This window comes from Stenotrophomonas sp. 107298_Sma (genome assembly GCF_056480345.1).
In genome coordinates this window covers 380,001-492,860 of sequence record NZ_CM151094.1, presented here as the reverse complement: position 1 = coordinate 492,860, position 112,860 = coordinate 380,001, and the positions used below count along the sequence as shown (strand labels likewise).

Sequence of the window (112,860 nt, the reverse complement as noted above, 5' to 3'; positions counted from 1 at the left end):
CGCGGCGAACTGGCCACCGCGATCCGCCGCCGCGAGCTGTACCTGCACTACCAGCCGATCATCGAACTGGATACCGGCATCTGCGTGGGCGCCGAAGCATTGATTCGATGGCAGCGTCAGGATGGCACCCAGGTCCGCCCCGACCTGTTCATTCCCCTGGCCGAAGAGACCGGCATGATCGGCGCGATCACCGATCTAGTGATCGAGAACGTGGTGCGCGACATGCGCGAGCTGCTGGTGGCCGACCGCAGCGCGCACATCGCGATCAATCTCGCCGCCGAGGACATCAGCAGTGGTCGTGCATTGAAGTTGATCGCCAAGCACATGGCCGGCAGCGGCATCCTGCCGCAGCAGATCTGGATGGAAGCGACCGAGCACGGCTTCCTCGACCTGGACCGCGCACGCACGATGCTGGCGCAGGCACGCCGGGCCGGCCACAGCGTGGCGATCGATGACTTCGGCGTGGGCTTTTCCAGCCTGCAGTACCTGGAGCAGCTGCCACTGGATGCACTGAAGATCGACAAGTCGTTCATCGATGCGATCGGCACCGAGAGTGCGACCAGTCCGGTCACGCCGCACATCATCGACATGGCCAAGGAGCTGGGCCTGTGGGTGGTCGCCGAGGGCGTGGAGACCGAGGCACAGTTGGCGTATCTGCATACCCGGAAGGTCGAGTTCGCGCAGGGTTGGCTGTTCTCGCGGCCGCTGCCACGGGATGAGTTCGTGGTGTTCCATCAGAAGCGGCAGCAGCGCTATGGCGCGGCGCGGGAGCACATGCAGAACCCGCGGAGTGTGCCGATCGAGCGTGAGGGGATCGAGTAGGACGGCCAACGGCGGAGCCCCTCGCGGTGGGTCGCGTACGGCTATCCCGGGGTTGGCCGGGACGGTCGGGTTCGCGGGGGACGCCGTAAACCCGTCCATGGGGGCTTGGCCGCGGCATCCATGCCGCAGACACCCCCGCGAACCCGACCGCCCCGGCCTCTGACAGGTTCCGGCGGCGTCCCACCACGGAATCAACAGAAGAAAGCAAAAGCAAACGCGGGTCGCTGCGCTCGGTGGATCCACGCGATGCGTGGATGACGTGGACCACGGTAGTGCCGGCCGCTGGCCGGTACCGCGTCATCGCTGATCAACAGCTACGCCCAGGCCTTCGGCCGTGCCAGCAGCCACGCCACGGTCACCGCCAGCAATAGCAACGGCAGCCAGCCCAGCTGGCTCGGGCCGCTGGCCTGCAACAGCACGCCGCCGGCGACGCCACCGCCGGCAATCGCCAGGTTCCAGCCGGTCACCAGCATCGACTGCGCCAGATCCGCGGCAGCACCCGCGCGACGTGCCAGTGCGGTCTGGAACAGGGTTGGCACGGCGCCGAACGCCACGCCCCACAGGATCGTCGCCAGCAGCAGCGCCGTTGCCTGTCCCGGCCATAGCAGCAGGGCCAGCACCGGCAGCAGAAAGCCGATCACCGCCGCCCACACCAGCGCACGCAAGTGGCGATCCACGCCCCAACCGGCAATGCCGATACCGACGATGGCAGCCACACCGAAGGCCAGCAGCAGGCGGTCCAGCCATGGACCGGCACCGGCGTCCACCGCCAGCGGTTCGATGTAGGTGTACAACACGTTGTGCGCCAGCACGTACAGCACCATCACCGCCAGCGCGCTGCGTACGCCGGGCATGCGCCACACCGTGCCCAGTGACATGCGCTGGCCGGCACCGGCAGACGGCAACGCCGGCAGTGTCCAGCGCGCGTACGCCAGCAGCCCGACACCCAGCACGCTCATCAACGCGAACGCCCAGCGCCAGCCGATCTGTTGGCCCAGCAACGTGCCCGCCGGTACACCCAGCGACAGCGCCAACGGTGAACCGACCATCGCCACCGCAATCGCGCGGCCCTGCAGTGACGGCACCACCATGCGAGCGGCGTAGCCGGCCACCAGCGACCACAGCAGGCCACCACAGACGCCAGCAAGGAAGCGCGCGGCGAGGATCAGCGGATAGCTGCTGCTCACGGCGGTCAGCGTGTTGACCACCACGAAGCCGGCAATGGCGGCCAGCAACAAGGGGCGTCGTGGCAGGCGCTGGGTCAACGCGGTCATCGGCAGTGCGGCCATCACCGATCCCAGCGCATACACGCTGACCAGCTGGCCCACCGCGGCATCACTCACACCCAGGCTCTCGCCCATTGGCCGCAATACACCGGCGGGCAGGGTCTCGGTCAGCAGGGTGATGAAGCCGCCACCCGCAAGCGCCAGCAGGCCGGCCCACGGCAGGCGTGTAGCTTCGCCGGCAGGACTCGCCGCATCAATGGCATGGCCGCTCATCGCGCAGCCTCCAGATCGGCATAGACGGCGTCACGCAGTTCATCGACGAAGGCGCCATCCATGCCTTCGTACAGGGTGTTGGTCAGCGCCACCACGCTCAGTCCGCGCGCGGGATCAACGAACCAGCTGTGGCCGTAGGCACCGCCCCAGCGCCAGCTGCCTTCGCTTTGTGGCGTGCCACTGGCGGCGGCATCGCGCAGCACCGCAAATCCCAGCCCGAAGCCCCAGCCGGCCGGCTCCGGCGGCCCCTGCTCGCCCACCTGCGGAGCGGCCATCTCCGCCACCAGCGCGGGCGGCAACAGATTCGAGGCCTGTACGTCACGCAGTGCTTCCAGCACCGCCATCACCTCGTCGGCGCTGCCAATCAGTCCAGCACCGGCCGAGGGGTAACGACTGGCATCGGTAGCACGGGCGAGGCTGTACTCGATGCCGACCGTACCCTCGAAGGGTGCGACCACCTCGCCTTCCTGCAGGCGATGCGGCTGCGGTGCGTCACTCACATACGGCGTGGCCAGCCGCGCCGCGTTGGTGGTCGCGAATGCGGTGTCGGCCAGCCCCAGTGGCGCGGCCAGCAGCCGCGCATGCAGGGATTGCAGGGTTTCACCGGTCGCGGCTTCAGCCACGGCGCCAGCGACGTCCACGCCCAACGAGTACAACCATTGGCTGCCTGGTGCGAACAGCAGCGGCGCCTGCGCGATGCGATTCACGTTGTCGGCCAATGTCAGCGGATTCGCATCCATGCCATCGCTGACGCCGGCCCGTGCGTACGGGCCATCCGCATCGGCTTCGAGGAAGCGGTAACCCAGCCCGCTGCTGTGGCTGAGCAGTTGGCGCAGGCTGATCGGCGGCGTGCTGCCATCGGCCAGCGCCGGACGGAAGTCCGGCAACCAGCGCTGTACCGGCGCATCCAGGTCCAGCACACCTTCGGCCACCAGGCGCAGGATCACCGTGGTCAGCAGCGGCTTGCTCACCGATGCCAGCCGGAACAGCTGGTCGCGGCGCATCATCGTGGCCGACTCGCGATCAGCCAGGCCGGTGGCGCTGGCATGACGCAGCACGCCGTGCTCGCGCACCAGCACCACCGCGCCGACCAGGCGTTGTGGGTGGACCTGCTGCAGCAACCGCTGTACCGACGGCAGGGCCGGCGCGCGGTCAAGGGAAAGGGCAGCGTTCATCGCGGTGATCCGTGGGGAGAGGTCGCCACGTTAGGCAGCATGTCACCGTGCAAAAAGCCGGTTGCCGCTCCGGGCATCATGGACCGTGCAGTCCGCAATCGGCATGATGGCCGGAACTGCAAGGCCGCAACGGTCGCCGCGCCGCCCCGCACCACAGTGTTGCGGTGGCGGTGCCTTCCCACGTGATCGCAGCCACCTACCCTGCCGCTTTCATTCCCCCACACGCCCATGTCAGTCCTGGACAACCTCGCCAATCTGCAGACTTTCGTGCATGCCGCCGACACCCGCAGCTTCGTCGACACCGGCCGCGTGCAGGGCATCTCCGCCTCGGCCGCCGGCAAGTGCGTTGCGCGGTTGGAGCACGCACTGGGCGTGCGCCTGTTCCACCGCAGCACGCGCAGCATCACCCTCACCGCCGAGGGCCAGCTGTTCCTGGCGCGCTGCCGGCGCATCCTCGACGAGCGCGATGCCGCGCGCACCGAACTGGCGCAGCCGCATGCCGCACCGAGCGGCACGCTGCGCATCGGCCTGCCGCTGGTGGGTGATCTCACCCTGCCGCTGATGGCCGAGTTCATGGCCGCCTACCCGGACATCCGTCTGGACCTGGATTTCAGCGACCGGCTGGTCGATGTCATCGAGGAAGGCTTCGACGCCGTGCTGCGCGTCGGCGAACCCAGCGACTCACGCATGAACGCCCGACGCCTTGGCGTGTTCCCGCGCCGCATCGTTGCCTCGCCGGCGTACCTGCAGCGCCGCGGCGTTCCGCGTGCGCCGGCCGACCTGCTCCAACACACCCTGCTGCACTACCGCTTCCCCAGCACCGGCAAGCTGGAGCTGTGGCCGATCCAGTGGCCCGGCAATGAAGCCCCGCAGGAACTGCCCGTGCACATGGTGGCCAACACCATCGAAGCGCGCGTGGCACTGGCACTGCGCGATATCGGACTGGCCTTCGTTCCAGTGCACTCGGTACGCGATGCGCTGGCCGATGGTCGCCTGGTCACCGTGCTGGACGAGCATGTGCATTCCTGCGGCATCTTCCACCTGTTGTGGCCCTCCGGCCGCCATGTGCTGCCGAAGCTGCGGGTGTTCATCGATTTCGTCAGCGAGCGCCTGGAAACCGTGCCGTAGGCCCAACAAATCCACGCCATGCGTGGATGCCCTTGTAGGGTCGAGCCATGCTCGACTCACCAGATGCCAAGCGAAGCGCAGCCGAGCATGGGCTCGGCTCTACAACGGAACCACCCAAACACCGGTAGCGCCGGGCCATGCCCGGCGGCCGCACACCTGACCATTCAGCCACTGCCGCTATACTGGCCGCTCATTCCTCCCAGAGGCTCGCGACCAATGCGCCATTGATGCCGCCGTCTTCCCAACAGACGGCCTGACTCTTCCCGCCCCTGCGCGCAGGGGAGATCCCGGCATCCATGGAGGTCGCATGACCCCGCATTCCCTCACGCTCGATCGCGTGTCGTATCGATTGGCCGACGGCCGTCCGCTGTTTTCCGATCTGACGTTTTCCTTCGAACCGGTTGCTACCGGCCTGGTCGGTGCCAATGGCGCCGGCAAGAGCGTGCTCGCACGCCTGCTGGCCGGACGGCTATCGCCCGACAGTGGCCAAGTGCGTGGCAGTGGCCGCGTGTTCCTGTTGCCCACACCGGGCTATCCACCAGCCGGCACCGTGGGTGAGTTGGCCGGTGTGGGTGAAGCGCTGTCCGCGCTCGCACGCATCGAAGCCGGCAGCGTCAACGAGGCCGACTTCGCCTGCGTTGGCGACCGTTGGGACCTGCGCGAACGCCTGCAGCAACAATGGCAGGCGCTGGGCTTGCCCGATGATCTCGATCACGCCCAGCCTGCTGCGCGCCTCAGCGGCGGCCAGGTGATGCAGGTGGCACTGTCCGGCGCGTGGGCCAGCGATGCCGACTGGTTGATCCTGGACGAACCCAGCAACCACCTCGATGCCCGTCATCGCCAGCAACTGTACGAGCAGTTGCAGCAATGGCGCGGCGGCCTGCTGGCGATCAGCCATGACCGCGAGCTGCTGGGCCGCATGCAGCAGATTGTCGAACTCGATGGGCGTGGCCTACATCGCTATGGCGGCGCGTGGCAGCACTATGCCGAAGTGCGCGCCGCCGAACGCGAAGCCGCCGCCGCCCAGCTCGACCATGCACGCGCCCAGCACCGACAGCAGCAACGCAGCGCGCGCGAACAGCACGAACGCCAACAGCAACGCCAGGTACGTGGCACCCGAGATGCAAAGCAGGCCAACCAGGCACCGATCCTGCTCGGCCGGCAGAAGCAGCGTGCCGAAGCCAGTCACGGGCGCGCGCAGCAGGTGCAGTCAGAACGCCTGCAGGCCAGTGCAGAGCAGCTGCGTGCAGCGGCATCCGCGGTTCATGCGGCACCGGAGCTGGCGCTGTTTGCCGGTGCGGGGGAACGTGGCAGCACGCGCCTGCTGCAGGCCGAGGCCTTGGTGCTGCCGCATGGCTGCAGTGCCCCGTTGCAGCTGGAGATCCGTCGCGGCCAGCGCATCGCCGTGGTCGGTGACAACGGCAGTGGCAAATCCACCCTGCTGCGTGTGCTGGCCGGCCAGCTGCGAGCGCGCGATGGCACGGTGCAACGCCACGCGCCACTGGCGCTGCTCGACCAGCAACTGCTGGGATTGTCCGGCGAGCACAGCATCCTCGATAGCGTACAGGCCGCCAATCCGGGTGCGGACCCGGGCGAACTGCGCACCCGGCTCGCGCTGCTGGGACTGGATGCGCAGCGCATCCAGCGCCCCGCCAGCAGCCTCAGCGATGGCGAACGGGTGAAAGGCGCACTGGCCAGCGTGTTGTACGCCGATCCCGCGCCGCAGCTGTTGCTGCTGGACGAGCCCGGCAATGCACTGGACCTAAGCGCATTGCAGGCACTGGAAGAACTGCTGGCGGCATGGCCGGGTGCCTTGATGATGGTCAGCCACGACCTGCATCTGCTGCAGGCATTGCGGCCGACGCAGGTATTGCAGGTCACCGCCAACAGCTGGCAATGGCGCGACAGTCTGTAGAGTCGAGCCATGCTCGACTCCGCCATGCATCCATCCACGCATGACGTATCGACCAGGGGTAGTGCCGGCCGCTGGCCGGCAACCCATGGATCATCAATGCACCGTCAACGCTTCCACACAGGGAACGCCTGCGGCAACTGGTGCCACAACAATGGCCCCGCACGCAGCTCCTGGTCGTTGAGCAGGCACGCATCCAGCTCCGCACGCACCGCGCGCTCGTCCATGTGCACACCAATCACCACCAGCTCCTGGCGGCGATCACCCCACAGTGGGTGCCACAGCCGCTGCATCGCCGTGTGCGCGGCCGAATCCGGGAATTCCTCAAGCCCCGGCAGCGGCGCGCTCCAGCAATCGGCCTGCTGCCGCGCCCATCCCAGGTCGCTGTAAGGCAACGGCGTCGGCGGCAACAACGGTGTGGTGTCTTCCAGCCCAGCCCGCACGCGGTCGCGCGCGGCATACCAGAAGCCCGCCGCCTGCGTGCGCGTCGCCGCGCCCACGGTGTTCAGTTCACCTACCCAATCCATGCGGTTGGCCAGCCAGAACCAGCCCTTGCTGCGGATCACGCCGGGCATACCCGACTGCAGCGCGCGGGCGAATCGCGCGGGGTGGAACGGACGACGCGAGCGGTAGACGAAGCTGCCGATGCCGTACTCCTCGGTCTCCGGCGTGTGCTCACCACGCAGCTCCTTCACCCAACCCGGCGCGCGTTGCGCACGCTCCATGTCGAAGCGGCCGGTATCCAGCAGCTCGGCCAGAGGCACGTCGCCGAAGCTGGACAGCAGCAGCTTGGCGTCGCGGTTCAAGCCACGCAGTACTGCCAGCGTGTCCTGCAGCACCTCGTCGTCCACCTGGTCGACCTTGCTGACCACGATCACGTCGGCGAACTCGACCTGCTCGCACAGCAGGTCGACCACACCTCGGTCGTCATCCGGCCCGGCCTGCTGGCCACGCTCGGCCAGCCGCAGGGTCGAACCGAAGTCGGCAAGGAACGCGCTGCCGTCGACCACCGTCACCATCGTGTCCAGGCGCGCGATGTCACTCAGGCTGAAGCCGTGCTCGTCGCGTACCGCGAAGGTGGCGGCCACCGGCATCGGTTCGCCGATCCCGGTCGATTCGATCAACAGATAGTCATAGCGGCCGGCATCGGCCAGGCGCCGGACTTCCTGCAACAGGTCATCGCGCAGCGTGCAGCAGATGCAGCCGTTACTGAACTCCACCAGCGTCTCTTCAGTGCGGCGCAGCTCGGCGCCGCCTTCGCGCACCAGCTGCGCATCGATGTTGACCTCGCTCATGTCGTTGACGATGACGGCCACACGCAGGCCCTCGCGGTTGCGCAGGATCTGGTTGAGCAGGGTGGTCTTGCCGGCCCCCAGGAAGCCGGACAGCACGGTGACCGGAAGGCGACGGTCGGCGCGGGAAACAGTGTTCATGTCGGAGCGGGTTGGCTGCGGAACGGAAATGTTACTGTATAACAATTGTCGCGCAAGGAACCTCCCCCGATGAAGTCGCCTTCTGCCGCCCTGCTTGATGCCGGCGCGGTCGCCCTGTCCAGCCTGTGCCTGCTGCATTGCCTGGCGCTGCCCCTGCTTGCCGCCGCGCTGCCGCTGTTCGGCACCTGGGCCGAAGCGGAATGGGTGCACCTGCTGTTCGTGGCCATCGCCCTGCCGCTGACCGGCTACGCGCTGTGGCGGGCCGAGCGCCGTCACCCGCTGCCGGTACTGGCCTGGGCCACCGCCGGCGTGGGTCTAGGCCTGCTGCTGGCCGGCGCGCTCGCGCTGCCAACTCATGCCTGGGAAACACCGATGACCGTCACCGGCAGCCTGCTGCTGGCCGCCACGCATATCTGGAACGCGCGGCACCGGCACGGGTAGTGCTGGCCGCTGGCCGGCACTACCCCTGCTATTTGCCGTAGCGGCGCAGCAGCTCCACCAGCACTTCGGCCTCGGCGGCCCGCTGCTGTGGGTCGTCGGCACCCACCACGTGTTCCTGCAGGTGCTCGTGCAGCAGCTCCATCAGCAGGCTGTGGGCTGCACCGCGCACGGCGGCGACCTGCACCAGCACGTCCGCGCAGTCACCCGCTTCCCCCTCGGGGGTGTCCAGCGCCTGCTCCAACGCCGCCACCTGACCCGCGATACGGCGTACCCGTGTCAGCAGCTGCTTTCGATTCTTGTGTACATGGGCCATGGCGGGATCATATACCCTATGGGGGTATCCACTCCAGCTCCCACCGCCATGCAATTGGACGCCCTCGCCGCCGCCCGCCGCCACGAACACCGCTTCGACGATGGCAACCCGCTGGCCGAACGCAATACCCGCCGCGCCCTGTGGCTCACCGTCGCCATGATGCTGGTAGAGATCGTCGGCGGCTGGTGGTTCAACTCCATGGCCGTGCTCGCCGACGGCTGGCACATGAGTTCGCACGCGCTGGCGCTGGGCCTCTCGGTGTTCGCCTACCGCTGTGCGCGGCGCTACGCACACGATCCGCGCTTCGCCTTCGGCACCTGGAAGATCGAGATCCTGGCCGGCTACACCAGCGCCATCGCCCTGCTTGGCGTCGCCGCATTGATGGCCGTGCAATCGCTGGAACGGCTGTGGGTGCCCGCCCCCATCCACTACAACGAAGCCATCGCCATCGCTGCGGTGGGCCTGGGCGTGAACCTGCTCTGCGCATGGTGGCTGCACGACAGCCCGGGCCACGCGCATCATCACCACGGGCATGACCATGGCCATCATCACGGGCATGACCACGAACACCACGATCACGGCCATGCACACGGTCACGACCTCAACCTGCGCTCGGCCTACGTGCACGTGCTGGCCGACGCCGCCACCTCGGTACTGGCCATCGTCGCCCTGCTCGGCGGCAAGCTGCTCGGCCTGACCTGGCTGGACCCGGTGATGGGCCTGGTCGGCGCCGTGCTGGTTACTGTCTGGGCGATCGGCCTGCTGCGTGACAGTGGTCGTATCCTGCTCGACGCGCAGATGGATGCACCGGTGGTGGCCGAAGTCCGCCAAGTGATCGAACAGGGTCCGTGGCCGGCACGTCTGGCGGACCTGCACGTCTGGCAAGTGGGTCGCGGCAAGTACGCGGTCAGCGCCAGCGTGGTCACCAGCGACGTCAGTCTGGATGCCGATACCGTGCGCAACGCGCTGGCGATTCATGAGGAGCTGGTGCACGTGACGGTGGAGATTCACCGCAGCGCATGATCCACGCCGGGTAGTGCCGGTCGCTGGCCGGCAACCTCATGAACGACGGATGCACCCTGTTGGTGCCGGCCAGCGGCCGGCACTACCGCTAGAGCTTCAACATCATCCGCAGCAGGTACATCAGCAGCGGCAGCGCGCTCAGCACCGCGCCGGCAATGCCGATCCACGGCCAGCGCTCACCGCGCACGCGCGAAGCTACTGCCAAGCCACCGCCCACCAGTGCCGCGCCCAGCACGCCCACGCCCAGCCCCGCCGCCAGGCTGTTGTCTCCCGCCGCCTGCGCCGCCAGCGTGCCCGCGCCCCAGCCCACCACGATCCCCAGCCAACTGGCCACGCCGCACCACGGTGCCTTGCCCTGCGCCATCCGAAAACCCCTTTGCGCTTGCCGAATTTCTGTACGGACCGTGCCCGTGTGCTGCCTACACTAGCCGCACCTGCCCCGTCGGGACATCCCATGCGCACGCTCCGCCTGCTGCTGCCCGGTGCACTCCTGCTGCTCACTGCCTGTAACGGTGACGCCGGGCTTCCCTTCTCCGCCGACCCACTGCAGGGCTGCTTCGCCACCAGCGCGCGCAAACCGGCCGACTTCCGCATCGAGAAGGAAGGCGGCCAGTACTTCGTCTCCTTCAGCCGCGGCGACCAGTGGCAGCGCGAGCCGAATGCCCTGCACAAGGCCACCCGCAGTGAAATCAGCCGCTACTTCCGCGACGACGCCGAACAGATCGATAGCGCGTTGATCCGCATGGCCGGTGGCTTCGGTATCTTCCACTTCAACAAGGGCGCGATGTTGAAGGGCAAGGCCGGCGACAGTGACTACATGGCCTTGATGCTGATCGGGGCCGGGCCGGTGTATGCGGTGAAGTGCCCGTAAGACGCAATGATTCTGATGGCGGCGCAGGGCACTATGGGTACAACCTGTCTTCTTTGAGGAGCGATGCCAATGCTGCTGTTTCTGCTGCTTGCGGTAAGCGCGCCGAAGACCCAGGGCGCCTATGACGAAGTCCGGCAACTGCCCGATGGCCAGACCCTGATCATGCGCACACTTGACTGGGATCTCGGTGATGGTCGCCATGAGCGCGTTACCGTGCATTGGCTGCTGCAGGAAGACGGCAGCCTGCGCTATGACTTTGATCGGCAGCCAACGGAAACCCAGGAGGTCCATCGTCGGTCGTGCGCGCTGCAGGGCATGCAGCCATCGCGTGGCGTCGGCATGATCTCTGGGGAAGGAGCCACGCACGGCTTCAGCTGTACCAGCGGTAGCGTCGGGCCTACGCTCGACTCCTCCCTGCCTGCATCCACGCATGGCGTGGATCTACTTTGACATCGGCTTGGCTCTACAACAGCTGCGGTACCATGCCCTCCCCCGAACCGCCCCGGTACCCGCCGTGCCCCATTACACCGGCCCCCTGCTGACCCGCGACAGCGCTGACACCCTGCGCCGTGCCCATGACAAGGGCGCTGCCGACTGGCAGGGATCGCTCGACCTGGGCCGGAGCCAGGACACCGTGGCCCTGAACACCGACGGCTTCCACTTCCGTGGCCAGGCCTACCCGTGGCCGGGCAAGCTGAAGGACCGCACGCTGTACTTCTGGGACGGCGGGGACTTCGCGCCAATCTCGCGCTACAGCGGCTCGCTGATCAAGCTGGTACCGACCGAATGGGGCGCACCGACCTTCGAGATCGACGGCATCAAGATGCTGCCCAGCTCGAAGCTGTCACCGTTCGAGGACGCGCGCCGCAAGGTCGAGCTGGTCGCCCCGGCCGGCAAGATCATCCTCGATACCTGCGGCGGCCTGGGCTACTTCGCCGCCTGCGCGCTCGAAGCCGGTGTGGGCCAGATCCGCTCGTTCGAGAAGAATGCCGACGTGATGTGGCTGCGCACGCTCAACCCGTGGTCGCCGGATCCGGACTCGGCCTCCGCCGGTGGCCGCCTGCAGTTCAGGCATGGCGATGTCTCGCAGCAGATCGAACAGGTGGCCAGCAGCAGCGTCGACGCGATACTGCACGACCCGCCGCGCTTCGGCATCGCCGGCGAACTGTACTCGCAGGTATTCTACGACCACCTCGCCCGCGTCATCCGCAAGGGCGGGCGTCTGTTCCACTACACCGGTGCGCCGAACAAGCTGACCAGCGGACGCGATGTCCCACGCGAAGTCGCCAAGCGCCTGGAAAAGGCCGGTTTCAAGGCCGAACTGGCGCTGGACGGTGTGCTGGCCGTCAAGCGCTGAGGCTCACTCCGAATCCACCTTCGCCAGCTTCATCACCCACGCCGGCACCACCGGTTCACCGGCGTAGAAGTCTTTCGGCTTCTTCTCGGCCATCGCCCAACGGTGCAGCCAGCTCGGACCGTAGCGACCGCTGTAGCCCTCGGCGCCACGCGCGTAAGCAGGATCGCGCATCGCGTCCTCCAGCGAGATGAAGCGGTACCCGCGCCGCTTCGTCGCCGCCACCAGTTCGGCAAACGTGGCTGCATTGAGTTCGTTGGCATGCATCAGCCAGACCTGCGGCAGCGCATGGCCCAGCAGCGCCTGCGACTGCTTCTCGTAGTAGTCCAACTTGTTCAGCATGTAGGGCACATAGCCCTTGCGCAGCTGTGCCAGCGTCGCCTCGCGCTCGGGTGAGTCAGGCTGTTCGTTCATCACGTTGGCATAGGCGAACGCCCAGACCCACTCGCCGTTGTCGACCGTCACCGGGGCCACGCGGTAGCCGTGCTCCTTGAAGAACACATCCATCTCCGCGCGTTCTTCCGGCGTGCGCCCGGCACGTAGATAGGGATGGCGCATCCATTGCGGTTTCAGGCCGCGCTCGGCCAGCAACGGCCGCAGCACCGTCTCGCCACGCAGAAAATCCTGCTGGAACGCAGGTACTCCCTTGGCATTCAGATCCATGTGCGAGTACGTGTGGTTGCCCAGCGCGTAGCCGGCGTCCAGCCAGTCGCGCAACATCTGCACCCGCGCCGGCTGCACCTGCCCGTCGATCTCGAGCTTGTTCTCGTTGACGAAGCCGACCACCGGCACGCCCGCCTGGCGCAGCTGCGCCATCAGCGCTTCATGACGTGCCTGCAGGTCCGGCGGCACGATCTCATCCACCCGTGCCCACGGCAGGTCGTCGATGGTCACCGCAATCCGGCGGTCCACTTCGGCGGCGTGTACCCCCAACGAACACAGCAGCAACGGCACAGCACGCAGCAACCAACGCATCGGCACATCCTTGCAGGAGCGAAGTGCTGACTTTAGCGCGATTGCGGGCGCGTGGTTGGTCACACACCCGCTATGGGCTGGGCGACGGCACCTGACGTTCGCGCACGATCGCCCGCCACAGCATGAATCCTGCAGTCATCGCCATCAGCATCAACGCGACCAGCACCAGGGCAAGGTCATCAGGGTTGCGCAGCAGCGGCGCATGCTCATGGGTGAGGATCTCGAACACCACCTGCTGCGCCTGCGCCAGCGGCAACCTGCCCTGCTCACCCAGCTCAACCATGCACGCCGCAGGAGACAGTGTGGCTACGCTGGTCCATGCCGTGTCGTACAGACGCAGCGCCCAACTGGCCAACGCCAGTATCACGCCATGCAGTGCCATCATTCCCCAGTTGGCCAGGCGCAGTCTCCCCGGCAGGCGCCCGAGCCGATAGAGACTGATCGACATCGCGCCCAGCATGGCCAGCACCACGCCGGCCAGCGGAATCCAATGCAACGGCTGCCAAGGCTCAAGCGCCAGCGAACGGGCCATCAACTGCTCCGCCACCTGCATGCGTGCCACCGGATCCGGGCCTCCGCAGGTTTCATCCACCGGCTCCAGCAGCAGATCCACGCGGTAGTGGAAGAAGCCGGCTGCCAGCGCCATCGACAGCAGCGCCACCACCTGCAGCACCATCAGGATCGGGCCGGGACCACAGATACGACAGAAGCGGGTAGCAGCAGAGACCATCGGTTCATCCGTGACAACAAAGGACCATCCTAACCAAGCGCCCTGTGCCTGTCGGCTGGCGGATACGACAACCGGCACGCGGTCCCGGTAGGATGTGGATGAGCATGGATGGTCGTCTGTAGAGGTGTTGTGGATGGTCACGCTGTATCTGTGGGTGCGAACGCTGCTTCCGCTGTTGGCGTTCGTGATCGCGTGGATGCTGCTGTCGCGCCTGATCAAGGCCCGCGCAGCGCGCCTTCCACGGGTTCCTTTGAACCTGCCCGAGCACAGCAGCAGCCCGCGCCGGAAGGACCGGCGCATCTACGCGCGCAAGCTGTGGCGCAAACCGGGCCTGCGCATCGCAACTCGCCCGGCCACCGCGCCGCACAGCTGGAACCTCGCGGCAGTGCTCGTTTCGCTCTCCGCATTGATCACCGCCGTGCTCGTCATGCCGGATGGTGCGCGCTTCCAGGTCATGGTCGAGAGCATCACCGGCTACACGGCCACGATTGCTGAAGTACATGTACCCGCTGCCAGACAGCCTCTCGTGCTGCAGGCGTGGCAGCCAGCACTGGCGCAGTTGTCGCGACCGGTAACAATGCGCTACCCGATCGGGCGCACCGGCGGCGAGCATGATGCACGGGCCATGCTACCGGTGCAGGTGAGGCATCATGGTGACCGGCTGCAGGTGGCTACGGCCGTGCCGGTGGACGCCGAGCAGCTTCGCGCAGAGCTTGCGCGCTTGGCGGGAATGTCGATTGAAGCAATCACGGTTCGAAATATGAAGGTTGCCCCGTGGTTGGAATCGGGTTGGATGCCAGTGCCCGAACAGTAGAGCCGATCCCATGCTCGGCTGCTGTTGCAGTAGATCCACGCCATGCGTTGATGGATGCAGAGCGGAGCCGAGCATGGCTCGGCACTACAGATCAGGATCCCCGCGGCAGCTTCGCCGCCCACATGTTGTCCACCAGGTTCGGGTAGCGCCGCCCGTTCTCTTCCGCACGCTGCCGCGCCGCCTCCTTCTGGGCGGCCGACAGCGGTTGCGATGTCTGGCCCTTGGGGTTGGGCTTCTTCCACGGCGGTGTCTTCGGTTCGCGCATCGAGGAAGCTTACCGTTTCAGGAAGTTCAGCAGTGCCAGATTGAAGTGATCAGCATGACTGGTGTTGCAGCCATGCGGCGCTCCTTTCAAGATCACCACTTCGCTGCCGGCAATCGCCTGATGGGTACGTTCGCCAGAACCCTCGAACGGCACGATGGCATCGCTGTCACCGTGCAGGATCAAGGTTGGTACCGTGATCTTCTTCAGGTCTTCGCGGAAGTCGGTGGTAGCAAACGCCTTCATGCACCCCAGCGCTGCGTTCTGGTCGGATTGATGGCACAGCGCGATCGCCGCCTGACGCGTCTCTTCGGTCACCATCAACTGGCCATTGGCGCTGAAGAAGTCGCGGGTAAAGCCATCGAAGAACGCCTCGCGATCCTTGTCCAGACCGCTGCGCATTTCATCGGCCTTTTCCTGGGTGAGCGGCCCTTCCGGATTGTCGTCACTGCGCAGCAGATACGGCGGCACCGCAGCAGCAAACACCACGCTGTGCAGGCGATCCTGCCCGTGATTGGCCACATAGCGCGCCACCTCACCGCCGCCCATCGAGAAACCGACCAGGGTGACGTCGCGCAGGTCACGCTCCTCGATCAACCCGGCCAGGTCCGCCGCCAGCGTGTCGTAGTCGTAGCCCTCGGCCGGCTTGTCGGAACGCCCGAATCCGCGCCGGTCGTAGCTGATCACCCGGTGCTGGGCATCGCGCAGGATCGACACCTGCGTCTTCCAGGCATCGGCGGACAGCGGCCAGCCGTGGATCAGGATGACCGGGCGACCGTCGCCACCGGTGTCTTCAACGTGCAGGCGGATGCGGGAAGCAGGCATGGGAGCTCCTGTGGAAGGGGAGGCTTTCAGACTAGTGGCGGGCCCCTATCGCGACCGTGATGGAATCGCCGGTCGCCATGACATCGCCTGCACAGGCGACGCCGCCTGGGTCGGGCCGCCAATGCGGGCATTCGCTCCGCGGAAAGCTCGTTTCGTCGCAGGTCGGCTGCAGCGGCCCAGATGCCATGCGAGCCTGCGTGAACCATCCCCGGGAGTTTCGCCATGCTGCTGCTCACCCTGCCCCTGCTCGCCGCCGGTCTCGCTGCCGCACCGTCGCCCGCCGATGACCTGCGCCAACAGATCCGCCAGGCCGACACCCAGCTCTTTGCTGTGGCCTTCGAGGCCTGCGATGCCGACAAGGCCGCCGCGATGACCACCGAAGACATGGAGTTCTTCCATGACAAGGACGGCAAGTCAGCCAGCAACCGCGAGGACTTCCGCCGCAGCGTGGCCACCATGTGCAGCAATGCGCGCAAGGGCGGCTGGAGCCTGCGCCGTGAGCTGGTGGAACCTTCGCTGCAGGTGTTCCCGTTGCACGACGAGCGGGCACTGGAGATCGGCGACCACCGCTTCCATGAACGCGGCAAGGACGGCGTGGAGCGGTGGGTGGGCCAGGCCCGCTTCATCCAGGTCTGGCGCCGCGTGGACGGGCGCTGGTTGGCCGAGCGGGTGATCAGCTACGACCATCGGCCGGCGGACTGACCCCTCGGGCGCGCTTCACGGGCCGGATCTATACTGACCGGGCCCACCACGACCCACCGCTAACGCTCGATCGCCATGGCAGAGATCACCCCCAACCACCCCGACTACGGCCTCAACCAGCAGGTCCGCCAAGGCGTGGCCGCGCTGGACGCCCAGCACGGCCGTCCGTTCGACCAGACCAGCGAACGCCTGACTGCCAGCCTGACCGTGCTCGCCCGCGAACAGGGCCTGCAGCAGGTCGACCATGTGCTGGTCAGCAACGCCACGGCCAACCAGCCGGCCGGGCACAGCATCTTCGTGGTGCAGGGCGACCCGGCCAATCCGGCGCACCTGCGCGCGATGATGTCGACCGCTGTGGCGGCGCAGACGCCGGTGGAGCAATCGATGCAGAAGCTGGGGCTGGGTATGCCGCAGCAGGTCGAGGCTCAGGCGCAGGAGATGCAGAATCCCGCGCCGCGGATGGGGTAAGCAGGCGCGGAGGCTGTTTTGGCGCCCGGCTACTGAAACCGGAGGGTGTACAACCCCTCGCGCTTCAGGACGTCCTTCGCTTTACGCACGTATTCCATCACATCCAATTCGTAAGTCTGCAGGAACTGCTTTTCATTCCTCTCCGGAAGCAACCTTCTTGTCTGTGCCAGAAGGAATGCCTCGTGATCCTTCTTGATGTTCATGGAGGCCACCGCTCCATGCACCTTCAGCAGCTCCAGCACGCACACATGGAAAACCTGTGGCCTGCATTCTGAGATGAACTCCTCAATGGACATCTTCGGGTCGACGAAGTACGGCTTGAACCGTTTGAAGAGTCCCTTCCTTGCGCCGTCCTCCAGATTCTTGATGTAGGCATCCAGCGGAACGTCGATGTTGGAGAGGTCATGGATGTACTGGTTCCTGATCTCTGCAACGGCCTTGAACATCGATTTCTGTTCGCTGTCGATGATGTTCATCTTGCGCAGAAAGTTGATCCTCACTTCCTGCGGAAGATTGCTGATCACTTCGAGTATCAGCGGCTCGCGCAGGGCATCGACGACAGCCCGCGTGAAGACCGCCTCGACGAGCTGCGCCAGCTTCGAGATGAAGCTCCACGAGTCCTCCTCTTTGTAGAGTGCCACGGCGAATCCCTTCGGTATCGCCAACTCTTTGTTCAGCCTCTCAAATGCCAGCTCGACGAACGCGGTATACGTACTCATTGGATAAGCCTCCCCTGGAAGGCTGATGACGCTACATGTACTACCCCACCGCAACAAGCGGCCTCCCTGCTTTTGCAACACTTCCTAGTCCAGCGTCATGCAATCCGCATCAATAGAAAAGGCCCGCTCCACGACCGACGGCCGAGGACGCGGGCCCGTTCAATCCAGCGCGAACGTTACAGCTGAATCCGCGCCACGCTCTCGTCAGCGCCCTTGTCGTCCTTCTCGCCGTTCTTGATGCTCACGAACAACACGTTGTTCTTCGCATCCAGCGCCAGGCTGTTCGGGTGGGTCGGCACCGTGTAGGTCGCCACCTTCTGGTAGCTGTCGCTGTTGTAGGCCGTCACCGTACCGGCTTCGCGATTGGTCACGTACAGGCGCTTGCGCGGTGCGTCCAGCAGGATGCCCAGCGGACCGGCATCGGTCGGGATGCTGGCCAGTTCCTTGCCGGTGCTGCGGTCGAGAACCAGCACGCGCTGGCCCGGGTGCTTGCTGACCAGGCCGCTGCTCTTGGCCTGGTAGCCACGCAGGAATTCCGAGCCCTGGTCGGTCACGAACAGGCGCTTGCCGGCCGGGTCCAGGGCGATGTTCATCGGCTGCTCGGCGGCGATCTTGTGCTGCGCCACCACCTTGTTCGAATCGGTACCCACCACCACCAGATCGGCCAGCAGGTTGCTGGTGTAGACGCGCTTGTTGGCCGCATCCAGCGCCAGGCCCGGCGCCTTGGCATTGCCCAGGCCATCAATGGTGTTGATCACCTTCAGCGTGTTCGTATCGATCACGAACAGCACGCTGCTCACGTCCGGCTGGCTGCTGTGGCCGGTCACGTACAGGCGGTTGGCGGCGCTGTCGACCACCAGCTCGCGCAGGTCGTGCGTGTAGGCGGCCTTGCCGTCCTTGCCGGTCTTCTTCTCCATCAGCTGGATGGTGCCGACGGCCTTGTTCTGCGCGGTGTCGACCACGGTCACCGACAGGTCCACGGTGTTGCCCACGTACAGGCGGTTGTGGGCGTCATCCAGCACCACGCCGAAGGCTTTGCGCTCCAGCGGAATACGGGTTTCCACGGCCAGCGTGGCCGGGTTCAGGCGCAGCACCTGAGCCGGGCCGGCGTCATCGCCGAAGCCACCGGACGAGGCCACGAACACGGCGTTCTGCTTCGGGCTGTAGGCCAGCTCGTACAGGCCCTTGGCCACGGCCTGGCGCTGCACAGAGGCGGTGGCACTGGCGGCGGGTGCGTTGTCGGCGAACGCGGAGGGCACGCCGAGGCTGAGCGAAACGGCAACGGCCAGGGCGGCCGAGCGGAAGAGAGGATTACGGAACATGCGAGCGTCCTTGAATGGGCACGGGAGGGTGTCCTGGCTCGCTGGGCCGTTCTACGACGGCCCGACCTGCATCTGTCTGCGCGGGGTGGGCTGGCTGGGTAGCGGGAGAATGGTAGCAGGTGGGGGGCGTGGCGTGCGCCGGCGCGCGTATGGCAGGCGTGCGGATTACTGCTCTTTCAAGCGCAGCGAATCGGCCACATCGGTCTTGGCCGCCACCTCGGTGGCGATGCTGGCGCGACGGTGCCCCGGGTCGTTGCGATCGCCCTGCACGATGAAGATGCTCTCGGCGGCATGACTGCTTTGGGTCGGCTGGCTGAGCAGCACGTGGTCCACCCGCGAAAGATTGTTCTGCTTGGCCAGCACCAGCAGGCTGGCGCTGATGCGCTGGCTGGCGGCATCGAACGGGCGGCCATGCGCGGCGTCCAGCTCAGCCACTTTCTGAATCAGCTGCGCGAACAGGCGATGGTCCGGATGCGAAGGGTCCAGCAGCGTGCCGGCCACTTCAATCGGCGTCGGCGGCGGCTCATCGCTGGCGCGGTCGCTCTGGCGATGGTGTTCGGCCTCGCGCTCGGGCATCGCATGGTGGGTTTCGGCATTCAGATCGCTGCCCGGGAACGGCGCAGCAATGCACTGGATTTCCGGCAGGTTGAACAGCACCGCGAACTCGCCCAGGTTGCTGCCGCCGTCCAGCGGCGCCGGCAGCGGATGCAGGCCAGCGTAGTGCAGCGCTGCCCAGACGAAATCGCTGCAGCGGTTGATGGTGGCCGGGCGATCCACATCGAATTCGAACTCGGCCGGTTCCTCGGCGAAATCACGCAGGCAACCGTAGTGCTCCTCGGTGATTTCCAGAGTGCGACTGTAATACGGGTCCAGATGCTCATCGGCATCGTCGTGGCGCACCTGCGCGTACTGCACGCCGGTGTGGGTATCGCCCAGCACCTGGCGCGGCGGTGCGAAGCCGTAGCTGTGGGCCTCGTCGTCTGCCGCCACCTGCAGGAACATATGGCCGCGCGGCGAGATGCCTCCGCTATTCAGCGGGGTGCCGGGTGCGGCCAGGTACAGCGTTGCGGTGTAGCGTGTTGCCTGCTCCATGCCTGTTCAGCCTTGATGGGTGCTGCGGTCCTGGCCGGATGATGGCATAGGTGGGATGGGGGGCAGGTGGAGAGGCCCAAGCTGCGGGATCGGCTTTCTGAATGTGTGAACCAGCATGCCCCCCCCCCCCCCCCCCCGCGGGGGGGGGGGTTGGGCCCCCCCCCCTATAGGGGCTGGCCCCCCCCCAGGGACTTGCTGATGAAAGACTCTTGGACGCACGTTCCTGACTTCAGATCGATGAGTTCCTGCGCTCTCCGTGACAATACTCATGTCGCTGGGAGTCGGATTCATCCTGCCCATTCAGCCACCTGGCAGATAGGCAGCCATTAAGAGCTGGACTGAACGAAACCGCGAAACTCAACTTTCGACCAACAAGGTCTTCCAGGGAAGAACCATGCCTATCCGATTCATGCCAGTCGAGAACACCGCGTTTGACCCGGAAAGCGGTGTGACCATTTCCTTCCCGAGAATGCTGCCAGCAACCGGGCGAGATGGGAGCGACGAGATTGAGTACCAATACATGTTCCGTCGCAATGAAAATCAAGTTGGCGCGACAGGATTCTTTGGCACCAGGCAGGTCGTCGAACAGCATGGACGTCGCGAAGTTCGCTACACGCTGGAATTGAGTCCGCACCAGGTTCTCGAGTCCATCCTTAGGCTGCAGAAGACATTGGGAAACTCCGAGGAAAAGTACTCCTTCATCTGCAGTGTTGCGGAGGGGCTCGTGAATGTATTTTCCGGCCAGGTCAACAACCCGGAGAGTCGCCGCTATGTGGCCTTGGCCAAGGTTGATGAGCTGGTCCGGCTGGGAGCGTCACCACCTGAGAGCTATACGGACTTGCCGAATGACTGGGTCATTCTTGCAGAGCTTCACGTTCCTGCCGGTGTTCCTTGAGGTGATACGCGGTGCCTACGTTCTCGTTTGATGACTTTGCGCTTACGACGTTGAATCCCGCAACGAATGCGGGGGACGGCAGCCTGCTATCTGACCAACAGAAGGCAGTCGTTCTTGACTACCTGAAATCCCCGGGCTCGGGACCCGACACGCTTACAAGCTACGAGGATTTTCTCAAGCAGAAGATTGCTAGTCATCCGCCGAAGCTTCCGCCAAGCATTGATTACGTCGCTTTCTCAGGGAAGGACCGAGCTGGCGCCTCCAACTTCCTGAGTGCCGTCGCGTATGTGGAAGACGCGGACTACAAAGCTGGGATTATTGGCAACACGCCATGGGGAAAATACATCACCGATGCCGGAGATCGCCCCTCCCAGCACCCAGACTTCCTAGCGATTACGGATAAGTTTGAGAGCTTCATGAAGACCCAGGGCTTCGTTCCCTTGGGCGATTACAAAGGCGCGCTCCAGGACATGATGTGGAACGCCGGCAGTTCCCAGTTCCTCGAAAACGCCATCTCCACAGGCAAGCCGCTTGTCGCCTTCGTAGATGGGGCGCCCGCCAATCGTGGGTTCAGCAACTTCGAACTGCCCACCGCGCTCGAACACCCGCAACTCCGCATCAACGGCTACCCCATAAGCGCCTTCGGGCCCGAGCCACTGGCCTTCGCAAGCCAGTCCGCCGCTGAGTACCAGGCGCTTGAGCGCAGCCTCGCGCAGCATGCCACCACCAACAGCGCACACCCCGTCGACGTCGCGCAGGTGCGCCTGCATCTCAAACCCATCGATGGCTATGACGCTGTCAGCAAGACGCTCTTCGAACGACCGCTGCACGACTACAGCGCATTGAACCTGAGCGAGATGTCGACCACCCGCGCGAACTGGGTCGCAGCGCATGCCAACCTGGGCAAAGGGCCACGCCTGTTCGCTGATCTGCCCGAACCACCATCACACGCGCCCCTGCAGCCGGGAGCTCCACGCGGCCCTCCCCAAGCGGCAGCCGTTGCCGAAGCAGTGGCCGACGTTGCACCGCATGGCATGCACGCCGGAATCAACCCTGCCATCAAGGTTGCCGGCGTTGCGGGTGTCGCCCTGTTGGCGCACGACTTCGCCACCTCCGGGCACAAGTGGATTGAACTGAACTCGCAGGGCAATGCCGCAGGCGCAGGTTCCACCGCTGCACACTTCGTCGGCCGCAACGTCGGCGGCGCAGTGGGTGGCTTTCTTGGCGGCGCTGGTGTCGGCTTCGCTTCGGGCTCGTGGACAGGGCCCGGCGCCATTGCGACGGGTATCGGTGGCGGCGTTCTGGGTGCGTACCTCGGCGAACGCTGGGCCGAGCAGAAGGACATCGAACGCGTCTACTCCCAGGTTGACCCGATGGGACGCACCTGGACACGCGACCCGGCCGACCCCAATGGGCGATGGCTGCGAGCCGGTGAACAGCAGCAGGTCCAGAGCAGCGACCTCGGCACCGGCGTAGAAGTCCGCCCGGTGCAGACGGCACAGGGTGACGACGTCACCTTCCGCACCAACTACGTTGCCACCGGCACATTGGAGCGCCAGTTGAACTGGCAGGCGGCTCGGGCCTCGTATGAGTTGGGCCTGTCGAACCCGCCACCACCACAGAACCCCTACCGGGTGAACGCCAATGGCTTGGCCGAGCCTGCGCAAGGTGCCTTCGAAACCGATCGCGCCTTTGTACGCGATTCCAGCTCGGGGCAATGGGAACTGGAAATCAAGGAGATGGTGGATGGGCGAGTGCCCAACAGCCGCCACCTGCCGGTCTCTGCGGAGCAGGCACAGGCGCTCGATGAACAGTCACGCACGGTCATCGCCCAGAACGCGTCAAACACCAAAGCCGCGATGGCTGCGCGCTACATGGTTGCCCACGAGCAAGGGCGATGGAACGACTTCGGCGACGCAAACAATCCATCTGTTCCCCGCGCCATCCAGGATGCGGAAGCCAGCGCCAACACGCTGAACGCGAGCGACGGCAGCGCCTACACACGGCAGGCGGACGGCAAATGGGTCAGCAAGGGCATGATCTTTGACAGCACCGCCAACCGGAACCTGAGCGACGAACTGGAGATCACCTGGCAAAGCCAGAATGAAGGTATCGCCGGGCTGCACGACATCGCCACACAGCTGAAAGACACCGCGCAGGTTGCACCCGAGGGCATTCGCGGCCAGGTAGATGCGCTGTATGCAAGGCATGGCATCGAACTGACCGAGCAGCAGCTTGCGGCGACAGCCGTCGCTGTGGAGCAGACGCTGAACCTGCAAGGCAGAACAGCCGACGTGGTTCTGGAACTGATGCCAGACCCACGTACCCACGCGCCCGGCCCAGATAGCGCCATCGCCACTTTCGGTGACGCGGGCGGCAACCGGATGGTGCTCACCGGCACCACCACCATTGAAGATATTGCGCGCGCTCAATCGCAGCTTCGGCCCGAAACTTCGCTGGCAGCCCAAGGCGCTACGCCTGCGGATCAGGCGACGACGCCCGACGTGCCCGAGCTACGCATTGCTGCGTTGACTGCCAAGGAGCAGGACGCACATCAGCAAGCCTTGCAGGAGGCCAATCGCCAAGGCAGTGCGACGGTGGATGCGCATCAAGCAGCGTCCGCGGCCGTGCTGCAGACGCGAGGGGTGACGATTGACCCGGTTGAGGCACTGAAGGTCGACACTGACCCGCAACGAGGTGCGGCAACCAACGCTGCCATTGAACCAAGTCGCGATCCAGCTCCGGCGCCCACTCCTGTCATCGCGGCGCCCTCCGTGAAGATTGTTGAGCCAGAGCGCACGCGTCCTTCGCGTGAGAGTGAGCAACGAGTCGAGAGTCGCTCTGAACGGCAAGCCGATTCGGCGCAGCGCACAGAAGAAGCTGCCCAGCGGGATGCTCGGAAGGACGAAGCAGTACCAACCGCACCGGTGGTGAATCCTCAAAGTGCATCGCAGCATGAACCGAATGCAGAGCAGGCCCGTCAGGAGCAGAACGCCTCGGTCGTAAGTACTGCGGCCAGTGCAGGCTCAGCCCAGCCAGCTCAGATGCAGGAGCCGAAGGCTGAGCCCCGCGTGCATCAGGGCAGTGTTGAGCCGCAGCAACTTACCGGCTCATTGCCTGCGCAGCCGACCACCTCTACGACTCAAGACGAAGCAGAGAAGCCGCTGCTGCCATCTAATGAGACCGAGCATGCGCCAGGGGTTACGCAGGACGTCGCGTTGGATCCCCCACTCCCGTCGCCACCGACGCGGGACAATCCAGGGCTGGAACCTGCAAACCCCCGAGCCGCTGACGTTGGCGGAGACGCTACCCATCAGGCAGCGCTTCCCTCCTTCCCTTCAGATGAGGACCGCGACCTCCCTGCGCATGTAACGCCGCCGTCTGCCACTCTGGCGGAAAGCAATCCAATGCAGCCCGGCCATCCCGATCACGCGCTCTATCAGCAGATCCGCGAGGGCGTGGAGGAGCTGGACGCCAAGCATGGCCGCAGCTTCGATGCGACGAGCGAAAGAATGACCGCAAGCCTACTGGTTCTGGCCAAGGACAATGATCTGTCCCACGTTGATCATGTGCTCGTAAGCAACGCCACGGCAACGCATCCCGCCGGCCATACCCTCTTCGTGGTGCAGGGCGAGGCGAACGATCCTGCCCATCTGCGCGCCTCCATGCTAACGGCAGAGGCTGCACAGACGCCTGTGGAGGAATCACTGCTGCAGTTTGATTCGGTCAGCAGGGAGGCGCAGCAGCGCGCACTGGCCAATCAGCAGGAGCAGCAACTGCAGGATGAGCGAGCACAGCAGGATATCCAGGTACGTGCGGCAAGCATTGGGTAAGGGTCAGGTTCGGATGGCCGCGGAACCGGCGGTTGTCCCGTGCTCGTCATTTCATGTCCAGATGGCAACAGCAGAAGCTACCCAGCAACGGCCCCCGTGCCGCCGAAGTAGGCTGTCAGCTAGCTCGGTTGCTTAGACTGTGCATCCGCATGGATGGCCCGGCGTTTCTCTTCATCGAAGAGCAGACAGTCCGCGTACGTCTCGTTGAGCCGCAGTACTTCCTTCTGCAAACCTGGGACGTCGGTCAGGATGGCGAGGTGCTGCCCCGCCATCATCGAAAGGTTGTTGCTCATCCGGATGACGTTGATCGCCAATGGCGCGGGGAAGCCATCGCGGCTCCGGCTCATCGCGTGCACTCCTGCGTGTACGAATGAATTCAGCGGAGCCCAGGCGTGGACCCTCAGCTCGATAAGGTGCGGGAGCAGATTGTCCAGTTCGGATACTTTCGCGAACGCATCCAGCATCTTCGACAGCATCGGCAACCCCTTTTCGCTCGTTCCAGTTTCCGGCGGCAGGGAGAGCAGCTCGACCTGATCGTCGGTTGCACAGTGCAGGATCCAGACGGAACGCGTGAAGGCCTCGTACTGGCAGCGCATCAACGCCATCGCAGAAGGCACCATGCCGGCCTGCAACAGCGTCCGAAGCGCCTCTGCATGCTCGAGGCTCAGCAATGCCGCGTCCATTGACGCCAGCAATCTGGGCGAGTCATCCGCAAGCGGGTGATCCACCGTGGAGAGGATCGCCTGGCGAAGCAGCGCGGATCGATTGAGCAGGTCTTCCATGACGATGACTCCGGATATCGGCGGGGGGAGCATATCCAGCGGAGGGAGCTGTCCGCCAGGGTGCATGTGGGACTGGTCCCGCGCTGTGAGACAGCTCCGGGCGATTCTCCCCTCCCCCACTGGAGGATGACCATGACCAAGATCGACCCCGCATGGCTGAATGCCTTCGACAAGGAGCTCCTCCACCTGTTCGCCATCGACCATAGCGATGCCGGTATGGATGAATGCCTGCTGGGCTGCTACGCAGACCTGCCGCCGCGCGAGGCGGCGTTGGCATTCGGCAGCGACTACGACCTGGAGCGCGACGATGTGCTGTGGCCACGGCCGGGCGCGCCTGTGTGATCCGCGCAGCAGTCCAGCACGCCGGCATTCAAGGCAGGCGATGCCAGGGGATGGCCGCTATGCTGGTAGCGCACCGGAATGGAAACCAAGTATGCCTCGTTTGAACACCCCCCTGGCACTGAACCTCGTTCTGATGCTGCTGGGCGCTACACCTGCCATGGCCATGGCGGCAGACCCGCAGGTTTCCACTGAAGTGTTTGTAGAGGCCGGTGACAACCCCTCCTTCAGGCTGCAGCAGGCACCTGCCATTGAGTATTCAACGGCCCCTGCCACGCCGCCCGATACCTTCCTGCAGGCTCCCATGGCGGTGCTGCTGGTTGCTCAACTGGATGAGCTGGGCCACGTTTCCAACGTGATGGTGGCGCGGTCCAGCGGGCTGCGGGAGATTGATCGTGCGGCCTTTACCGCAGTGGACCAGTGGCGCTTTGATCCGGTCGTGGTTGAGGGTGTCGCGCTGCATGCGCGGGTTCGGGTCCGTCTGACCTTCGCGCCCACGGCCGAGGCGCCGCCCGGCTGAGCCGCTGGTTTAATCTGTCGCGATTGGCACTAGGCCATGGCCCTAGCTGCGGGCATTCCTGCGCTTGGGGCCAATAGCGCCAAGCCCATCAAGACCGTTGCGGCGCAATCGCTTGCCGGCTTAACACCGTGTGCGACAATGCCGAAAGCGTCGGGGCTGGCAATCATCAGTCCTGTGGTTTCTTGGCATTTGGTTGCTGCACGGGTATCTCTTGGCGTGCCACCGGAAAAGGGTGGCGCGGGGTTCGAAAGCCCGTTCAGTAGCCTTGTGTTTTGCGCTTGTCAGCCGGCGTCACCTTGCGTGGCGCCGGCTGGCAATCCGTTCGCGTTCCATGGCGGGCGGTGCGTGGGGGTCTTCGGACCCACCGGCTTGGTTACTGTCCGGCTTTCGAACCACGCATCGTCCGCCGCCTTTAGGTGGCGCTGCTATCTGTCCTGTACGGAGCATTGCCATGAACACATCGGACTTCCGTTCCCTGCACGCGCAGTACGATCCGGTTGAGGCCGAGGCCGAGCGCGAACCTTCCGCCGATCCCAACGCCTTCGTCGCCACGCTGCATCGCATCGGAACCGGTGCAGCTGCGGATGGCCAGCCTTGGCCGGAGCGGCATCAGCTGCCTGGGCGTTGCCTTCAGCTGGCGGATGCGGATTGCGCGCTAGCCGGGCTGCGCGTGGTGGCCGAGCTGATGCTGGCTGCGGAGCGGACACGGCAGAACGGAGCGCCCGAGGAGTACCTCGGGGATCGGGTGATGGAAGGGTTGAAGATGGCGTGTATGGCGTTGACTGCGCAGGTGGCTGAGCGGTTGCAGGTGAGGGAGTAGCGCAGTTGGGCCTGGCTATCTGTCGCCTGGCTGCTGTTCACCCACTCGCTATCGGCGGACCGTTCGCCTTCTGGTCCATCCCCTATCTGCAGAGCGTCCAATGAAGCCTGTGATCTATGGCGCTGTGCTGCTGGCGGCGCTGTCTGCCACGATCGCCAGCCGACATGTGCCCAAGGCAAGCCTGGAACTGCGGACATTTCGGAAGGTGTCCGACGCTGAATTTGTTGTAATGCGCGAGGAAGCCGTTCGACCGGTGCGCGAGGGCCTAGTACAGCATGCGCGGTACTCGGGAGACCGATACTTCGAGGTCAGCTGTGACGGCATACTCGTGATGGTGGATAACTCATTGGAGCAGCTTGTAATCGTGCTGTATGCGAATAGGCAGATTGATGTTCCGTGCGTTGTGCCGCTGCTATCGCATTGGAGTGAGCGGATTGTGGCGGAGTAGTGGTCACTAGTCCTGAGTGCGTGAGCATGCTGGACGAGCTCCCGTCCGGCCTCACCCCCATGAACACCCACGACGCCAGTGATCTGGCCTTCCGGGCGAGTGAGATGCTCCCAACCCCGCCCATCTTCACGCTCATCTTCCTGCTCACGGGGTCGATGAAGTCTGGGTCGACCAAGCTCCATCAAGGCTCTGGCGGCCGCCTGCCCGGCTTGCGTTCTGCGGCCCAAAACAATCGGGCATGATGCCCCAGAAGCTGCCCCCTACGACTCAGGCATTCGGCAATCGCCCCTATCGCCATCCGGCGCCACTAAAGAATCAGCGATAGGGGCTTCCACCCTGGTATGATTCCGTCAGGCGTCGGGGGGCGCGGCTCAGACATTCAGAGTGGAGCACTGAACCCTGCGGCAGACAGATTGGGGCCGGCATCCTGGATCAAAAGCGACCTCCCTTTCTGAACGCGAAAATGAACTAGGGAATGGTCGTAGGCAGATGGATTTTTCACGGTTAACCGCTATCCAAGTCTCCACAGATTACTGTGCCGTCGCTGGCCAGGATCTCTATTCCCTTGCGTTCACTGGATATCCACTCCGAAAGACGATCACTCGCGACACTCGAGTCGAGTCGGATAGCGCATTCCCATACAACTGCCACGCGCCAGCTCATGTCCAGAAGCGACCTGACTACCGCCAGGTCGCGCTGTCGATTAGCGGAGAGTTTTGCATCCCAGAAGACTGCTCGTGTCTTCGGCAGTCTGAAAAGAGGGCAACCCTCATGGCGATGCCAGAAGCACCCGTGTACGAACACCGCAGCCTTCCATTTCGGAAGCACAAGGTCTGGCTTTCCGGCGAGACCCTTCGTATGAAGTCGAAAGCGGAAGCCGCGCGCCCAGAGATGCCTTCGGACAGTGACCTCCGGCTTAGTGTTCCTGGCCCTGATTCTTGACATCAGTGCTGATCGAACAGCCGGGCTCATCACATCAACCATCTAGCAGAGACTCCGTCTTGACCGCAGTACGTAAGCCCATCGGTGTAATTGATATCTTTGCCGGCCCCGGTGGCCTGGGCGAAGGGTTCAGCAGCTTCAAGCCCGAAGAAGGTGCCAAGTACCCCTTCGAACTCGCGGTATCCGCTGAAATGGAGAAGTCTGCGCATTCGACTCTCCGTCTCAGGGCCTTCTATCGCCTTCTCATCCGGCAGGAAGGCCAGGTCCCGCAAGAGTACTACGACTATCTGGATGAAATTGCGAAGGGCGACGCCCTTCCTCCGGCAGCACACTTCGGAAACGGTCGATGGAGCGACCTGTGGGCTGAAGCCGAGCGAGAGGCGCTCAACCTCACCCTGGGAGAAGAGCGGGACAATCAGGCTCTCTATTCACGGATCAACGAGGTCAAGGATCAGTACGAGAAGATGATCCTCATCGGAGGACCCCCGTGCCAGGCTTACTCCGTCGTAGGCCGGGCTCGCCAGCGGCATGTGGAGGGGTTCTCCTCAAAGGGCGACAAGAAGCATTTCCTCTACAAGCAATACCTGGGTCTTCTTGACGAGTTCTCACCCGCTGTCTTCATCATGGAGAACGTCAAGGGAATCCTGACTTCCAAGGTTGGCAACAAGGAGATGTTCGCTGCAATCATGCGCGATCTCTCCGACCCTGCTGCAGCCCTGAAAAGGGAAAAGAAGGGGGGGAAGAACGGGCATCGCTATGTGCTTCTTCCTATCCACGTTGAGGCGAATCAGAAGCGGACCAGCGAACTTGTCGCGGAGGATCCGTCTGCATTCATTATCAAGTGTGAGAACCACGGAATTCCACAGGCGAGACACCGGGTCATCATCATGGGTGTCCGGGAAGATCTTCTTCCCGATGGAATCGAGGACTTGCCCGGCCTCAATGCCGCAGAGCCGGTCAGTGTAAAGAAAGCCCTCGAGGGGCTTCCCAGGCTGAGAAGCGGACTGAGCCGCAAACAGGACGATCCCGAAGAATGGCGGAAAGCCATGGAATCGGAGAGGGATCGCCTGGTCAGGATTCTGGACAAATCCCATCCAGAGCTGATCGAGAAGCTCAGATCGATTGTTCCATCCGGCGGGCTTCCGCGCGGCTCGATCAAGTACACCCAGGAAAGCAACCCTTACGTCAAGCAGCTCAAGAGCGACTCGCAGCACTCCGTGCTCAACCATGAGACTCGGGGACACATGAAATCCGACCTCGGGCGCTACCTCTTCTGCGCGGCATTCGCGCGCGAGCACGACAGATCACCGACCAGCCGTGACTTCCCAAAGAAGCTCGCGCCTGATCACTTGAACTGGGAAAGCGGTTCGTTCTCGGATCGCTTCCGCGTTCAGCTCAAGGGCAAGCCTTCAAATACGGTGACCAGCCACCTTTCGAGAGATGGTCATGCGTTCATCCATTGGGATCCTCGCCAGTGCCGAAGTCTCACTGTCAGAGAGGCCGCTCGGTTGCAGTCGTTCCCGGACGACTATGTTTTCCTCGGCAATAGGACTCAACAGTTTGTACAGGTCGGAAATGCAGTTCCGCCTTTGATTGCCAGACAGATCGCCCGAGTGGTGTGGTCGATACTCAGCTAGGCAAAGGGTTCAACAGGGGGAACCAATGAATCAAGGGGAAATGGAGTCCCTGGGCTCTACAGGTACCCGGGCTGGCAGTGAAGCCAGCGCCGGGGACAAGCGGCAATCATCGCTGAAGCCGCTCCTTCGACTCGCCGCGCTTCGCGGCGATGCGGAGCATGTTCTGCGCTACCTTCAACTCGGGGGTGACGTAGAGGCACGCGACCGGCAGGGGCGGACACTACATATGCTTGCCGCTTCCAAAGGGCATCTGGATCTCTGCTGCCTGATTTCGGAGCATGCTCTCGAAGTTCAGCGGCTTGCAGTCGAGAAGGCTGACGACTCACCAGTCGCGCTGGACAGCCTCTGGAGCAATGAACGTAATGGTGAGGCCGAGGAATCTGCTCAAACGCGAGCCACTGATTCCACACAGAACTCCTCTCACGACGGTGCTGAATTCGAATCCGAGTTCTTTGCCACTTGGGAGGAAGAAGTTGCGACCGAAGCGCCGCTGGAGGATCCTTCGCTTCGATCGACAATACAGATTGTGCAGGAGGTGATTTCCAGGCACGTAATTGTCGATAACGATGAGGATTGGAATGGCCTGGCGAAGCTGCTCCCAAGTCACGCCGAAATTTCACTGGTCCGGGAGCTCAATCACAGCTCGACACATGGACTCTTCGAAGCGCTAGTTCATCGCGCCCAGATGGAGGGCAACTTCAATCCTCTTCACCTTGAGGTCATCTCCCGTGAGATTGAAGGCGATGAGAGGGGCGATGTATTTCGCCAGCTCACTGTCCTTATGGGCCAGATTGATGCCGTACCGGAAGACGATGATGAATGGCTACCTCCTCTGTATCTAGAACAGGATAGCGAACCAGCATCGGACAGCGATATCGGTGAACTGGAGCAGTTCATGCAGGATCTCGCGTCAATGACGAACGACCCCTACTTCCACTTCGCAAAGGTTGCCCAGTCGTCTGTCCTGCTTGACCGTACGGGCGAAGAGCGAATTGGGCTTCTGCTAGATTTGTCCCTCAAGGATGCGTATCGCGCCATCGCAGAGAGCCCGCATGCTGTCGCGTCGATAGCACGCCTAGCCACAGACTTTGAGCGGGGTCGCCTCTCAGTCGGCCAAATCAGCCACATCAGCAGCGAAGACGATGAGCGCGCCAGCGATCTTCTCGACGCCTCGGATGACGCCGATGATGATCCAGCCCCGGCCCGGCCCGTCAGCGGACCCAACCTGAGCGACATGCTGGAAAGCGCACGCTGCAGATGTTTCGCCTCCCAGGAAAATCCAGACAACCAAGGCCTTGCTAGGGATGCATTGGCCGCTGTATGTGCGCTGGAGCTGACCTCATCGACCGTTAAACGGTTTGACAAGGAGTTCAGGGCAGCTGGGTGCACAAGCGTACTACTGCGTAGAGCGGTGCAGCGTCTGTCGCGCCTTGAGCTCGAGATGTTCCATGCAAACGTTCGACTCGCAGTGCACGTGGCAGACAGCCACGCGTGGAGCACGCTGCCACGCATGGATCGCATTCAGGAGTGCCTGATAGGCCTGCTCAAGGCTATCGACAGATTCGATTACGCAAGGGGCAACAAATTCTCCACGTATGCGATGTGGTGGTTGAAACAGTCCGTTGGACGGGCCATCGGAGACACAGCGCGTGCCATAAGGTTACCCATACACGTCATGGAAAGGGTCAACAAGGTTTCAAAGGCAGTCAGAGTCCTCCGTGAAGACTCATTCGATGACGTGCGCGCCGAGGACATCGCAAAGGCCTGCGATCTATCAGTCGGGGATGTAGCAAAGTTGCTGAATGTGGCGCACGACGCGGTCTCTTGGGACCAGCAGGATGAGACAGCAGATTTGGTCCTCGCCACTCCAGATACCTTTCAGCCGCCTGAGGAATTCACTGATGGATATCTGCGTAGGCGAGCGATCGATGACTGCCTAGGTGCGCTTGGTTCAAGAGAAGCTGAAGTCATCCGACATCGGTTTGGATTGATCGACGGCAGCGACAAGACATTGGAGGAAGTTGGCCAGATCTTTGGCGTGACACGGGAACGCATACGTCAGATTGAATCCAAGGCACTAAGACTGATGCGCCATCCTTCGCGACGTCTCAGGGAGTTGGTCAATGGAAAGCCAGAGGCTGACGATGCAGCAGAACAGTAACGGTAGGCCGCAAGGCCGAAATGCTCCCCCCAGGGCTGACGCCATGGTTGAGGCACTGCGCGGCCTGGGCTACACGACGGCCACGGCGCTGGCAGACCTGGTGGACAACAGCATTTCCGCTGGCGCCGGCCATGTAGAGATCGGGTTCAATTGGAATGGCGTAGACAGCTGGATATCCATTGCAGATGACGGCAGAGGTATGAACGATGCTGAGCTGTTCAGCGCAATGCGCCTCGGTGACCGCAACCCCTTGGACGTACGGGGGGCCTCGGACTTGGGTCGCTTTGGCTTGGGACTCAAGACAGCATCGTTCTCACAAGCCAGAAGGCTGACCGTCTTGAGCGTTAAGGATGGTCAGTCGAGCTGCCTGCGCTGGGATCTGGATGTCTTGGCTTCAGATCCTGACGGCGAGTGGCACCTTCTTGATGGACCCGAGTCGTCCTCCGAGCCACGCCTCGGCCAGCACGCTGCGCAGTCATCAGGGACGGTAGTTCTGTGGGAACAACTCGATCGGATTGTCACTGAAGGCTTCACAAGCAGGCATTTCCTTGATCTCATTGACGACGTGGAGCGCCACCTCGCAATGATCTTCCACCGCTATCTTGATGGCAGCGGTCCCGGAATTGAGCTGCGGCTCAACGGGAAAACAGTGAGACCATGGGACCCATTTCTGTCATCGAATCCGGCAACTTGGAGGTCACCCGAGTCGAGCGTTGGCGAAGGTGGTTTGAGAATCACCAGCCAAGCCTTCGTGCTGCCCCACAAGGACCGTCTCAACGACAAGGCCTACGCTGAAGCGGGCGGAATCGAGGGATGGTCGAGTCAGCAAGGCTTCTACATCTATCGTGAACGGAGACTGTTGGTTGCAGGCAGTTGGCTCGGTCTGGGACGTGGACGCTCTTGGTCCAAGGACGAGGCTCACAGGCTCGCACGCATCCGGCTGGACCTACCCAACGATCTTGATGCGCAATGGAAGATCGACATCCGCAAGTCATCCGCTCATCCTCCCGCTGCACTGCGGGATCAGCTCTACCGCTTGGCCGAAGACGCGCGCGACAGGGCGCGCAAGGTATTCCTGCATCGGGCGCACTCAAATTCATCGCTGGGCCGCCGCGACGAGGTTGTACCCGTGTGGCAGTCCAGAGAGACGGCGACAGGGCGACGTTACCGCGTCGACCGTACACATGCAGCGGTGAAAGAACTGCTGGATGACGCAGCGTACGGCACCAAGGTTGAAGCGATGCTGCGTGTCCTCGAGGAAACTATCCCCGTACAGAGGATCTGGCTTGAAGCTGCAGAAAGCGGAGAGCATGCAAAGGGCGGATTCACAGGGGAGACTGACGACTCAGTTCGAGAGGTTCTCAACGTGATCTACCGGAGCCTGGTTGAGAAGAAGGGCATGTCGCCGAGCATGGCCAAGCGGCAACTTCTAAGAACCGAACCCTTCGATCTGCACCCAGAGCTGGTCAAGAATTTGCCGGACAATATCTCCAAGGACTGAAGAGAGAACCATGAGTGACTCAAGCGAAAGCAGCGTTATCAAGATTGTCCAGGAGCTTCTTGCTGGCGAGAAAGATTCAGGACCGATCACTCCAACGTTGATTGACGAGAAGATCAGCCTGGTGCTGATGATGAATCGAAAGTGGGCAGCCGATCTTGATCGTGACGCTGTTACGGACGAGCTTATCCGGCGATTCAGTGTATGGATCGGTGATGACATCAGTCTCTCCGACGATCGTGGCCATGAACCCTGGCTCGACTCCTCCAGGAAAGAGGACTGGCGTTACTGGCAGCGCTATCGGGAGATGATCGAGAAGGACTTGTCCTGGGACATCGCTGACAAGCTGGACAAATCAACCGACAAGATTCTGGGAATGCTTGAGGATCCTCTGCGCTCTGGCCAGTGGAGTCGCCGGGGGCTTGTTGTCGGGCACGTGCAGTCAGGCAAGACGGCGAGCTATACCGGTCTCGTATGCAAGGCGGCGGATGCGCAGTACAAGATAATCATCGTCCTCGCCGGCCTGCACAACAACCTGCGATCCCAGACCCAGATACGGCTTGAGGAAGGCTTCCTGGGGTATGAGACAAACTCTATGCATGATGTACTCAAGCGCGTGGGCGTCGGCTTGATCGACACCGACCTGTCCATCAAGCCCAATTGCGCTACAACGCGAGCCGACAACGGTGATTTTGGTGGGCTTGCCGGAAAACAGTTTTCGATCAGCCCCGAACAGCGGCCTTGGCTGTTTGTCGTCAAGAAGAACAAATCGATACTTGTCAGGCTTCTCAGGTGGATTCAGACGCACGTCGCGGACGCTCCTGTTCCAGGCGCGGAGCCCGCCTCCGCGAACACGAAAGGGCTTCCTATCGTGGCAAAAAGGGCGACCAAGTTCCCGTTGCTCATCATTGATGACGAGGCTGACAATGCCTCGGTTGACACAGGTGAAGAGGTAGTCGACGAGGATGGAAAGCCCGATGAGGAACATGACCCAACAGCGATCAACAAACTTATCCGGCGCATACTGAATTCGTTCTCGCGCTCAGCGTACGTGGGCTATACCGCTACGCCTTTCGCAAACATCTTCATTCATGAGCGCGGTGAGACACGAAACGAAGGGCCGGACCTGTTCCCCTCTGCCTTCATCCAGAACCTGGCAGCGCCCGACAACTACGTTGGCCCTACGACGATGTTTGGGCAGGCATCCCCGGAGGGTCGCAAGGGACAGCTTCCCCTGACCCGACCTGTGGGCGACTACCAGTCAGACGACAAGACAACGGGATGGATGCCTACGGGCCACAAGATCGATCATGTTCCGCAGTGGAGCAAGGCACACGCGCTACCACCAAGCCTGAGAGAGGCAGTCGACTCCTTTATCTTGGCATGCACTGTCAGGAAGCTCCGTGGCCAAGGAAAGAAGCATAGTTCGATGCTCGTTCACGTCACGCGATTCAACAACGTTCAGAAGGTGGTAAAGGCTGACATTGACGATTACGTCAAGCATGCCCGACAGGCGATTGGGCGCGGGATCGACCACGCCGACGCCCTATCCAGCCTGCAGGAACTGTGGAACCGTGACTTCCTTCCTGCTTCTGCCGCGATTCGTGAGCTTGGGTTGGGTGACCTTCCCAGTGCAGATGCTACTTGGCAAGACGTCGCGTCTGCGCTGCCGGGAGTACTCGATGATATCGAAGTGCGAATGATCAACGGAACTGCCAAGGATGCCTTGGATTACGAGCAGAACAAGGATCGAGGCCTCAAAGTCATCGCCATCGGTGGCGACAAGCTTGCGCGCGGTCTTACGTTGGAAGGTCTCTGCACCAGCTACTTCTTGCGCGCATCAAAGATGTACGACACGCTGATGCAGATGGGTCGGTGGTTCGGATACCGTCCGGGCTACCTTGATCTCTGCCGTCTCTATACATCCCCGGACCTCATCCGCTGGTTCAAGCACATTTCTGATGCATCAGCAGAGCTGAGAGAAGAGTTCGATCTCATGGCCAACTCTGGGGCGACGCCGAGGGAGTTTGGGCTGAAGGTCCAGTCGCATCCCGAGATGATGGTTACGTCGCAGATCAAGATGCGGAGCGCGAAGACACTGCATCTTTCGTACAGTGGAGAGCTTGTTCAGACAGTCAGCTTCCCGACTGATCAACCGACTCTGAATCGAAACCTGGATGCAGGTAATCGGCTTGCCGTTCAAATGGGAAAACCTGACGAGAGCAACCCCATAAAGGCGGCAACCCAAGGGGGCTTCAAGGAATGGCAGGGGCATCTCTGGCGAGGTGTCGACTTCACAACCGTAGCCGACTTCCTTGACAGCTACAGCACACTGTCAGCCGCCCACCGGGTAAACAGCAACGTGATTGCTCAGTTCATCCGCAAGATGGCGGAAGCAAGCGAGCTCACGGAGTGGACAGTGGCTGTTTTGGGGACTCAATCGGGTGAGCCCTACGAGCTTGCTCCAGGGATTAGTGTTGGCATGGCGCGCAGAAAGGCGGATTCGATGGAGGGGAGCCGGTACTCGATTGGTGTCCTCCTTGATCCAACCGACGAGTCAATTGACGTGAGCCAGGATCAATGGGACGCCGCGCTCGCGCTCACCGTGTCCACTTGGGAGAAGAAGGAGGAGAAGAAAAGTGCTTCGGCTCCGGACACCCCCAGCGGCGTAGCGCTGCGCCGAGTTCGAGGCAAGGGAACTTCGACCGTAAGGGCGGAACCAGAGAAGGGCCTCCTGATTCTGTATGTTCTTGATCCAGCTCGTGCGGGCGCCAAGACAGGGGCAGATTGGGAACGCCCGAAGAATCTTGCAGGCGCCCCACCCGTGTTGGCATTTGCCGTGAGCTTCCCTGGAAGCAGCTCCGATATCAAGGTTCCCTACAAGGTGAATAACGTCGGTTGGGAGAGCGAGTATTCCGACATCCCCGAGTACGTCATCAACAACATCGGCTGGGAGGATATGAATGCTCAGCTCCAGCAGTGACACAGAGCTGGTCGCCGCGTGGCGCGCCCTGAGCGGCCTTGCCACAGGGGATGGCTGGAAGGTTATCGAGCTTTTCAGCATTGGAAACTGCTGCGTCATGGCAGGCCGTCGTGGCGCGCGGAATGAAGAGAGCGTCCTGGTCGGCGTCAAGGGAAACGTGCCATCCCAACCATTTCAGCTGCCACGCGGCCAGGGTTTCAGCCTCATAAGCACGGAGCTTCAGGGCCACCATGCAGGCCACTCGTGGTTTGCCTTGGTTCGACAGGAGTCAGGATCGCTTGAGCTCTTTACCAAAGTGGCGGTAGATCTGGTGAACCTGATGGAGAGCACGTCCGCTCAGGACGGCCTACGGATTCATAGTGCAATGATTTCCAGGATCCGTGCTTGGCAAGCCTTCATGAAGCGCGACAGCGATGGCGTTCTTTCCACGGAGGAAGAGATTGGGCTCTTTGGAGAACTCTTGGTTCTTCAAAACCTTCTGGACGATGGAGTTTCAGAGTTCGACGCTCTCGACAGCTGGGCCGGGCCTGACGATGGACTACACGACTTCCTGCTTGGTAATGGTGCAATCGAAGTGAAGACAACCTTGGCACCGGCAGGATTTATCGCGACGGTTTCCAACCTTGATCAGTTGGATGACAGCCTGCACCGGCCCCTCTTTGTTGCGGCGGTTCGTCTGACTCAACTGGGGGGGGGATCAACCCTTCCCGACTTGATTGACCAAGTGGCTGGACGAATCCACGATCCCGGCGCATCTGCCTTGCTGAACAGTCGGCTCGTTTCGGCTGGCTACATGGACATGACTCGAGCCGAGTACACAAGGCGCTTTCGGTCCAGTGAGCTCACATATCGAATCGTATGCGCTGACTCGCCTCGCCTCACTCGTTCCAGCGTGCCCGCAGCAATCCATGAGGCACGTTACTCGCTCGATCTGGATGCATTTCCGATTGCGGCGTCCACTTACGCTGATATTTCGACTAGTCTTGGAGTGAAGAATCAATGGAATTGACCGATTTCCTTTTGCAGATTCGCGCGGAAGTACAGGATGAAATAGAGGATCGAATGTCCGTTTCTGGGGCCGCGTATCCCTATCCCGAGCTGGTTTTCGCCGAGATTACGATGCGCCACATGGAAGAAGTGGGCATGACCTACGAGCCACAGGTCTGCCACGTTGATACGCGCGTCCATGTCGGAAACATCAGGCTAAGCGGATACTCCATCTCTGAGGACGGTGAACGCCTTGACCTGTTCGTGACGTCCTACAAGAATTCGGACAAGGTCCAGGCCGTTCCTGACTCTGAAGCAAAGCAAGCCGCAGAGTACTGCTTCCGATTTCTTTCCCAATCTGCCCAAGGAAAGATGACGAAGACGCTCGATCCATCGAACGATGCTTATGAACTCGCGGTGCATATTGAACGTGGCTATCGGGACTTCGAGGAGATCCGGATCTACGTGCTGACGGATGGTCAGGTAAAGACCAAGAACTTCAAGTCGCAGGAGGTTGGAGGCCGGACCGTACGACTTGAGGTGATGGACATCGAGAGGCTCAACCGCCACCTGTCAGAGGGAAAGCCGAGGGACGAGCTGGTAGTCAATTTTGCGGAAGTTGCAGGCACTCCGCTCCCATGCGTGTATATCCGGGGCGAGGAGGACAGCTATGACTACGCGATGACCGTATTCCCGGCCGATGTGCTACGCCATCTGTATGACAAATACGGCGCCCGACTCCTTGAGGCGAATGTACGGTCATTCTTGAGTGCAACCGGAAAGGTCAACAAAGGCATCCAAGCCACGCTGCGCTCAGAGCCAGAGAAATTTGTCGCCTACAACAATGGCATTGTGGTGGTCGCCGACGAGGTCAGCCTTGGGAAGACCAACGATGGGGGACCAGGCATTGCATGGCTCAAGGGAATGCAAATCGTCAACGGTGGTCAAACGACCGCATCCATCTACTTCACCAAGAAGAAGTTTGCAGACACCGACCTGTCCAAGGTACAGGTTCCGGCGAAGGTCGTAATTCTCAAGACAGAGAACTCCGCCGCGGAAGAGGCGCTTATCAGCGACATCTCGCGGTTCGCGAACAGCCAGAACACGGTCAAGCAGTCCGATCTGTCTGCCAACTCACCGTTCCATGTTGAACTCGAGAAGCTTTCCGATACCGTCTATCTACCAGACGGTGTCGGCCGGTGGTTCTATGAACGTGCCTCAGGTAGTTATAACACCAAGCTGGCGCGCGAAGGCAGTACGCCTGCCAAGTACCGGGCCCTCAAGACCACAGTTATTCCGCCGGCCCGGCGCCTGGTCAAGACAGACCTCGCCAAGTTCCTGAACTCTTGGGATGGACGACCACACCAAGCCAGTCTCGGCGGTCAAAAGAACTTCGCCCGCTTCATGGACGATGTGAAAGAACGGGAAGAGCTTGGAGAATCTGTGGTCCCGGATGCAACTGGGTTCAAGCAGATGATTGCCAAAGTCATCATATTCAAACAGGTTCAGTCGCTCGTGCGTCCTCTATTGCCTGCATTCCAAGGCAATGTTGCCATCTACCTGGTCGCATTGTTGTCCCAGCAGCACGGATCAAAGATCGATCTGATGCGAGTGTGGGAGCAACAGGGTCTCTCTGATGGCTTCAAGGATCAGATCCGGATATGGGCTAAAGAGGTCAATTTGGCCCTCCACGCTTCAGCCAAGGGGAAGATGATCAGCGAGTGGGCAAAGAAGGAAGAGTGTTGGCTCGCCTTGCAGACGATCAAACTTAGTCCGATCCGAACGAAAATTTCAGAGATCAATTAACGAATGGAAGAGGCCGTACGTTTCGGCCTCATCCCCCCACCACCTCTACCTCCAAGACTTCCGTTTTTGCTACTTCAGCGGTGACGGTCTCTGGAAGGGAAAAGGCGATGAGCAGCTCAGGGACAATGATCGCAAGCTGACCAACAATCTGATTGAGTGAATCAAACGCAGCAGCTGGAACCGCCCTCATTCCATGAAAAATTAAATTTCTAACCTGATATAAAGCAGCTTCTGGCGAGCACTCTTCGCCAACTCCACAAATTTGCAAGAAGTCGTTGCAGAATTGCATAAGTTCCACAGCATCTCTGGAGACCCCGGTGTAATCGCCAAACAGAAGCTTTATTCGCTTCTTTTCGGCCATGTCCTCCTTCAGACGATCAAAAAGAGGCCTAATCCTAAAGGGGTCGTCTTTGACGGACTGCATCTCCTCGATAGTACATGACTGCCTATGAGAAAAAACTTTAGCCATCATCATTTCGATGAGCTGATAATAGAGGAAAAACCCAAGCAAAGGCGTATCTGCTGAAGGAAGGAGCCGACTGAATACCTGCTCGATGAAATCGTCGAAACCAAGATCCACCGAGGGAACTTCTAATTTAAAATTTTTCCCAACCGTCCCGAACAATTCCACAGGGGCAGTCCTAAACGAGACGTCCCCAGGGCCACCCTCAGCTGGTACAAACCCGTACCGGTGAAGACAGGGGAGTGCCATACGAAACCCTGGACCTAGCCGATCACCCACACTAGGGCAGTGTAGAATTATTAGCGAATGTTCCTCTTCGAAGAAATCAGAAAGCCTAAACTCCTGATTATTAATCACTGGAACTCTTTTCGTGTAACCTCCGCGCAGAAGAAGCGCATGAGTTGCCGCGTATGCGGCGCGCCTGAAGTACTTGTCCTCATAATAATCGTGGTCCTTCGAGTAAAGCGCAGCTACGGTGCAAAGCCAGCCAACGGTCTTTCCATCGAGAAGAATTGGCTTTACGTTACTCTCAGCATGATTAGCATGGTAGAGAATTCGCACGTGCGCCTCCTCTGCACCCGGCCCTTGCGGACTAAATGGATACGAGACCGTGAAGGAAAACTCGTTTTTCACACCCGCAGTAACAATGAATGCCAACGCATCGTTAGAAAAATCGACACTACCAAGCACCTGGAGCCCGTGGCCATGGAAATCAATTTTTTCGTCCATAGCTAGAGGGTCTGCGACTGGTATTTTTCATATGCCACATCAACCGCACCACCTAGATTCCTGTACGCATCGCCTTCGGGATTAAAGAGCTCCCTAAAGAAAAAGTGAAAATACAATCTTTGCGAATTCCCTATCTTCTTCGAGCTAAGCCTGATTGATTCAAGCGTCTTAAGAAGGACATCCAGATCATCCTCCCCAATAATCAATTTATCGATTGAGTCACGCAGATCATCGAAAGAGCCGACCTTATTGAAATCGCGGAGCTTACCTACGCCAGCACCAAATCCTGCCATGGCCTGCTCTTTCGAGAAAATTCGCCTGGCATCCAATCCAAATGGCTGCCCCCTTATGTCCAGCTCTTGTGAATTGTAAACCTTACCATTGGTGGCCTCGTTCAATTTCACCACCAACGCGTGATAGGTCTCAGTAAACTCCTTGAACAAATTCTGATTACTGTCCTCTTTGGAGAGCTTCTGAAGGCTTTTTACGCTCTCCAGCAAATCGTATCTATCAATAGGAAGCTCATTCCGCTCAAGATAAGAACTAAAGCCATCAATAATCGCTTTGAATGAGTACTTGCCCACTTGATCAACAGCTTCGTCATCCGACTCCCGAACCAGCGTTATCCCACCCATGGGCACACGCGAATAGTCCAAGAAGAGAATTTCTACCTGCTGACGTAAACTCATCGGCGTCTGGCCAGTGTTTAGCGTCAGCATGCGGTAGAGAACGCCAAGTCTGTTCAAACCAATGTAGATTTCAAGACGGAGCTTCTGCTCTCCAAGTTTTCGAACAACCTCACGATCTCCAAGGGCACTTAGCTCCGCTTCAAGCTCGATCATCGACGAAGTTCTTTGCAAGCCATCGAGAATCAGCAAATCGCGACTATGCTTCAGTATGTACTCCACTTCGCCGCCAGCCGGAATTTCATCAGCACCATCACCACTGAGAGCCAGGACAATCGGAGGAATCACACAGCCTCGTTGAATGTCTTCCTTGAGGAGCGAATAGATGGTCGGCGATGACTTCACGCGCCTGCGCTGAAATTCGTTGTTCTTAATAATCTCTTTCGCGATCGCCAAGTACTCGGAAATGCTGACCAGCACCAAGACATTCTTCGCATCGATACGACCATCATGCAGCGTTGATATAAGCTCCACAAATCCCCCATTTATTGCGCTTCTCCAAATAATCAGGAAGCAACAGAACGCTCGAAACAAGAATGCCTAGGCATTGTGGTTTGGAAAAAAAAGGGCGCCGAAGCGCCCCTTTCTTCAAACCCCAACAGGATTAGCCTTCTCCGGATCAATCTTGTACTGCTTGATCGCCCGGGCCACATCCTTCGCGGTCATCTTCCCTTCCTTCGCCAGCGCCGCAATCGCGGCATGCGCGATGTAGTACCGGTCAACCTCAAAGAACCGGCGCAGGTTCGCACGCGTATCCGAACGGCCAAACCCATCCGTACCCAGCACGGTGTACGACATCGGCACGAACGCACGAATCTGGTCCGCATACGCACGCACGTAGTCGGTGGCGGCAATCGCCGGGCCCTGGCGGCCTTCCAGCAGCTCGGTCACGTAGGCCTTGCGCTGCTCACCTTCCGGATGCAGGCGGTTGGCTCGTTCCACGTCGAAACCATCGCGACGCAGTTCGTTGAAGCTCGGGCAGCTCCAGATGTCGGCGGTCACGCCGAAGTCCTTGTCCAGCAGCTCGGCCGCGGCAATGGCTTCGCGCAGGATGGTGCCGGAGCCCAGCAGCTGCACGCGCAGCTCGCCCTTCTTCGGCTTGCCGGCGTCGGTCAGCAGGTACATGCCCTTGACGATGCCTTCGGCCGCGCCTTCCGGCATTTCCGGGTGGGTGTAGTTCTCGTTCATCAGGGTGACGTAGTAATACTCGTCCACCTGGTCTTCCATCATGCGCTTGGTGCCGTGCTGCAGCACCACGGTCACTTCGAAGCCGAAGGTCGGGTCGTAGCTGCGCACGTTCGGAATGCCACCGGCCACCAGATGGCTGAAGCCATCTTCGTGCTGCAGGCCTTCACCGTTCAGCGTGGTGCGGCCGGCGGTGCCACCCAGCAGGAAGCCGCGGGTACGCATGTCGGCGGCCTGCCAGGCGATGTCGCCCACGCGCTGGAAGCCGAACATCGAGTAGTAGATGTAGAACGGCAGCATCGGCACGTTGCTGACCGAGTAGCTGGTACCGGCCGCCATCCACGAGCTGATCGCACCCGGCTCGCTGATGCCCTGCTGCAGCACCTGGCCGCTCTGGTCTTCGCGGTAGAACATCAGCTGGTCGGCGTCGACCGGCTTGTACTTCTGGCCGAACGGCGCGTAGATGCCGATCTGGCGGAACAGGCCTTCCATGCCGAAGGTACGGGCTTCGTCGGCCACGATCGGCACGATGTGCGGGCCCAGTTCCTTGTCGCGCAGGGTGATGTTCAGGCTCTGCACGAAGGCCATGGTGGTGGAGTAGCTGCGCTCGCCGCTGCTCTTCAGCAGGCGGTCGTAGGCTTCCAGCTTCGGCGCCACGAAGGTCTTGTCGGCCTTGCGGCGGCGCTGCGGCAGGTAACCGCCCAGCGCGGCACGGCGTTCCTGCAGGTACTGCACTTCCGGCGAATCCGGGCCCGGGTGGTAGAACGGCACCTGGCCGTCGGCCAGCTGCGCGTCGGTCACCGGAATGTTGAAGCGGTCGCGGAAGTGGCGCACCGCCTCATCGTCCAGCTTCTTGGTCTGGTGGGTCGGGTTCAGTGCCTCACCGGCGCTGCCCATGCCGTAACCCTTCACGGTCTTGGCCAGGATGACGGTCGGCATGCCCTTGGTGTTCACGGCCTGGTGGTAGGCGGCGTACACCTTGTGCGGGTCGTGGCCACCACGGTTCAGGCGCCAGATGTCGTCGTCGCTCAGGCCGGCAACCATCGCAGCGGTTTCCGGGTACTTGCCGAAGAAATGCTCGCGGGTATACGCGCCGCCGAAGGCCTTGCAGTTCTGGTATTCGCCGTCGACGGTTTCCATCATCAGCTTCTTCAGGACGCCGTCGCTGTCCTTGGCCAGCAGGGCATCCCAGTAACCGCCCCACAGCAGCTTGATCACGTTCCAGCCGCCGCCACGGAACACGCCTTCCAGTTCCTGGATGATCTTGCCGTTGCCGCGCACCGGGCCGTCCAGGCGCTGCAGGTTGCAGTTCACCACGAAGATCAGGTTGTCCAGGCCTTCACGGCCGGCCAGGGCGATGGCGCCCAGGGTTTCCGGCTCGTCGCTCTCGCCGTCGCCGATGAAGCACCACACCTTGCGGTCGGACTTCTCGATCAGGCCACGGTTTTCCAGGTAGCGCATGAACTGCGCCTGGTAGATGGCGGCCAGCGGGCCCAGGCCCATCGACACGGTCGGGGTCTGCCAGTATTCCGGCATCAGCCACGGGTGCGGGTACGACGACAGGCCGCCGCCGTCCACTTCCATGCGGAACTTGTCCAGCTGTTCTTCGCTGATGCGGCCTTCCAGGAAGGAACGCGCGTAGATGCCCGGGGCGCTGTGGCCCTGGATGAACAGCAGGTCGCCCGGGTGGTTTTCGCTCGGGGCGCGCCAGAAGTGGTTGAAGCCCACGTCGTACAGGGTGGCGCCGGAGGCGAACGAGGCGATGTGGCCGCCCAGGTCACCCGGCTTGCGGTTGGCGCGGACCACGGTGGCCATCGCGTTCCAGCGGATGATCGAACGGATGCGCCATTCCAGCTCGGCATTGCCCGGGCTCTTGGCCTCGAGCTGCGGCTCGATGGTATTGACGTACTCGGTGGTGGGAGAGAACGGCAGGTAGGCGCCCGAACGACGGGTCAGTTCCACCATGCCTTCCAGCAGCTGATGCGCGCGCTCGGAGCCCTCGACATCAATAACGGCCTTCAACGACTCGATCCACTCCTGGGTTTCCACAGGATTCGGGTCGTTGTTCAGCACCTCGTTCAACCAGTTCATTAGCGCTCCCATAACCGCACGCACGCGCGCGACTGTTGTATAGATTTCTAGACCGCAAAGTGTAGCGCACCAAGGGCTTTCGTCACTTGGCTACGCAGGCGTATGGATGCAACCGGCCAGTGTCCGCAAGGGGCTTGCCGGGCCCGCTGAAGGCCCTGCGGCGGGCCTTGGCGGCTGCGCGGGCTGTCGCTTGCGGGCCGCTGCGCCCATGTGCAGGACGCAGTGTTACCGCTGCCGATGACGGTTGTAGGGCAGCGTGGCGAACCTGCTCGCGAGCGCCCCGGTGCTGGCGCTGAACCGGCGACAACGTGTCGCACCCGCCTCTGGATCGGCGCTGGCATTGGGCCCAGGGTAGACCACGAGTGAGGGGCCAGGTGGCCCTGCTCCCTTCCACAGCATCGCCGGGGCGCCTCGCAGGGGGCGCCCCTTTTGCTGTGCGCGCGGCCGGCCGTGGCCCAAAACGGACCTGCTTGTGGCCGGATCGGTGATTGTCGGCTTCGATATATCGATATATCGTTTGCACACTCGTTTACCGATATATCGAAATGAGCCGTACCGCTTCTCCCAGAGCCCGTTCCACCAATCCGGAAGTGCCACGCCGCAACGGCCAGCCGCGGGTGCTCAGCCGCGGCGACCTGCGCCTGCTGGTGCTGGCCCTGATCGGCGAGCAGCCGCGCCATGGCTACGAGCTGATGCAGCTGATCAGCAACCAGTTCATGCAGGCCTATACGCCCAGCGCCGGCACCATGTACCCGTTGCTGGCCAGCTTCGAGCAGGCCGGCTGGATCGAGGCCGAGGAAGTGGACGGCAAGCGGATCTTCCGCATCACCACCGCCGGCGAGTTCGAGCTGAAGGTGCAACGCACCCAGGTGCGCCTGGCGCAGCGACGCGCCTTCGACCGCGCCCGCGAGATCACCAAGGCCTCGCTGCCGCCGCCGCTGGCCGGCGCCCTGCGCGAGTTCAAGCGGGCGCTGGTGCATCACCACGGCCGCTGGGCCGAGGGCGAGGCGGAAGAAGTAGCGGCGCTGCTGACGCGGGCGTCCGCGCTGCTCAACGGTACGGCCGGTAGCGAGACCCAATCCTTTTCAACGACCCAGCCAGACTGAATCCAGCCAGGTCGCCCCTACGCCGCGCGCCCCCGCGCGACACCTTTACAGGTAGCCCCATGACCGAACACAACAACACGCGCCTGCGCCTGGATGTGCGCTTCCGTGAACTGACCGTGCTGCGCACCGAAGAGGTCACCCCGCACATGCGCCGCGTGGTGCTGGGTGGCGACGATCTGGCCGGCTTCGATTCGCCCGGCGCCGACGACCACATCAAGCTGTTCTTCCCCAACGCCAGCGGCGAGATGGTGCTGCCGGTGCTGACCGCCGAAGGCCGCAGCTACCCGGCCGGCAAGGAGCCTTCGCCGTCGCGCGACTACACCCCGCGCTGGTGGGACCACGAAACCGGCGAGCTGGCCATCGACTTCGTGCTGCACGACCAAGGCATCGCCGGGCCGTGGGCCGAGCAGGCGCAGGCGGGCGACGTGCTGGTGATCGGCGGCCCGCGCGGCTCGTTCGTAGTGGCCGACAGCTACGACGCCTATGTGCTGATCGGCGATGAAACCGCGCTGCCGGCTATCGCCCGCTGGCTGGACGTACTGCCGGACGGTGCCGAGGTGCAGGCCTTCATCGAAGTGAGTGATGAGGCCGAGCGCCAGGACCTGCCGCAGTACGAGAACGTGCGCATCCACTGGCTGGAACGCAACGGCTTCCCGGCGGCCAGCAGCACGCTGCTGGAAGACATGCTGACCGACTTTGAGGCCCCGGACGGCGATGTCTTCTACTGGATCGCCACCGAATCGCGCCGCGCCCGGATGATGCGCAAGTTCATCGAAGGCCACCTGGGCGTGCCGCGCGACTGGATCCGCTCGACCGGCTACTGGAAGGCCCACCCGGACGAAACCGACGGCGATTGAGCAAAGGACGGTAGGTGCGGACCGTTGGTCCGCACGCCCTCCGATGGGTAGTGCCGGCCGCTGGCCGGCAACCTCATGAACCTTCGGCAGGAACCTGCAGCTGCCGGCCAGCGGCCGGCACTACCGCGCTGGATGCCACCCGCCGCGTCCACCCGAACCGCTGCGCGGCCCAGATCTCCAGCGCCACCAGCAGCGCGATGATCAGCAACGGCAACAGTAACCCGAAGTACACGCCGGGCATCATGCCGTTGATCTGTGCCTTCACCAGCCGCAGCACGCCACGGGTGTGCAGCAGCTCATCCACATGCATGGTCAGCGCCTCGCGCACCACCTTGGGCTCCAGCCCGATCGTGCCGGCCTTGTCCACCAGCGTGTCTTCCAGCATGCCGCGCAGCAGGCCTTCGCGCACTTTGCCGATCACCCAGCCGGTGCCGCGTGCCAACGAGCCGTTGCCAAGACGATCAAGGCCGGGCAGCGGGTGTTCGCTGAGGTAGGCCGAGGCGATGGTGTCGGCCACATCGCCCACCGTGCCCTGGCTGCGCAATGCCTCGCGCATGCGCGGGTCGTCCAGTGAGTCGGTAAAGCCTTCGCTCCAGCCTTCCACCAGGGTCTGCAGGTGCGGCTGGAAATGATCGAGCTGCTTGAACAGCGCGCGGTGCGCACCGGCGGTGAAACCCAGCTGCAGGCCGAAGAAGGCGGTGGCCAGCGGCAGCAGCACCACGTAGCTGGCCAGCAGCCAGTGATGCCAGCGCTTGCGCCGCTGCAGCCAACCGCGGCGGTGCAGCCAGCGCCAGGCGAAGATGCCCAGCACCAGGCCAAGCAACGTGCCGAGCAGGCTGCCGCCCAGCAGATCGAGCACGCTGAGGCCCGTCCAGAATTCGTTCAACCAGTACTGCGTGTCCTGCATGGGTCTTCCTTCCGTGGGTGGTACAGCGGGCCATTGTAGAGCCGAGCCCATGCTCGGCTGCTTTTCGTTCCGCCATCGGAGAACCCTCGCGCTGCGCGCGATGAGCCGAGCATGGGCTCGGCTCTACAGGTATTCCGCCGCCCGGTTCAACGCATCAGCCGGCAAGCAATGCGACAATCGCGCTCCTTTCCTGCAGCAACGAGGCCCACATGGCCAAACTGACCCTGGCCAGCGTGGACGCGCTGCGTACCCGCTTTGCCGATGACGCCGCCTGCGACGCGGCACTGGGCGCCTTCGCCGACACCGCTGCGCTGCGTGTACCGCTGCGTGAGCTGGTGGAGGCACAGCACCGCTACCTGCAGGCCGAATTCGAAGTAGCGCAGGTGGCCGACGTGCTGCGCCGCGACCAGAAGTACGCGCCGGTGGGCCGGCCTTCGATCAACATCGTGCAGCTGCGCAAGCAACAGGCCGCGACCAAGCAGGCAGCGCTGATCGCGCGCCAGGTGGTGGCGCAGGCCGCGCAGACCTTCGCGCGCGTGAGCGGGATGACGGTGAAGGCCAAGCAGAGCCCGAGCGAGGCGTGCGTGGCGTGGTTGGGCGCGTTGCGCTGAGCGCGCATACCCGGTAGTGGCCAACCTTGGTTGGCCTGCGGAGTGCCCGTGTGCCAACCAAGGTTGGCATCTACCAGGGCGTGTTCCCCAGCACTCAAAAAGAAGGCCCGCTTTTCAGCGGGCCTTCTGCCTTCTCACGACGAGTGAGTGGGGTGCATCAAGCGGCCGGCTTTTCGCCGGTGGCTTCGGTGGTGATGCGGATCTTCACTTCATCGCTGACGTTCGGGGCATACGCGCCGACGCCGAAATCGCTGCGCTTCAGGGTGGTGGTGGCATCGAAGCCAGCGGCCGGAACCTTGGCCATCGGGTGCTCGCCGCCGCCATTGACGGTCACGTCCAGGGTGACCGGCTTGGTGATGCCCTTGATGGTCAGGTCACCGGTCACGCTCAGCTTGTTGGTGCCAGCAGCTTCCACCTTGGTGCTCTTGAAGGTGGCATCGGCGAACTTGGCGGCGTCGAAGAAGTCGGCGCTCTTCAGGTGCTCGTCGAACTTGGCGGTGAAGCTGTTCAGGCCGCTCAGCGGCAGCTTCACTTCCACGGTGGACTTGGTCACGTCTTCGGCGTTGTACACCAGGGTGCCTTCAACGTTGCCGAAGTGTGCGCTCGGGTTGGAGAAGCCGAAGTGGCTCCACTGGGCCAGCACGTCGGTGTGGGTCGGGTCCAGCTTGTAGGTGCCCGAGGCGATCTTGATCGCTTCGGCGGCCGGCGCGGCAGCAGCGGCATCGGCGGCCGGGGTGGCGGCCTGCTCGGTGGTGGCCGGGGCGGCGGCATCGGCGGCCGGGGCAGCGGTGTCGGCCGGCTTGGAGCAGGCGGCGATGGCCAGCGTCAGGGCCAGCGGCAGCAGCAGTTTACGGGTGGCGCTCATCTCAGGAACTCTCCGGATCGTAGGGTGGGTACACGGTGTAGCAAGAGCCCGCCGCGGGACGGCGGGCCCGAAACCGATACAACGACTTACGCGATGCGCGCCGCTTCGTCGAACGACAGGCGCGGCAGACGCGGGAACAGGCCCGCCGAGTCACCGTAACCCAGGTTGACCAGGAAATTCGACTTGATGGAGGTGCCGGCGAAGAAGGCTTCATCCACCTTGGCCGCATCGAAGCCGGACATCGGACCGGCATCCAGGCCCAGCGCGCGCGCGGCCAGGATCAGGTAGGCACCCTGCAGGCTGCCGTTGCGGATGGCGGCTTCGTGGCGGCCTTCCTGCGGGCCGTCGAACCAGGCCTTGGCATCGGTGTGCGGGAACAGGTACGGCAGCTTCTCGTGGAAATCCAGGTCGAAGCCGATGATGACGGTGACCGGGGCGGCCATGGTCTTGTCATGGTTGCCTTCGGACAGGGCCGGGGCCAGCTTGGCCTTGGCTTCCTTCGAGGTGACGAAGACGAAACGGGCCGGCGTGGTGTTGGCCGCGGTCGGTCCCCACTTCACCAGGTCGTACAGTTCCTGCAGCAGGCTGGCCGGGACCGGCTTGTCGAGGAAGGCGTTCTGGGTGCGGGCAGTGCGGAACAGCTGGTCGAGGGCAGCAGCGTCGAGCGCGTGGGACATCAGTGGATCTCCAGGGCGGCTAAGGGAAGGTCAGTGCCCGCGGGCGGCGCGGGGCGAATCGACGAGCCGCAGTGTAGAGTGTCGCGACTGTTGCAACACCCAGCAGGACTGAAACGAATTAATGCCAATGGTGAAACGATCGAGCGCGCCTTGGACGGTCACTGACGGCCGTGCCGGCAATGTCCGCCAGGCGGTCGCGCTGGCCTCGGCGCTGCGTCTGGGTACCCATCAGCCGCTGGTCCTGCAGCCCCGTGCGCCCTGGCGCTGGTTGTCGCCGCGGCGGCTGCCGGGCGATGTGGACGGCTACGGCGAGGCCTTCACGACACTGGCTGCGGACGCCCCGCCGTTGGCGATCGGCTGTGGCCGCCAGTCCGCCGGCGCCCTGCGCGTGCTGCGTGCGCGTGGCAGCCAGGTGGTGCAGATCCTCGACCCGCGCATCAGCGCCCGCCACTGGGACATGGTGGTGGTGCCCGAGCACGATGCTCTGCGTGGCAGCAATGTGCTGACCCTGCTCGGCAGCCTCAACCCGGTGGACGACGACTGGCTGGCCTGGGGTCGTGCCGCGTTCGCCAGCTTCAGCACCCTGCCCGGCCCGCGCACCGCGTTGCTGGTGGGTGGACCGACGCCGCTGGCCCCGTGGGACGAGGCAGCGATGGTGGGCGTGTTCCAGGCGCTGGCCGATCAGATCCGCGCTGAGGGCGGCAGCCTGCTGGCCACGACTTCGCGGCGCACGCCACCGGCATTGGCCGAGATCCTGCGCGCGAAGTTCGCCGACCTGCCACATGTGATCTGGGGCGATGGCGGCGATGGCGTGAACCCGTACGCGGGCCTGCTGGGCTGGTCCAACCGCGTGGTCGTCTCGCCCGATTCGGTGAACCTGCTTTCTGAAGCCTGTGCCACGCGCATGCCGGTGATGGTGGCGCTGGCTGATACCGCGCAGGGGCGGCTGGCACGTTTCCAGCATCAGCTGCGCGAGCGCGGGCGGTTGCAGCCGCACTGGCTGGACTGGCAGTACGACCGCATCGAGCCGCTGCGCGAAACCGCGCGGATCGCTGCGGAAGTGAAGCAGCGTTTGGCATTGAGGTAGTGCCGGCCGCTGGCCGGCAACGCTATATGCATTACCGAAGCCCCTGCCATTGCCGGCCAGCGGCCGGCACTACCCCGTTCGTCCAGCGATTTCTGAACACTTGGATCCGCCTGCGCGGTTAGAGTCCAGCTTCCCCCATCACACTGAACGTCTTCATGCGTACCCTGCTCCTGCTGCCCCTAGCCCTGCTCGCTGCCTGCTCCACCACGCCCACCGAGCTGGACCCGATTTCTTACCAGTGCCAGCAGCAGCTGGATGCATACCGCGAACAGCCAGCGCTGCGCGATCCGAAGACTGGCGAGCGCCCACCGCTGCCGATCGCGCCGATCAGCGACGCCTGTGACCGGGAACTCAAGCGCAAGGGCGTGGACCGCCCGCTGCGCTGACCGGCGTATGATCGGCGCGCGGGCCTGCCCGCCGTTGAAGGTATCGACATGGATCGTTTTTCCCGCCTGCCCCGCGCCGCGCTGCTGATCGCCAGCCTGCTGGCGACCGCACCGGCATGGGCCAACAGCACCGAGTGCCGCGAGCGCTACCCGAGCGTGGCCTCGCAGGCGGCGATGCTGGACGTGGCCTGGACCACCGCCGAGCGCTTGGACGCGCTGCCCGACGTGGACGTGGTGGTAGCCGCACGTGGCGGCCAGGACCTGAGCCGCTACGGCCTGCGCCATAGCCATCTGGCCTTCCTGCTGCGCGAGGACGATGGCCGTTGGCGCGCGATGCACCTGCTCAACCGCTGCAAGACCGACAGCTCGCAGCTGTTCCACGAAGGGCTGGGCAACTTCGTCGGCGAGAGCGGCGGCCATACCGACCTGCGCATCGGCGTGCCATCCGCACCGTTGCGTGCAGCACTGCGCGCGATGCTGGTGTCACCGTCGATCCAGCCAAAAGCGCTGCACGAAACCAGGTACAACGTGGTCGCCTACCCGTTCGCCACCGACTACCAGAACTCCAACCAGTGGGTGCTGGAAGTGCTGGCGGCGGCGATGGCGCAGGCCGATGGCGCGCCGGCCATCGTCAAGCGTGAGCAGGCCCAGCAGTGGCTGCGCCAGCAGAAGTACCAGCCCAGCGTGCTGCATATCGGCCTCGGCAAGCGCGTGGGTGCGCGCCTGTTCGTGGCCAACGCCACCACCACCGACCATCCGGCCGGCGAGCGCATCTCCGGCAACTATTCGGTGGTGACGGTGGAATCGGTGTTCGATTTCCTGCACCAGCGCAGCCAGCTGCAGCAGGAACTGGTGATCCCTCACGTGCCGGTGGCCGGTGCCGCCGCAGCCAGCCCCTGAATCCCGCAAGGAGAACGAGATGCGCCTTTCGCACGCTGTCCTGATGCCGCTGTTGATTCTCACCGGCCTGGCCTGCTCGACCGCCGCCCACGCCGAACGCCGCATCGTGATCATCCACGACCCGGGCCCGCAGGGGCCGAGCCTGGAGATGTCCACGCAGATGGTGGCGTCGGCCCGCGCGGCAGCGGCGAAGGAAGCCCAGGATGCAGCCGACGCGGGTCGCCCATTGGCCCGTCAGCAGCAGATCAAGCTGCCGCAGATGCAGGTGAGCGCCATCGCCACCACCGTGGATGGCCGCCGCGAAGTGCTGCTGCGTGATGCCAACGATCCGCAGAACACCGCATCCATGCAGTACCCGCGCGGCATCGGCGATCCGGCCGTGCAGTTCACCGTGGGCCAGACCGTGAACTTCGAGCCGACCGGGGCCGACCAGGGCTGGCAGCTGAAGGACAACCAGGGCCGTCCACTGGAATACCTGCCCGAGGCCACCGGCCCGCGCGACATTTTCGATACCCGGCGCTGAGCCGCCGTCCCCACGTTGACCAGGAGGTCTCCATGTTCCGTTGCCTGCGCATTCCCACCACTGCTCTGCTGCTTTCGGCGCTGATGGTGCCCACCGTCCACGCTGGCGCTGCGCCGCAGTTGAACAGCAGCGAGGCCAGCGTGCTGATCACCTCGCTGATCGTGGTGTCAGTGCCCCTCGCTGCGTCGGCGGGCTTGTCTGAATTGTCGAAGGCGCCGTTCAAGGCCAGCGAGCGCCGTGAGAAAGCCCACCGCACCAAGGCGGTGCCGCTGCCACCGATGGAAGTGAAGAAGGTGGAGACTACGGCGGCGGGCGAACGCCAGGTGCAGCTGCAGGTGCCCGACAAGGCCGACCAGACCGCCACGCTGCGCTGGCCGGCGCGCGTGCATGAGGACCAGACGGCGGCCTTCGTGGTCGGCCAGCAGGTGCATTTCGACCCCACCGAGGCCGGTGCCGGCTGGACCGTGAAGAGCGCGCAGGGCCAGGCGCTGGCCTATGTGCCGACCGCCTACGCCGCCGGCGACGTGATGAGCGAAGCGCTGTAAAGCTGAACGACCGGTTTTGGCTTTGCCGCAGCCCGGGCGGATAATGGGCGATCCCCTTTGTCCCCCTGGCTCGCCATGTCCGTGCGTCCTGCCCCTGTGTTTGCCCCGTTGACCGCCCGCGCCCTGGTGCTGGCGGTACTGGCGATGGGCGCGGTGGTGCTGCTGTCCAACGTGCTGGTGCAGTACCCGATCAACGATTGGCTGACCTGGGGTGCTTTCAGCTACCCGGTCGCGTTCCTGGTCAGCAACCTGATCAACCGCCGCTTCGGCCCGGGCCCTGCCCGCCGCGTGGCGTGGATTGGTTTCGCGGTGGCGGTGCTGTTGTCGGTGTGGGTTGCCACCCCGCGCATCGCGATTGCCTCGTGCTCGGCCTTCATCGTGGCGCAGCTGCTGGACATCACCGTGTTCGACCGCCTGCGCCGTGGCAGCTGGTGGCGTGCACCGATGGTGGCCACTACCTGCAGCGCGACGGTGGATACCACCATTTTCTGGTCGATCGCGTTTGCCGGTTCGACCCTGCCGTGGGTGAGCTGGGCCGCCGGCGACCTGGCGGTGAAGCTGGCGATCGGCGTGTGCCTGCTGGCCCCGTTCCGCGCGTTGCTGTGGAAGATGGCGCCGCTGCGCACCACCAGCTGACCGCACATGCTCTGGCAGGTGCCAACCTTGGTTGGCACGCCGTTGCCGGGGTCATGGACGCTGATGGGTTGTGCCAACCAAGGTTGGCACCTACCAACAGCAGGCCAACGGTCAGATCATTGATCCGGCAGGTCATCGCCGAGCCATTGCTCTGGTGGGTGCAACCCTTCAGGCGAACGGCAGCTCCGCGGCGATGCACGCCGCCGCAATCGCGGCACATGCATCTTCAATCGCCGGCGTCGTCGGTGCCAGTCGCGGCCGCCGGTCCAGCGTGCAGGCCAGGCCCACGTCCAGCAACGTGGCATGCGCTCCATGCAGCGCCTGCGCGGTGGCATCCGGCAGGAAACCAACGACCGCCAGCGCATCGATCAATGACGGCGTATCGCGCGGCTGCAGCAACGCCACATGCTGCGCGCTACGCGCCAGCACGCCGGTCTGCAGCAGGAACTCCAGGTCCACCACGCCACCGGCACCCTGCTTCAGGTCCAGCCGCGCGGCATCGCTGCGGTCCAGTTCGGTGCGCATGCGGCCGCGCATCTTCAGCACGTCCGCGTACAGCACACCCGTGTCGCGTTCGCGGCCCAGCGTCTGCGCACGCACCTGTTCGAAGTCGGCCAGCAGACTGGCATCACCGGCCACGCCCCGCGCGCGCACCAAAGCCTGGTGTTCCCAGGTCCACGCGCGCTCGCGCTGGTATTCGGTGTAGCTGGCCAGCGAAGAGACCAGTGAGCCCTTGCCGCCATCCGGGCGCAGGCGAACGTCGATGTCGTAAAGGCGGCCGGCGGCGGTGACTGCACCGAGCAACGCCATCACCTTCTGCGCAAGGCGTGCGTACCAGCGCCCCGGTTCCAGCGGCCGTGCCCCATCGCTGGCATCCACGCCGGCCGGGTTGTCGTGCAGGAACACCAGGTCCAGATCGGAGCCGAAGCCCAGCTCCAGTCCACCCAGGCTGCCATAGCCGATGATCGCGAAGCGCCCGCCGGGAATCTCGCCGTGTGCGGCGCGCATGTCCGCCTCGGCCATCGCCAATACGGTAACCACCACCGCCTGCGCCAGTTCGGCCAATTGCCGGGTGCTGTCGACCGCGCCCTGGCGGCCATCCAGCGTGGCCATCGCCATGCGGAAGCTGAGTGCCAGCCGCGTTTCATTGAGCCAACGCAGCGCGGATTCGGGATCTTCCACCGTCAGCACCTGCTGGCACTCGGCCAGCATGCCAGCGGCATCCGGCATCGGCCCGGACACGCGCACGTCCAGCAGTTCGTCCAGCAGCAGCGGATACGCTGCCAGGCGCTCGGCCAGCAACGCGCTGCGCGCCAGCACGTCTACCAGCCGCGCCAGTGCGCTGGGCTGTTCGTCCAGCAAGGCGAGATAGCTGGTCCGGCGCAGCACCGCCTGCAGCAGGCCAAGCACGCGCTTCAGCGCGGCATCGGGCTGTGGCGAGCGCGTGGCCGCATGCAACAGCGCAGGCAGTACGCGATCCAGCCGCGCACGCGCGGCATCAGACAACGACTTCACGCCGGTGCCCTGGGCGAAATCGCGCAGCGACTGGTCGGCGCCGTTGGCATCGAGGAAACCGGCTTCGGCCAGCAGTGGTGCATTGCTGCCTTCGGGCAGGCTGCGCCAATAGTTGGCCAGCGCGTCGGGCGCGGCCTGGCCCTTGCGCGGCGCCAGCAACGCGGCGAATTCAGTACTGACCCGCTGCTGCTGTTCCGCCAGCGCCGCACGCAGCACGTCCCAATCCGGATAGCCCAGACCCACGGCGATGCGTTCGCGGTCGAGTGCATCATTGGGCAGCACATGGGTCTGCGCGTCACGCAGCATCTGCAGGCGGTTTTCCAATCGGCGCAGGAACAGGTAGGCCTCGCGCAGCGCGCTGCCATCCTCGGGCGCGATCTGTCCGGCGGCCACCAGTGCGTCCAGCGCCACCAGCAGGCGACGCTCGCGCAGTGCCGGTTCACGGCCACCGCGGATCAGCTGCAGCGCCTGGCACAGGAATTCGATTTCGCGGATGCCTCCGGCGCCGCGCTTGATGTCGTCGTGCAGTTCCCGGCGCGCGACTTCGGCAGTGATGGCCGCCTTCATCTCGCGCAGGCCGTCGAGCGCGGTGAAGTCCAGGTAGCGGCGGTACACGAACGGGCGCAGCGTCTGCAGCCACGCCTCGCCGGCATCGATGTCGCCGGCCACCGCGCGCGCCTTCAGCCAGGCATAGCGTTCCCAGTCGCGGCCCTCGCGCTGGAAATACTGGTCCATCGCCGCGAACGACAGCGCAACGCGGCCGGCGCTACCGAACGGACGCAGGCGCAGGTCGACGCGGTGGCTGAAACCATCGACGGTGGTTTCGTCCAGCAGCTTGGCCAGGCGCTGGCCGAGGCGGGCGAAATACTCTTCGGCCGCCAACGGACGCGGTCCATCGGATTCACCGCCCTGCGGATAGGCGTAGACCAGGTCTACATCGGAACTGAAGTTGAGCTCGCCACCGCCGAGCTTGCCGAGGCCGAACACCACCAGCTGCTGCGGGTTGCCGTGTTCATCGGCGATGACGCCGTGGCGCTGGGCGAATTCCTGCTGCAGGGCATCCAGTGCCAGACGCAGGCAGTCCTCGGCCAGGGTGGTGGCACCGGCGAGGGTCTGCGGCACGTCGTCGAGGCCGGCCAGGTCACGCCAGATCAGCCGCGTGGACATCGCGGTGCGCCAGCGCCGGATCTGCGCCGGCCAGTCGCTGGGCTGCAGCGGATCGAGCACCGGCGCCGGGATCGGCGGGCAGCTGGGGGCGGCCAGCTGTGCCAGCAAGGCCGGTTGCCGCACGAGGGTGTCCAGCGCGAAGTCGCTGGCCACCGCCAGCTGGTTCAGCAACGGCAGCAGATCGGCCGGGACGGGCTCGGGCAGGACCTGGGCCAGACGGGCCAAAGCGCGGTCGACAAGGGGCTGCAGGGAGGCGGGCAGGTCAGCGGGGGCGAGGGTCATGGGCTGATTCTCACGGGGTCGGATCCCTTTGCCAACGGCGAAGGGCTCTGACCCCGAGATGCCGCCGGTTGATGCCGCTGGTGGGGTCAGAGCCTTTTGCCTGTGGCAAAAGGATCCGACCCCCGATGGGAGCCGCGCATTCATACTGGGCGACAGGCAATAAAAAAGCCCGCTTGCAGCGAACTGCCAGCGGGCTCTGCTCCCTCCCCCACGTCGGGATGCAGGTCCATCGTGCGGGCTGCGAAAGCACTTTGCACGCTGCACTGCAAAACAAAACCGGCGGGTTTGGGTGACCCCTGCGGGAAAAGCCATTCCACGAAGGTAGAACCCCCCGTACGGCGGGGGATGGCCGATAATCGGGATTCCCCCCAGCAACACGTGTCGTCATGTCTGTTGATCGCATCGCCAACGCGCGTCTCCGTGACCGCGTGGTCTCCGCAGAGGCCGCAGCCGCGCTGATCCAGCCCGGTGAAACCGTGGCCATGAGCGGCTTTACCGGCTCTGGTTACCCCAAGGCTGTTCCCGTCGAACTGGCCCGCCGCATCGAAGCGGTGCACGCCCAGGGCCTGCCCTTCCAGATCAGCCTGATGACCGGCGCCTCCACTGCGCCGGAACTCGATGGCGCACTGGCCAAGGCCGATGGCATCGCCATGCGCATGCCGTTCCAGAGCGATCCGGATGCGCGCAACCGCATCAACGAGGGCAAGCTGGACTACATCGACATCCACCTCAGCCACGTGGCCCAGCATGTGTGGTTCGGTTTCTATGGCGAGATCGATACCGCCGTGATCGAAGTCTCGGCCATCCGCGAAGACGGTTCGCTGGTGCCGTCCACCTCGGTCGGCAACAACAAGACCTGGCTGGACCTGGCCAAGAAGGTGATCGTTGAGGTCAACGAATGGCAGCCGGCCGGCGTCGACGGCATGCATGACATCTACTACGGCACAGCGCTGCCGCCGCACCGCAAGCCGATTCCGCTGGTGAACGCCAACGACCGCATCGGTGACACCGCGCTGCGCTGCGACCCGGACAAGATCGTGGCCGTGGTGCGCACCAACGGCCCGGACCGCAACAGCCCATTCAGCCCGATCGATGTGACCAGCGAGCAGATCGCTTCGCACCTGATCGAATTCCTCAAGCACGAGGTGAAGAAGGGCCGCCTGCCGCCGAACCTGCTGCCGCTGCAGTCGGGCGTGGGCAATATTCCGAACGCGGTGTTGGCCGGCCTTGCCAAGAGCGGCTTCCGCGACCTGGCCGCGTTCACCGAAGTCATCCAGGACGGCATGCTCGATCTGCTGCGCGACGGCGTGCTGAGCTACGCTTCGTGCACCGGCTTCGCGCTGAGCCCGCAGGCCAACGAGACGTTCAAGGAGAACATCGATTTCTATCGCGAGCGCATCATCATGCGCACGCAGGAAATCTCCAACCATCCGGAGCTGGTGCGCCGCCTCGGCTGCATCGGCATGAACGGCATGATCGAAGTGGACATCTACGGCAACGTCAATTCGACGCACGTGATGGGCACCCGGATCATGAACGGCATCGGCGGTTCGGGTGACTTTGCGCGCAACGGTTTCCTGTCGGCGTTCCTGAGCCCGTCCACCGCGAAGAACGGCACCATCTCGGCGATCGTGCCGATGGCCAGCCACGTGGACCACACCGAACACGACGTGTCGGTGATCGTCACCGAACAGGGCCTGGCCGATCTGCGAGGGCTGACCCCGCGCAAGCGTGCGCAGGTGCTGATCGACAACTGCGCGCACCCGGATTTCCGCCCGCAGCTGCAGGACTACTTCGACCGTGCCAGCCGCGAAAGCTACGGCAAGCACACCCCGCACCTGCTGCCGGAAGCGCTGTCGTGGCACCAGCGTTGGCTGGATACCGGCACGATGAAGGGCTGATTGCCGTCGGGGTCGGATCCCTTTCCATTGTAAAGGGCTCTGACCCCAGGGACGGACATCGGGTAGAGCCGGCAGCTGGCCGGCTCCCCAGAACAGCCGGCCAGCGGCCGGCTCTACCTTCACGCGGTGCGCAGCGCCGCCAGCGATTCGGCCTGCAGCCGCTCGTAGATTTCGAACTCGTCATTCACCGCCACGCCCAGCGCCTGCTCGAAGGCCTCGCGGTTGGCGTGTGCGGCATACGCACGCTGTTCTTCACCGCCCAGGTTGGACTGGAAGATGCCTGCGGCACTGACCGGCAGGAAATCCTCGTAGACGATCGGGTCGGCCGTGGCCAGGCCTGCGGCCACCAGCACTTCGGCCGGCAGGCCGGCCACGCGCTCCGGTGCGGCGCGGCCGGCGTCGGTCAGCTGGTAGCGGTAGTAACCCAGTCCTTCCTGGCGCAGCGTGTCATGGTCATCCGGGAAGCTGGCGAACACCGCCTGCAGGCGCTGGCCGTAGCCGCCACCGGTGCTGCCTTCGCCACCGGCATCGCGTGCCTGCGACAGCAGCTGATCGTACAGTGCGCGGCCCTTCGGGGTCAGGGCAAGGCCACGCTGTTCGATCTCGCCGAAGCGCGCGGTGTGGGTGCCGGCGTCGCCGCCCTCACTGTCCGGGAAATGCACGGCTTCTTCCAGCGCCTTGAAACTGGTCTGGCGCAACAGGATCGGGCAGGCACGGCGCGGCGGCCCTTCGATCACCGCTTTGGCCGCCATGCCGTGCTCGATCATTGCCGCCTGTGCGGCGTCGATATCCAGCGTGCGCGGGGTCAGGTGGTTGATGTGCGGGCCGCGGAAGCTGACCACGTCGGCCACCAGCCGGTGCGCGTTGTGCAGCGCGTGGTAGGTCGGCAGATCGACCGTGGCATCGCCGTGCCAACGGAAGGTTTCCAAGGCTTCATCGACAAAGCGCTCGGCGTCGGCCTGCGACAGCCCGCCGTCACGCTCGGCCTGGTCGATCAGTGCCAGCGCGCCATCGGTAAAGATGCGGCGGCCGGCAAGGATCTCCGCCGATTCGGCGCGCAGCGCTTCGTCTTCGATCAGCTCCAGGCGCAGCAGCGAGGTGAACACGCGAAACGGGTTCTGCGCCAGCGCCGCGCCGGTGAGCGGGCGGAATGCGGTGGAGTGCACCGGCACGCCAGCCACCGACAGGTCGTAGTAGCCGACCGGGTACATGCCCATCACCGCGAACAGGCGGCGCAGCGTGGCCAGCTCCTGCACGGTGCCGACGCGGATCGCGCCGTGGCGCTCTTCGTCCAGGCGCGCACGCTCGTCGTTGCGCTGCAGCTGCGCGGCCAGCGCCGGGTCCTGCTCCAGCACCTGCGCGTTGATCCGCTCCACCAGTTCCACCAGCGTGCCGTACAACGGCACTTCGGTGCGGTACATGCGGGACATGGCCTGCGCGAACAGGCGGCGGATCACATCAGGCGAAACGAAAGAGGCGCTCATCAGTCACTCGATTACGGGAACGGGGAACAGCTCGAACCCGTATTGTCGCCGGAGCGCGGCGCGGCGGCGATATGCAGAGCAACATGGCGCCCAGCCCGGTAGGCCGGTGGGTGCGAACCTTGGTTCGCACTGGTCTGGGGGGAAGGAGCAAAAGGCGTGCGAACCAAGGTTCGCACCCACCAGAATCAGGCAGCGGCCAGCACTACCGCTTCAACTGGTGCTTCAGGGTGGCATCCAGGGTGATCGGCCGGTCCCAGTGCTGGTAGCTGGCCACGATGGCGTGGCGCACGGCGCGGTAATGCAGGTTGTCCGGCTTGGTCGGCATGCGCTTCACCACCGCCTCCCAACCGCCCTCCGGGTCCTGACTGAAGGCGCGCACGCTGTCGCGGCAGGTCTGGCCGCTGGCCTTGGCCCAGAAGCAGGCGAAGTAGATGTCCCCGGCCTGCCAGCCATGGGTGGTGAACAGCGCGCTGATGTAGCCGCGCGGCACGCTGGCATAACGCGACACTTCGTCGAGGAAGGCGTCCGGGTAGCGTTCGGCGTAGTGATTGACGTCCTGCAGCTGGACATCGACCCAGCTGTCGCCGGTTTCCACCTCGTAGGCCGCCGAGCGCGCGGCGGTCTGCTGGGCCAGCACGGTGGCCGGCGCCAGCAGCAGGGACAACAACAGTGCGCGCAGTCGCAGGTTCATGCCCCGATTCTGCCGCAGCCGCCGGGTCCTGTCAGGCCGCCGCCGAGGCCTTGGCCTCGATCGCCGCCAGTGCGGCCGGCCAATCGTGGGCGGTGTCGGCGGTGACCATGCGCGGTTCGTCGTCGGCCACGCCGTGCTGGGTCTCGTGTGCCCAGGTCACTGCGTACGGGGTATGCACGCCCCAGCCGCCCAGGGTCACCACCGGCTCGATGTCCGAACGCAGTGAGTTGCCGACCATCACGAAGCGCTGCATCGGCAGGTCGAATTCGGCCAGCACGCGGGCGTAGGTTTCCGGGTCCTTCTCCGAGACGATCTCGATGCGCGGGAACAGCTCGGCGAGATTGGCGACCTTGATCTTGGCTTCCTGGTGGAACAGGTCGCCCTTGGTGATCAGCACCACCGGATAATCTTCGGCGATCGCAGCCACCGCTTCGCGCACGCCGTCGATCAGCTCGACCGGGTGGCGCAGAGTGTCGTGGCCGATCTCCAGGATGCGCTGGATGTCCTTGGCCTCGATGCGCTGGCCGGTGATGTCGATGGCCGCTTCGATCATCGACAGCGTCATGCTCTTCACGCCGTAGCCGAAGGTACCCAGATGGCGCTGCTGCACTTCCAGCAGGTGACGCGCGGTCTGGGTGTCATGCACGTCGACGTAGCGCGACAGCAGGTCAAGATAATCCTGCTCGGCCTTGCGGTAGTAGTCCTCGCTCTTCCACAGCGTATCGTCACCGTCAAAACCGACCAGGCCGATGGCGCGCGACGGCGCAGGCGTGGAGGTGTTCATCGCGCAAGGATACAGGGGCGGCGATGACGAGAAAAACCCGGGCGGCCGCAGCCGCCCGGGTCCCCATGCACCGGTCTTCCCGAATCAGGCGTCGATCAGCGGCCCTGCGCCGCGCCGGCACCCGCACCGGCCTGCTGCGCGGCCACGTAGGCCTTGTACTCATCGGCGCTCAGCTCGCCGTCCTTGTTGGTATCGGCCTGGTCGAACACCTGGGCGAGGCCAGCGTTCACCTGCGCCTCGGTCTTGCTGATGGTGCCGTTGCCATCGGTATCGATGCTGGCCCAGGTCTGGCCACCGCCGTTGGCCTGTGCCGAGGCCGCTGCGGCCGCATTGGTCGCCTGGTCAGCCGCCTGCCCTGCCTGCGCCGCCGACTGCTGCGCCTGCGCGGCCTCATTCTGTGCCTGCGCGGCCTGCTGCTTGGCCGACTGGGCCATCGCCGGAATGGCCAGCACGCTGCCGGCGGCGACGATCAGGGCGATCAGGGGCTTGCGGTTGCGAATAGTCATCAGGGGTGTCTCCTACCAATTGGGTGGTGTTGCGCGGCGTGTTGTCTCCGCACGGCACCTACCCTGCCACCGCCTTTCTGAATCGATTTTGGGCCATGATCCGCCTCCACACGCACGATTAACCACTGGCTCGCGCGCATGCATTAGCGCGGTGGTTAGGGTGGAGTGAGTGGCTCATAAGCTGCGCATTCAGCGCTGCCGGATTTAACCGGCAGCGAACGAAAAACCTGCGTCAGTCGACGTTTTGCGCCGATGACCGCGAACTGAACACCACCCAGCCGAGGGCAACACCGGCGAGTGCACCGGCGATTTCCAGCACCACGCGGCTGCCGAGTTCGTTCGGATCGTGGATGGTGGCGAGGAACAGGCGCGCATACAGCGGCGACTCCAGGCGCACGATGCCCATGTAGAACAGCTTCCAGGCATCGATGCCGGCGGAGATGATCACGGCGATGACACACGACCAGCCGATGGCGTGGCCGACCGTCCAGTGCAGAAGCCGGCACAGTTGCGACCACAGGAAGTACACCAGCAGCCCGACCAGCAGGGCGATGGCGCCGGCTTCCAGGGTACCGAGCAGGCCGAAGTGCAGGGGAAGGTTCATCGGGTGGGCTGGGATGAAGAGGCGGCCAGTGTAAGGGATCTGTCCCGGACCCAATCCGTTAACCACGGTAGATCCACGCCATGCGTGGGTGAATCTCCGTCGAAATCGAATATCTCGAGAATTGAACGAAAGGCATCCACGCACGACGTGGATCAACCGTGTCGACCAAGGTCGACACCTACCAAGAGCAGCGGAAAATTGTCGAGGGCGCCCCCTGCCTATACCCCCTAAAGCACTGGCACGTCGTACGCGGTGCCGGGGTCCGGTTCGGGCTGCAGGGTGTAGTGCCACCACTCCTTCGGGTAGTTGGCGAAGCCTCGCCGGGCCATCGCGCTTACCAGCTGCTGCCGATTGGCCTGCTGTGCATCGCTCAGTCCGCTCGTCTGCGTATGCGCACGCGGGCCAAAGAAATCGAAGTCGGTACCCATGTCCATCGGCTTGCAGCGGCCGTTGCGGCAGTCCAGCAGACCGAGATCGACCGTGGCGCCGCGGCTGTGGCCGGAGCGCTCGGCGATGTAGCCGTCGGCCAGCAGGCGCGCCTTGTCCAGGTCCGGGTACTGCAGCGCCTTCCGCGAAAGCTCGCTGGGGTCGTTCACCCAGGCCATGAAGGCCTGCACCGAACGCACCGGCCGGTAGCAGTCGTAGAGGCGCAGGCCAAAGCCATCCGCGCGCAGGTCCTGTTCCACCTGCGCCAGCGCCTTCGCCACCGGCGCCAGCAGATAGCAGGACGGTGCCTCGTAGCCCGGCACGCGCGCGCCAGTGAAGTTGTTGGCGCCGGCGTAGCGGATGTCCATCTCGATGCCTGGCGACAACGTGCGGATCTCCACCAATCCGGCGCTGGCTGCATCGGTGGCCGGTGAAACGCGCGGTGGCTCAGCGGCGCTGGCGCTCGCCGCCAGGGCAATCGCCAGTACGAGTGAAATGCAGGTCCTGGAAGTCATAGCTGAAGTCGATGTCCGGGTCGATGGCACGCAGGTCCAGCGTGGGCGGCGCACCGTCACCGGGCTGCAGCCACGCCTGCGCGTCTTCGCCCAGCGTATCCCAGCGCAGCAGCCAACGCCCCTGCAGTTGCAGCACGGCACCCTGCAGCCGCGGCGATCTGTCCACGCTGAAGCGCAGGCCGTCCTTGCCCGGGCACAACGAGGCCGGGCCCAGCCAGGGGTCGGTGTAGCGGCCCTGCCAGTGCTGTAGATCGGACGCCGACGTCTGCCGCGCGTCCGACGTCACTGGCCGCTGATGCCCGGACGCTGCCCGCGTTGCCTGGTCTGCCTTCAATTCGGCCAGGTACTCCATCGCAGGCCGCGCACGGTCCGCTGCGGTGAAGCGCTTCAGCGCAGCCTGCATCAACGCCGTGCGCGCGTCCTCGCCTTCGCCATTGATCAGCATCACCACGCCCACCTTGCGATCGGGCAGCAGCGCCAGCGACGAATACATGCCCGACAGCGTGCCGGTGTGCGCCACCTTCCACTGTCCATCCATGTCGGACACCCGCCAGCCATAGCCGTAGCCATGGAAGTGCGCGTTGTCCCAGCGCCGCTGGCGCTCACCCAGCGGCATCGGCATGTGCAGGGTCCACAACGTGCGCCGCTGCTCGTTGCCCAGCCAGTCCGGCACCAGGGCAGGATCCAGCAGCACCTGCATCCAACGCGTCATGTCACGCAGCGAACAGCGGATGCCGCCAGCTGCCATCGACGGCAGGTCAGGGCTGGTCTCGCCGTCGGCGTTCACCACCTCATTGCGATCTCCGCGCCAGGCGTGCGGCTGCGCCACATTGCCCACGCGCTTCACCGACCATGCCCCCACTTGGCAGCGCGTCATGCCCAGTGGTTCAAACACCTGCTCGCGCATCAGCTGGTCGTACGGTTTGCCACCGGCCGCAGCAGCCACTTCACCGGCCACCACGTACATCAGGTTGTCGTAGGCATAGTGGCTGCGGAAGCTGCTAACCGGCTTCAGGTGCGCCAGTCCGGCGATGATATCGGCGCGGGTGAACGTGTTCGGCTCCGGCCACAGCATCAGATCACCAGCGCCCAGGCCGAGACCGCTGTTGTGGATCAGCAGATCGCGCACCTGCATCTGCCGGCCGACCCACGCGTCATGCATGCGGAAGCCCGCCAGATGCCGCTGCACTGGATCGTCCCAGCGCAGCTTGCCCTGTTGCACCAGCCGCGCCAGCAGCACGGCGGTCATCGCCTTGCTGTTGGAGGCGATCTTGAACAGCGTGTCCTCGTCGATGCGGCCTCCATCACCGCGCGCCCCTTCGGCATGGCGATAGACCACGCGCCCGTTCTCGACTACTGCCATGGCCAGCCCGGGCAGATGCTCGACGCGGACCACGGCGGCGATATCCGCATCGATGGATGCGGTATCGACCGCCGAAGCGGAAGGAACCGCCAAGGCCGCCAGAATCAGCAGGCTGTACATGGGCGCCTTGATCTCCGGGACCTCAGCTCAGTAGGCCCAGGTCACGGTCAGCTGCGCATAGCGCGGCGACTGGAAGCCGGTACCGTAGCCATACATCGGATTGGGCGTGCCGATGCTGTCCTGCGGCTCGTAATCCTGGTCCACCGTGACCACGCGCTGCTGGTTCAGTACGTTGTACACCGCCAGCTTCAGACGAAGATCGGTGGGAATCGGCACCTTGTAGGACACGCTCACATCGAGGTCGTAGGTCCACGGCGTGCGGCCGTCGCCACCGCGCGGCGAATGCACGAAGACGCGCTCGGACGGCACCGTCGACTGGCAGTTGGACACGCACACGTAGTAGCTGTGGAAGTCGGTGTCGTCGAACGGGTTGCCGGCGCCGAAGCGGGTGATCGGGCTGCCCGACTGCACGCCCAGGGTCGCGGCCACGCTCAGGTTCTCGGTCAACGCGTAGCTGCCACGGAACTTGAACTGGTGGCGACGGTCGTTGGCCAGGTAGCCGTAGCCCCGGTAGTTGACCCACGGGTTGTCGAAGTTCTCGGTGCGGCCGGCATCGGCAAAGTCGGTATCCGAATTCACCGGTCCTTCGGCGTTACCGCGGCCATAAGCCAGGGTGTACGACGCATTGAAGCCCCACTTGCCGTCCCAGGCCCGGTCGACCTGCAGCTCCAGCGCCTTGTAGTCACGCTTGGGCTTCACCCAGCCGCGCTGTCCCACGTAGTTGCCATCGTCGTCGTACAACGCCCAGCCTTCCTTGGAGGTATCGATGTCGATCCAGCCATCGTTGCTGCCATCGCAGTTGGTATCGCCCCACACCCTGTTGGTGCGCCCCGGATTGCCCATGATCCACACGCCGTCGATCGCACCACACTGACCGGTAGCAGTGATGTTCATGTCATCGATGGCGTTGTGCAGGCGCCGGTAGGTGACACTGGCGGCAACCGACCACGACGCGCTCAGCATGTGCTGGAAACCCAGGATGGCTTCATCCTGGTAGACCGGGTCCATGTCGCGGTTCACTTCCGCACGCAGGTCCGGCACGCTGCCATCGCCCTGCGAGTTGTCGACCGGGCCGATCTGCGCGCCCAGGTTGGGAATGTTGTTGCTGGCACCGGTGTAGCCCAGGAACTCATACCAGGTGCGCTCATCGAGGAAGCCGCCGGCCTGCTTGATGTTGATGACGTTGGCCACCGGCAGGTAGTAGCGGCCCAGGTTGCCGAACACCTTGGTGGTGCCATCGCCACGCACATCCCACGAGAAGCCCAGACGCGGCGCGACCATGTTGTCGATCTTGATGTAGCTGTCGCCGTCGCCACCCTTGTTGTCAAAGCTCTCCACCCGTGCACCGATGTTGAGCAGGAAGTTCGGGGTGACCTGCCAGTTGTCTTCCAGGTAATACGCCGAGTTGATGGTCTCGAACGAGCCGGCCACTTCATAGCGGCGCGTGCGTGCCACCAGGCCGCTGGCCGGTACCGTACCGCCATTGAGCGGGCTGCCCGGCGTGCGGTAGTAGATGTCATAGCGCAGGCCACCGGGGCCAGGATAAGCGCGCTCGTAGTCGGAGGTATTCTCCTCGCGATCCAGGCCGAAGCGCAGCAGGTGATTGCCGATGGACCATTCAAAGTCGGCGCGGGCCGCCTTGCGCGTATCCAGCGCCGATTCCAGCTGCGAGCTGCTGGTGCAGCTGCGGTCACCCTGAAGGCTGGGCGGAATGCCGTCGGCCGCGGTGCGGTTGTCGAACACGCGGTTGCAGTTGTCGTCCATCAGCGAGCTCTGCACGCGGTTGCGCTTGTTCTCGCCATACATCAGCTTCATGGTCAGATCGTTGTTGACCTGCCAGCTGTAGGTGCCCGACCAGTTCTTTCCGCCCACGGTATTGACGACCTGGTTGCTGCGCTCACCGATGATGTCGCCGCTGCCGTAGTCGTAGCGATAGACATCGGTGAGGGTCTTGTTGCGGTCGGAGAAGCCGAACAGCGACAGCATCTGGTTGTCGGTGATCTGCCAGTCCAGCTTGCCGCCCCAGAAGGGTTCATCGGCCTTGCCCTGGTTGAGGAACGTGCCGGCATCGTTGGTGGATTTCGGCCGATAGTCACGGGCTTCGTACATGCCGAAGAAGAACAGCTTGTCCTGCACCAGCGCGCCGGAGGCGAACACGTTCAGCGCACTGCGGCTGTAGTCGTCCTGGCGAGCACTGATGTAGCGGCTGCCGGTGCTGTCATAACGATCGCGTGCCTGCGATTGCCACGCGCGCGGTTCGAACACCAGCTCGGCGCCCGCCTTGAACTCGTTGCTGCCCGAGCGGGTAACAGCATTGATCACGCCGCCGGTGCTGCGCCCGAACTCCACCGAGTAACCGCCGGTCTTGACCTGGAATTCCTGGTAGAAGGCAAACGGCACTGACGAGAAGCCGACCCGGTTGTAGAAATCGGTGACGTTCAGGCCGTTGATGTAGACCGTGTTCTCGGCCACCGACGAGCCGCCGAATGAGATGCCCTGGCCGCCCAGTGAGCCCTTGCCCTTCACTGCGCCAGGCGCCAGCAGCGCCACTGCGGTGATGTCACGATCCACCGGCAACCGCGCCAGTTCCTCGCGGGTGATGTTGGTGGCTGATTCGGTGGACTTCACGTCCACCATCGACACTACCTGCGGAGCGCGCACCTCGACCGTGCCCAGCGTGCTGACCGCACCCAGCGGCACGTTCACCGTGGTTGCACTGCCCAGGCCGACCGTAACCTGGCCCACGCGGCTGGCCGCGCCGCCCGGCAGGCTCACCTCCATGTCGTAGGTGCCGACCGGCAGCAGCGGGATACGGTAGCTGCCCTTGCTGTCGGCCTGCACGGAACGCACAAAGCCGGTTGCCGGATTGCGTACGGTGACCGTGGCGCCTGCGGGTACGCTGCCGGCGTCGCTGGTAAGGCGACCGACCACGGCACCATCCTGTGCCAGTGCGCTGGGTGCCAGTGTTGCCAGGCACGTGCCGAGGGCGATGCACAAGGCCGCCCGCTTGATGGTGTAAGCCTTCATCCCCTGCTCTCTCCTGCAAGAATTGAATGGTGGTGTGGGTGGTGTGTCGCGCTAGCGTTGCCCGGCTGGCAGTACCCGCCACTGGAAGTCGTAGTTCCATTGGTCGAAGTACAGGTTGCCGCCTGACCACTCGGCCTCGCCGCGCTGCGAGTCGACCGTTTCCGAGCGGTAGTACTGCTTGGCCGGCACCAGGGCCTGGCCGAAATCGTCGTTGAAGGCGATGCGGTAGCCGTCGAGGCCACCGAGGTAGAAATCACGCAGGGCGGGCGTATCGCTGGCCAGCGCACCAGTGGTCACGTCCATCGGCAGCCAGCCATACGGCGCCAGGTAGACCTGCCCCCAGTCATGCAGGTTGTTGTAGCCGCTGCCATCGTCGGAGAACACCATGCCCGACTGCCAGCGCGCGGGAATGCCGTTCATGCGCAGCAGCGTGATCAGCAGCAAGGTTTGTTGTCCGCAGTCGGCATGGCCGGCGCGCAGTGCGTAATCGCTGATGTTGCTGATGGTGGAGTATTCGCGCGCGCCGGCCCACGGAATGCGATCGACCGCGGCGAACAGCCTGCGCACCACTTCGTATGGGCGTGTTTCACCCTGCAACACCTGGTCGGAAAACAGCTTCAGCGCCGGGGTGAAGCGCACATGCGGCAGCTGCTCGGACAGGTAGGGTTTCAGTGCCGGGTCGGCCGGTGTCGGCTGCACCTTGGCCGGATCGATCGCGGTGTGGCGCGCGAAGATCGTCAGCGCGTAGCGGATCTCGAAGCGCATCGGCTGCCCAGCCACCGCCTTTGCTTCCAGATAGGCGGTGCGCTGCTGCGTGCTGGCCGGTGCCACGCGCGCCCTGCCGGGGGTGCTGCCCAGCCACTGCACCTGCTCCTGCTGGCCAGGAATTTCGCGCGGGTATGGAATCCACGCTCGAACCATTTCGCCGGCAGGCACCGCATCGGCCTTGACCGTCAGCGACTGGGTGAATTCGATGCGCTGCGGCAGCACCGAGGCCTGGCCACTCTGTTCTGCCGCCGCGATCACGCGCGCATGGTGAGCATTGAGCACTTCGTTCGGGCCGGGCGCCGGCATGGGCGCATCCGCGCGGCGGCGTGCGCGCGCTTCGTCGCTGAGCAGGAACAGGTTCGACGGTGCACGTTTGAAGTACCAGCGCGTGCCGTCGATATCGAGATGTTCGATCAGGCCAAGCTGGTCCCAGCGTGCGAATTCTTCGTCAGTCAGGTCGGGAATCCAGCGCCGCACCGCCGCCTTGGCAGCGGCTTGGTCCAAGGAGAAATCCAGGCGGATTCGCCGCATGCGCTCCTGCTGGAAGGCGATGTCCTGTTCGCTGACGCCAGGCTCGGCTGCGTCAGCAGCCGACCAGGTATCCAGTTCGCTGCCGGCTTCGGAGAACCGCCCGACATCGATCAGCTGCACCACCTGCGCGAACTGCGTGGCCGACGGCGGTGGCTGCGCTGCTGCGGACCACGCGCACAGCAGCAGCGCGGCACTCAGGCCGGCAGCAGCAGGCAGACGCAGTTTGCGAACGGCAGGATCCACAGCGACACTTCCCATGCGCGGGTGGTAACGGCTGTGTAACACGGGCCGGGAGACCGGTCAATAATTTATTCTTGCTTTCGACTCCGAAAGGAATAAATATTCCAACAGGCATTCGAGGAGGGTGTGCAGCGCATGATCCTGGCTTCCCGCGAACCGCGCCGGCACTGGCCGCGCCGGTTGACCCTGGCCCTGTGCGTGCTGGCCGCCCCGGCCTTCGCACTCGCTGCCCCGACGCCTGATCCCGGCGCGCCACTGCCCTATGTGATCGGCCTGCACGAGGCCTACCTCACGCCGGACTACTGGGCAGCACGGCTCGAGAACGCCGACACCCCGGTCCTCGACCGCACGCAGATCGACGCCCAGAACGCGCGGATGCGGGCGCAGGACAGCCACATCCAGGACATCGCCGTGCTGCCCGCACAGCTTGATGCGGCGGCGGTGCGCGGCAGCATCACCGCACTGTCGAGCTGGCCCGCCCGCACTCTGTACAACGACAAGGGCCAGGCCATCACCCCAGCACTGCGCAGCGCAATCGAAGCCAACCTCGGTCTTGATGCGATTCCCGCGCAGACGACACCGCAATACGGGCTGGTGGTGAAGCGCGCCGCACTGCGCACCTTCCCCACCCGCGAGCGCGTCTTCAGCACCGTCGGCGACACCGACATCGACCGCTTCCAGGAATCGGCACTGTTCCCCGGCGACAAGGTCGCCGTGGTCCATCGCAGCGCCGATGGCCGTTGGCTGTTCGTGCACAGCGAACGCTACAGCGCGTGGATCGAGGCCGATGCCATCGCCAGCGGCGACAAAGCCACCGTGCTCGGCTACGGCGCGAAGGGGCCGTACCGGATCGTCACCGGCGCCACCGCACAGACCACCTACGCCCCGGAGGAACCCCGCGTGTCGCGCCTACAGCTGGACATGGGCGTGCGCCTGCCGGTGCTGGCCGAGTGGCCGGCCGCCGAGCCGGTGAACGGCCAGCAGGCACATGCCGCGTGGGTGGTGCAGCTGCCGGTGCGCGAAAGCGATGGCCGGTTGAAGCTGGTGCCGGCGCTGCTGCCGCGTTCGCAGGACACCGCAGCCGACTACCTGCCGCTGACCCCGCGCCTGCTGTTGCAGCAGGCCTTCAAATTCCTCGGTGAACGCTACGGCTGGGGCCACGACTACGACACCCGCGACTGCAGCGGTTTCGTTTCCGAGATCTACCGCAGCTTCGGCGTGCTGCTGCCGCGCAATACCAGCGCGCAAGCGGTCAGCCCGGCGCTGGACCGCTTGCCGTTCACCACCAAGGACGGCAAGGCCGTGCGCGACCGCGCCGTTACCGACCTGCAGGTGGGCGACCTGGTCTACATCCCCGGCCACGTGATGATGGCCATCGGCCACGTCGACGGCCGCACCTGGGTGATCCACGATACCGCGGGCGGCAGCTGGTTCGGTGCCGACGGCAAGCGCGTGCAGGCCCATCTCAATGGTGTTTCGGTCACCCCGCTGGAGCCGATGATGGCCAGCGACAGCGTCCGCTACATCGACCGCATCACCAACATCCAACGCCTGCGTGCCAAGACCCCCTGAATGAAGATCACTGCCATCGAACTGGGCATGCTGCGCGTGCCGCTGAAAACACCGTTCAAGACCGCCCTGCGCACGGTGGAAACCGTGGAAGACGTGGTGGTGCTGATCCGCACCGATACCGGCCACACCGGCTACGGCGAAGCGCCGGCCACTGCGGTGATCACCGGTGACACCCACGGCTCGATCATCGAAGCGATCCGGCACTTCATCGCCCCGCGCCTGATCGGCCAGGACGTGGCCAACCTCAACCGCCTGTGCACGCTGGTGCAGACCGCGATGGAGCGCAACAGCAGTGCCAAGGCGGCGGTGGAGATCGCGCTGTACGACCTGTGGGCACAGCTGCATGGCGCGCCGCTGTACCAGATGCTGGGTGGCGGCGACCCGGTGATCACCACCGACATCACCATCAGCGTGGACTACATCGACAAGATGGTGGCTGACTCGCTGTCGGCGATCGAACGCGGCTTCGAGTCGCTGAAGATCAAGGTCGGCAAGGACATCGGTCTGGACATCGAACGGGTCAAGGCGATCCACGCCGCCGTGGAAGGCCGCGCCCTGCTTCGCCTGGACGCCAACCAGGGCTGGACCGCCAAGCAGGCCGTGCACGCAATGCGCACGCTGGAAGAAGCCGGCGTGGTGCTGGAACTGCTGGAGCAGCCGGTAAAGGCGGCCGACATCAGCGGCCTGAAGTACGTCACCGACCGCGTCAACACGCCGGTAATGGCCGACGAAAGCGTGTTCAGCCCGAGCCAGGTGATGGACCTGATCCAGCAGCGCGCGGCCGACATCATCAACATCAAGCTGATGAAGACCGGTGGCCTGTCCAACGCGATCCGCATTGCCGATATTGCCGGCATCTACGGCGTGCCCTGCATGATCGGCTGCATGATCGAATCGAGCATCAGCGTGGCCGCCGCGGTGCATCTGGCTGTGGCCAAGAGCGATGTGATCACCAAGGTCGACCTCGACGGCCCATCGCTGGGCCAGTTCGACCCGGTCAGCGGCGGCGTGCATTTCAACGAATCGGAGATCAGCATCAGCGACGTGCCGGGGCTGGGTATCACCGAAGTGCGCGGGCTGGAGATGCTGGGTTGATCTCTGCCTTGCGGCTGGCCTGGCGTACAACTGACTTTGGGTCGGGCGTTACTTTTCTTTTCGCGAAAAGAAAAGTAACCAAAAGAAACGCTCCGCCGGCCGCGAGCCGACGTGCTGCGCACGCCGGTGCCCTGCGCTCCTCGGGCCGCCGAGGGACAGCGCGGAACTCGCTGCGCTCAGACACCCGCGCCTCTTCGCCCTCGCCGGACCTGCGGTGCTCGGCTCGCTTGAAGGCGGACTCAACGTCAAAGGCAACAACTGCACCCCGTAGATCCACGCCATGCGTGGATGCTCCTGCTTCTGCTCTACCCCGTACCCCCCTCGCGGCTGGCACGCGCGCGATCTATCCGGGGTCGGGCGGGCGGGGCTTGCGGGGGTGTCCGCCGCATGGGCCCGAGGCATGCCTCGGGCGGGCTGGGCAGGATGCCCAACCCCGGTCTTGCCGTTTGCGCAGGACAGCGCAAACGAGCAAGCGCGGCCAAGCCTACACGGACGTACTTGCGGCGTCCCCCGCAAACCCCGCCCGCCCGACCCACCACATAATCTGCTCTACGCTGCCAACCGCAACGCGCCTATCCATGCCCGGACGCCCCGCATGCCGCCCCTGCTGAAAATCCGCACCGAGCGCGGGCAGATGTCGGCCATCGAGCGCCGCATCGCCGACTTCATCCTCGACAACGCGCACCTGCTGCGCGACTACTCCTCGCAGCAGCTGGCCAGTGCGCTCGGCATCAGCCAGTCCAGCGTGGTCAAGTTCAGCCAGAAACTCGGCTTCAAGGGCTACCCGGACCTGAAGTATTCGATCGGCCAGGACGTGGCCCGCGCGGGTGCCGACCCGCAACAGGCGCCCAGCGAACCCGACAGCGGCGATGACTACCTGCGCCTGGGCGACGCCCTGCGCCGCAGCAAGGCTCTGGCCGAGGAGGAAACCCGCCAGGCCAATCCCCGAGAGGAGATCGAGCGCATCGTGCAGCTGCTCGATGGGGCACCGAAGCTGTTCGTGTACGGCCTGGGTGATGACGGCCTGTACGCGCGTGAGTTCGCCATGCGGCTGTCGCTGCTCGGGCTGCTGGTGGTGCCACATACCGACCCGATCCTGATGCTGGCCAATCTGTCAGCGGCACGCCCTGGTGACGCGCTGCTGATGTTCTCCGAGTTCGGCAACCTGCCCCAGCTCTCGCAGCTGTCGCGGCAGTTCCAGGACATGGGCGGCAAGGTGATTTCCATTACCCGCCACACCGCCAACCCGCTGCGCGCGCATGCTGATGCCGCGCTGGCGGTGTGCGCGCACGACCGGACGCCGCAGGTCGCGCAGCTGCTGTACCGTAGCGCCATGCACGCGCTGCTCGATTTCCTGTTCGTGCTGCTCTGCCACGCCAATCCGGACCGCCAGCAGCAACTGGCGGTGAACCTGGAGCGGATCGACCACCTGCTGGATTCCTGACCGGAGCGCACGTTGATGAAATCGCTGGCCCGCCTCGCCACCACTGCGCTGCTGCTTGCCGCTGCGGTGTCCGTCCACGCCGCGCCGCTCGATGGTGCACGCCAGCTGATCGTGGTTACCAGCGACAACTGGGACAGCACCCAGGGGCAGCTGCAGGCCTATGTACGCGACGGCAAGGGCTGGCACGCGCACGGGCAAGCCTTCCCGGTCGCGCTCGGCCGTACCGGCAGCGCGTGGGGCCTGGGCCTGCATCCGGCACAGGGCGATGGCCCGCAGAAGCAGGAAGGCGATGGCCGCAGCCCGGCCGGCGTGTTCGCGCTCGGCAGCGCCTTCGGCTATGCCATCACCCGTCCCGGCACCGCGATGGCCTACCAACCCATGCTCGAAAGCAGCTACTGCATGGATGTGCCCGGTTCACCGTTCTACAACCGCATCGTCGATGCGAAGAAGGTCGGCAGCGCCGCGATCAAGGGCTCCACCGAGCCGATGCGGCTGGACCTGCACAACAAGGGCGACGTGCGTTACCAGGAAGGCTTCGTGATTGCCCACAACCCGGACAACCTGCCCGGCAAGGGCAGCTGCATCTTCGCCCATCTATGGCGCGCGCCCCGTGAAGCCACGGCCGGCTGCACCGCCATGCCGCAGCCGCGCATGCAGGCGCTGCTGGACTGGCTGCGGCCGCAGGATACGCCGCGCTTCGTGCTGCTGCCGCGCGCCGAGTACAAGCGCCTGCAGGCACAGTGGCAGCTGCCCGCACTGAGCGGAGACGCCCGTTGAGCACCCCGGACGAACCGCAGCTGCAGCGCGCGGTCAGCCGCTGGCAGATCGTCGGCCTGTCGATCAACGACGTGATCGGCAGCGGCATCTACCTGTTGCCGGCCGCCACCGTCGCCCTGCTCGGCCCCTTCAGCCTGTGGGGCGTGGTCGCCGCCGGCATCGTCGTTGCGTTGCTGGTGCTGTGCTATGCGCAGGCCGCCAGCTACTTCGATGAGCCCGGTGGCAGCTACCTGTATGCCCGCGAGGCGTTCGGCCGTTTCGCCGGGTTCGAGATCGGCTGGATGATCTGGCTGACCCGCATCAGCTCGGCGGCCGCATTGAGCAACGCGCTGGCCGATGCGGTGGCACGCTTCTGGCCGTGGGCCGGCGCCGGCATGGGCCGCATCGCGGTGATCGTGGTATCGCTGGGTTTCCTCACCGGCGTCAACATCATCGGCGTGCGCTCGGCCGCGCGGACCGGCGTGGTGCTGGTGATCGGCAAGATGCTGCCGCTGCTGCTGTTCGTGGCCATCGGCGCGTTCTACATCGATCCGCAGCTGGTGTTCTCCGGCCAGCGCCCGGACCCGCACGACCTGCAGCGCATGGGTGAAGCCGCCTTGCTGCTGCTGTACGCCTACGCGGGCTTCGAGAACATCCCGGCTGCGGCCGGCGAGTACCGCAACCCACGCCGCGATATTCCGTTCGCACTGATCACCATGATCATCACCGTCACCGTCATCTATGGAGCGGTGCAGGTGGTGGCGCAGGGCACGCTGGCCGGGCTGTCCAGCTCGGCCACGCCGCTGGCTGACGCCGCCGCCGGCTTCGGTGGTGAGGCACTCGCGCTGATCCTGACCGTGGGCGCGACCATTTCCATCCTCGGCACCAACAGCAACACGATGATGATGGGCCCGCGCTTCCTGTTCGCGCTGGCGCGCGATGGCTACGGGCCGAAGATCCTGGCGCAGGTGCATCCGCGCTTCCATACACCGGCCGCATCGATCCTGTGCCAGGGCCTGATCGCGCTCGGGCTGGCGCTGTCGGGGTCATTCGTGCAGCTGGCGCTGCTGTCGATGACCACGCGCCTGTTCGCCTACATCGGTACTGCCGCCGCAGTACTGGTGTTGGCCAAACGCTACGCCGACCGCCCCGGTACGCTGAAGCTGCCCGGTGGCCCGCTGATTCCGGTGCTGGCGCTGTTGCTGTGCCTGGCCCTGTTCGCCAGTGCCAGCTGGCAGAACATCGCCGCCGCGCTAGTCGCCTTCGCCATCGGCGCGGTGATCTACAAGTTGCCGCGAAAGGATGCCGACGCCGGGTGATCGGTAGCGCCGGGCCATGCCCGGCGGATTGATCTGACGATCACGCTGCCGGACCGGGCCGTTAACCGCCGCGCAGGCACGATCAGGCTTCGTCCACCACGGAGCCCTTCCATGACCGACTACCAGATTCCCGGCCGCGTGCCGGACGACAGCACCCCGCGCGACGCGGTCAGCAACTACTGGCGCGAGCGCTACACCTCTGAACCGTACTATGACGATCAGCTGTTCTTCGACGACTACGAACCAGCCTACCGTATTGGCCACTCGGCCCGCGCGCAGGACATGATCCGCGCCTACGAGGAAGTGGAAAGCGAACTGGAATCACGCTGGGCCAGCGAACGTGGCAAGAGCCGGCTGGAGTGGGCGCAGGCCCGCAATGCCGTACGCCGAGGCTGGGAGGAAGCGATCAATCTCGACCAGCGGCTGGACAAGGGCGTGCCTCGCGGCACCTGACTTGATCGGATGCCGGTAGCGCCGGGCATGGCCCGGCGCTACCGGTCGTTTGTCAATCCTGTTCCGGCAGCGGCGGCACGCCCGCACTGCGCTTGCTTTCACCGTCACCGGCGGCGATCAGATCACGAGTGTTCTTCTGCACCGCCACCGCGCCGAACAGCGACAGCGCGAAGGCCATGCCATAGAAGCCCTTCTCGCTCAGCACCAGAGTCGCGTTCCACAGGCCAACCAGAAGCAGCAGCAGCGCAGACAGCAATGCGAACCAGCACAGCGCGTAATACAGGCCACTCACCGGAATTCCCTCGACACGGTCGCGCACGCTCTTCTGCAGCGACACCGCTGCGAACAGGCCAAACAGGAGCAGGGTTAGGTAGTAGCCCTTCTCGTTCAGCGGCATCTCCGCATTGAACAGGCCTACCAGGTAGGCCACCGCGCCGAGCAGCAGGGCCACCCAGGAGGCGGCAATGAAGGCCGGCGAGGGTCGATGGATGATCGGTGCGTTCATTGCGGTTCCTTGCAGTCAGGCGGGCATGCTTTGCCCGGGCGAACCCACCCTAGACGATCCCGCCGCCGCCGCACAGGGGGAAACAGGACCTTCGGGCCAGGACCGTCACCGCCCCGGTGGTATACAAGGGAGAGCCTGGCCATCCGCATCCCCTTCCGCTGGAGATACCCATGACCCGCACGCCCCTGCTGCTCGCCCTCGGCCTGTTGCCGATCCTCGCCACCACGGCCTGCAGTGCCGCCGGCCCCGATGCCAGTGGGCAGAAGGCTGCCGCCGCCAGCACAGACGCTGCCGACCAGCGACCGTTCACCGCCACCGAAATCAGTCGTTTCGACCAGCCGTGGGCAATGACGTTCCTGCCCGATGGCAGCCTGCTGGTGACCGAAAAGCGCGGCAAGCTGCAGCATCTGGACCTGGCCAATGGCCAGAAGCATGAAATCACCGGTGTGCCCAAGGTCGCCTACGGTGGCCAGGGCGGTTTCGGCGATGTGATCCTGCATCCGCAGTTCGCCCGCAACCACGTCATTTACTTCAGCTATGCCGAAGAGGGCACGCTGGACACCCGTGGCGCTGCCGTCGCACGCGCCACGCTGGCGCTGGATGCCAAGGGTGGCGGTGAGCTGAAGGACCTGAAGGTGATCTGGCGACAGACGCCCAAGGTCAGCGGCGAGGGCCACTACGGCCACCGCCTCGTCTTCGGCCCGGACGGCAAGCTGTGGATCAGTTCCAGTGAACGGCAGAAGTTCGATCCGGCACAGGACATGGGCGGCAATCTCGGCAAGATCATCCGCCTCAACGACGACGGCAGCCTGCCCGCCGACAACCCGTTCGCCTCGCAGGGCGGTGTTGCCGCGCAGGTGTGGTCGCTGGGCCACCGCAACATCCTCGGCATGGCCTTCGACGCCAACGGCAAGCTGTGGGCGCACGAGATGGGCCCGGCCGGTGGCGACGAACTGAACCTGATCGTGCGCGGCGCCAACTACGGCTACCCGATCGTCTCCAATGGTGACCATTACGACGGCCGCCCGATTCCCGACCACAGCACCCGCCCGGAATTCGCCGCCCCGAAGGTGACCTGGACGCCGGTGATCTCGCCGGCCGGCTTCGTCATCTACAGCGGCAACCTGTTCCCGCAGTGGAAGGGCAGCGGCTTCATCGGCGGCCTGTCATCCACCTCGCTGGTACGTGTGGCCTTCGATGGCGACAGCGCGCGCGAAGCCGAACGCTTCAACATGGGCGAACGCATCCGTGAAGTGGAACAGGGCCCGGATGGCGCACTGTGGCTGCTGGAAGACGGCAACAAGGCGCGTCTGCTGAAGCTCACCCCGAAGACCTGACAGGGTGGTAGTGCCGGCCGCTGGCCGGCACGTTTGTCTGCAACGGCCCCGCACGCGGGGCCGTCTGCGTTCATTGAATGGTGATGACCTTCACCTCGGTCTTCGTGCAGGCCTGGTCCAGGCACTGGCCGTTCAACCACACCTGCCCATCGCCGATCATCACGCCCTGCTGGTTGACGAAGACCTTGCTGAAGTCCTGCTCGGACACCGCCTTGACCACCGCCGGGGTGATGATCTTCTCGTAGTTGCGCTGGAACTCACCGGGACCGGTGATCTTCTTTCCACCGCTGATGTTCAACGGGAAGCGCACTTCCTCGACCACGGCAGCGCGATCACCGCCGATCACCGCGGTCTTGAACGTGTTGAACACCTTCTCGTACTGCGCGGCATCGCCGAGCAGGGTTTCAATGCGCGCACGCGCATCCGCCGCAGGCTCATCCGTAGCGGTGGGTGCAGTTGAGGCGGGTTCGGCGGCAGGCTTGGCAGGTTCAGCCGCAGGCGTCGCTGCAGCACTGGCCTCCATCGGCGGCGGTGCATCCACCGCAGGCTCGGCCGGCGGCGCCGGCTGCGAACAGGCCGCCAGCAACAGGGCGGGAATCAACACAGCGATCATGCGCATGCGCGGGCATCCATCGGTTCAAGGATGCCGATGGTAGCGCCGGGCCATGCCCGGCGTGTTTGCCATGGGTGAGGACGCCGGGCATGACCCGGCGCTACCACCCCGCGATCAGCCCTTCAGCAGCTCGAACTGCACCGCTTCACCGGCGGCCGAAGACGCGCACACCCACACGTCGAACAGGCCCGGCTCGGCACGCAGCACGCCATCGCGGCCGGTGAACGCCAACTGCTCGCGGGTCAGGGTGAACACCACCTCGGTGGACTCGCCCGGCTGCAGTGCCACCTTGCGGAAGTCCTTCAGCTCGCGCACCGGACGCACGCGGCTGGCCACGCGGTCGTGGATGTACAGCTGCACCACTTCTTCACCGGCCACATCACCGCTGTTGGTCAGCGTGGTGGTGAGGGTCAGGGTCTCATCCCAGCCCAGCTGGGCTGCGCTCAGCTGCGGCGCGCCGTAGGCGAAGGTGGTGTAGCCGATGCCATGCCCGAACGGATACAGCGGCTCGTTCGGAATCTCGCGCCAGCGCGCCTTGAACTCCGACATGGTCGGCAGTTCCGGCCGACCGGTACGCGGGTGGTTGTAGAAGTACGGCTGCTGGCCCGACACCTGCGGGAAGCTGACCGGGAGGCGGCCCGACGGGCTGTAATCGCCGAACAGCACATCGGCCACGGCATGGCCGGTCTGCGTGCCCAGGTACCAAGTCACCGCCACCGCCTGCGCATTACGCACGGCGCCCTGCAGGGCCAGCGCGCGGCCATTGCGCAGCAGCACCACCAGCGGCTTGCCGGTCATCGCCACGGCCTCGGCCAGCGCCTGCTGTGCCGGCGGCAGGGTGATCTCGACGCGCGACTGCGCTTCGCCGCTGTAACGCTGCGGCTCGCCCAGCGCCAGCACCACCACGTCGGCGCGCAGCGCAGCGGCCACGGCCGCTTCGGTGCCACCGGGGATGGCCACTTCCAGTTCGCAGCCTGGCACGATCTCCAGCAGCGCTTCGTCGCTGATGGCGGCACGCACGCCGGTTTCCAGGTCCACGTAACGCTGCTTGTCGCCAAACAGCGTCCAGCAGCCCTCGATGTTTTCGCGGTCCTGCACGAACGGGCCGATCAGGGCGATCTTCTGCCCGGTCTTCTGCAACGGCAGCACGTTGTCGCGGTTGTTCAGCAGCACGATCGAACGGCGCGCCGCATCGCGCGACAGTTCGTCATGCGCGGCGATGTGCGAGGTGTCGGCTTCGCGCGCTGGGTCCAGCGAACGGTACGGGTCGTCGAACAGGCCGATGGTTTCCTTCAGCCACAGGATGCGGCGCACGCCTTCATCCAGCACCGCCATCGGCACCTCGCCGCTCTCGACCAGGCCCGGCAGGTGTTCGGCATAGAAGCCGCTCTGCATGCTCAGATCCAGGCCAGCGGTGAACGCCTTGGCGGTGGCATCGCGGTCATCGGCGGCATAGCCGTGCGCGACCAGTTCCATGTCGGCGGTGTAGTCGGAGATCACCACGCCCGGGAACTTCCATTCACCGCGCAGGATGTCGGTCAGCAGCTCGGCGTTGGCGCTGGCCGGCACGCCGTTGATGTCGTTGAACGAAGACATCACGGTGATCGCGCCGGCGTCGAAGGCGGCCTTGAACGGTGGCAGGTGCACGTCGCGCAGGGTCTGCGGCGAGATGTCCACCATGTTGTATTCCATGCCGGCCATCACCGCGCCGTAGGCGGCGAAGTGCTTGGGCGTGGCCAGCAGCGAATCGTCGGCGCGCAGGTCGCTGCCCTGGAAGCCGCGCACGCGGGCGGCGGCGAATGCACAGCCCAGCACCACGTCCTCACCGGCACCTTCGGCACCACGGCCCCAGCGCTGGTCGCGGGCGATGTCCACGGCCGGTGCGTAGGTCCAGTGCAGGCCGGCGGCAGTGGCTTCGACGGCGGTGGCGCGCGCGGTGCGCTCGGCCAGGTCCGGCTCGAAGCTGGCGGCCTCGCCCAGCGGAATCGGGAACACGGTGCGCATGCCGTGGATGACGTCAGCAGCCAGGATCACCGGGATGCCCAGGCGGCTCTCTTCGGTGGCGACCTGCTGGATGCGGCGGCCCAGCTCGGCGCCCACACCATTGAACAGCGAGCCGACCTTGCCCTCGCGCACCTGCTGCAGCACCTGGTCGGCATTGCGCACGTTGGCTTCCGGGTTCACGTCCGGGGCGAACGGGCGGACCATGTCCGCGAAGACACCCAGCTGGCCGACCTTTTCCTCGACGGTCATCTGGGCAATGAGGGATTCGATGCGATCGGAGGCCACCGGCAGTCCTTGATGAAAACGTTTACAAGCCCGGCATTCTAGCGATCCCGGGCGATTTGGCGAGAGGTTTTTTAATTCAGTTTCAGCCACCAGCGGGGTCCGTATGGCCCCGCCGGAGGCATCGCAGCTTACTCCGAGCCGGCCAACTGGCGCTGCCCGGCCATCAACATGGCGTCGCTGGAGGCCTGGAACACCCGCAGGCCGAAGGCCGGCAGGATCGCCAGCAGGTGGTCGAAGATGTCCGACTGCACCGCCTCGTATTCACCCCAGGCGGTGCTGCGGGTGAAGCAGTACAGCTCCAGCGGCAGGCCTTCGGTGGTCGGCTGCAACTGCCGTACCAGCAGGGTCATGTCGGTATGGATGCCCGGGTGGCTGCGCAGATACCGTTCCACATAGGCACGGAAGGTACCCAGGTTGGTCACCCGACGGCTGTTGACCTCGGCCACGCCCTGCTCGCGCAGGCGCCCGTTCCACTGCCCCAGCTCCTGCTCCTTCTCCTGCAGGTAATCACGCAGCAGCGCGAACTGGCCGAGGAAGGCCAGGTCGCCCTCGTCCAGGAAGCCGACGCTGTGCTGGTCCAGGTACAGCGCGCGCTTGATGCGGCGGCCACCGGCCTCCTGCATGCCGCGCCAGTTCTTGAACGACTCGGTCACCAGCTTCTTGGTCGGGATGGTGGTGATGGTCTTGTCGAAGTTCTGCACGGTGATGGTGTGCAGCGCGATATCGATCACATCGCCGTCGGCGTTCTGGCTGGGCATCTCGATCCAGTCGCCGATGCGCACGCGGCCATCGCCACTGATCTGCACGCTGGCCACCAGCGACAGGATGGTGTCCTGGAAGATCAGCATCAGCACCGCCGTAGCCGCGCCCAGGCCGGTCACCAGCGGGCCCAGCTTCACCCCCAGCAGGGTCGCGATGATGGACAGGCCGGCGGCCACGAACACCACGATCTTGACCACCTGCAGGTAGCCCTTGATCGGCTTGTTGCGCGCATCGGGCTTGCGCTCGTACAGGCTGTTGGCCGCGTCCAGCGCATGCGAAAACGCCATCGAGACCGTCAGCACGGCCCACACGATGCACAGCTTGATGATCACGTTGACCAGGCCGGGCGGCAGGTCGGGGATGAGGGTGATGCCCGAGGCGATCACCTGGCTGGGCACCACGTTGGACAGGCGCGAGATGACCCGCATCAGGTGGCTGCCACGCCCGGACTCGGCGCCCGGCAGGCGCTGCAGCAGGCGCCGCAGGCCACGCACCAGGATGCGCTTGGTCACCCAGTTGGCCAGGCCGGCTGCGATCAGCAGCGCCGAGATCATCAACGCCAGGTAGGCGCCAGGATAGGGTTCCAGTGTGTTCTGCAGCCGTTCCAGCCACTGTACCGCCACCACCGCGTCCACCATCAGTTGTCTCCTTCGTCATTGCCGTTGAGGTTGCCGGCCAGCGGCCGGCACTACCGGATCAGTCCCGCGTGCGTTCGATGATCACGCCGACCGCGCGCGCGCCACGCACCGCGCCCGGCTTGCTCAGCTTCAGGCGCAGCCACTTCACGTCGAATTCGTCCAGCACGATCTGCGCGCAGCGCTCGGCCAGGGTTTCGACCAGGCCGAATTCCGACTCACGCACGAACTGCTCCAGGCGCTTGCTGACCGCCTTGTAGTTCAGGGTGTGAGCGATGTCGTCGGAGGCCGCAGGACGACGGTTGTCGAAGCCCATTTCCAGGTCGAACACGAGGTCCTGGCGGATCCGTCGTTCCCAATCGTAGATGCCGATCAGGGCGTCGATCGTCAGCCCCTCGATGAAAACCTTGTCCATTGCGCTTACCAGCCCGAATACAGGGGGCCATGGTAACGGCACGGCGGTGAGCCTGCCCGGAACGGGCGGCGGGTGGCCGGTAGGGACGCGGCTCCAGAAAAGACAAAGGGCCCTGCTAGCGGGGCCCCTTGGTACCTCTCAACGTCCCCGGGGGGAGCCGGAATCCAGCCGCGAGTCCCGGAGCACACGATGCAGATCATGACGTTCATTCCCTCTACGGTCCAGAGTCAGTCGCGACATGTTGGTGGAAGCTCAAGGTGATAGAGGAATTCTGCTGTCTGACGCAGCGGCGTTGCCCGATATCACGCCAGCGGCAACCAGCGCAGGCTGGTGATCCGCCATGTGGTCCGTATTTGATGAGAGAGCAACGAATACTGCAGGCAGCGCTGTCACGCCCACGATGGGCGACGTACAAACGTATCGCGGACCGGCACTCTTTGGATGCCGCCTCGCTTTACGTATGGAACATGCAGATGTGCGGCGCGCTGCTATCCCCCCTGCACGTCTGTGAAATCGTGATCCGCAACGCGGTGGCCGCGGCGCTGGCGCATGCCTATGGGCCGCGCTGGCCTTGGCATCCTGCACTGCTGCAGCGGATGCCAGCAGATGGCGCGTTGTCGGCCTTGCAGGATATCCATAGACAGGCAGATCGTCGGATGGACACTCAGGAGATCATCGCCAGCCTTCGCTTCGCGTTCTGGCAGCAGCTTTTCACGCGGCGCTTCGAGGGAGCCATCTGGACGCGGGGCTTGAAGATTGCGTTGCCGAACGCGCCACAGAATGCTCTCAGCGTGGTTCGCACGAACATCCACGCAGACATCGGGCGCATCCGCCTCCTGCGCAACCGCATCGCGCACCACGAGCCCATCCTCGAGCGCGACATCGGCGCCGACCTGGCCGCGATCGGGCGGCTGATCCATGCCCGCTGCCCGCATACGCTGGGCTGGCTGCAGCGCCATGAGCGGGCGACAACGGTGTTGGCGGCGTCGCCGTTGGCAGGGCGTCCGTAATGTGTTCGCCGGGCGTGGCCCGGCGCTACGGGCTCAGACCGCCGGCAGGGTCGCCATGTCCCAGCGCGGGGTGACCTCGACCTTTGGCGGGCTGTGCTGGCCCGCCTGCAGGCGCAGCGCGCCGGCGAAGGCGATCATCGCGCCGTTGTCGGTGCACAACGCCGGCCGCGGGAAGCAGGCACGGCCGCCAAGGCGCTCGGCCATCTGCTGCAGGCGTGCGCGCAGGCGCTTGTTGGCGCCGACGCCGCCAGCCACCACGATCACGTTGGTCCCGGCCGCTTCCAGCGCGCGCTCGCACTTGATCGACAGAGTCTCGACTACCGCATCTTCAAAGCCGCGGGCGATGTCGGCACGGGTCTGTTCGCTCTGATCGCTGTCGCGCCAGGCCATCAGGACCTGGGTCTTCAGGCCGGAGAAGCTGAAATCCAACCCCGGGCGGTCGGTCATCGGCCGCGCGAAGCGGTAGGCACCCGGCGTACCCTGCTCGGCCAGCCTGGCCAGCTGCGGACCGCCCGGATAGGGCAGGCCCATCATCTTGGCGGTCTTGTCGAAGGCCTCGCCGGCCGCATCGTCCAGGGTCTCGCCCAGAAGGCGGTACTGGCCGATCGCATCCACCGCCACCAGCTGGGTATGGCCACCGGACACCAGCAGCGCCACGAACGGCGCCTGCGGCGGGTCGTCTTCCATCAGCGGGGCCAGCAGGTGGCCTTCCATATGGTGTACGCCCACCGCCGGTACCTCCAGCGCCCAGGCCAGCGAGCGGGCCACACCCGCACCGACCAGCAGCGCGCCAACCAGGCCGGGACCGGCCGTATAGGCCACGCCGTCGATATCACCTACACCCAGGCCGGCTTCGGCCAGGGTCTGGCGCACCAGCGGCAGCAGCTTGCGGACGTGGTCGCGGCTGGCCAGTTCGGGCACCACACCACCGTATTCGGCGTGCAGGGCGATCTGGCTGTAGACCGCATGGGCGCGCAGGGCCGCGCTGCCGGCCAGGTCGGTGTCATACACCGCCACGCCGGTCTCATCACAGGAAGATTCGATGCCAAGGACTCGCATGCCTGCTATTATGACGCCCCTGCCGCCCCCTCGGGGGACGCGCAGGTCTCACTGCTTTCGAACCTCTGGCCCGTATTCAGGGTTGGCCGCTTGCAGTTTGTCTATTCGCCGCTATAATGTGCGGCTCGCCGGGCGTGACCCGGTTCTACTGTGTCCCGGAGATTCCATGCCCAGCGTCAAAGTCCGCGAGAACGAGCCCTTCGAGTTTGCTCTTCGCCGCTTCAAGCGCACTTGCGAAAAGGCCGGTGTGCTGGCCGAAACCCGCAAGCGCGAGTTCTACGAAAAGCCGACCCAGGAGCGCAAGCGCAAGGCCGCCGCTGCTGTGAAGCGTCAGCTGCGCCGCTCGTCGCGCGACGTTACCAAGCGTCAGCGCCTGTACTGATCGGACGCATCTTCATTGCGATGGGCTTGCCTGTCGCGATGGAGCCGAAGCCGGCACGCGCGAGCGTCGCCGGCTTTTTGCGTTTCCGGGTTCGGGCATCCGCCCCGCCCCACCACCACCACGAGGTTCCTCATGAGCATGAAGCTGCAGCTCACCGAAGACATGAAGGCCGCCATGAAGGCGGGCGAGAAGCACAAGCTGGGCGTGATCCGCCTGATCAACGCCGCCATCAAGCAGCGCGAAGTGGACGAGCGCATCGAGCTGGATGACACCGCCGTGATCGCCGTGCTCGACAAGATGGTCAAACAGCGCAAGGACTCGGTCAGCCAGTTCGAAGCCGCCAACCGCGAAGACCTGGCCGAGATCGAGCGCGCCGAGATCGTGGTCATCGAAGCCTACCTCCCGGCCAAGATGGGCGAAGCCGAGATCGTCGCCGCGATCCAGGCCGCCATCGCCGAAACCGGCGCTTCCGGTCCGGCCGACATGGGCAAGCTGATGGGCGCACTGAAGCCCAAGCTCGCTGGCCAGGCCGACATGGGCCTGGTCTCCAAGCTGGTCAAGCAGCAGCTGGCGTAAGCCATTGCCGGGGTCGGATCCCTTTCGCATCGCGGAAGGGTTCTGACCCCATTGATGCACCCGCTTCACCGCACCTTCGACCCCCGGCTGCTACAACATCCCCATGGTCGAGCAATCGCACTCCCCCGCCGACACGCGTCCCCACGGCATTCCCGCACGGCTTCGCCACTACGCTGACCGCCTGCAGGACAGCTTCCCGATGGCCGTCGCCAAGCGCTTCGTCGAAATCGACGTGCTGACCCAGGCCGCCTCGGTCTCCTTCTACGCCCTGCTGTCGATGGCACCGCTGCTGGTGCTGCTGCTGTGGCTGACCGCCTCGCTGTACCCACCTGCACAACAGACGCTGATCAGCCAGATCGGTTCAGTGGCCGGCAGCAGCGTGGCCAGTGTTGCCGACACCGTGCTGCACAACGCCAACAGCCAGCCCAGCGTCGGTTCATTGGCCGGGCTGTGGAGCACGCTGCTGCTGTTCATCGGCGCCACCGCCGTGTTCGCCCAGCTGCAGAACGCGCTGAACCGGATCTTCCACACCAGCGGCCAGCGCCTGGAAGGCATCAAGGCCTGGCTGCGCAAGCGCGTGTTCTCGTTCGGCGTGGTGCTGGCACTGGGCTTCCTGCTGATCCTGTCGATGACCGCCACCACTGCGCTGCAGGTGGTGTTCGCGCAACTGCCCTCGGTACTGCCGGCAATCGGCTACCTCACCTCGCTGCTGCTGTACACGCTGGCCTTCGCCTTCCTCTACCACTACCTGCCGGACCGCCGCGTGGCCTGGCGGCAGGCCTTCATCGGCGGTGCCATCACCTCGGTGCTGTTCACCCTCGGCCGCTATGGCATCGGCGTCTACATCGCCACCGTGGCCCCGGGCAGTGCCTACGGTTCGATGGGCGCGCTGGTGATCTCGCTGGTCTGGATCTACTACGCCACCGCCGTGTTCTTCGTCGGCGCGCTGATGACTGCGGTGATCGACGAACGCCAGTATGCACGGGCGCAACTAGCCAGGGCTGGGGTCGAGTCCGAACAGGCCAGCCCCGGCATCGCCAGCGAGTAAACTAGGGGAACCTGCCGCCCCTGCTGCGCGCCCTGGCGGCCGCGCCCCGTTCTGTTGCCCATGGCCCGTATCCCCGACGCTTTCATCGACGACCTGCTCGCCCGCTCCGACATCGTCGAGGTGGTGGGCAGCCGCGTGCCGTTGAAGCGACAGGGCAAGGAATACGCAGCGCGCTGCCCATTCCATGACGAGCGCTCGGCGTCGTTCACGGTCTCGCCCACCAAGCAGTTCTATCACTGCTTCGGTTGCGGCGCGCACGGCACCGCGATCAGCTTCCTGATGAACTACGACCGCCTCGAATTCCTCGACGCGGTGGATGAACTGGCCAAGCGCGCCGGCATGGAAGTGCCCCGCAGCGAGAACCCGCGCAGCCCCCAGCAGCAGGACGACAGTCGCGAGCTGTATTCGGCGCTTGAGGCGGCCACGAAGTTCTTCCAGAGCAACCTGCAGGGCAGCGAAAAGGCACGCAGCTACCTGGATGGCCGTGGCGTGGACGAAGAGAACCGCGCCCGCTTCCAGATCGGCTATGCGCCGGATGGCTACAGCGGCCTGCGCGATGCGCTGGGCAAGGACGAGCGGCGCATGAAGCTGCTCGACCGCGCCGGCCTGTTCTCCAAGAACGACCGCGGCCACGTCTACGACAAGTTCCGCGACCGGGTGATGTTCCCGATCTTCGACCGCCGCGGCCGGGTGATCGCCTTCGGCGGCCGCGTGTTCGAGAAGGACGACGGCCCCAAGTACCTCAACTCGCCCGAGACCGCGCTGTTCCACAAGGGCCGCGAACTGTACGGCCTGTGGCAGGTGCGCCAGGCCAACCAGAAGATCGAGCGGCTGATCGTGGTCGAGGGCTACATGGACGTGGTCTCGCTGTTCCAGTTCGGGGTCACCCAGGCGGTGGCAACACTGGGTACTGCAACCACGCCGGACCATGCCGAACTGCTGTTCCGCAACGCGCCGGACGTGTTCTTCTGCTTCGACGGCGACGCCGCCGGCCGCCGCGCCGGCTGGAAGGCGCTGGAGTCGGTGCTGCCGCGCATGAAGGATGGCCGCCAGGCCTTCTTCCTGTTCCTGCCCGATGGCGAGGACCCGGACACCATCGTGCGCAAGGAAGGCGCCGAGGCGTTCAACGAACGCCTGAAGCAGGCCACGCCGCTGTCGCAGTTCTTCTTCGACGAGCTCACCCGCGAGGTCAACCTGGGCACGCTCGATGGCAAGGCGCGCCTGGCCGAGCGGGCCAAGCCGATGCTGGCGCAGATTCCCGACGGCGCCTTCGGCGACCTGATGAAGCAGCAGCTGGCGCAGCTGACCGGGCTCGGCGGCAACGCCCAGGCCGCGCGCGCGCCGATGCCGCAGCGCCAGCCCTCGCGAACGATCCAGCCAGTGGCCAAGCGCAGCCTGGTGCGCGGCGCGATCGCCGTGCTGCTGCAGCAGCCCTCGCTGGCGCTGACGCTGGGCGGCAAGCACCACTTCCAGGGCCTGCGCCTGCCCGGCGTGGAGCTGCTGCTGGAGCTGCTGGGGCTGGTCGAGCAGCGACCGGACATCAGCACCGGCGCCCTGCTGGAGCACTTCGACGGGCGTGAGGAGCAGGCATCACTGCACACACTGGCCGCGCAGACGATGCCCGGCGACGACGCGATGTGGACCCAGGAACTGCACGATGCCGTCGCCCAGCTGGAGAAACAGCTGCTGGTGCAACGTCTGGAAGAGTTGTTGGCAAAGCAGCGCCAGCAGGGCCTGGACGATACTGACAAGTACGAACTGCGCGAGCTGCTGAAGGCCCGCGCCGGACTGCGCCTGTAGCGGCAGAACGTTTTCACGGAGAGGACCATGCTGCTGCGCCTGACCTGCCTGCTGTTGTTGTCGCTCTGCCTGCCGCGGGTGGCCTGGGCTGAAGACGCGCCCCTCAACGAAGTTCGCCCCGGCCTGTATGCAGGTGGCCAACCCAGCGCCGCACAGCTGCAGGCCTTGGCCGCGCAGGGCGTGCGCACCGTGATCGACCTGCGCCAGCCCGGCGAAGACCGCGGCTTCGATGAAACGCGCGTGGCCGAATCACTGGGCCTGCGCTATGTACGCATTCCGGTGGCCGGCGCCGACGGCCTCGATGCAGTCAACGTGCGCGCCGTGCACCGGGCCCTGCAGCAGAGCCAGGGACCGGTGCTGCTGCACTGCGCCTCCGGCAACCGCGCCGGCGCCGTGCTCGCCCTGGTCAACGCACGCTACGAACACGCCAGCCCAGAACAGGCACTGCAGCTCGGCCAGCGCGCCGGCCTGAAGTCGCTGGAAGCCGCTACCCGCCAGCGCCTGGCCACACCGGTCACCTCGCCCTGAACCCTCCGCACCAAGGACCCTGCCCACCATGACCCGCTGGTGGTCGCGCCTGCGACCGGACAACTTCACCCTCGCCCTGCTGTGCACCGTCGGCCTGGCCTCGCTGCTGCCGATGAAGGGCGCCGCCGCCATCGTCCTCGACGATGTCACCACCGTCGCCATCGCCGCGCTGTTCTTCCTGCATGGCGCGCGCCTGCCGCGCGAGTCGATCATCGGCGGCATGCTGCACTGGCGGCTGCACCTGACCATCCTGGCCTGCACGTTCATCCTGTTCCCGCTGCTGGGCCTGCTGTTCAAGCCGCTGTCGGGCTGGCTGCTGACCCCGGAGCTGTATCTGGGTGTGCTGTTCCTGTGCACCCTGCCCTCCACCGTACAGTCGTCCATCGCGTTCACCTCGATGGCACGCGGCAACGTGCCTGCCGCGGTGTGCAGCGCCTCGCTGTCGAGCATCCTTGGCGTGTTCCTGACGCCGCTGCTGCTGACCGCGCTGGCCGGTACCTCCGGCGGCGTGCATGACCCACTGCATGCGATCGGCGGCATCATGCTGCAGCTGCTGGTGCCGTTCGTGGCCGGCCATCTGCTGCGGCCGTGGATCGCCGGCTGGGTGGAAAGGCAGCGCGCGCTACTGCGCTACACCGACCAGGCCACCATCCTGCTGGTGGTGTACTCGGCCTTCGGCGAAGCCGTCACCGAGGGCCTGTGGAGCAAGACGCCGCTGCTGTCGCTGCTGGCCGTGGCCGTCGTCGCCGCGGTGCTGCTCGGCATCGCCATGCCGCTGATCACCTTCATCGCCCGCCGCCTGCGCTTCAATCGCGAAGATGAAATCGCCATCGTCTTCTGCGGCTCGAAGAAGAGCCTGGCCACCGGCGTGCCGATCGCCAAGGTGCTGTTCGCCGGTGGCAGCCTCGGCGCCATCGTGCTGCCAGTGATGATCTACCACCAGATCCAGCTGATCGTCTGCGGCGTGATCGCGCAGCGGTATGCGCGGCGCAAGCCCTGACCCGACGCGCGGGTTGCTGCGGAAGAAACATCCACGCGTGGCGTGGATCTACTGTAGAACCGAGCCGATGCTCGGCTGGGTGCATACGGGGTCAGAGCCCCTTCGGGGATCTGACCCTGAGTCGAGCATTGCTCGAATCCACAGGTAGCGCCGGACCATGCCCGGCGGATCCACCCGCTACAACCAGGGCAGGATCCAGTGATCCACCAGCAGGAAGGCGAACAGCGCCATCAGGTAGACGATGGAGTAATAGAACATCTTCATCGAGAACAGCTCGTCCGGCGGGTCCAGCATGCGCCAGGCGTACCAGAGGAACACGGCGTTGAGCACGATCGCGCCGCCCAGGTAGAACACGCCGCTCATGCCCACCAGGTACGGCAGCAGGCAGACCAGTGCCAGCACCACCGAATACGCCATGATCTGTTTGCGGGTGTGCACCACGCCGTGGGTCACCGGCAGCATCGGAATTTCCGCCTTGGCGTAATCCTCGCGGCGGAAGATCGCCAGCGCCCAGAAGTGCGGTGGCGTCCAGATGAAGATGATCAGCACCAGCAGCGACGAGTACGCCCAGTCCGACGAACCCTGCATGCCGGTCACCGCGGCCCAGCCCAGCATCGGCGGCATCGCGCCGGCCAGGCCACCGATGACGATGTTCTGCGAGGTCGCACGTTTCAGGTAGACGGTGTAGATCACCGCATAACCGATCAGCGAAGCGAAGGTCAGCACCGCGGTGATCAGGTTCACCCACAGCACCAGGATCACCATCGACAGCACGATCAGCACGCTGGCGAACACCAGCACCTGCCACGGCTTGACCTTGCCCACCACCAGCGGCCGCCACGAGGTACGTGCCATCTGCGCATCGATGTGCGCATCCAGCAGCTGGTTGATCGCGGCCGCGGCCGACGCCGCCAGCCAGATGCCGAGGAAGCCGAGCACGCCGGCGCGCACCTGCTCCCAGCTGGGCACGCCGGGGATGGCCAGGACCATGCCGACCAGGGCAGTGAAAACAATAAGGGCGACGACCTTGGGCTTGGTCAGGTCCCAGTACTGGCGGTAATTGGAAAACATGGAATCAGTCCGGGGCACGCAGGCGGGCCAGCAGGCTGACCAGCACGAACAACAGGGCAACGGCCACGCCGTTGTGGGCCACCGCCACTTCCAGCGGCAGCGCCAGCTTTACATTGAGGATGCCGAGGGTGACCTGCAGCACCAGCAGCGCGATCAGCGCGCTGGCCCAGCCACGCATGCTCGGCACCCGGAACAGGCGCACGCCCAGCCACAGCAGGTAGACGGCCACCACCACCGCGAACATGCGGTGCGCCATCTGGATGGCGATACGCGAAGCGCCATCCAGCACGCCGCCTTCGTAGTCCACACCGATACCGCGCCACAGGGTGAAGCCCTCGGCGAAGTTGTGCTGCGGCCACCACTGGTTGGCGCAGCGCGGGAAGTTGTCCAGCGAGGCGCTGCCGCCGCCACACGCCAGCGCCGCGTAGTTGGCGCTGACCCAGCCACCCAGCGCGATCTGGGTGACCAGCACCGCCACGCCAATGCGCAGCAGCCACTTCAGCTTCGGCGCCTCAGCCAGGGTGATCGGCATGTGCGTGGCACGCCAGGCCATCCACACCAGCAGGCCGAACATCAACATGCCGCCCAGCAGATGACCCATCACCACGATCGGCTTGAGCAGCAGGGTCACCGTCCACATGCCCAGCAGGGCCTGGAAGATCACCACTGCCAGCGTCAGCAACGCAGCACGCGCCAGGTCGATGTTGCTCCAGCGCAGCGCGGCGATCAGCAGGATCGCCTCGCCGATCAGCGCCAGGGCGCTGGCCGTCCAATGCCAGCCCATCATGTACAGCGGTATGCCCGCGGCCACCAGCACGCAGGCGGTCACCACCGCCGTGCTTCCGAAACGCCGCTTGCGCGTGGCCAGCAGGGCCAGGGTCAGGATCTCGATGCCGAGCGCGCCAGCCAGGAAGCGGTGCACCTGCTCACGCCAGGCCTTGTGTGTTTCCAGCGGACGGATCTCCGCCGCCGGGTGGCCAATGGTCTCTTCCACGTGTTGCGGCCAGGTGGCCTGGCCATAGCAGGTCGGCCAGTCCGGGCAGCTCAGGCCGGCATCGGACAGGCGCACGAACGCACCGAACATGATCGTGCTCGCAGTCATGATCATGGCGAACCACGCCAGGCGGTGGAAATTGCGGTGCAGCGCCGGACGCGCGGAAAGGCTCATCAAACAGGACTCACTTCAGTTTCAGCAACGTGGCCATGTCCTTGCGCAGGCCACCGAGGTCGCTGCCCGGGGCATGACGCATGATCACGAAGCCGTTCGGATCGATCACGTAGACCGGCAGGCCCGCCGGATCATCGACGCCCGGCAACGCCGCGCGCAGGGCTGGCGACGGAGCCAGCGGCCGCAACGCGGGCAGCGAGGCGATCGACGCCGGTGGCGTTCCCAGCCACAGAATCTCGACATTATCGGCGTTATGGCCGAACAGCTGCCACACCTTGCCCAGTCCCTGCGACAAAGTGACGCACTGCGCATCGCAGGCCCCGGCCGGCGCCACCAGCAGACGCCAGGTACGCGCCTCGGGGTTCCAGGGGTAGGGTTGGCCATTGGCCAGGGCCGGAGCCTGCTGCCGCAGGTCGACCGGCGGCTTCAGCAGTTGGCCGGCATTGCGGTGCCCGGTCGGCTGCCAGCCGGTGAAGCGCAGCACGGCGGCCAGCGCCATCGCCCCGAAGAACACGGCAAACAGCAGCACCAGGGTCCGGCGGCCGGAGCCGCGCGCCTGCGGGGACGTAGCAGTGTTCATGCGGGTCATTTTCTCATGGTTGGGAAAGGGATGCCGGCCAGCGGCCGGCACTACCGGGCAACGGGCCGTCTCCTGCGCCGCTCCAGCACCAGCGCAACCACCAGCACGGTAAGGGCCAGCCCGAACCACTGCACGGCGTAGCCCAGGTGGCGCTGCGGCGGCAGCGTGTTCGGCAGCAGGTCCATATCGCGTTCGTCGCCGAAGGGCAGCGCCGGATCCAGCCGCAGCACGCGGTCGGGCAATGCCGGCAGGCCAAGCGCCGCCGCGAGGCCCTTGGCGGGCAAGCGGCTGGCGAGCCAACGCCCGGCCTCATCGGTAGCGGAGAACGCGGGCCCCAGTGCCAGTCCCGCTGACGGCGGCGGCGCCAGCAGCCCGCGCACGGCCACTGGCGAAGGGGGTGCCGGCACATCCGGCAGCGTGCGATCCGGCGGCAGCGCGCGCCACCCCAGATCGACCAGCAGCACGCTGCCTTCGTCACTGCGGAACGGGCGATAGATCTTCACCCCGGCGCGGCCATGCCGGGTCTGGTTGTCCAGCAGCACCACGCCGGGCAGGAAACGGCCATGGTCGGCCACACCGTGCAACGCGCCGGGGGCCGCGAGTGCCTGCGACAGCGGCAACGCCTGTGCCACAGCTGGACCCTGCGCATCCAACATTGCCTGTTTGGCATGCATGCGCTGCAGTTGCCACAGCCCCAATGCGCTGAAACCGGCCATCGCCAGCAGCGCCAACAGCCAGCCGATCAGGCGCGTGTGCTGGCGCATCATGACAAGTCCGCGCAAACGCGGTCAGATAGGCGCATCCACCCTGCCCTCGAGCCGCGCATGAGTGATTCGCTGAAGACCCTGCTGGTAATCGCGTTTCTGATCGTCATCGTCTGGAATCTGGGCGCCGGCCTGTATTACCTGCTGGTCGACCGCGGCCAGACCAAGCGCACGGTCAACGCACTGACACGCCGCATCGGGGTGTCGGTGGCCTTGATCGTACTGGTGATCGTGAGCATCTACATGGGCTGGATCAAACCGCACGGCATCGGCGGCTGAGGCCACCGATACGTGCTCGGTCAAAGCACGTAGACGAACATGAAGAGCATCAGCCACACCACGTCGACGAAGTGCCAGTACCACGCGGCGGCTTCGAAACCGAAATGGTTGTCGCGGGTGAAGTGTCCCTTCGCCGAACGCAGCCACATCACGATCAGCATGATCGTGCCCAGCAGCACGTGCGCGCCGTGGAAGCCTGTCAGCATGAAGAACGTCGAACCGTAGATGCCCGAACCGAGCGTCAGGTTCAGTTCCTTGTAGGCGTGGATGTACTCCTCCGCCTGCAGGGTCAGGAAGCCGAGGCCGAGCACCACGGTCAGGCCCAGCCAGATCAGCAGCTGGCGGCGGTTACCGGCCTTCAGCGCGTGATGGGCGATGGTCAGGGTCACGCCGGAGGTCAGCAGGATCAGCGTATTGATCAGTGGCAGGCCCCAGGCCGGAATGGTCTGGAATGTGCCACCGATCGCCGCCGGGCCATTGGTGGGCCAACCCGCCGAGTAGCCCTGCCAGAGCAGTTCGTTGGTCATCACCCCGCGGCCTTCGCCACTGAGCCACGACAGGCCCAGGTTGCGGGTGTAGAACAGCGCGCCGAAGAACGCACCGAAGAACATCACTTCGGAGAAGATGAACCAGATCATCCCCATCCGGAATGACCCATCGACCTGATGGTTGTAGTTGCCGGCCTGCGATTCGCGCACCACGTCGCTGAACCACCAGAACAGGGTCAGCACCAACATCGCCACGCCGATGTAGAAGGTCCAGCGGCCCCAGCTGGCGTCATTGAGCCAACTGGCCACGCCGACCATGGTCACCATCATCGCGATGGAACCGACGAACGGCCACTTGCTCTGGGCCGGGACGAAGTACACGTTGGCGTCGGTAGGTGTCTGGGCCATGGTCGGTATCCGGGTCAGGGAGCAGCGTGGGCGCCTTCCGACGTGGCGGCGGGCGCCAGCCGATCGGACAACGCATCGTTGCGGTAGAAGGTGTAGGACAAGGTGATCGTGCGGATTTCCGGCGGCAGGTCCGGATCGACGATGAAGCGCACCGGCATGTCACGCTTCTCGCCGGCCTGCAGGGTCTGCGCAGTGAAGCAGAAGCACTCGGTCTTGCTGAAGAACCCGGACGCGCGTGCCGGCGCCACCGACGGCACCGCGCTGCCGACCACGGCCTGCTGGCTGTCGTTGCGGGCGAAGTACAGAGCTTCGTTGAGCTCGCCAGGCACCACATCCATGGTCAGCTGCTCGGGATGGAACGACCACGGCAGCCGCGAATTGACGCCACCATCGAATTCCACCCGCACGGTGCGTTTGCCGGTAGCAGCACCGGTACTGGCTTCGCTGCCCGGGCCACGTTCCAGGCGCACGCCGAATACCTTCTCGCAGGCGATGCGATACAGCGGTACCAGCGAGAACGTCAGCAGGAACACCACCACCGCAACGCCGATCAGGCGCGGCAGGCCGGCGCTGCGTGACGGAGCGGTGGCCGGTGTTTCGCTCATCGACCGATCACGCCGCTGAGGATGAAGCCGACGTACACCAGCACGGCGATCGCGCCCACCCACAACGCGGTGCGCCTGGCGCGCTGGCGCTGCTCCGCATAAAGCGGCGCGGTGCCCGGCCGCTGGCCTGCCGATGCGCTTGCGGCCAAGCGTGGCTCGGCTCTGGCCGGGGTGATCGGGCTCTCGTTATGCATGCATCACCTCAATGACCGATATCGTCGTGGGCCAGGTCGCCCGGGCGGATCGTTGGCGGCGTGGTGAAGGTATGCGCCGGTGCCGGCGACGGCAGCGTCCATTCCAGGCCGCGCGCACCTTCCCAGGAGCGGGCCTCGGCCTTCTCGCCATTGCGCAGCGAGGACAGCAGGATCGCAGCCATCATGAACGGCGTGGCGAACATGCCGAACGCACCGATCGAGCTGATCAGGTTCCAGTCGGCGAACGCCACCGAGTAATCGGGGATGCGGCGCGGCATGCCGGCCAGGCCCAGGAAATGCTGCGGGAAGAACAGCAGGTTGACGAACACGATCGACCACCAGAAGTGCACCTTGGCCCACTTCTCGCTGTACATGCGGCCGGTCCACTTCGGCCACCAGTAGTACACCGCCGCTATCAGCGCGAACACCGCGCCGGTCACCAGCACGTAGTGGAAGTGGGCGACCACGAAGTAGGTGTCGTGGTACTGGAAGTCAGCCGCCACGATGGCCAGCATCAGGCCGGAGAATCCACCGATGGTGAACAGGATCACGAAGGCCACCGACCACAACATCGGCGCCTCGAACGTCAGCGAGCCACGCCACATCGTGCTCACCCAGTTGAACACCTTCACGCCGGTCGGGATCGAGATCAGCATGGTGGCGAACATGAAGTAGATCTCGCCGCCCAGCGGCATGCCCACGGTGAACATGTGGTGGGCCCAGACGATGAACGACAGGAACGCGATGGCGGCGGTGGCGTACACCATCGCCTGGTAGCCGAACAGCGGCTTGCGGCTGAAGGTCGGGATGATCTCGCTGACCACGCCGAAGGCGGGCAGGATCATGATGTAGACCTCGGGATGGCCGAAGAACCAGAAGATGTGCTGGAACATCACCGGGTCACCACCACCGGCCGCATTGAAGAAGCTGGTGCCGAAGAACTTGTCGGTCAGCAGCATCGTCACCGCACCGGCCAGCACCGGCATCACCGCGATCAGCAGGAACGCGGTAATCAGCCAGGCCCAGCAGAAGATCGGCATCTTCAGCAGGTCGATGCCGGGCGCGCGCATGTTCAGCACCGTGGCGATGATGTTGATCGCGCCCATGATCGAACTGATGCCGGCCACGTGGATGGCGAACACGGTGAACGCCACGTTGTAGCCGCCCTGCAGCGACAGCGGCGGGTACAGCGTCCAGCCACCGGCCGGCGCGCCACCGGGCAGCAGGAAGGTCAGCAGCAGCAGGCTGAAGGCCACCGGCAGCAGCCAGAACGACCAGTTGTTCATGCGCGGCAGCGCCATGTCCGGCGCGCCGATCTGCAATGGGATCATCCAGTTGGCCAGGCCGACGAAGGCCGGCATCACCCCGCCGAAGATCATCACCAGCGCGTGTACGGTGGTCAGCTGGTTGAAGATTTCCGGACGGATGTACTGGATGCCGGGCTGGGCCAGTTCCAGCCGGATCAGCACGCTCATGAACGCGCCGATGACGAACATGATGAAGCTGAAACCCAGGTACAGCGTGCCGATGTCCTTGTGGTTGGTCGAGAAGAACCAACGCTCGAAGAAGCTCTGCGGGTGATGGTGATCGTCGTGCCCAACTGCCGAGTGCGCCATTGCAAAACACCTCTCAGGATCGGTTGTCGCCGCAGCCGCGATACGGCCGCGGGCAGTTACATCAGGCTCCGCTGGCCGCCGCCGCAGGCGCGTTGCCGGCCTCGGCGGCTGCCGGTGCCGCCGGCTGCGCCGGCGTTTCACTGGCAGGTGCGGTGGGTTCGGCGGGCGCGGCAGGCGCTGCCGGTGCAGGCGCGGGTTTGCGCTGCGCCAGCCACTGCTTGAATTCTTCCTTGGACACCGCCTCGACCACGATCGGCATGAAGCCATGGTCCTTGCCGCACAGCTCCGCGCACTGGCCGCGGTAGACACCGGGCTGCTCGATGCTGGTCCAGGCTTCGTTGATGAAGCCGGGAATGGCGTCCTGCTTCCAGCCCAGCGCCGGCACCCACCAGGCGTGGATCACGTCGTCGGAGGTGATGACGAAGCGCACCTTGGTATCAACCGGCAAAACCAGCCGGTTGTCCACGTCCAGCAGGTAATGCGGATGGCTCTCGCGGGTCGGCACCTTGCCACTCTGCCGCATGCGATCGGATTCACGGTCCAGGCGGCTGGTGAAGGTGACGTTCTCACCGAGGTATTCGTACTTCCACATCCACTGGTAACCGGTGACCTTCACGGTCATCTCGGCATCGCGGGTGTCGTACATCTTGATCAGGTTGGCCGTGGCCGGCCACGCCATCACCACCAGGATGATCACCGGGATCACTGTCCAGATGATTTCGGCCTTGGTGTTGTGGCTGAAGGTGGCGGCCACCGCGCCTTTCGACTTGCGGAACTTGAACATGGCGTAGGCCATGGCGCCGAACACGATCACGCCGATCACCGTACAGACGATCAGCGAGAGATTGTTCGATTCCCAGGCCAGGCGTGAGGTCTGGGTCACCCCCTTGCCCATGTTCAGCTGCCACGGCTTTGGATCGGCCGCCTGGGCCAGTGCCGTCCCCGGCATCGACAGCAGGGCCGCCATCGTGGCGACCATTGCAACGCACTTCGTGCCCCACCCTCTGCTTTGCTTCATTGCCTAGACCCTTAGCGTCGTCGGTTGCCGCCATCGCTGGCGGCGAGCAAATCTTCAAGCGTTTCAACAAGCGTTTGACGTTCGGCCGGCGCGAGGAAACTCCCCACCTCCACCTGCCGGCCGCTGGATGCCAGCCGGACCTTCTCGTCGTCGGTGAGCAGGCGCACCCAGTGGGGATGGGCCCGGAACACCGGCGATCCACCAGGTACGGGGATGACCTCCACGCACGCTGGCACTACCCGGATCTCCTCCTGCCGTTCACCGCTGCGCCACAACGCGCGCAACGCGACTGCCAACAGCAGGCTGTACAGCAGCGCGAACAGGGGGGCGAATGCATTGCCGGCCAACCACCCGAGGGCGGACACCAGCCACATCGCTCCCGACAACACAGCAAACAACAGGACGAACTGCCGGGCATCGAGCGCCCGTGGGGGACGCAGTCGCAGCTGCGTACCTGATCCATCTGGAGCTGTAAGCACCTCGATCATGTCGCAACCGCGTTCCTGCCGCGGGAAACGTCTCGATGGTAGCCCCGCCCTCTCGCCAGTAGCAAGGGTGCATTCACACTTTTTCCGATGCTGCAACACAGCATGACCCCGGCAACGCGAATGACGAATTCGGCACAAATTCTGCAGGACTTTCTGAACAGGCTGAACCCACCACCGTTAGAGGCTATCAGCCCTTCACGAAGGTGGCTGCGGGGCACTTCCCCAAGACGCAAAAATGATTAAAATCGCCAAGTTTTCCATTGGCCGGACCGGCATGAACGCACCCTTCTCCTCCCCTGCCGCCAGCGACGCTCCGCGTCCCGGCGCGCTGCTGTCGCCGGAACTGCCGGCGTCCCCCAACCCGTTCCGCCAGGCCATCACCGATGGCTGGTTGAAGGACGAGGCCAGCCACGTGCGCGAACTGCTGGCGCAGGCCCGCCTGCCCGCCGAGGAACAGGCCAAGGTGCAGGCGCTGGCCGCCGATCTGGTCGGCCGGGTGCGCGTGCGCGCCAAGGACCAGGGGGCGATCGAAGCCTTCATGCGCCAGTACGACCTGGGCAGCGAGGAAGGCGTGCTGCTGATGTGCGTGGCCGAAGCGCTGCTGCGCATTCCGGACCAGGACACCGCCGACAAGCTGATCCGCGACAAGCTGGCCGATGCCGACTGGGAAAAGCACCTGGGCGGCAGCGACTCGGTGCTGGTCAACGCCTCCACCTGGGGCCTGATGCTGACTGGCAAGCTGGTGCAGATGAACGATGCCACCCGCGCTGATGCGCCCAGCGCGTTCAAGCGCCTGGTCGGCCGCGTGGGTGAACCGGTGGTGCGCCTGGCCGTGCGCCAGGCGATGAAGATCATGGGCCACCAGTTCGTCATGGGCCGCACCATCAGCGAAGCACTGTCGCGCTCGCACAAGGGCGACAACGCCAGCTACCGCTACTCCTTCGACATGCTGGGCGAAGGCGCGCTGACCATGAAGGACGCGCTGCGCTACCTGGAGGACTACCGTCGTGCGATCCACGCCATCGGTGGTGACCACAAGGCCCGCGGTGGCCGCCCGGACGGCGACGTCAACAACGCCCCGGGCATCTCCATCAAGCTGTCGGCGCTGTACCCGCGCTACGAGCACGCCAAGCGCGCGCGCGTGCTGAAGGACCTGGTACCAGGCGTGCTGGAACTGGCACAGCTGGCCAAGAGCTACGGCATCGGCTGCACCGTCGACGCCGAAGAGTCCGATCGCCTGGAACTGTCGCTGGACATCATCGAGCAGGTGTTCGGCGATGCCTCGCTGGCCGGCTGGGATGGCTTCGGCGTGGTCGTGCAGGCTTACCAGAAGCGTACGCCGTACACGATCGACCACCTGGCCGACATGGCGCGCCGCGCCGGTCGTCGCCTGCAGGTGCGCCTGGTCAAGGGTGCCTACTGGGACGCCGAGATCAAGCGCGCGCAGATCGAAGGCTATGCCGGCTACCCGGTGTTCACCCGCAAGCAGAATACCGACGTGTCCTACCTGGCGTGTGCCAAGCGTCTGTTTACCCATGCCGACGCGATCTACCCGATGTTCGCCACGCACAACGCGCACACCATCGCGGCGGTGCGCAGCATCGCCAATGGCGGCGTCTACGAGCACCAGAAGCTGCACGGCATGGGCGACGACCTGTACGCCGAAGTGGTGCCGGCCGACCGCTTGAACCTGCCGTGCCGCGTGTACGCGCCGGTTGGTTCGCATGAAGACCTGCTGCCGTACCTGGTGCGCCGCCTGCTGGAAAACGGCGCCAACTCCAGCTTCGTCAACCGCATCACCGACGAGCGCGTGCCGATCGCCGACCTGATCCGCGATCCGGTCGAGATGGTGTCCTCGTTCGAATCGATTCCGCACCCCAAGATCCCGCTGCCGGTTGACCTGCTGCGCAGCCAGAACCACGACAGGAAGAACTCCATGGGCGCCAACCTCGCCAACGACAACGAACTGCGCGCCCTGGCCGAGCAGCTCAACGCTGCAGTGAAGCCCTGGTCGGCCGCGCCGCTGGTGCCGGGTGCCAACCCGGCCGGCGCCGCACAGCCGGTGACCAACCCCGCCGATACCCGCGAGGTGGTCGGCCAGTGGCAGGCCGCCGATGCCGCCACCGTGCAGAAGGCACTGGCCAATGCCGTGGCCGCACAGCCGGCCTGGAACCGCACCCCGGCGGCCAGCCGCGCTGCCATCCTCGAGCACGCCGCCGACCAGCTGGAAGCGCGCATGCCCGAATTCATGGCGCTGTGCGTGAAGGAAGCCGGCAAGAGCCTGCCCGACGGCATCGCCGAAGTACGCGAAGCCGTGGACTTCCTGCGCTACTACGCCAAGCAGGCACGCGAGCAGTTCAGTCACGCCGAGAAGCTGCCCAGCCCGACCGGCGAATCCAACGAACTGCAGCTGCATGGCCGCGGCGTGTTCGTCTGCATCAGCCCGTGGAACTTCCCGCTGGCGATCTTCCTCGGCCAGGTGGCTGCCGCACTGGCCGCCGGCAACAGCGTCATCGCCAAGCCGGCCGAGCAGACCAACCTGATCGGCTACTACGCAGTGAAGCTGCTGCACGATGCCGGCGTGCCGGCCGACGTGGTGCAGTACCTGCCGGGCGACGGCGCGACCGTGGGCGCCGCGCTGACCGCCGACCCGCGCGTGGCCGGCGTGGCCTTCACCGGCTCCACCGAGACCGCCCGTGCGATCAACCGCGCGATGGCCGCACGTGACGCCGCCATCGGCGTGCTGATTGCCGAAACCGGTGGCCAGAACGCCTTCATCGCCGACTCCTCGGCGCTGCCGGAACAGCTGGTCAAGGATGCGATTGGTTCGGCCTTCACCTCGGCCGGCCAGCGCTGCTCGGCCGCGCGCGTGCTGTTCGTGCAGGACGACATCGCCGACAAGGTGATGACCATGCTGGCCGGTGCGATGAAGGAACTGAAGGTCGGCAACCCCGGCCTGCTGTCCACCGACGTCGGCCCGGTGATCGACGCCGATGCACTGAAGATCCTGCAGGACCACGCCGAACGCATGGACCGCGAAGCGCGCCTGATCGCTGCGGCGGAACTGTCCGCCGAAGCGGCCAACGGCACCTTCTTCGCACCGCGTGCGTACGAACTGAAGGACCTGGGCCAGCTGCAGAAGGAAATCTTCGGGCCGGTCCTGCACGTGATCCGCTGGAAGGGCGACCAGCTCGACGCGGTGATCGACCAGATCAACGCCACCGGCTATGGCCTGACCCTGGGCGTGCATTCGCGCATCGACGAAACCGTCGACCGCATCAGCAACGGCGTCCACGTCGGCAACGTCTACGTCAACCGCAACCAGATCGGTGCGGTGGTCGGCGTGCAGCCGTTCGGCGGCCAGGGCCTGTCCGGCACCGGCCCCAAGGCCGGCGGCCCGCACTACCTGCTGCGCTTCGCCACCGAAAAGACGGTGACGGTGAACACCACCGCTGCCGGCGGCAATGCCTCGCTGCTGACCCTGGGCGACTGATCCCAGGCGTCATGCGGCAAACGAAAAACCCCGCGAAAGCGGGGTTTTTTGTGCCTTGTTTCCTGTAGCGCCGAGCCCATGCTCAGCTTGCACGGTGCAGCCGAGCATGGGCTCGGCGCTACACCCGCATCAGATTGCGCCAGTGGCGCAATGCCACCAGCGCGTTGATCCAGAAGCCCACGTACAGGATCGAGGTCAGGTGCAGGCCACGGCTGTAGTACAGCGGCACCGCGACGGTATTCACCAGCAGCCACACCCACCACGATTCCAGCTTGCGTCGCATCATCAGGATCTGCGCGATCACGCTCAGCACCAGCACCGCCGAATCGATGTACGGCGCATAGGCATTGGTCAGGCGGGTCAGCATCCAGCCGTAGCCGAAGGTCGCCACCACCGCCAGCGGCGCCAGCCAGGCCCATGCACGTGGTCGCAGCGAGGTGATCGGCAGCGGCGCACCATGGTCGCCGCGCAGCCACTGCCACCAGCCCAGCACGCTGATGGCGATGAAGAAGAACTGCAGCACCATGTCGGCATACAGATGCGAGCGCTCGAACACCGCGGCAAACAGCGCACAGCCGACGATGCCCAGCCACCAGGTGTGCACGTTGTTGCGCCCGGCCAGCAGGATCGAGCCGGCGACGGCGATGTTGGCAGCCAGCTCCAGCTGGAAGTTCGGGTCGGACAGGTTCATGGCGCTATTGTCGTGGATCCACGCCGTGGATGGCGGTGCTCTTCAGCAGATCCACGCCACGCGTGGATGACCCGAGGCCACAAAAGAAGAAGGCCCCGCTTGCGCGGGGCCTTCCGTGTACTGCGTCAGGCGGAAGCCCGAATCAGAACTTGTACTGGAACGAAGCTGCCAGCACGTCGCCACGGACCTTGTACTTGCCCGACAGCGAGTTGCCCTGGTTGGCGGTGGTCGCCGGCACGTTCACGTTCGGATCGCTGGTGAACAGGTGGGTATAACCAATGTTCCACTCGGTGTTCTGCGACGGGGTCCAGCCCACGCCCAGCGACAGCCACTTGCGGCTGGTATCCGGCACGCGGACGTCGCGGTGGGCGTCGGTGGTCGGGGTCTGGTCCAGTGCAACACCACCGCGCAGGGTGACGGTGTCGCTCAGCTTGTAGTCGGCGCCCAGCGACACGAAGGTGGTGTCGCGGTAGCCGAACTCCAGAACCGAATCGGGCTGCGGCGAAGCGTAGTCAACGGTCACGCTGTCAAACGCGGTCGACCAGGCGGTACGGGTCACGTCGCCCATCACGGTCCAGCGGTCGTTGACCTTGTGGGTCACGCTCAGGGTGGCCGAGGCCGGCATGGTCACCGTGGCCTTGCCGCTGGTGTCCATGAACCAACCGCGAGTACGCGGCGAGTTGGTCAGCAGGGAACGGGCGCGGTCGGCGCCGCTGAAGGTCGCATCACCACCGGTGATCTTGTGCTCGACCTTGGAACGGTAGCTCAGGCCGATGTGGGTGTTCTCGTCGATCGAGAACAGGCCACCAACGGTCCAGCCCACGGCATTGTTGTCACCCTCGATCTTCAGGGTGCCATCCGAACTGCCCGGGGCGAAGCCCGGAGCACCGGCGCCGGCCAGGATGCTGCCGTAGTCGACGGCGTTGCTCAGCTCGATGGTCAGGTGCTCGACGAACACCGACGCGCCGAAGGACACGTACGGGTTGACGTCATACGATGCGGCGAAGCCGAGGTCGATGGCCTTCAGGTCGGTCTTCAGGCCGCTGTAGCGACCGACCCAACCGTTGTCGTATTCGGTCTTGAAGCCGAACGGTGCGGTCAGCGACACACCGAAGTGGGCCTTCTCGCCGACCGGCATGTGGAAGTACGCGGCCGGAACCGGAGCGATCATGCCGGCGTCGCCGCCGTCACCACCGGTCTGCGGGCGGCCTGCCGCATTGCGGCCCTGGCCCTTGAACTCGGCCTTGAAGCTGATGGCGCTCAGGTCGCCCTGGACCATCGTGCCTTCCAGCTGGCGCATGCCGGCCGGGTTGACGGCGATGATGGAGGCGTCGCCCTCGGCGCTGCCGGAACCGGCGAACGCGCGGCCGAGGCCCTTGGCGCTGTTTTCCTTCAGCTGGAAGGCGGCAGCGTTGGCATCGGCGGCGGCCAGCGCACCGGCAACGCCGACGGCCAGCAGGGTCAGTCGGGCAATGGTGGAAGCGGTTTGCATCGTAGTTCTCTCTCCGGTAAGCGGTGATGGTGCTCTGAGTGCGCCTGCGCCCGGCAGGCCTTGGGGCCCTTCGGAGCGCGCCGGATTCCCCTCCCGACATACGACGCCGTATGCGAGTATTACCCAGAGCTGTTAATGAAACAATAACAGCGCAGGCGCTTTTTTCGTCTCAAAAGCTGAACAGGACAAATCCCGCCGCAGGCGCCCGCACGCTAGGCTATTGCCCATGTTCGTCTCCCTCCCGTCGCGCAAGAAGGCGGCCCTGCGCTGGGCCACGCCCGTGCTGTTTGCGGCACTGTGGCTGGCGTTCCTGTGGTCGATCTCGCGTCCGGACGACGCCCGGGGCAGCCTCTGGCTGGACTGGGGCGCCCTGTCCACCGGCCTGACCCATCCGCTGGACTGGTGGGCGACCCTGCAGGACGGCAGCGTGCTGCGACTGTTCACGGCCCTGTTCCTGCACGCAGACTGGTCACACCTGCTGGGCAACCTGGTGTTCCTGTTGATCTTCGGCCTGCCCGCCGAACGGGTGCTGGGCCCGTGGCGGTTGCTGCTGCTGTTCCTGGTCGGCGGTGCGGTCTCCAACCTGGTGGCGATCTACACCATGGGCAGCCCGGACCAGATCATCATCGGCGCCAGCGGCGCGGTCTCGGCCTTGATCGGCGCCTACCTGGCGCTGTTCCCGGGCGCGCGGCTGGGCGTGGTGATCCCGCTCGGCCTGTTCTTGGAGTTCGTGCGCGCCCCGGCCTACCTGCTGATCGGCGTCTGGGCCGCCCTGCAGGTGGTGTTCGCCCACATCGGCCCGAGCTTCGGCATGGTCGCCTGGTGGGCGCACATCGGTGGCTTCATGTTCGGCCTGGTGTACGGGGTCTACGTGCGCGCCGCGATCGCCCGCAAGCTGCGCAAGCGCCACGGATTCTGACCGGTCCGGTGGTGCCGGCCGCTGGCCAGCTCCACGCTCACCCGCTCGTTCGTAGCGTCAAGCGTGCTCGACTGCGGGTTTCGTCGCCGGGCATGGCCCGGCACTACCGTCAGGGCTTGACCGGGGCCGGAGCGGGCTTTGCTTCCGGCTTGCTCTCCGCCTTCGGCTCGGCCTTCGCATCCGGCGTGGCCTCCGGCTTCGCGGCCGCCGTTTTCGCAGCCTTGGCCGCAGCGGCCTTCGCCGCTTCGGCCTTCAACCGTGCAGCCACCGAACCGGGATTCTTCAGCTCGGCCAGCGCATCGTTGATCGGGCCATCACCCGGCAGTACCGCACCGGCGTGGTAGCCCTCGGTGCCTTCGTCGTCGCCGCGCAGGTGGCCCGGCAGGGTCGCTTCGCTGTAGTCGCTCAGGCTGGCCGGCAGCGCCTCTTCTTCCGGGCGCGCCGCAGGCTTCAGCTCGACCTCCGGCACGATACCGGTGGCCTGGATCGACTTGCCGCTGGGCGTGTAATAGCGCGCCGTGGTCAGCTTCACCGAATCGCCGTTGTCCAGCGGCAGCACGGTCTGCACCGAGCCCTTGCCGAAGGTGCGGCTGCCGACCACGCGCGCACGCTTGTTGTCGCGCAGCGCGCCGGCCAGCACTTCCGATGCGCTGGCCGAACCAGCGTCGACCAGCACCACCACCGGTGCGCCCTTCAACAGATCGCCAGGGGTCGCATCGAAGCGTGCATCGCTGATGCTGATGCGGCCACGGGTGCTGACGATATTGCCCTTGTCGAGCAGATCATCGGCCACCTGCACGGCGGCGGTCAGCAGGCCACCCGGGTTGCTGCGCAGATCCAGCACCAGACCCTTGAGCTGACCACCGGACTGCTTCTGCAGCTGCTGCACGTGCTTCTGGAAATCAGAACCGGTATCGGCCTGGAAGGTGCTCAGGCGGATGTAGGCGTAACCCGGTTCGAGCATGCGGCTCTTCACACTGGTCACGCGGATGGTCTGGCGGGTGAGGCTGACATCGAACGGCTTGGGCTTGCCTTCGCGCACGATGGTCAGCACCACCTTGCTTCCGGCGGCGCCCCGCAGCGGCTCGCTGGCGTCGATCGCGCTGATCGGCTTGCCATCGATGGCGATGATCAGGTCACCAGCGAGGATGCCGGCCTTGGCCGCCGGCGTGTCGTCGATCGGCGCGATCACCTTCATGCTGGCGTTGTCCGGCTGCTGCTGCAGCTCCACGCCAATGCCTTCGTAGGCGCCGCTGGCCTGTTCGTCGAAAGCCTGCGCGTCTTCCTTGTTGAAATAGGTGCTGTGCGGATCAAGGTCGAGCAGCAGGCCGCGCACCGCCGACTGCATCAGCTTCTTGTCATCGACCGGGTCGACGTAGGCGGCACGCACCGCGTTGTACACGGCCACGAAACGGCGGATCTCTTCCAGCGGCACCTTCGAGGTCACCGCCTCCTCGCTGTTCGCCGCCTGCCCGCTGGTTTCCTGGCTCGGGGCGGGCGCGGTCTGCTGCGCCCAGGACAGCGCTGGCAACAGAGCCAGCAAGAGGGTGGCGGTACGGGCTGCGCGCATGGATCACTCCTGTCGACGATGGCATCGTGCCCAAGGCACATGCGCCGATTATGCGCGAAGCACAGCTAAATTCCCGTTGAATCCGCCATGCCTGCGGTAGCGCTGGATTCAGCGCCGCTGCAGCCAGCTGTCCGGATTGACCGGCTGCCCGCCACGCCGCAGCTCGAAGTACAGCGCGGTCACGCCCTGGCCGCCGGAATTACCGACCTTGGCCACCGCGTCGCCACGACTGACCCGGGCACCGGCATCCTTCAGCAGGGTGTCGTTGTGGGCATACAGGCTCATGTAGCCGTTGCCGTGGTCGACGATCAGGATCATGCCGTAGCCGGTCATCCAGTCGGAGAACACCACGGTGCCATCGGCCACCGCAGTAACGGTACTGCCGGCCGGTGCACCGATCAGCACACCGCTGCTGGTGCGGCCGTCAGGCAACTTGCCGCCATAGCGCGCCAGCAGATTGCCGGACAACGGCCAGCCCAGGCCTCCAACCTTCGGCGCAGGCGCCGAGGCCACGGCAGGCGGCACCTTGGTGGGCGGCGGCGGCCGTCCCTGTGCCGCCGCCTGGCGTGCGGCACGTTCGGCGGCGGCCTTCTCCGCTGCCGCACGGCGCGCAGCCGCGCGACGCTCGGCCTCGGCACGGGCGGCGGCCGCACGCAGATTGGCCAGCAGCGTTTCCAGCGCCTTGGCATCCTGGCCCAGCGCCTGTTCTTTCTCGCGCTGGTCCTTGAAGCGCTCGTCCAGCGAGGCAACAGTCTTTGCGCGATCGCGGCGGTCGACTTCCAGCGCCGCTGCCTGCTGCTTCTGGTTCTGCTGCGCGCCCTGCAGCTTCTGCTTGCGCTCAGCGATCTGCGCCTGCAGCGCCTCCAGCTCCTTCAGGTCAGCAGTCAGCGCGGTGATGCGCTTTGCCCGCTCGCGCTGCAGGTAGCGGTGGTAGGCCAGGGCGCGATTGGCATCGGCCACCGTGTCCTGCGACAGCAGCAGCTTCAACGGTGCGTGGTTGCCCAGCTGGTAGGCCGCACGCAGCAGGCCGGCCAGCTCGCGATGCTGCTGGGCGAGGTTGGCCTGCAGCGTGCTGCGGCGTTGTTCGGCCTCGGCCAGGGCCCTTCCCTGCTCGCGCAGCGCGGTTTCTGTCTGCGCAAGCGCACGGCCGGTGCGGGCCACCTTCTCATCCGCCTCGCGCAGCTGCTGTGATGCCTGGCCGCGCTGCCCTTCGATCTGCCGGCGCTCCTGCGCCACGCCCTTCAGTTCGGTGCGCAGCTTCTGCAGCTTGCGCTCGGTCTCGCGGGTGGTCTGCGCAGCACCGGGCAAGGGCAGGGCAAGGGCCAACGCCAGCCCCAGCAGCAGGCAGCGCCCGCCGCGGATGGCGGCGATGTGATGTCGGCGTGATGGGAAGGCGTTGTCGCGCAAGGGCTTTCCAGTGACTTCAGGCAGTTGCAGGGGGTACCGGGGAATGGTGACATCTCCGCACGCGGCCTGCCAGCCGCACATCCATCGAGGTCCCCATGAAAACTCTTTCCATTCCGCTGCTGTTGGGCGTGCTGCTGGCCACCGGGCCGGTTGCGGCCCAGGAAGACATCAGCAAGGTCAACGGCAGCATCAGCGCCGACGCCGGCCAGCGCTACGGCAAACTGGATACCGTCAACGGCGGCATCCGTGTCGGCGAAGGCGTCGAGACCGGCAGTATCGACACCGTCAATGGTGGGGTGAAGGTCGCCGACCGCGCACGCACCGGCCAGATCGAGACGGTCAACGGCGGCGTGCGCCTGGGCCGCGAGGTGATCGCCCGTGGCGACGTCAGCACGGTTAACGGCAGCATCTTCAGCGATCGCGGCAGCCAGATCGAAGGCGGCGTCGAAACCGTGAACGGTGGCATCGGCCTGGTCGAAAGCCGCGTCGGCAAGGACGTGGAGACCGTCAACGGCGATATCACCGTCGGCATCGGTTCGCAGGTGAACGGTGGCGTGCATGTGCGCAAGCCGAACTTCAGCGTCTCGCTCACCGCCAGCCGCAAGCCGCGCGTGATCATCGGCCCGAACGCCGTGGTCAACGGCCCACTGCAGTTCGAACGCGAGGTGGTGCTGTACGTGCATCGCACCGCTCGTATCGGGCCGGTCACCGGCGCCGAGCCGATCCCGTTCGACGCCGAAACCGCTCCGGCGGATTGAGCGCACCGGGCCATTCGGTTCGGTGATACTCGCTGTTACCGGCCACGCACGAGGTGTGGCCGCCCTTTGTTTTCCAGGAATCGACGATGCCCCGCAAACTCCTCCTGTGCCTGGCCGCTGCGGCCGCGCTCAGTGCCTGCAAAGGCGAAGATACTCCGGCGCCCGCGCCGGCCACTGACACTGCCGCTGCGAAGCCGGCAGCCCATTCGTTCTCGCCGGAAATCAACGCCGGGGACTTCGCCGAGATGGTCAAGACCCTGGCCTCGGATGAGTTCGAAGGTCGCGCCCCGGGTAGCAAGGGCGAAGAACTGACGGTCAACTACATCCGTGACCAGATGCAGCGCATCGGCCTGCAGCCCGGCAACGGCGACAGCTGGTTCCAGGACGTGCCGATGACTGAGACCACGGCCAACGAATCGACCGTGCTGAAGATCACCCAGGGCGGCAAAACCACCGAACTGAAGTTCGGTACCGACATGGTGGTGGGCACCCGTACCGGCCAGGCCGAAGTGAAGGTCGACGCCAGCGACCTGGTGTTCGTTGGCTACGGCGTCGATGCGCCGGAGCAGAAGTGGAACGACTACGCCGGCCAGGACTGGAAGGGCAAGACGGTCGTCATGTTCGTCAACGATCCGGGCTTCCACGTCGATGACGCGAAGCTGTTCGACGGCAAGCGCATGACCTACTACGGCCGCTGGACCTACAAGTTCGAGGAAGCCGCACGCAAGGGCGCCGCCGCCGCGCTGATCGTGCACGACACCGCCGGCGCCTCCTATGGCTGGGACGTGGTGAAGAACTCCTGGGCGGGCCCGCAGTACGACCTGCCGGCCAAGGACGACCCGGAAGCCCGCATCCCGGTGCAGGGCTGGCTGAGTGCGGAAGCCGCCAAGGCATTGTTCGCCGGCGCCGGCCTGGACCTGGCACAGGCGTACAAGGACGCCAGCAAGCGCGGCTTCAAGCCGGTTCCGCTGAAGGCCACCGCCGCGGTCGACCTGAAGAGCCAGATCGCGCGGAAGCAGTCGCGCAATGTGGTGGGCGTGCTGCCGGGCAGCAAGCGTGCCGACGAGGCCGTGCTGTACATGGCGCACTGGGACCACCTGGGCAAGCACGAGGGCGAGACCGGCGACAACATCTACAACGGTGCAGTCGACAATGCGACCGGCGTGGCCGGCATCCTCGAGGTGGCTGAAGCAATGGCCCACCAGGATCCGAAGCCGGAGCGTTCGGTGGTGTTCCTGGCGGTGACCCTGGAAGAATCCGGCCTGCTGGGTTCGAAGTACTACGTCACGCACCCCACCTTCCCGCTGGACAAGATCGCCGGCGTGATCAACATCGATGCGATGTCGGTGGCTGGCCGTGCCAAGGATGTGACTGTCACCGGTTTCGGCAGCTCGGAGCTGGAAGACATTCTCAAGCCGCTGGCCGCGGCCCAGGACCGTACCCTGCACGGTGAGACCTCGGTGCAGAGTGGCTTCTACTTCCGCTCGGATCACTTCAACTTCGCCAAGGCCGGCGTGCCGGCCCTGTACGCCGATGGTGGCGAGGACCTGCGCGAGGGTGGCGTGGACGCCGGCCGCAAGGCTGCAGCCGACTACGGCGCCAACCGCTACCACGGCCCGAAGGACGAGTTCGACGCGGCCACCTGGAAGCTGGACGGGACTGTCGAAGACCTGCAACTGATGTACGGCGTCGGCAAGGAACTGGCCGGCGGCGATCGTTGGCCGAACTGGTATGCAGGCAACCCGTTCAAGGCGGCCCGCGATGCAATGATGAAGGACAAGGCACCGGCTGCGGCGAAGTAGCGTCGAGCCTGCTCGACTCAGTACTGAAGCAATCCAAAGCGGCGCCCGCAAGGGCGCCGCTTTTTTGTGCGTGCGATTGCAGCGCGGTGGTAGATGCCAACCTTGGTTGGCGCCGCTCTTTGCGGGAACAATCCATCCACGCATTGCGTGGATCTACTGTGGGTTCGCCTGCCCTAGGTAGCTGCCAACCTTGGTTGGCGCCGTGATTCCTCGCGGAGGGCATCCACGCATGTCGTGGATCTACCGGGTGATGTAACGCCATCGGGTTGCCGGCCAGCGGCCGGCACTACCCGCATTTCCTGCGCACAAAGAAAAACCCCGCTGCGTGAGCAGCGGGGTTTTGGGTGTAAACCCTGGCGATGACCTACTCTCGCATGGCTTAGGCCACACTACCATCGGCGCAGCTACGTTTCACTTCCGAGTTCGGGATGGGATCGGGTGGTTCCATAGCGCTAATTTCACCAGGGAGACGGTTGCAGCAGCGCTTGCAGCGCCAGCATCGCGATCTTGCCCTCGGGGCGGAAGCCACTCAAAAAGCAGTGCCTTCACTTAATAAGAAAAACCCCGCTGCGTGAGCAGCGGGGTTCTCGGGTATAAACCCTGGCGATGACCTACTCTCGCATGGCTTAGGCCACACTACCATCGGCGCAGCTACGTTTCACTTCCGAGTTCGGGATGGGATCGGGTGGTTCCATAGCGCTAATTTCACCAGGGAGGCTTTTGGAGAGTCGCACTCGTCCCGGAGGACAAGGCGCCAGCCTCGCATAGTTCTTGTGACGTAGCGTGCACTTGGATGCTCTTACGACGTTGTCGTAAAGCCAAGGCAACTTGAGGTTATATGGTCAAGCCACACGGATCATTAGTATCAGTTAGCTCAATACATTGCTGTACTTACACACCTGACCTATCAACCACATAGTCTATATGGTTCCTTCAGGGGGCTTGTGCCCCGGGAGATCTCATCTTGAGGCGCGCTTCCCGCTTAGATGCTTTCAGCGGTTATCGCTTCCGAACATAGCTACCCGGCAATGCCACTGGCGTGACAACCGGAACACCAGAGGTTCGTCCACTCCGGTCCTCTCGTACTAGGAGCAGCCCCTCTCAAATCTCCAACGCCCATGGCAGATAGGGACCGAACTGTCTCACGACGTTCTGAACCCAGCTCGCGTACCACTTTAAATGGCGAACAGCCATACCCTTGGGACCGACTACAGCCCCAGGATGTGATGAGCCGACATCGAGGTGCCAAACACCGCCGTCGATATGAACTCTTGGGCGGTATCAGCCTGTTATCCCCGGAGTACCTTTTATCCGTTGAGCGATGGCCCTTCCATACAGAACCACCGGATCACTAAGTCCTAGTTTCCTACCTGCTTGATCCGTCGATCTTGCAGTCAAGCACGCTTATGCCTTTGCACACAGTGCGCGATGTCCGACCGCGCTGAGCGTACCTTCGAGCTCCTCCGTTACTCTTTAGGAGGAGACCGCCCCAGTCAAACTACCCACCATACACGGTCCCCGACCCAGATAATGGGCCCAGGTTAGAACGTCAAGCACGACAGGGTGGTATTTCAAGGATGGCTCCACTGCAGCTAGCGCCACAGTTTCATAGCCTCCCACCTATCCTACACAGACGAACTCAACGTTCAGTGTAAAGCTATAGTAAAGGTTCACGGGGTCTTTCCGTCTTGCCACGGGAACGCTGCATCTTCACAGCGATTTCAATTTCACTGAGTCTCGGG

General features: G+C 64.7%; 102 protein-coding genes and 3 rRNA genes (2 of these 105 running past the window's edge). 52 read left to right on the top strand and 53 right to left on the bottom strand.

Annotated elements, in window-relative coordinates:
* On the top strand, positions 1-822 hold the 3' portion of the coding sequence (locus tag ACZK2G_RS02290) for an EAL domain-containing protein (protein WP_295380931.1). The gene continues 795 nt to the left of window position 1, outside the view; the window shows 822 of its 1,617 coding nt (coding positions 796-1,617); its start codon lies beyond the left edge, outside the window; its stop codon occupies positions 820-822.
* Positions 823-1,136: 314 nt separating this feature from the next.
* On the opposite strand, the gene ACZK2G_RS02285 is transcribed toward ACZK2G_RS02290, so the two are convergent.
* Positions 1,137-2,321, bottom strand: a complete 1,185-nt coding sequence (locus ACZK2G_RS02285; RefSeq protein WP_046984495.1) for an MFS transporter — start codon at positions 2,319-2,321, stop codon at positions 1,137-1,139.
* Positions 2,318-3,496 carry a serine hydrolase domain-containing protein gene (locus tag ACZK2G_RS02280; RefSeq protein ID WP_478474577.1) on the bottom strand — a complete coding sequence of 393 codons (1,179 nt, stop codon included), beginning with the start codon at positions 3,494-3,496 and terminating at the stop codon, positions 2,318-2,320. Before ACZK2G_RS02280 ends, ACZK2G_RS02285 begins: the two co-directional genes overlap by 4 nt.
* 228 nt (positions 3,497-3,724) lie before the next feature.
* Between ACZK2G_RS02280 and ACZK2G_RS02275 the strand changes: the two genes are divergently transcribed.
* Positions 3,725-4,624: a LysR family transcriptional regulator gene (locus tag ACZK2G_RS02275; protein ID WP_430766252.1), complete on the top strand. Its 900-nt coding sequence runs from the start codon at positions 3,725-3,727 to the stop codon at positions 4,622-4,624.
* Between the two features lie 307 nt (positions 4,625-4,931).
* Entirely contained in the window at positions 4,932-6,539 is a 1,608-nt protein-coding gene (locus ACZK2G_RS02270; protein WP_478474575.1) for an ABC-F family ATP-binding cassette domain-containing protein, read from the top strand.
* A 104-nt stretch (positions 6,540-6,643) separates the two neighbouring features.
* Here the strand turns inward: ACZK2G_RS02270 and ACZK2G_RS02265 are convergent, their stop codons facing one another.
* The gene (locus tag ACZK2G_RS02265; protein WP_253079186.1) at positions 6,644-7,969 is read right to left on the bottom strand and encodes a GTP-binding protein; all 1,326 of its coding nucleotides are present in this window, start codon (positions 7,967-7,969) and stop codon (positions 6,644-6,646) included.
* 69 nt (positions 7,970-8,038) lie between these two features.
* Here ACZK2G_RS02265 and ACZK2G_RS02260 point away from each other — a divergent pair, with 69 nt between their 5' ends.
* Complete coding sequence (locus ACZK2G_RS02260) at positions 8,039-8,410, top strand: MerC domain-containing protein (RefSeq protein WP_046984490.1); 372 nt, start codon at positions 8,039-8,041, stop codon at positions 8,408-8,410.
* 28 nt (positions 8,411-8,438) lie between these two features.
* Here ACZK2G_RS02260 and ACZK2G_RS02255 read toward each other — a convergent pair whose 3' ends face one another.
* Positions 8,439-8,723: a metal/formaldehyde-sensitive transcriptional repressor gene (locus ACZK2G_RS02255; RefSeq protein WP_046984489.1), complete on the bottom strand. Its 285-nt coding sequence runs from the start codon at positions 8,721-8,723 to the stop codon at positions 8,439-8,441.
* Between the two features lie 48 nt (positions 8,724-8,771).
* Between ACZK2G_RS02255 and dmeF the strand changes: the two genes are divergently transcribed.
* On the top strand, positions 8,772-9,746 hold the full coding sequence (dmeF, locus tag ACZK2G_RS02250; protein WP_046984488.1) for a CDF family Co(II)/Ni(II) efflux transporter DmeF: 975 nt from the start codon (positions 8,772-8,774) through the stop codon (positions 9,744-9,746).
* 88 nt (positions 9,747-9,834) lie between these two features.
* Here dmeF and ACZK2G_RS02245 read toward each other — a convergent pair whose 3' ends face one another.
* Positions 9,835-10,110, bottom strand: a complete 276-nt coding sequence (locus ACZK2G_RS02245; RefSeq protein WP_046984487.1) for a hypothetical protein — start codon at positions 10,108-10,110, stop codon at positions 9,835-9,837.
* A 90-nt stretch (positions 10,111-10,200) separates the two neighbouring features.
* Here ACZK2G_RS02245 and ACZK2G_RS02240 point away from each other — a divergent pair, with 90 nt between their 5' ends.
* From ACZK2G_RS02240 to ACZK2G_RS02230, 3 genes are all read left to right on the top strand, one after another.
* Positions 10,201-10,617, top strand: coding sequence for a hypothetical protein (locus ACZK2G_RS02240; RefSeq protein ID WP_478474572.1), 417 nt, complete (start codon positions 10,201-10,203; stop codon positions 10,615-10,617).
* 63 nt (positions 10,618-10,680) lie between these two features.
* The gene (locus ACZK2G_RS02235) at positions 10,681-11,067 is read left to right on the top strand and encodes a hypothetical protein (protein WP_478474571.1); all 387 of its coding nucleotides are present in this window, start codon (positions 10,681-10,683) and stop codon (positions 11,065-11,067) included.
* Complete coding sequence (locus tag ACZK2G_RS02230) at positions 11,048-11,974, top strand: class I SAM-dependent methyltransferase (RefSeq protein WP_478474570.1); 927 nt, start codon at positions 11,048-11,050, stop codon at positions 11,972-11,974. The genes ACZK2G_RS02235 and ACZK2G_RS02230 overlap by 20 nt, the downstream gene beginning before the upstream one ends.
* Before the next feature lie 3 nt (positions 11,975-11,977).
* Here ACZK2G_RS02230 and ACZK2G_RS02225 read toward each other — a convergent pair whose 3' ends face one another.
* Positions 11,978-12,946: a polysaccharide deacetylase family protein gene (locus ACZK2G_RS02225; protein ID WP_478474568.1), complete on the bottom strand. Its 969-nt coding sequence runs from the start codon at positions 12,944-12,946 to the stop codon at positions 11,978-11,980.
* A 70-nt stretch (positions 12,947-13,016) separates the two neighbouring features.
* Positions 13,017-13,676 (bottom strand): hypothetical protein, encoded by a 660-nt coding sequence (locus ACZK2G_RS02220; protein WP_478474567.1) that lies wholly within the window; start codon positions 13,674-13,676, stop codon positions 13,017-13,019.
* A gap of 133 nt (positions 13,677-13,809) precedes the next feature.
* Between ACZK2G_RS02220 and ACZK2G_RS02215 the strand changes: the two genes are divergently transcribed.
* Positions 13,810-14,490 (top strand): hypothetical protein, encoded by a 681-nt coding sequence (locus ACZK2G_RS02215; protein ID WP_478474566.1) that lies wholly within the window; start codon positions 13,810-13,812, stop codon positions 14,488-14,490.
* A 91-nt stretch (positions 14,491-14,581) separates the two neighbouring features.
* Here the strand turns inward: ACZK2G_RS02215 and ACZK2G_RS02210 are convergent, their stop codons facing one another.
* A complete protein-coding gene (locus ACZK2G_RS02210) occupies positions 14,582-14,755 on the bottom strand; it encodes a hypothetical protein (RefSeq protein ID WP_004139657.1) in 174 nt (57 codons plus the stop codon).
* A gap of 9 nt (positions 14,756-14,764) precedes the next feature.
* Entirely contained in the window at positions 14,765-15,577 is an 813-nt protein-coding gene (locus tag ACZK2G_RS02205) for an alpha/beta fold hydrolase (RefSeq protein WP_295381621.1), read from the bottom strand.
* Positions 15,578-15,799: 222 nt separating this feature from the next.
* On the opposite strand from ACZK2G_RS02205, the gene ACZK2G_RS02200 reads away from it, so the two are divergent.
* Together ACZK2G_RS02200 and ACZK2G_RS02195 are read left to right on the top strand one after the other, a co-directional pair.
* A complete protein-coding gene (locus ACZK2G_RS02200; RefSeq protein ID WP_004139651.1) occupies positions 15,800-16,279 on the top strand; it encodes a nuclear transport factor 2 family protein in 480 nt (159 codons plus the stop codon).
* Positions 16,280-16,354: 75 nt separating this feature from the next.
* The gene (locus tag ACZK2G_RS02195) at positions 16,355-16,747 is read left to right on the top strand and encodes an XVIPCD domain-containing protein (protein ID WP_478474564.1); all 393 of its coding nucleotides are present in this window, start codon (positions 16,355-16,357) and stop codon (positions 16,745-16,747) included.
* A gap of 29 nt (positions 16,748-16,776) precedes the next feature.
* Here ACZK2G_RS02195 and ACZK2G_RS02190 read toward each other — a convergent pair whose 3' ends face one another.
* The 3 genes from ACZK2G_RS02190 to ACZK2G_RS02180 form a co-directional block, all read right to left on the bottom strand.
* Positions 16,777-17,466, bottom strand: coding sequence for a hypothetical protein (locus ACZK2G_RS02190; protein ID WP_478474563.1), 690 nt, complete (start codon positions 17,464-17,466; stop codon positions 16,777-16,779).
* 176 nt (positions 17,467-17,642) lie between these two features.
* The gene (locus tag ACZK2G_RS02185; protein ID WP_478474561.1) at positions 17,643-18,788 is read right to left on the bottom strand and encodes a YncE family protein; all 1,146 of its coding nucleotides are present in this window, start codon (positions 18,786-18,788) and stop codon (positions 17,643-17,645) included.
* A gap of 165 nt (positions 18,789-18,953) precedes the next feature.
* Positions 18,954-19,880, bottom strand: coding sequence for an XVIPCD domain-containing protein (locus tag ACZK2G_RS02180; RefSeq protein WP_478474560.1), 927 nt, complete (start codon positions 19,878-19,880; stop codon positions 18,954-18,956).
* Between the two features lie 394 nt (positions 19,881-20,274).
* Here ACZK2G_RS02180 and ACZK2G_RS02175 point away from each other — a divergent pair, with 394 nt between their 5' ends.
* Positions 20,275-20,775 carry a hypothetical protein gene (locus tag ACZK2G_RS02175; RefSeq protein ID WP_478474559.1) on the top strand — a complete coding sequence of 167 codons (501 nt, stop codon included), beginning with the start codon at positions 20,275-20,277 and terminating at the stop codon, positions 20,773-20,775.
* An 11-nt stretch (positions 20,776-20,786) separates the two neighbouring features.
* Positions 20,787-24,608, top strand: coding sequence for an XVIPCD domain-containing protein (locus tag ACZK2G_RS02170; RefSeq protein WP_478474558.1), 3,822 nt, complete (start codon positions 20,787-20,789; stop codon positions 24,606-24,608).
* A 119-nt stretch (positions 24,609-24,727) separates the two neighbouring features.
* Here the strand turns inward: ACZK2G_RS02170 and ACZK2G_RS02165 are convergent, their stop codons facing one another.
* Positions 24,728-25,390 carry a DUF6988 family protein gene (locus ACZK2G_RS02165; RefSeq protein ID WP_478474555.1) on the bottom strand — a complete coding sequence of 221 codons (663 nt, stop codon included), beginning with the start codon at positions 25,388-25,390 and terminating at the stop codon, positions 24,728-24,730.
* A gap of 132 nt (positions 25,391-25,522) precedes the next feature.
* Between ACZK2G_RS02165 and ACZK2G_RS02160 the strand changes: the two genes are divergently transcribed.
* The 4 genes from ACZK2G_RS02160 to ACZK2G_RS02145 all read left to right on the top strand — a co-directional run bounded on the left by ACZK2G_RS02160 (position 25,523) and on the right by ACZK2G_RS02145 (position 27,517).
* The gene (locus ACZK2G_RS02160) at positions 25,523-25,732 is read left to right on the top strand and encodes a hypothetical protein (RefSeq protein ID WP_478474554.1); all 210 of its coding nucleotides are present in this window, start codon (positions 25,523-25,525) and stop codon (positions 25,730-25,732) included.
* A 91-nt stretch (positions 25,733-25,823) separates the two neighbouring features.
* Positions 25,824-26,249 carry a TonB family protein gene (locus ACZK2G_RS02155; RefSeq protein WP_478474552.1) on the top strand — a complete coding sequence of 142 codons (426 nt, stop codon included), beginning with the start codon at positions 25,824-25,826 and terminating at the stop codon, positions 26,247-26,249.
* A gap of 451 nt (positions 26,250-26,700) precedes the next feature.
* The gene (locus ACZK2G_RS02150) at positions 26,701-27,069 is read left to right on the top strand and encodes a hypothetical protein (protein WP_478474548.1); all 369 of its coding nucleotides are present in this window, start codon (positions 26,701-26,703) and stop codon (positions 27,067-27,069) included.
* 100 nt (positions 27,070-27,169) lie between these two features.
* Positions 27,170-27,517, top strand: a complete 348-nt coding sequence (locus ACZK2G_RS02145) for a hypothetical protein (RefSeq protein ID WP_478474547.1) — start codon at positions 27,170-27,172, stop codon at positions 27,515-27,517.
* A 504-nt stretch (positions 27,518-28,021) separates the two neighbouring features.
* Here ACZK2G_RS02145 and ACZK2G_RS02140 read toward each other — a convergent pair.
* Positions 28,022-28,462 (bottom strand): very short patch repair endonuclease, encoded by a 441-nt coding sequence (locus ACZK2G_RS02140; protein ID WP_478475551.1) that lies wholly within the window; start codon positions 28,460-28,462, stop codon positions 28,022-28,024.
* A 56-nt stretch (positions 28,463-28,518) separates the two neighbouring features.
* On the opposite strand from ACZK2G_RS02140, the gene ACZK2G_RS02135 reads away from it, so the two are divergent.
* The 6 genes from ACZK2G_RS02135 (at position 28,519) to ACZK2G_RS02110 (ending at position 39,531) form a co-directional block, all read left to right on the top strand.
* Positions 28,519-30,096 (top strand): DNA cytosine methyltransferase, encoded by a 1,578-nt coding sequence (locus tag ACZK2G_RS02135; protein WP_478474545.1) that lies wholly within the window; start codon positions 28,519-28,521, stop codon positions 30,094-30,096.
* Between the two features lie 226 nt (positions 30,097-30,322).
* The gene (locus ACZK2G_RS02130; RefSeq protein WP_478474544.1) at positions 30,323-32,257 is read left to right on the top strand and encodes a sigma-70 family RNA polymerase sigma factor; all 1,935 of its coding nucleotides are present in this window, start codon (positions 30,323-30,325) and stop codon (positions 32,255-32,257) included.
* 43 nt (positions 32,258-32,300) lie between these two features.
* Positions 32,301-33,758, top strand: a complete 1,458-nt coding sequence (locus ACZK2G_RS02125) for an ATP-binding protein (protein WP_478474543.1) — start codon at positions 32,301-32,303, stop codon at positions 33,756-33,758.
* A gap of 10 nt (positions 33,759-33,768) precedes the next feature.
* Entirely contained in the window at positions 33,769-36,738 is a 2,970-nt protein-coding gene (locus ACZK2G_RS02120; protein ID WP_478474541.1) for a Z1 domain-containing protein, read from the top strand.
* The gene (locus ACZK2G_RS02115; protein WP_478474539.1) at positions 36,719-37,747 is read left to right on the top strand and encodes a PD-(D/E)XK motif protein; all 1,029 of its coding nucleotides are present in this window, start codon (positions 36,719-36,721) and stop codon (positions 37,745-37,747) included. The genes ACZK2G_RS02120 and ACZK2G_RS02115 overlap by 20 nt, the downstream gene beginning before the upstream one ends.
* Positions 37,738-39,531, top strand: a complete 1,794-nt coding sequence (locus ACZK2G_RS02110; RefSeq protein WP_478474537.1) for an AIPR family protein — start codon at positions 37,738-37,740, stop codon at positions 39,529-39,531. The genes ACZK2G_RS02115 and ACZK2G_RS02110 overlap by 10 nt, the downstream gene beginning before the upstream one ends.
* Before the next feature lie 28 nt (positions 39,532-39,559).
* On the opposite strand, the gene ACZK2G_RS02105 is transcribed toward ACZK2G_RS02110, so the two are convergent.
* The 3 genes from ACZK2G_RS02105 to aceE all read right to left on the bottom strand — a co-directional run bounded on the left by ACZK2G_RS02105 (position 39,560) and on the right by aceE (position 44,685).
* Complete coding sequence (locus tag ACZK2G_RS02105) at positions 39,560-40,723, bottom strand: hypothetical protein (protein WP_478474535.1); 1,164 nt, start codon at positions 40,721-40,723, stop codon at positions 39,560-39,562.
* A gap of 2 nt (positions 40,724-40,725) precedes the next feature.
* Positions 40,726-41,829, bottom strand: coding sequence for a hypothetical protein (locus ACZK2G_RS02100; RefSeq protein WP_478474533.1), 1,104 nt, complete (start codon positions 41,827-41,829; stop codon positions 40,726-40,728).
* Positions 41,830-41,997: 168 nt separating this feature from the next.
* A complete protein-coding gene (gene aceE / locus ACZK2G_RS02095; RefSeq protein ID WP_046984452.1) occupies positions 41,998-44,685 on the bottom strand; it encodes a pyruvate dehydrogenase (acetyl-transferring), homodimeric type in 2,688 nt (895 codons plus the stop codon).
* A gap of 545 nt (positions 44,686-45,230) precedes the next feature.
* On the opposite strand from aceE, the gene ACZK2G_RS02090 reads away from it, so the two are divergent.
* Together ACZK2G_RS02090 and ACZK2G_RS02085 are read left to right on the top strand one after the other, a co-directional pair.
* On the top strand, positions 45,231-45,791 hold the full coding sequence (locus ACZK2G_RS02090) for a PadR family transcriptional regulator (RefSeq protein WP_478474531.1): 561 nt from the start codon (positions 45,231-45,233) through the stop codon (positions 45,789-45,791).
* A gap of 59 nt (positions 45,792-45,850) precedes the next feature.
* Positions 45,851-46,648 (top strand): siderophore-interacting protein, encoded by a 798-nt coding sequence (locus ACZK2G_RS02085; RefSeq protein ID WP_119007553.1) that lies wholly within the window; start codon positions 45,851-45,853, stop codon positions 46,646-46,648.
* Positions 46,649-46,721: 73 nt separating this feature from the next.
* On the opposite strand, the gene ACZK2G_RS02080 is transcribed toward ACZK2G_RS02085, so the two are convergent.
* Positions 46,722-47,555: a hypothetical protein gene (locus ACZK2G_RS02080; protein WP_478474529.1), complete on the bottom strand. Its 834-nt coding sequence runs from the start codon at positions 47,553-47,555 to the stop codon at positions 46,722-46,724.
* A gap of 209 nt (positions 47,556-47,764) precedes the next feature.
* Between ACZK2G_RS02080 and ACZK2G_RS02075 the strand changes: the two genes are divergently transcribed.
* Positions 47,765-48,166 carry a hypothetical protein gene (locus ACZK2G_RS02075; protein ID WP_046984456.1) on the top strand — a complete coding sequence of 134 codons (402 nt, stop codon included), beginning with the start codon at positions 47,765-47,767 and terminating at the stop codon, positions 48,164-48,166.
* Positions 48,167-48,323: 157 nt separating this feature from the next.
* Here ACZK2G_RS02075 and ACZK2G_RS02070 read toward each other — a convergent pair whose 3' ends face one another.
* The gene (locus tag ACZK2G_RS02070; protein ID WP_428709680.1) at positions 48,324-49,031 is read right to left on the bottom strand and encodes a YceI family protein; all 708 of its coding nucleotides are present in this window, start codon (positions 49,029-49,031) and stop codon (positions 48,324-48,326) included.
* Positions 49,032-49,117: 86 nt separating this feature from the next.
* The gene (locus ACZK2G_RS02065) at positions 49,118-49,708 is read right to left on the bottom strand and encodes a malonic semialdehyde reductase (protein ID WP_004139510.1); all 591 of its coding nucleotides are present in this window, start codon (positions 49,706-49,708) and stop codon (positions 49,118-49,120) included.
* A 127-nt stretch (positions 49,709-49,835) separates the two neighbouring features.
* Here ACZK2G_RS02065 and ACZK2G_RS02060 point away from each other — a divergent pair, with 127 nt between their 5' ends.
* The 6 genes from ACZK2G_RS02060 (at position 49,836) to ACZK2G_RS02035 (ending at position 53,785) form a co-directional block, all read left to right on the top strand.
* Positions 49,836-50,795, top strand: a complete 960-nt coding sequence (locus ACZK2G_RS02060) for a mitochondrial fission ELM1 family protein (protein WP_426354546.1) — start codon at positions 49,836-49,838, stop codon at positions 50,793-50,795.
* 155 nt (positions 50,796-50,950) lie between these two features.
* Positions 50,951-51,181, top strand: a complete 231-nt coding sequence (locus tag ACZK2G_RS02055; RefSeq protein ID WP_046984459.1) for a hypothetical protein — start codon at positions 50,951-50,953, stop codon at positions 51,179-51,181.
* Positions 51,182-51,229: 48 nt separating this feature from the next.
* Positions 51,230-52,081 carry a DUF2145 domain-containing protein gene (locus tag ACZK2G_RS02050; protein WP_478474527.1) on the top strand — a complete coding sequence of 284 codons (852 nt, stop codon included), beginning with the start codon at positions 51,230-51,232 and terminating at the stop codon, positions 52,079-52,081.
* A gap of 19 nt (positions 52,082-52,100) precedes the next feature.
* Positions 52,101-52,604, top strand: a complete 504-nt coding sequence (locus ACZK2G_RS02045; protein WP_046984475.1) for a hypothetical protein — start codon at positions 52,101-52,103, stop codon at positions 52,602-52,604.
* Between the two features lie 32 nt (positions 52,605-52,636).
* Positions 52,637-53,149, top strand: a complete 513-nt coding sequence (locus ACZK2G_RS02040; protein WP_253079214.1) for a hypothetical protein — start codon at positions 52,637-52,639, stop codon at positions 53,147-53,149.
* Positions 53,150-53,224: 75 nt separating this feature from the next.
* Entirely contained in the window at positions 53,225-53,785 is a 561-nt protein-coding gene (locus tag ACZK2G_RS02035; protein WP_337302603.1) for a queuosine precursor transporter, read from the top strand.
* Between the two features lie 168 nt (positions 53,786-53,953).
* Here the strand turns inward: ACZK2G_RS02035 and glnE are convergent, their stop codons facing one another.
* Positions 53,954-56,749 (bottom strand): bifunctional [glutamate--ammonia ligase]-adenylyl-L-tyrosine phosphorylase/[glutamate--ammonia-ligase] adenylyltransferase, encoded by a 2,796-nt coding sequence (gene glnE, locus ACZK2G_RS02030; protein WP_478474525.1) that lies wholly within the window; start codon positions 56,747-56,749, stop codon positions 53,954-53,956.
* Between the two features lie 386 nt (positions 56,750-57,135).
* Here glnE and ACZK2G_RS02025 point away from each other — a divergent pair, with 386 nt between their 5' ends.
* Positions 57,136-58,650, top strand: a complete 1,515-nt coding sequence (locus tag ACZK2G_RS02025; protein ID WP_046984464.1) for a succinyl-CoA:acetate CoA-transferase ScpC — start codon at positions 57,136-57,138, stop codon at positions 58,648-58,650.
* A gap of 119 nt (positions 58,651-58,769) precedes the next feature.
* On the opposite strand, the gene hglS is transcribed toward ACZK2G_RS02025, so the two are convergent.
* The 9 genes from hglS to ACZK2G_RS01980 all read right to left on the bottom strand — a co-directional run bounded on the left by hglS (position 58,770) and on the right by ACZK2G_RS01980 (position 69,712).
* Positions 58,770-60,134, bottom strand: coding sequence for a 2-oxoadipate dioxygenase/decarboxylase HglS (gene hglS / locus ACZK2G_RS02020; protein ID WP_478474524.1), 1,365 nt, complete (start codon positions 60,132-60,134; stop codon positions 58,770-58,772).
* Positions 60,135-60,336: 202 nt separating this feature from the next.
* Entirely contained in the window at positions 60,337-60,825 is a 489-nt protein-coding gene (locus ACZK2G_RS02015; RefSeq protein WP_478474523.1) for a hypothetical protein, read from the bottom strand.
* A gap of 31 nt (positions 60,826-60,856) precedes the next feature.
* Positions 60,857-61,609, bottom strand: coding sequence for an HAD family hydrolase (locus ACZK2G_RS02010; protein ID WP_253079822.1), 753 nt, complete (start codon positions 61,607-61,609; stop codon positions 60,857-60,859).
* A 95-nt stretch (positions 61,610-61,704) separates the two neighbouring features.
* Positions 61,705-62,115 (bottom strand): EF-hand domain-containing protein, encoded by a 411-nt coding sequence (locus tag ACZK2G_RS02005; RefSeq protein WP_004139214.1) that lies wholly within the window; start codon positions 62,113-62,115, stop codon positions 61,705-61,707.
* 232 nt (positions 62,116-62,347) lie between these two features.
* Entirely contained in the window at positions 62,348-62,719 is a 372-nt protein-coding gene (locus ACZK2G_RS02000) for a hypothetical protein (protein WP_032968343.1), read from the bottom strand.
* 227 nt (positions 62,720-62,946) lie between these two features.
* Positions 62,947-63,660 carry a M15 family metallopeptidase gene (locus tag ACZK2G_RS01995; protein WP_478474521.1) on the bottom strand — a complete coding sequence of 238 codons (714 nt, stop codon included), beginning with the start codon at positions 63,658-63,660 and terminating at the stop codon, positions 62,947-62,949.
* Complete coding sequence (locus tag ACZK2G_RS01990; RefSeq protein WP_478474519.1) at positions 63,593-65,143, bottom strand: serine hydrolase domain-containing protein; 1,551 nt, start codon at positions 65,141-65,143, stop codon at positions 63,593-63,595. The genes ACZK2G_RS01995 and ACZK2G_RS01990 overlap by 68 nt, the downstream gene beginning before the upstream one ends.
* A 27-nt stretch (positions 65,144-65,170) precedes the next feature.
* The gene (locus ACZK2G_RS01985; protein ID WP_337302608.1) at positions 65,171-68,170 is read right to left on the bottom strand and encodes a TonB-dependent receptor; all 3,000 of its coding nucleotides are present in this window, start codon (positions 68,168-68,170) and stop codon (positions 65,171-65,173) included.
* A gap of 51 nt (positions 68,171-68,221) precedes the next feature.
* Entirely contained in the window at positions 68,222-69,712 is a 1,491-nt protein-coding gene (locus ACZK2G_RS01980) for a transglutaminase-like domain-containing protein (protein ID WP_426354553.1), read from the bottom strand.
* A gap of 132 nt (positions 69,713-69,844) precedes the next feature.
* Here ACZK2G_RS01980 and ACZK2G_RS01975 point away from each other — a divergent pair, with 132 nt between their 5' ends.
* From ACZK2G_RS01975 to ACZK2G_RS01950, 6 genes are all read left to right on the top strand, one after another.
* Positions 69,845-71,281, top strand: coding sequence for a C40 family peptidase (locus tag ACZK2G_RS01975; RefSeq protein ID WP_046984476.1), 1,437 nt, complete (start codon positions 69,845-69,847; stop codon positions 71,279-71,281).
* Complete coding sequence (locus ACZK2G_RS01970; protein ID WP_253079375.1) at positions 71,282-72,376, top strand: dipeptide epimerase; 1,095 nt, start codon at positions 71,282-71,284, stop codon at positions 72,374-72,376.
* Between the two features lie 595 nt (positions 72,377-72,971).
* Positions 72,972-73,820 (top strand): MurR/RpiR family transcriptional regulator, encoded by an 849-nt coding sequence (locus tag ACZK2G_RS01965; protein WP_046983879.1) that lies wholly within the window; start codon positions 72,972-72,974, stop codon positions 73,818-73,820.
* A 15-nt stretch (positions 73,821-73,835) separates the two neighbouring features.
* Positions 73,836-74,597: a L,D-transpeptidase family protein gene (locus tag ACZK2G_RS01960; protein WP_478474517.1), complete on the top strand. Its 762-nt coding sequence runs from the start codon at positions 73,836-73,838 to the stop codon at positions 74,595-74,597.
* On the top strand, positions 74,594-75,895 hold the full coding sequence (locus ACZK2G_RS01955; RefSeq protein ID WP_478474515.1) for an APC family permease: 1,302 nt from the start codon (positions 74,594-74,596) through the stop codon (positions 75,893-75,895). The genes ACZK2G_RS01960 and ACZK2G_RS01955 overlap by 4 nt, the downstream gene beginning before the upstream one ends.
* A 111-nt stretch (positions 75,896-76,006) precedes the next feature.
* On the top strand, positions 76,007-76,348 hold the full coding sequence (locus ACZK2G_RS01950) for a hypothetical protein (protein ID WP_478474513.1): 342 nt from the start codon (positions 76,007-76,009) through the stop codon (positions 76,346-76,348).
* 52 nt (positions 76,349-76,400) lie between these two features.
* Here the strand turns inward: ACZK2G_RS01950 and yiaA are convergent, their stop codons facing one another.
* Positions 76,401-76,853, bottom strand: coding sequence for an inner membrane protein YiaA (gene yiaA / locus ACZK2G_RS01945; protein ID WP_046983882.1), 453 nt, complete (start codon positions 76,851-76,853; stop codon positions 76,401-76,403).
* 170 nt (positions 76,854-77,023) lie between these two features.
* Here yiaA and ACZK2G_RS01940 point away from each other — a divergent pair, with 170 nt between their 5' ends.
* Positions 77,024-78,190 carry a PQQ-dependent sugar dehydrogenase gene (locus ACZK2G_RS01940; protein ID WP_478474512.1) on the top strand — a complete coding sequence of 389 codons (1,167 nt, stop codon included), beginning with the start codon at positions 77,024-77,026 and terminating at the stop codon, positions 78,188-78,190.
* Positions 78,191-78,260: 70 nt separating this feature from the next.
* On the opposite strand, the gene ACZK2G_RS01935 is transcribed toward ACZK2G_RS01940, so the two are convergent.
* From ACZK2G_RS01935 to folB, 4 genes are all read right to left on the bottom strand, one after another.
* Positions 78,261-78,809: a hypothetical protein gene (locus ACZK2G_RS01935; protein ID WP_046983884.1), complete on the bottom strand. Its 549-nt coding sequence runs from the start codon at positions 78,807-78,809 to the stop codon at positions 78,261-78,263.
* Positions 78,810-78,917: 108 nt separating this feature from the next.
* Positions 78,918-81,092: a glycoside hydrolase family 3 N-terminal domain-containing protein gene (locus ACZK2G_RS01930; RefSeq protein ID WP_046983885.1), complete on the bottom strand. Its 2,175-nt coding sequence runs from the start codon at positions 81,090-81,092 to the stop codon at positions 78,918-78,920.
* 128 nt (positions 81,093-81,220) lie between these two features.
* Complete coding sequence (locus ACZK2G_RS01925) at positions 81,221-82,492, bottom strand: mechanosensitive ion channel family protein (protein ID WP_046983886.1); 1,272 nt, start codon at positions 82,490-82,492, stop codon at positions 81,221-81,223.
* A gap of 58 nt (positions 82,493-82,550) precedes the next feature.
* Entirely contained in the window at positions 82,551-82,904 is a 354-nt protein-coding gene (gene folB, locus ACZK2G_RS01920; protein ID WP_046983887.1) for a dihydroneopterin aldolase, read from the bottom strand.
* 356 nt (positions 82,905-83,260) lie between these two features.
* On the opposite strand from folB, the gene ACZK2G_RS01915 reads away from it, so the two are divergent.
* Complete coding sequence (locus ACZK2G_RS01915) at positions 83,261-83,914, top strand: hypothetical protein (protein ID WP_136639634.1); 654 nt, start codon at positions 83,261-83,263, stop codon at positions 83,912-83,914.
* Between the two features lie 33 nt (positions 83,915-83,947).
* Here ACZK2G_RS01915 and tsaD read toward each other — a convergent pair whose 3' ends face one another.
* The gene (gene tsaD / locus ACZK2G_RS01910; protein ID WP_004138714.1) at positions 83,948-84,973 is read right to left on the bottom strand and encodes a tRNA (adenosine(37)-N6)-threonylcarbamoyltransferase complex transferase subunit TsaD; all 1,026 of its coding nucleotides are present in this window, start codon (positions 84,971-84,973) and stop codon (positions 83,948-83,950) included.
* A gap of 166 nt (positions 84,974-85,139) precedes the next feature.
* Between tsaD and rpsU the strand changes: the two genes are divergently transcribed.
* From rpsU to ACZK2G_RS01880, 6 genes are all read left to right on the top strand, one after another.
* Positions 85,140-85,355 (top strand): 30S ribosomal protein S21, encoded by a 216-nt coding sequence (rpsU, locus tag ACZK2G_RS01905; RefSeq protein ID WP_002808376.1) that lies wholly within the window; start codon positions 85,140-85,142, stop codon positions 85,353-85,355.
* A 132-nt stretch (positions 85,356-85,487) separates the two neighbouring features.
* Positions 85,488-85,931 carry a GatB/YqeY domain-containing protein gene (locus tag ACZK2G_RS01900; RefSeq protein ID WP_046983889.1) on the top strand — a complete coding sequence of 148 codons (444 nt, stop codon included), beginning with the start codon at positions 85,488-85,490 and terminating at the stop codon, positions 85,929-85,931.
* A gap of 103 nt (positions 85,932-86,034) precedes the next feature.
* Positions 86,035-86,979 carry a YihY/virulence factor BrkB family protein gene (locus ACZK2G_RS01895; RefSeq protein WP_478474508.1) on the top strand — a complete coding sequence of 315 codons (945 nt, stop codon included), beginning with the start codon at positions 86,035-86,037 and terminating at the stop codon, positions 86,977-86,979.
* 60 nt (positions 86,980-87,039) lie between these two features.
* Positions 87,040-88,779, top strand: a complete 1,740-nt coding sequence (dnaG, locus tag ACZK2G_RS01890; protein WP_430767152.1) for a DNA primase — start codon at positions 87,040-87,042, stop codon at positions 88,777-88,779.
* A 27-nt stretch (positions 88,780-88,806) separates the two neighbouring features.
* Positions 88,807-89,307: a protein tyrosine phosphatase family protein gene (locus ACZK2G_RS01885; RefSeq protein ID WP_478474506.1), complete on the top strand. Its 501-nt coding sequence runs from the start codon at positions 88,807-88,809 to the stop codon at positions 89,305-89,307.
* 28 nt (positions 89,308-89,335) lie between these two features.
* Positions 89,336-90,307 (top strand): bile acid:sodium symporter family protein, encoded by a 972-nt coding sequence (locus tag ACZK2G_RS01880; protein ID WP_286070719.1) that lies wholly within the window; start codon positions 89,336-89,338, stop codon positions 90,305-90,307.
* A gap of 177 nt (positions 90,308-90,484) precedes the next feature.
* Here the strand turns inward: ACZK2G_RS01880 and cyoE are convergent, their stop codons facing one another.
* Genes cyoE through ACZK2G_RS01860 form a run of 4 tightly spaced genes read right to left on the bottom strand, consistent with a single transcriptional unit; the run spans position 90,485 to position 93,893 of the window.
* A complete protein-coding gene (gene cyoE / locus ACZK2G_RS01875) occupies positions 90,485-91,378 on the bottom strand; it encodes a heme o synthase (RefSeq protein ID WP_426354585.1) in 894 nt (297 codons plus the stop codon).
* 4 nt (positions 91,379-91,382) lie between these two features.
* Positions 91,383-92,546: a COX15/CtaA family protein gene (locus ACZK2G_RS01870; RefSeq protein WP_088479121.1), complete on the bottom strand. Its 1,164-nt coding sequence runs from the start codon at positions 92,544-92,546 to the stop codon at positions 91,383-91,385.
* A gap of 10 nt (positions 92,547-92,556) precedes the next feature.
* Positions 92,557-93,126, bottom strand: a complete 570-nt coding sequence (locus ACZK2G_RS01865) for a hypothetical protein (RefSeq protein WP_012509837.1) — start codon at positions 93,124-93,126, stop codon at positions 92,557-92,559.
* A gap of 50 nt (positions 93,127-93,176) precedes the next feature.
* Positions 93,177-93,893, bottom strand: a complete 717-nt coding sequence (locus tag ACZK2G_RS01860) for an SURF1 family protein (protein WP_478474504.1) — start codon at positions 93,891-93,893, stop codon at positions 93,177-93,179.
* Positions 93,894-93,950: 57 nt separating this feature from the next.
* On the opposite strand from ACZK2G_RS01860, the gene ACZK2G_RS01855 reads away from it, so the two are divergent.
* The gene (locus ACZK2G_RS01855; protein WP_010484233.1) at positions 93,951-94,169 is read left to right on the top strand and encodes a twin transmembrane helix small protein; all 219 of its coding nucleotides are present in this window, start codon (positions 93,951-93,953) and stop codon (positions 94,167-94,169) included.
* A gap of 20 nt (positions 94,170-94,189) precedes the next feature.
* Here the strand turns inward: ACZK2G_RS01855 and ACZK2G_RS01850 are convergent, their stop codons facing one another.
* The 6 genes from ACZK2G_RS01850 to ACZK2G_RS01825 form a co-directional block, all read right to left on the bottom strand.
* Positions 94,190-95,065: a cytochrome c oxidase subunit 3 gene (locus ACZK2G_RS01850; protein WP_046983897.1), complete on the bottom strand. Its 876-nt coding sequence runs from the start codon at positions 95,063-95,065 to the stop codon at positions 94,190-94,192.
* Between the two features lie 14 nt (positions 95,066-95,079).
* A complete protein-coding gene (locus ACZK2G_RS01845; RefSeq protein WP_025878292.1) occupies positions 95,080-95,670 on the bottom strand; it encodes a cytochrome c oxidase assembly protein in 591 nt (196 codons plus the stop codon).
* Positions 95,667-95,864 carry a hypothetical protein gene (locus ACZK2G_RS01840; RefSeq protein ID WP_136639629.1) on the bottom strand — a complete coding sequence of 66 codons (198 nt, stop codon included), beginning with the start codon at positions 95,862-95,864 and terminating at the stop codon, positions 95,667-95,669. Before ACZK2G_RS01840 ends, ACZK2G_RS01845 begins: the two co-directional genes overlap by 4 nt.
* An 8-nt stretch (positions 95,865-95,872) precedes the next feature.
* Positions 95,873-97,480, bottom strand: a complete 1,608-nt coding sequence (gene ctaD / locus ACZK2G_RS01835) for a cytochrome c oxidase subunit I (RefSeq protein WP_025878294.1) — start codon at positions 97,478-97,480, stop codon at positions 95,873-95,875.
* A gap of 61 nt (positions 97,481-97,541) precedes the next feature.
* Positions 97,542-98,498 carry a cytochrome c oxidase subunit II gene (gene coxB / locus ACZK2G_RS01830; RefSeq protein ID WP_253079362.1) on the bottom strand — a complete coding sequence of 319 codons (957 nt, stop codon included), beginning with the start codon at positions 98,496-98,498 and terminating at the stop codon, positions 97,542-97,544.
* Positions 98,499-98,509: 11 nt separating this feature from the next.
* Positions 98,510-98,986: a DUF2244 domain-containing protein gene (locus ACZK2G_RS01825; RefSeq protein ID WP_046983900.1), complete on the bottom strand. Its 477-nt coding sequence runs from the start codon at positions 98,984-98,986 to the stop codon at positions 98,510-98,512.
* A 274-nt stretch (positions 98,987-99,260) separates the two neighbouring features.
* Here ACZK2G_RS01825 and putA point away from each other — a divergent pair, with 274 nt between their 5' ends.
* Complete coding sequence (putA, locus tag ACZK2G_RS01820; protein ID WP_478474502.1) at positions 99,261-102,479, top strand: bifunctional proline dehydrogenase/L-glutamate gamma-semialdehyde dehydrogenase PutA; 3,219 nt, start codon at positions 99,261-99,263, stop codon at positions 102,477-102,479.
* 118 nt (positions 102,480-102,597) lie between these two features.
* Here the strand turns inward: putA and pnuC are convergent, their stop codons facing one another.
* Together pnuC and ACZK2G_RS01810 are read right to left on the bottom strand one after the other, a co-directional pair.
* Positions 102,598-103,170, bottom strand: a complete 573-nt coding sequence (pnuC, locus tag ACZK2G_RS01815; RefSeq protein WP_019338979.1) for a nicotinamide riboside transporter PnuC — start codon at positions 103,168-103,170, stop codon at positions 102,598-102,600.
* 142 nt (positions 103,171-103,312) lie between these two features.
* Positions 103,313-104,662, bottom strand: coding sequence for an outer membrane protein transport protein (locus ACZK2G_RS01810; RefSeq protein WP_046983902.1), 1,350 nt, complete (start codon positions 104,660-104,662; stop codon positions 103,313-103,315).
* Positions 104,663-104,888: 226 nt separating this feature from the next.
* Between ACZK2G_RS01810 and ACZK2G_RS01805 the strand changes: the two genes are divergently transcribed.
* Positions 104,889-105,581 (top strand): rhomboid family intramembrane serine protease, encoded by a 693-nt coding sequence (locus ACZK2G_RS01805; protein WP_004138280.1) that lies wholly within the window; start codon positions 104,889-104,891, stop codon positions 105,579-105,581.
* Positions 105,582-105,690: 109 nt separating this feature from the next.
* Here ACZK2G_RS01805 and ACZK2G_RS01800 read toward each other — a convergent pair whose 3' ends face one another.
* Together ACZK2G_RS01800 and ACZK2G_RS01795 are read right to left on the bottom strand one after the other, a co-directional pair.
* Positions 105,691-107,151 (bottom strand): S41 family peptidase, encoded by a 1,461-nt coding sequence (locus tag ACZK2G_RS01800; protein WP_478474500.1) that lies wholly within the window; start codon positions 107,149-107,151, stop codon positions 105,691-105,693.
* Positions 107,152-107,259: 108 nt separating this feature from the next.
* Positions 107,260-108,558: a murein hydrolase activator EnvC family protein gene (locus tag ACZK2G_RS01795; RefSeq protein ID WP_136639625.1), complete on the bottom strand. Its 1,299-nt coding sequence runs from the start codon at positions 108,556-108,558 to the stop codon at positions 107,260-107,262.
* Positions 108,559-108,653: 95 nt separating this feature from the next.
* On the opposite strand from ACZK2G_RS01795, the gene ACZK2G_RS01790 reads away from it, so the two are divergent.
* Both ACZK2G_RS01790 and ACZK2G_RS01785 read left to right on the top strand, forming a co-directional pair.
* On the top strand, positions 108,654-109,316 hold the full coding sequence (locus ACZK2G_RS01790) for a DUF4097 family beta strand repeat-containing protein (RefSeq protein ID WP_447780708.1): 663 nt from the start codon (positions 108,654-108,656) through the stop codon (positions 109,314-109,316).
* An 86-nt stretch (positions 109,317-109,402) separates the two neighbouring features.
* The gene (locus ACZK2G_RS01785) at positions 109,403-111,118 is read left to right on the top strand and encodes a M28 family metallopeptidase (RefSeq protein ID WP_478474499.1); all 1,716 of its coding nucleotides are present in this window, start codon (positions 109,403-109,405) and stop codon (positions 111,116-111,118) included.
* 351 nt (positions 111,119-111,469) lie between these two features.
* On the opposite strand, the gene rrf (ACZK2G_RS01780) is transcribed toward ACZK2G_RS01785, so the two are convergent.
* The 3 genes from rrf (ACZK2G_RS01780) to ACZK2G_RS01770 all read right to left on the bottom strand — a co-directional run.
* A 5S ribosomal RNA gene (gene rrf / locus ACZK2G_RS01780) occupies positions 111,470-111,584 on the bottom strand.
* Positions 111,585-111,716: 132 nt separating this feature from the next.
* Positions 111,717-111,831: ribosomal RNA gene (gene rrf / locus ACZK2G_RS01775) — 5S ribosomal RNA — on the bottom strand.
* Positions 111,832-111,956: 125 nt separating this feature from the next.
* Positions 111,957-112,860: ribosomal RNA gene (locus tag ACZK2G_RS01770) — 23S ribosomal RNA — on the bottom strand (it continues 1,976 nt past the right edge of the window).

Bases quoted from the DNA above. Each gene is read 5' to 3' on its own strand.
- ACZK2G_RS02125 (WP_478474543.1), top strand. From the start codon at position 32,301: ATGGTTGAGGCACTGCGCGGCCTGGGCTACACGACGGCCACGGCGCTG.
- ACZK2G_RS01790 (WP_447780708.1), top strand. From the start codon at position 108,654: ATGAAAACTCTTTCCATTCCGCTGCTGTTGGGCGTGCTGCTGGCCACC.
- ACZK2G_RS01845 (WP_025878292.1), bottom strand. From the start codon at position 95,670: ATGAGCGAAACACCGGCCACCGCTCCGTCACGCAGCGCCGGCCTGCCG.
- ACZK2G_RS02115 (WP_478474539.1), top strand. From the start codon at position 36,719: ATGCTCAGCTCCAGCAGTGACACAGAGCTGGTCGCCGCGTGGCGCGCC.
- rpsU (WP_002808376.1), top strand. From the start codon at position 85,140: ATGCCCAGCGTCAAAGTCCGCGAGAACGAGCCCTTCGAGTTTGCTCTT.
- ACZK2G_RS02145 (WP_478474547.1), top strand. From the start codon at position 27,170: ATGAAGCCTGTGATCTATGGCGCTGTGCTGCTGGCGGCGCTGTCTGCC.
- ACZK2G_RS01965 (WP_046983879.1), top strand. From the start codon at position 72,972: ATGCCGCCCCTGCTGAAAATCCGCACCGAGCGCGGGCAGATGTCGGCC.
- ACZK2G_RS01970 (WP_253079375.1), top strand. From the start codon at position 71,282: ATGAAGATCACTGCCATCGAACTGGGCATGCTGCGCGTGCCGCTGAAA.
- hglS (WP_478474524.1), bottom strand. From the start codon at position 60,134: ATGAGCGCCTCTTTCGTTTCGCCTGATGTGATCCGCCGCCTGTTCGCG.
- ACZK2G_RS01885 (WP_478474506.1), top strand. From the start codon at position 88,807: ATGCTGCTGCGCCTGACCTGCCTGCTGTTGTTGTCGCTCTGCCTGCCG.
- ACZK2G_RS02200 (WP_004139651.1), top strand. From the start codon at position 15,800: ATGCTGCTGCTCACCCTGCCCCTGCTCGCCGCCGGTCTCGCTGCCGCA.
- ctaD (WP_025878294.1), bottom strand. From the start codon at position 97,480: ATGGCGCACTCGGCAGTTGGGCACGACGATCACCATCACCCGCAGAGC.
- ACZK2G_RS02155 (WP_478474552.1), top strand. From the start codon at position 25,824: ATGCCTCGTTTGAACACCCCCCTGGCACTGAACCTCGTTCTGATGCTG.
- ACZK2G_RS01880 (WP_286070719.1), top strand. From the start codon at position 89,336: ATGACCCGCTGGTGGTCGCGCCTGCGACCGGACAACTTCACCCTCGCC.
- ACZK2G_RS01785 (WP_478474499.1), top strand. From the start codon at position 109,403: ATGCCCCGCAAACTCCTCCTGTGCCTGGCCGCTGCGGCCGCGCTCAGT.
- ACZK2G_RS01850 (WP_046983897.1), bottom strand. From the start codon at position 95,065: ATGGCCCAGACACCTACCGACGCCAACGTGTACTTCGTCCCGGCCCAG.
- yiaA (WP_046983882.1), bottom strand. From the start codon at position 76,853: ATGAACGCACCGATCATCCATCGACCCTCGCCGGCCTTCATTGCCGCC.
- ACZK2G_RS01900 (WP_046983889.1), top strand. From the start codon at position 85,488: ATGAGCATGAAGCTGCAGCTCACCGAAGACATGAAGGCCGCCATGAAG.
- ACZK2G_RS02255 (WP_046984489.1), bottom strand. From the start codon at position 8,723: ATGGCCCATGTACACAAGAATCGAAAGCAGCTGCTGACACGGGTACGC.
- ACZK2G_RS02055 (WP_046984459.1), top strand. From the start codon at position 50,951: ATGCGTACCCTGCTCCTGCTGCCCCTAGCCCTGCTCGCTGCCTGCTCC.
- ACZK2G_RS02205 (WP_295381621.1), bottom strand. From the start codon at position 15,577: ATGCCTGCTTCCCGCATCCGCCTGCACGTTGAAGACACCGGTGGCGAC.
- aceE (WP_046984452.1), bottom strand. From the start codon at position 44,685: ATGAACTGGTTGAACGAGGTGCTGAACAACGACCCGAATCCTGTGGAA.
- ACZK2G_RS02070 (WP_428709680.1), bottom strand. From the start codon at position 49,031: ATGAGCGCCACCCGTAAACTGCTGCTGCCGCTGGCCCTGACGCTGGCC.
- ACZK2G_RS01975 (WP_046984476.1), top strand. From the start codon at position 69,845: ATGATCCTGGCTTCCCGCGAACCGCGCCGGCACTGGCCGCGCCGGTTG.
- ACZK2G_RS02010 (WP_253079822.1), bottom strand. From the start codon at position 61,609: ATGAACACCTCCACGCCTGCGCCGTCGCGCGCCATCGGCCTGGTCGGT.
- ACZK2G_RS02210 (WP_004139657.1), bottom strand. From the start codon at position 14,755: ATGCGCGAACCGAAGACACCGCCGTGGAAGAAGCCCAACCCCAAGGGC.
- ACZK2G_RS02050 (WP_478474527.1), top strand. From the start codon at position 51,230: ATGGATCGTTTTTCCCGCCTGCCCCGCGCCGCGCTGCTGATCGCCAGC.
- ACZK2G_RS02065 (WP_004139510.1), bottom strand. From the start codon at position 49,708: ATGTCCCACGCGCTCGACGCTGCTGCCCTCGACCAGCTGTTCCGCACT.
- glnE (WP_478474525.1), bottom strand. From the start codon at position 56,749: ATGACCCTCGCCCCCGCTGACCTGCCCGCCTCCCTGCAGCCCCTTGTC.
- ACZK2G_RS01925 (WP_046983886.1), bottom strand. From the start codon at position 82,492: ATGGTGGACGCGGTGGTGGCGGTACAGTGGCTGGAACGGCTGCAGAAC.
- ACZK2G_RS02280 (WP_478474577.1), bottom strand. From the start codon at position 3,496: ATGAACGCTGCCCTTTCCCTTGACCGCGCGCCGGCCCTGCCGTCGGTA.
- ACZK2G_RS02185 (WP_478474561.1), bottom strand. From the start codon at position 18,788: ATGTTCCGTAATCCTCTCTTCCGCTCGGCCGCCCTGGCCGTTGCCGTT.
- ACZK2G_RS02195 (WP_478474564.1), top strand. From the start codon at position 16,355: ATGGCAGAGATCACCCCCAACCACCCCGACTACGGCCTCAACCAGCAG.
- ACZK2G_RS02105 (WP_478474535.1), bottom strand. From the start codon at position 40,723: ATGGACGAAAAAATTGATTTCCATGGCCACGGGCTCCAGGTGCTTGGT.
- ACZK2G_RS02090 (WP_478474531.1), top strand. From the start codon at position 45,231: ATGAGCCGTACCGCTTCTCCCAGAGCCCGTTCCACCAATCCGGAAGTG.
- ACZK2G_RS01865 (WP_012509837.1), bottom strand. From the start codon at position 93,126: ATGAACACTGCTACGTCCCCGCAGGCGCGCGGCTCCGGCCGCCGGACC.
- ACZK2G_RS01990 (WP_478474519.1), bottom strand. From the start codon at position 65,143: ATGTACAGCCTGCTGATTCTGGCGGCCTTGGCGGTTCCTTCCGCTTCG.
- ACZK2G_RS01805 (WP_004138280.1), top strand. From the start codon at position 104,889: ATGTTCGTCTCCCTCCCGTCGCGCAAGAAGGCGGCCCTGCGCTGGGCC.
- pnuC (WP_019338979.1), bottom strand. From the start codon at position 103,170: ATGAACCTGTCCGACCCGAACTTCCAGCTGGAGCTGGCTGCCAACATC.
- ACZK2G_RS01825 (WP_046983900.1), bottom strand. From the start codon at position 98,986: ATGATCGAGGTGCTTACAGCTCCAGATGGATCAGGTACGCAGCTGCGA.
- ACZK2G_RS02085 (WP_119007553.1), top strand. From the start codon at position 45,851: ATGACCGAACACAACAACACGCGCCTGCGCCTGGATGTGCGCTTCCGT.
- ACZK2G_RS02240 (WP_478474572.1), top strand. From the start codon at position 10,201: ATGCGCACGCTCCGCCTGCTGCTGCCCGGTGCACTCCTGCTGCTCACT.
- ACZK2G_RS02260 (WP_046984490.1), top strand. From the start codon at position 8,039: ATGAAGTCGCCTTCTGCCGCCCTGCTTGATGCCGGCGCGGTCGCCCTG.
- ACZK2G_RS02140 (WP_478475551.1), bottom strand. From the start codon at position 28,462: ATGTCAAGAATCAGGGCCAGGAACACTAAGCCGGAGGTCACTGTCCGA.
- ACZK2G_RS02150 (WP_478474548.1), top strand. From the start codon at position 26,701: ATGAACACATCGGACTTCCGTTCCCTGCACGCGCAGTACGATCCGGTT.
- ACZK2G_RS01960 (WP_478474517.1), top strand. From the start codon at position 73,836: ATGAAATCGCTGGCCCGCCTCGCCACCACTGCGCTGCTGCTTGCCGCT.
- ACZK2G_RS02110 (WP_478474537.1), top strand. From the start codon at position 37,738: ATGGAATTGACCGATTTCCTTTTGCAGATTCGCGCGGAAGTACAGGAT.
- ACZK2G_RS01860 (WP_478474504.1), bottom strand. From the start codon at position 93,893: ATGATGCGCCAGCACACGCGCCTGATCGGCTGGCTGTTGGCGCTGCTG.
- ACZK2G_RS02285 (WP_046984495.1), bottom strand. From the start codon at position 2,321: ATGAGCGGCCATGCCATTGATGCGGCGAGTCCTGCCGGCGAAGCTACA.
- dnaG (WP_430767152.1), top strand. From the start codon at position 87,040: ATGGCCCGTATCCCCGACGCTTTCATCGACGACCTGCTCGCCCGCTCC.
- ACZK2G_RS01800 (WP_478474500.1), bottom strand. From the start codon at position 107,151: ATGCGCGCAGCCCGTACCGCCACCCTCTTGCTGGCTCTGTTGCCAGCG.
- ACZK2G_RS02180 (WP_478474560.1), bottom strand. From the start codon at position 19,880: ATGGAGCAGGCAACACGCTACACCGCAACGCTGTACCTGGCCGCACCC.
- ACZK2G_RS02160 (WP_478474554.1), top strand. From the start codon at position 25,523: ATGACCAAGATCGACCCCGCATGGCTGAATGCCTTCGACAAGGAGCTC.
- ACZK2G_RS02120 (WP_478474541.1), top strand. From the start codon at position 33,769: ATGAGTGACTCAAGCGAAAGCAGCGTTATCAAGATTGTCCAGGAGCTT.
- ACZK2G_RS01935 (WP_046983884.1), bottom strand. From the start codon at position 78,809: ATGCGCATGATCGCTGTGTTGATTCCCGCCCTGTTGCTGGCGGCCTGT.
- ACZK2G_RS02235 (WP_478474571.1), top strand. From the start codon at position 10,681: ATGCCAATGCTGCTGTTTCTGCTGCTTGCGGTAAGCGCGCCGAAGACC.
- ACZK2G_RS02000 (WP_032968343.1), bottom strand. From the start codon at position 62,719: ATGAACCTTCCCCTGCACTTCGGCCTGCTCGGTACCCTGGAAGCCGGC.
- ACZK2G_RS01840 (WP_136639629.1), bottom strand. From the start codon at position 95,864: ATGCATAACGAGAGCCCGATCACCCCGGCCAGAGCCGAGCCACGCTTG.
- ACZK2G_RS02265 (WP_253079186.1), bottom strand. From the start codon at position 7,969: ATGAACACTGTTTCCCGCGCCGACCGTCGCCTTCCGGTCACCGTGCTG.
- tsaD (WP_004138714.1), bottom strand. From the start codon at position 84,973: ATGCGAGTCCTTGGCATCGAATCTTCCTGTGATGAGACCGGCGTGGCG.
- ACZK2G_RS01810 (WP_046983902.1), bottom strand. From the start codon at position 104,662: ATGCAAACCGCTTCCACCATTGCCCGACTGACCCTGCTGGCCGTCGGC.
- ACZK2G_RS02190 (WP_478474563.1), bottom strand. From the start codon at position 17,466: ATGAGTACGTATACCGCGTTCGTCGAGCTGGCATTTGAGAGGCTGAAC.
- ACZK2G_RS02270 (WP_478474575.1), top strand. From the start codon at position 4,932: ATGACCCCGCATTCCCTCACGCTCGATCGCGTGTCGTATCGATTGGCC.
- ACZK2G_RS02080 (WP_478474529.1), bottom strand. From the start codon at position 47,555: ATGCAGGACACGCAGTACTGGTTGAACGAATTCTGGACGGGCCTCAGC.
- coxB (WP_253079362.1), bottom strand. From the start codon at position 98,498: ATGAAGCAAAGCAGAGGGTGGGGCACGAAGTGCGTTGCAATGGTCGCC.
- ACZK2G_RS01870 (WP_088479121.1), bottom strand. From the start codon at position 92,546: ATGAGCCTTTCCGCGCGTCCGGCGCTGCACCGCAATTTCCACCGCCTG.
- ACZK2G_RS02015 (WP_478474523.1), bottom strand. From the start codon at position 60,825: ATGAACCTGCGACTGCGCGCACTGTTGTTGTCCCTGCTGCTGGCGCCG.
- ACZK2G_RS02275 (WP_430766252.1), top strand. From the start codon at position 3,725: ATGTCAGTCCTGGACAACCTCGCCAATCTGCAGACTTTCGTGCATGCC.
- dmeF (WP_046984488.1), top strand. From the start codon at position 8,772: ATGCAATTGGACGCCCTCGCCGCCGCCCGCCGCCACGAACACCGCTTC.
- ACZK2G_RS01995 (WP_478474521.1), bottom strand. From the start codon at position 63,660: ATGACTTCCAGGACCTGCATTTCACTCGTACTGGCGATTGCCCTGGCG.
- ACZK2G_RS02220 (WP_478474567.1), bottom strand. From the start codon at position 13,676: ATGGTCTCTGCTGCTACCCGCTTCTGTCGTATCTGTGGTCCCGGCCCG.
- ACZK2G_RS02040 (WP_253079214.1), top strand. From the start codon at position 52,637: ATGTTCCGTTGCCTGCGCATTCCCACCACTGCTCTGCTGCTTTCGGCG.
- ACZK2G_RS01940 (WP_478474512.1), top strand. From the start codon at position 77,024: ATGACCCGCACGCCCCTGCTGCTCGCCCTCGGCCTGTTGCCGATCCTC.
- folB (WP_046983887.1), bottom strand. From the start codon at position 82,904: ATGGACAAGGTTTTCATCGAGGGGCTGACGATCGACGCCCTGATCGGC.
- ACZK2G_RS02005 (WP_004139214.1), bottom strand. From the start codon at position 62,115: ATGACTATTCGCAACCGCAAGCCCCTGATCGCCCTGATCGTCGCCGCC.
- ACZK2G_RS02075 (WP_046984456.1), top strand. From the start codon at position 47,765: ATGGCCAAACTGACCCTGGCCAGCGTGGACGCGCTGCGTACCCGCTTT.
- ACZK2G_RS02130 (WP_478474544.1), top strand. From the start codon at position 30,323: ATGCTTGCCGCTTCCAAAGGGCATCTGGATCTCTGCTGCCTGATTTCG.
- ACZK2G_RS01950 (WP_478474513.1), top strand. From the start codon at position 76,007: ATGACCGACTACCAGATTCCCGGCCGCGTGCCGGACGACAGCACCCCG.
- ACZK2G_RS01855 (WP_010484233.1), top strand. From the start codon at position 93,951: ATGAGTGATTCGCTGAAGACCCTGCTGGTAATCGCGTTTCTGATCGTC.
- cyoE (WP_426354585.1), bottom strand. From the start codon at position 91,378: ATGTTTTCCAATTACCGCCAGTACTGGGACCTGACCAAGCCCAAGGTC.
- putA (WP_478474502.1), top strand. From the start codon at position 99,261: ATGAACGCACCCTTCTCCTCCCCTGCCGCCAGCGACGCTCCGCGTCCC.
- ACZK2G_RS02025 (WP_046984464.1), top strand. From the start codon at position 57,136: ATGTCTGTTGATCGCATCGCCAACGCGCGTCTCCGTGACCGCGTGGTC.
- ACZK2G_RS01985 (WP_337302608.1), bottom strand. From the start codon at position 68,170: ATGAAGGCTTACACCATCAAGCGGGCGGCCTTGTGCATCGCCCTCGGC.
- ACZK2G_RS02045 (WP_046984475.1), top strand. From the start codon at position 52,101: ATGCGCCTTTCGCACGCTGTCCTGATGCCGCTGTTGATTCTCACCGGC.
- ACZK2G_RS02225 (WP_478474568.1), bottom strand. From the start codon at position 12,946: ATGCGTTGGTTGCTGCGTGCTGTGCCGTTGCTGCTGTGTTCGTTGGGG.
- ACZK2G_RS02230 (WP_478474570.1), top strand. From the start codon at position 11,048: ATGGCGTGGATCTACTTTGACATCGGCTTGGCTCTACAACAGCTGCGG.
- ACZK2G_RS02245 (WP_046984487.1), bottom strand. From the start codon at position 10,110: ATGGCGCAGGGCAAGGCACCGTGGTGCGGCGTGGCCAGTTGGCTGGGG.
- ACZK2G_RS01895 (WP_478474508.1), top strand. From the start codon at position 86,035: ATGGTCGAGCAATCGCACTCCCCCGCCGACACGCGTCCCCACGGCATT.
- ACZK2G_RS01915 (WP_136639634.1), top strand. From the start codon at position 83,261: ATGAGAGAGCAACGAATACTGCAGGCAGCGCTGTCACGCCCACGATGG.
- ACZK2G_RS02165 (WP_478474555.1), bottom strand. From the start codon at position 25,390: ATGGAAGACCTGCTCAATCGATCCGCGCTGCTTCGCCAGGCGATCCTC.
- ACZK2G_RS02215 (WP_478474566.1), top strand. From the start codon at position 13,810: ATGGTCACGCTGTATCTGTGGGTGCGAACGCTGCTTCCGCTGTTGGCG.
- ACZK2G_RS02035 (WP_337302603.1), top strand. From the start codon at position 53,225: ATGTCCGTGCGTCCTGCCCCTGTGTTTGCCCCGTTGACCGCCCGCGCC.
- ACZK2G_RS02175 (WP_478474559.1), top strand. From the start codon at position 20,275: ATGCCTATCCGATTCATGCCAGTCGAGAACACCGCGTTTGACCCGGAA.
- ACZK2G_RS02060 (WP_426354546.1), top strand. From the start codon at position 49,836: ATGGTGAAACGATCGAGCGCGCCTTGGACGGTCACTGACGGCCGTGCC.